Here is a 115,343-nt window from a genome sequence, read left to right as displayed (position 1 = left end):
AGAAGGATCACCACCTCACCGCGCGGGGGACGTTCGCGAACCGACTGCACCAGCTCGGCGATCGTCCCCCTCCGGAACTCCTCGAACTTCTTGGTCAGCTCGCGAGCGATGACCGCCCGGCGACGCTCCGCGAGCGCCCCCATCACTCGCGCCAGCTCTGCCAGCGTACCCTCCACCCGGTTGGGCGACTCGTACAGTACGCCCGTGTGCGGTAGGGTGCTGAGCAGTTCGAGCTGAGCGGTGCGCTCCTTTCCCTTCCGCGACAGGAAGCCGATGAAGGTGAAGGCCTCGGTGGGGAGGGCGCAGGCGCTGAGCGCCGCGATGACCGCCGATGCCCCGGGGACGGGGACGACCGGAAGTCCCGCCTCGGCTGCCGCGCGCACCAGCCGCGCACCGGGATCGGAGACGAGCGGCGTTCCCGCGTCGGAGATGAGCGCCAGCGCCTCGCCGTCGGCGAGACGCGCCACCAGCCGTGGGACCTCGCGCGCCTCGTTATGCTCGTGCAGCGAGGCAACCGGCGTCTCGATACCGAAATGGTCGAGCAACGGCCGCGAGTGACGCGTGTCCTCGCACAGGATCAGCGACACCTGCCGCAGCGTCTCCACGGCGCGGAACGTCATGTCGCCGAGGTTGCCGATCGGCGTTGCCACGACATACAGCGTTCCCAGGGCGACGGCACCGCGCCCCGCTCCGTCACCCTCCCCCGACGCTTCGGGAAGACGATCGGACGGCGCGCGTGCGGCGCTTTCGCCTGGAGCCTCGGGGAGGATGTTCACGAGGAAAGAATATGGCGCCGCGCCACCACCCCGCGACCCTTTGCGCGACCCTTCGCGCGAGGCTTTGCGACGGTGTGTGACGACACGCGAACGGCCGGCGGGGAGCTTCCCCACCGGCCGCTGATACCGTCGGCGCGCCTCGTGGTTCGGCTCAGCTTGCGCGTGCGTCCGCGCCGCTCGATGCGCCCGGCGCGCCCGCGGAGTGCTGCTTGAACTTCTGGTCGAGCGCCGGCTTCGGCGCGTAACCGATCACCTGGTCCACGATCTTTCCGTCCTTGAAGAACAAGATGGTCGGGATCGAGCGCACGCCGTACTTCATCGCGGTTTTCGGGCTCGCGTCAACGTCCAGCTTGGTCACCTTGACCTTGCCGGCGTACTCGTCGGCCAACTGGTGGATGATGGGGCCGACCATGCGGCACGGCCCGCACCACGCCGCCCAGAAGTCCACGACCGACAGGCCGCTGGCCTGCTCGATCTCCGTGCTGAAGTTCTCGTCCGTCACCACCCTCGTGTTCGACATCGTGCATTCCTCCGCGGGGATCCAACCCCATCTTGTGTCCGATTAACTTGCGCGCGCACCGACCCCAGCCGACGCGCCGATTCCCAATGTCGCATCACCAGTCATCCGACCCGTCGAGCGGCCCTGCATCCGACGGCGTGAAGCGCGGCACGCGCATCGCGCACATCGGTGTCGCCGTTCGTTCGCTCGCCGAGATCGTCCCGTTCTATCGTGACGTGCTCGGCATGCCCGAGACGCCGCTGGATGACGCCGACGGCGCCCGCATTGCGGGGCTCGTCGCCGGGGAGTCACTCGTCGAACTGCTCGAGGCCGAGTCGCCGGAGTCGCCGATTGGCAAGTACGTCGCCAAGCGAGGCCCGGGGATTCACCACGTCTGCTTCAACGTGGACGACCTCGAGGGTACGCTCCAACGTTGCCGCGCCGCGGGTATTCGCCTCATCGACGAAACGCCGCGCCTGGGAGCGGAGGGCAAGCGCATCGCCTTCCTCCACCCATCGGCAACTGCCGGTGTCCTGGTCGAGCTGTCCGAGTACTAATCTATCGTCCACCGGAAGGGTTCCGCGCGCCGCCGACTCCGACACGCCCTCGAGCCGTGTTCGAGCTGTCCTCGATAGTGAAGCGGCGCGCCCCCGAAGAGACGCGCCACCCTGCGGTCGCTCAGCGCTTGCAGAACTCCTTCATCGCCGTGATCCCCGCGTCGCGCACATACCATCGTTCCGAGGGACCCTTGACCACGGAGAAGCTCGGCGTTGCCGTCTTCTTGCCGCGCGTGATCTCCACGCGGACCAGGCGCTCATCGTTGGGGGCCGGCCCTTCCTCCACGATCCGGTACCGGTCGTGGTCATAGCACCCTTGCATGATGATCTCGCGCTTCTCCAACTCGGTGCGTTCGAGTTGGTCGCGCGCCGGCCCCTTGTCGGTTCCCCACACCACCGACATCGCCTGCAGGTCCTGCGCTTTCACCGCCGCGAGGAACGACTCGACCGCGAGTCGCGGGGCGGCGGCGCCAGTCAGCGCAACACCGGGTGCCGGCTTGCGACCGCATGCCGCCAGCACGAGCGGAACCAGCACGATCCACTTCTTCACGCGATTCTCCCTGCCAGATTGCGAGCGAACGTAACCCGGCACCTCGCGCCGAGCAACGGTGGTGTACCGGGCGTACCCGCCCCGACAGGAGGCGTTCCGACATGAGTACCACCCCCCCGCCAGCCGAGGCGCGCTTTGCCCCGTACCAGCGCCTGTACATAAACATCGATCACGTCGCGACCATTCGTCAGGCGCGACGCACCGACGAACCCGATCCCGTGGCCGCCGCGGTGCTGTGCGAGGATGCCGGGGCCGAAGGGATCACCGCACACCTGCGCGAAGATCGCCGTCACATCCAGGACGACGACGTCGAGCGCCTCGCCAGCACCGTGCGCACCGTCTTCAACCTCGAGATGGCATGCACGGACGAGATGCTCGACATCGCCGTGCGGCTGCATCCGTACCAGGTCACGCTCGTCCCCGAGAAGCGTGAAGAGGTCACCACCGAAGGTGGGCTCGATGTGACGCACCACCCGCGAGCGCTGGAGCGCGCCATGGCTCGCATGCGCGCCGCCGGCATTCGATCGTCGCTCTTCATTGACCCTGACGAGACGATGGTGCGGCGCTCGCGAGAGCTGGGGGCCGACGCGATCGAGTTGCACACCGGGAGCTATGCACATCACCCGCACGATCCCGCGCTCGTCGCCGCCCTGGCCAACGCCGCGGCGCTCGGTCACACACTCGGCTTGCACGTGCACGCCGGACACGGCCTCACCGTGCGCAACGTGACCGCGGTGGCCGCCATCCCGGAAATCGAGGAACTCAACATCGGCCACACCATCGTGAGTCGATCGGTCTTCATCGGGATCGCCGACGCCGTGCGCGAGATGCGTGTGGCGATGGATGCGGCACGCGCGTCCTTGCACCGGGCGCCCATCTAGCCCATCGCGGGGCCACAAGCCTAACTTGACTCCGCGCCAACCACCACACTCGCGAATGACCGGATCGCCGGAACTCCTGGAGTTCTATCTCGTTGAAGCGACCGAGTACCTCGACGCGCTGGATCAGCTCGTCGCCGGTACCGGCGGCCCGCCAGACGGCAACGCCTTCATCGCCACTGCGCGCGCCCTGCGCGGATCGTCATCGATGGCGAAGGTCGAGCCGATCGAGAAGATCGCCAGCGCGATCGAGCAGATCGCGCACGGTGTGCGCGACGGCGAGATCCGGTGGACCGTGGACCTGCATCGCGTCCTGCGCGTCACCGTCGACGACCTGCGCTTCCTGGTGCGCGGCGTGCGCACGTGGGGGGAGCGCGAGTTGGCGCGCGCCGAGGCGCGCCTCGCCGACCTCCAGCGCGCCCTGCCTAACGAAGAGCGGCGCCCCCCCTCGCCCGACGCCGCGGCGACGGCCCCGGTCTTCATCGCGTTGCAGTCGTCGGCCATCGCCGCCGAACTCGACGCCTTTGTCGCCAACCCGCGCCACAGGCGCGCCCTCGATGACGCCCTCACCCGCGCCCGGACCATGCGCGGGATCGCCGGCATCGCCGACTTCCCGCCCCTGGCCGACGTCGCCGACGCCATCGACCGCACGGCGCGGGCGCTGATGCCCGACGCACCGCTCGCCGATGCCGAGGCCGAACTCTTCCGCGCCGCGGCCGATGTCCTGCGGCAGACCTCGTCGCGCCTGCGCGACGGTGCCTCGGTCGACCCCGGGGCGCCGGAAGTCGCGCGCTTCGCGCACGCGGTCACGCGCCTCGACGCACCGCGGGAGACGCCATCGCCCGAGCGCGTGATCGCGATCGACGAGCTGTTCTACGGCGACTCCGGCCCGCACATCGTCCAGCGCTCCGCCGCCCCTCCCAGCACACGATCGCAGCGCTTCCGCGGCGAAGTCACCTCGCGCGCCGAGCACCTGCGCCGCCTGGTGAACGACGCCCGCCAGGTGCACGACGTGGCCGGGCGCGAGCGCGCCGAGCGCGCGTTGCGCACCGCGCTGCACGACCTGGAGACCATCGCCGCCTCGTTCGACGTGCACCAGGTGGCCGCCTTCTTTGGCGAGACGGCGCGCGAGGTCGAGCTTTTTTCACCGGCAACGCTCGAGGCGCTGGACGCCGGAGCGCTCTTCCTCCTCGCCCCCGGCGACACCATCGAGGAGATCGAGCGTCGCCTCGCCGTGCTCGAGCGGTCGCGGCGCGACACTCCAGTCATCGCGCCCCCGCAGGTGGAGCACCACCCGCCGGTGGAGCATCACGCCCAGGGCACGCTCGACGTCACGCCGGCGTCACCGCCAGCTGCACAACCAGCCGTACCGCCAGCCGCAGCACCCGTACCGCCAGCTGCACCACCGGCGCCTCCGCCAGCTGCACCACCAGCCGCCCTACCGCCAGCTGCACCGCTGGCGTCACCGCCAGCTGCACCATCAGCGTTGCCGCCCGCTGCCCCCCTGGTTCCGCCGCCTGCGCCACCCCGGGCCGCTCCGCAGCCGCCCGCGCCGCCGCACGCCCCCCCCGCCGTTCGGCGCCCCCCGCCGACGCCGACGGGACGCGACCTGCAGCAGTTCCTCCAAGCCGGCATTGCCGGCTTCAGTTCGCTCGAAGATGAACCGCTGAGCGAGCCCGCTCGTCTTGAGGAGGACGAGATCGTCCCCATCGAGTCGTTGCTGTATCGCGGACAGGTGGCGGTGCGTCGTGCCATCGAGATTCGCGACGCCATGCGCCAGCGCGGACTCACCGACGACGCGTCGCTCCAGGAGATCTACGATCTCCTCGACCTAGCGCAAACCGAGTAGGCGGAGAGTCCCACGATGAAGATCGGCTGGCGCGGTGCGCTCGGCCTCGTGCTGAGCGCGGCATTCCTGGTGTGGACCATGCGCGAGGTCTCCTTCGGCGAGGTCTGGACCGTCCTGCGCCACTCGAGCGTCCCGGTCTTCATCCTCTCCGCCGTCGTGGCCACGCTGATCTTCCCGCTGCGCGCCCTGCGCTGGCGTGTGATCCTCGAGCCGGTCGCGCACGACATCTCCCTCGGCGCGCTCTGGCGCTCCACCGCCATCGGGATGATGGTCAACAACGTCGTCCCCGCGCGCGCCGGCGAACTCGCGCGCGCCTACGCCCTCACCCGCGAGGATTCGCGCGTGAGCTTCGCCGCGGCCTTCGCCTCGCTCGCCGTCGACCGGATCTTCGACGCCGTCACCGTCGTCATCCTCCTCGTCGCCGCCATGTTCCTCTCCGACTTCCCGGCGGGGACGACGATCAGCGGGCAGCCCGTGATTCGCATCGCCATCCTCGCCGGCGTCATCGCCGTCGGGGCACTCGGCGCCGTAGTGGCCATGGCGCTCTATCCGCGGCTCGTGCTCGCCGTCTTCGACGGAGTGGTGGGGCGCATCGCCCCGCGCTTCGTGGAGCGGGGACGCCGACTCATCGAGTCGTTCATGTCGGGGCTGGGGGCGCTTAGGTCGCCGTCGCGCTTCTTCCGCGTCCTGGGCTGGGCCATGGCGCTCTGGCTCGTGAACGGCTTCGCCTTCTGGCTCGGTTTTGTCGCCGTCGGGATCGAGGCCCCGTACTTCGCCGCGCTCTTCCTCATGGGCGTCATCGCGATCGGCGTCGCGCTCCCCTCCTCGCCCGGTTTCTTCGGCCTGTTCGAGGCGGCGGCGCTGGCGGGGCTCACGCTCTACGGCGTCCCGGGCGATCTCGCGGTGAGCTGGGCGCTGGGCTTCCATCTCCTGTCGTTCCTCCCCATCACGCTCATCGGCCTGTACTACTTCGGGCGACTGGGGATGACGTTCGGGGAGCTGGGACAGGCGACATCGCCGAGTTCGGCGTCCGAGGCCACCGCCTGAGGCGATGCGCTCTGCCACGCTCGTCGCCCAGGCCAAGGTCAACCTCTTCCTGCGCGTGCTGGCGCGAGAGGCCGGCGGGTACCACCAGATCGAGACGCTCTTTTGCCGCCTGACGCTGGGCGACGAGGTGCGCGTGCGGCTCACCAACGGCCAGCGCTCGCTCGACTGCGCGGGAATCGCGATGCCCCGTGGCGGACTTGGGGCGACGGAGCACAACCTGGCGTGGCGCGCGGCGCTGGCCTTCCTGGACGCGACGCGGTGGACGACCGGTTTTGCCATCGAGATCGACAAGCGAATCCCGGTGGGCGGGGGGTTGGGTGGCGGAAGTGCGGATGCAGGGGGGGTGCTGCGGGCGTTGAACGCATTGGCGCCGTCGCCGCTGTCGGCGCATGAGCTGTTGCGGCTCGGCACCGCGCTGGGTGCCGACGTCCCGTTCCTCACGCAGGAGGCGTCGCCGCTGGCGTTGGCGTGGGGGCGCGGCGACCGGCTGTTGCCGCTGCCGCCGCTCCCCGCTCGTGCGTGCCTCCTGTTCGCCTTTTCGAGCGGCGTCGCGACGGCCGATGCCTATCGGTGGCTGGCAGAGGAGCCCGCGCCTCCTGCAGGGTCGGTCGCCTATCGCGTGGACCAGCTTTCGCGCTGGGAAGACGTCGAGCTGATGGCCTACAACGAGTTCGAGCGCGTCGTGCTCCCACGCCACGCGATCATTCGTCGGGTAGTCGAGGGGCTGCGCCATCCACAGATGCGCGGCGTCGTTCCGGTGGCGTTGATGAGCGGCTCGGGGGCGACGGTCTTCGCCCTCCTGGCGCGTCCCTCGGACGCAGAGCTCGCAGAGGACGCGCAGGGTCAGCTGGTGGTCGCCATTGGCGACGAGCCGACCGATGAGGGTGTTGACGAGGTGATGGTTCTCGAAACGGAGACCGCGGCCCACGTTGAGCCCGTGCGGTTGGCCGACTAGCTTGAGGGGCTCGTGTGTGCCGTCCGCCCGTCGCTTGGGGCGGAGCGTGGTGGCCCTTCGTCCAATGGCAGGACATCAGACTTTGGATCTGAGAATGGTGGTTCGAATCCACCAGGGCCAATGAGCTTCGTTGACATAACTTCCAGTCCCCACTAGGCTTAAAGGCTCTACGGCAATGGACCATCTGCCCGGCGTGCTCCGCGGATTCAAGCTGATCTCGGGAAACGCCAACAGGGGGCTCGCGGAAGAGATTGCACGCAACCTCGGGGTCGACCTTGCACGGGTCACGGCCACGAAGTTCGCGGACGGCGAGATCTTCGTGCGAATCGATGAGAACATTCGCGGTGCGGATGTCTTCATCGTCCAACCGACCAACCCGCCAGCGGACAACATCATGGAGCTTCTGCTCCTGATGGACGCCGCGCGGCGTGCGTCGGCGGCGCGCATCACCTGCGTGATGCCGTACTACGGGTATTCGCGGCAGGACCGAAAGGACCAGCCTCGCGTCGCGATCGGCGCCAAGCTCATGGCGAACATGATCGAGAAGGCGGGGGCCGACCGGGTACTTGGCCTGGATTTCCACCAGCACCAGCTGCAAGGGTTCTTCGACAAGCCGGTCGATCACCTGTATGCCGCCCCGGTTCTGGTGAATCATTTCAAGAAGAAGCAGTTGGGGAACCTGGTCATCGTGGCGCCGGACGTCGGTTCGGCCAAGATGGCGCGAGGGTTCGCGAAACGGCTCAACGCGACCCTGGCGATCATCGACAAGCGGCGCCCGACCGCCAATGTCTCCGAGGTGGTGAACGTCGTCGGTGAGGTCGAGGGGAAGGACTGCATCATCCCCGATGACATGATCGACACGGCAGGCACGGTGTCCGAGGCGGCGCGCGCCCTCAAGGCGTTAGGCGCCAACGACATCTACGTCTGCGCGACCCATGCGCTCCTCTCCGGCCCCGCCGTGGAACGCCTCAAGGGTGCGCCCATCACCGAGATCGTGGTGACAGACTCCATCGCCCTCGATCCCGGCAAGTTGTTCGATCGCCTGACGGTCCTCTCCGTCGGCGAACTGTTGGCCAAGGCCATTCGCTTCACCCATAGCGAGCAGTCCGTGAGTTCGTTGTTCGATTGATTCTCGCAGTTCCTCTTCTTCTCGTCCCCAGCCTTCGCTGGGGCATGCTTCTCGTCTTCTCGTCCTCTGGTCCCGAGTCATGGCTACTGCATCCCTCTCCGCTTCTGCGCGCGCCGGCACCGGCAAGGGCGTCGCCCGTACGCTGCGCCGCGACGGCCGCGTCCCGGCCGTCATCTACGGTCACGCGCGCGCGCCGCAGTCCCTCTCGGTGGACGCCCGTGAACTCTCCCGCCTCCTCGAGAAGAACTCGGCCGAGACCACCGTCATCGAGCTCGCCGTCGACGGGACCATGTCGCGCACGCTGATTCGCGACATCCAGCGCCATCCGGTCAAGCGCGCCATCATCCACGTCGACTTCCAGGAGCTGGTGGCCGGCGAGAAGGTGCACGTCAACATCCCGCTCGTCATCACCGGGACGTCGATCGGCGTGCGCCTCAACGCGGGGATCCTGACGCAGGTCATGTCGGAACTCTCCTGCCGCGTCGACCCGGCCAACATTCCCAACCGCATCGACGTCGACGTCACCAACGTCAACATCGGCGGCTCGGTGCACGTGAGCGATCTGACCATCCCCCAAGGGGTCGAGGTGCTCTCGAGCGTGGGCGACACCGTGCTGACGGTGAGCGCGCCGAAGACCAGCGAGGAGACGCCGGCCAGCGGCGAGCCCTCGGCGGCGGAGCCGGAACTCATCCGCAAGCCGAAGCCGGAGGAAGAGGGCGAGGCGAAGAAGTAGGCCGCCTCGCGGACCGCCGCATTGCGCCTCAGCGTTAGGCGATGAAGCTCATCGTCGGGCTCGGGAATCCGGGTCGCACATACGAAGGGACGCGTCACAACGTCGGCTGGTGGGCACTCGACCACCTGGCCGACGTTTGGCGTTTCTCGCCGTGGCGAGCCGAAGGGGATGCGCTGGTCGCGGATGGCGTGCTGGGAGAGCAGAAGCTGCGCCTGGTCAAGCCGCAGACGTACATGAACCTGAGCGGCGCCGCGCTGCGACCCTATCTGCGGCGGCTCGAGTGGGAGGGGCTGCAACACCTCCTCGTCGTCGTCGACGATGTCGCCCTTCCGGTCGGCACGTTGCGGCTGCGGGCCGCCGGGAGCCCCGGCGGCCACAACGGCCTCAAGTCCATCGAGGCAACGTTAGGCACGCGCGACTACGCCCGCCTCCGCATCGGCGTCGGCCCCGCGAACGGTGAACGCCCCCCGGGCGACCTTGCCGACTTCGTACTGGGGGAGTGCACGCCCGACGAGCGCGCCGCGGTGATGGGGCTGATGACGAAGATTGAGGAGTCGGTGGAGGGGTGGGCGGGGATTCTACGAGAAGACGAGAAGACGAGAAGACGAGAAGACGAGGGGCTACCTGGCGGGGGGGGAGAGGGGTGAGGGGCGAGGGCGCGGCTTTGTTGCTTTTGAGGGTGGGGGGCGGTTCGCGACGGTGCGGCGCAGGGCGACGAGCATCTTGGTCACCTCGTCCACGCGCGCCTCGAGCATGGCGTGATCGCCAGGCGCGATGAGCTCGAGATCGCGGGCGAGGAGGAGGTGGTAGTCCAACTCTCGCGCCGAGCCGAGTGCCTGTTGCAGAAACTGTGCGAATTGCGCGCTCGTCGATCGTCCAGTCCCCTCGGCGATATTCGCGGGAATCGACGAGGCGGCTCGTCGCATCTGCCCGGCGAGGTACGACTGCCGGATCGCATACAACGGCGCCGTCGCGCGGAAGACCCGGAGCGCCAGTTCATGCGCCTTTCGCCACACGCTGAGTTTCTTGTAGAGCTGCATGCCCAAGCATAGCCGCTCCCCTCTCCCAACCCCGTACCATTTCCTTTCGCTCACTACATTTCCACCGCACCCCCATTCGCCCCCCAATCTCGTCTTCTCGTCTTCTCGTCCTCTCGTCCTCTCATGCTAAGGCTTGGAATCGTAGGCCTCCCCAACGTCGGCAAGTCCACGTTGTTCAATGCGCTCACGTCGGCGGCGGCGCAGGCCTCCAACTACCCGTTCTGCACCGTCGAGCCTAACGTCGGAATGGTCGAAGTGCCGGACCCGCGACTCGACGCACTGGCGGAGATCGTGAAGCCGAAGCGGACGCTCCCGGCGGTCGTGCAGTTCGTCGACATCGCCGGACTCGTGAAGGGGGCGTCGCAGGGTGAGGGGCTGGGGAACAAGTTCCTCACCAACATCCGCGAGACGGACGCCATCGTGCACGTGGTGCGCTGCTTCGAGGACGCCGACATCACGCACGTGATGGGCGGGGTCGATCCGGTACGCGACCGCGAGGTGATCGAGTTCGAACTCGCCCTCTCCGACCTCGGCGTCGTGGAGAAGCGGCTCGACAAGGTGCAACGCGCGGCGCGCACGGGGGACAAGGACGCGCAGCACGAACTCCCGGTGCTCGAGGCGGCGCTCGAACTCCTCAAGGAGGGGAAGGCGCTCTGGGAAGGCAAGCTCTCGAAGGAAGACAAGGCGGTCCTCGCCCCGCTCGCCCTCCTCACGGCCAAGCCGGTGCTCTACGCCGCCAACGTCACGGAAACGGAGCTGCACGGCGACGAGGGAAAGCACCTCGCCGCGCTGCGCCAGGCGATCGCCTCCAGCGCAGAGGAAGCCGAGGTGGTCCCCTTCTCCGCCAGGATCGAGGCGGAACTGGGCGAACTCCCGCCCGAGGAACGCAGCGAGTTCCTCGCCTCGTTAGGGCTGGAGTCGGCGGGGCTCGACCGCCTGATTCGCGCCGGCTATCACCTGTTAGGGTTGCAGACGTACTTTACCGCCGGCGAGCAGGAAGTGCGCGCCTGGACCATTCACCAGGGCGACACCGCCCCCAAGGCGGCGGCGGTGATCCACACCGACTTCGAGCGCGGCTTCATTCGCGCCGAGACGGTGTCGTACGAGGATTTCGTGCGGCTGGGCGGGTGGAAGGAAGCGCGCGAGAAGGGCGCGGTGCGCAGCGAAGGGAAGGAATACGTCGTGAAGGACGGCGACGTGATGCTGTTCCGGTTCAACGTCTAGAAGCCATCTCATAAATGGTCGCCGGCGCGCCGGCGCCCTGCGCCGGCCTGGGGCCGTCGACCATCTGTGAGATGGCCGGTAGCGACGAGGCGCCGGCGCCCGCTCGTCGGGTGACGGGAAGAGGATGTCGTCGGCGCTAGCTTCGCGGGGGACGCGCGTCGTACGGGAGGAAGTCGTAGCGCGCGTCCATTACCTGATCGGAAGCGGGACCATGCGAGTCTCACCCAATCCCACCATCGCGACGGTCGTGACGCGCTTGGCGCTGACCTCGTTGCTCGCCAGCGGCGCATGCGCCAACTCGCACGACGGAGGGCTCGGCGTCCCTGCCCCGGGCGAGCCCGCGGCCATTGTCCTGAGCGGGGTCTCGTGGGCGGGCGGGCATGTGTACAGGGAGGAGACGCGCCTCGACTCGGCGACCATGCGGTACCGCCATCGCTGGTGCCAGGGGCAGGAGATGGGCGCCGACTGCAACCTCGACCAGCACGTCCAAACGGGAGCCGCCTACACTGTGTCGGCGCTAGAGATGTTTCGCATGGCCACTTCGAGCGAGTTCCGCTCGCTGCGTTCGCAGTATGTCCTCCCCTCGGGTGTCCAGTCGCCCGACCCAGGCACGGGGTGGTTCGACGTGACCGTCAACGGATACTATCGCCGAGTGACCTGGTCGGTCGGGGCAGCGCTCCCACCGGTCATCTCAAGCATGAGCTGCGCGATGCTTTCGGTGCGCGGAAGCCTCGTGCTGTGCGACTGAGGTCGACTGAGGTCGACTGAGGTCGCTGAGGTCGACTGAGGTTGACTGGAGTGGCAACTCAGTTCGCCGGCTCCAGCGGCTCCAGGATCCGCTCGTCGTCCGACTTGGGGTTGTTGACGCGGAGCGAGATCGGGTGCGCCTCCAGCCATTCGCTGGGGCACGGCTGCATGAGGTCGCGCAGCGCGGGGGCGGGGGTTCGCGGGTCGAGCCAGGCCTCGTAGTGCTCCGGCGAGATGATGACGGGCATGCGGTCGTGGATGCGCGACATCAGGAGGTTGGCGTCGGTGGTGAGGATCGCCGTGCTGACCATCCCCTCGGCCGAGCCGTCCTTGGGCTTCCAGTACTCCCAGAGGGCACCCATAGCGAAGGGCTCGCCACTGGCCAGGCGAATCGCGTGCGGTTGCTTCCTCGTCTGGCCGGGGACGACCTGCCACTCGTAGAAAACGTCGGCCGGGATGAGGGCGCGCCGAGCCTTCATGGCCCCGCGAAAGGCGGGCTTCTCGAAGGCGGTGTCGCTGCGGGCGTTGGCCATGCGGTTCCCGATCTCGGGGTCTTTCGCCCAGCTTGGGACGAGTCCCCACCGCACCAGTGAAGCTTCCCTCGCGCCGTCGCGTTCGCGGATGACGAGGATGTCGCTCCCCGGCGCGATGTTGAAGCGCGGGACGAGCGGGGGGAGCTCCGTGATGCCGAAGCGCTCGAGGTCGAGGCGCTCGGGTCGGGTGAGTCCAAAGCGTCCGCACATGGCCTGCGAATGTAACCCCTTGGTATTCAAGGAGAAACCCACTAGGTTGCGCGGACAACTCACCGGCGCCTTACTGGCGCCCTGTCCCTCCCCCTGTTTCCGGCAACCAACGGGGGGCGGTCCACGACCAAAGGGAGGATTGCCGACCGTGTCTCGACAGTACGAGGCGGTGTACATCTTCGACTCTGCGCTCGAAGATGCCGTCATCCAGGAAAAACTCGCCAAGCATCACGCCTTGCTGGGGACGACCGAGGAGATCAAGGTCGACCATTGGGGACGTCGTCAGCTCGCCTACAAGATCGGGCGTCGCGAGACGGGCTACTACGTGCTGGCGCGCATCAATGCAGACCCCACGACGCTTCCCGAGTTCGAGCGCGCGCTCAAGCTCGATGATGGCGTCATCCGCTACCTGATCACCCTCTACGAGCACGAGCTCGGCGCGCCGCCGGTCTCCGAAGAGGAAGCCGCGCTGGCCCGCCGCCGCGCCGAAGAAGACGACGAGGACGAGGACTAAGCCATGATGCGACGCCAAACCAAGACCTGCCCCTTCTGCGAAGGGCGCGTGCACTACGTCGATTTCAAGGACGATCGCACGCTCGGCCGTTTCATCACCGATCACGGCAAGATCCTGCCCAGCCGCCTCTCCGGCGTCTGTGCGCGTCACCAGCGCCAGCTGGCCACGGCAATCAAGCGCGCACGTTTCCTGGCGCTGATCCCGTACCAGCGCGGGCACGTCAGCGCCTGACGCTGACGTCTCGCACGCGCACTCGCTGACACCAACTGGGCAACGCCGGTGACCACTCCGCCACCAGTACCGGCCTCGATGCCGGTGCCGTTGACGGCGCCGCAGGAACGGGGATGGCTTCGCGTCATCCTCGCGCTCCTGCTGGCGTTGGCCATTCCGCTCGTCGCCGTCCTTCGCCTGCTCGTTCCCATCGAGCAGACCATGCTTCTCATCGCACCGGCCATGGCGGTCTGTGCGCTGGTGGGATGGATGAATGGCGGACGCCTCTGGCTCGCCATCATCTGGACCGGGTTGGCGCTCTGGATCGTATCGCTGGCGCGTCCCGGCGCCTTGCCGTTCGACGCGCTGGCGCGGGGGTGGGGGACGGTGCTCGCCGCCTCGTTCGGGGTGGTGAGCGCGGTGGCTCCCAGGCGCCCCTTCTTCACGCGGGCGCTGTCGGCAACCGCGATGGCGATGGCGGTGGGACTGCTGGTGATCGTCACGATGCGCATTTCGCCGGCGAGCGTGGCGCGTCACTTCGGCGACGAGCTGTCGCGACGCCTCGAGTCGGCGGAGGCGGAATGGACGATGCGGTCGGCGTCTCCCGAGTGGAAGGAGCTGACGCAGCGCTATCCGGCGGCGTCGGCGATGGTGGAACAGGCGCAGGCGCAACTGCGCCAGATCCCGCCGCTCACCGCGCAGTTCTTCCCGGCGCTGCTGGCGTTGGAGTCGCTGGCGATGCTGGGGTTGGCCTGGTCGCTGTACCACCGGGCCAGCCGGACGCGCATCGGGGCGCCGCTCAAGTCACTGGGCGAGTTCCGCTTCAACGACCAGTTGGTGTGGGGGTTCGTGCTGGGGGTGACGGTGCTCGTCGTCCCGACGCTGCAGGACGCGCGGGGGGTTGGGCTCAACCTCCTGCTCTTCTTCGGCGTGCTGTACGCGCTGCGGGGGATGGGGGTTCTGGACTGGTTCCTCGCACCGCGCGGCGCCGTGCGCGTGCTCTTTTTCATTGCGATTTTTCTCGCCTGGCCGGTGGTCAGCGTCTTCTCGCTGGGGCTTGGACTGGGTGATACGTGGATCGACTGGCGCGGGCGTGCACGCCCCGCCGCATAACGAGTGGAGCTGACCATGGAAGTCATCCTGCGACAGGCAGTCGAGAACCTCGGGCAGCCCGGCGACCTGGTGAAGGTGTCGTCCGGCTTTGCCCGCAACTACCTCCTCCCGCGCGGCGTTGCCGTGACGGCGACGGAGGGGAACAAGAAGCGCATCGCCCAGGAAAAGGCGCGCCTCGAGGCGGCCGAAGCGTCACGCCGCCAGACGGCGGCCGACTACGCGTCGAAGCTCGAGCAGGTGTCCCTCACCTTCTCGGCGCGCGTGGGCGAGGAAGGCAAGCTGTTCGGCTCCGTGACCGCTGCCGACATCGCCGCGCAACTCGAGGCCCAGGGGCATCACATCGAGAAGCGCCAGATCGACCTGCACGAGCCCATCAAGGCGCTCGGCGTGTACCGCGTGCCGGTCAAGCTGCACGCCGACGTGAAGCCTGAGATCAAGGTGTGGGTGATCAAGCAGTAGAAGACGAGAGGACGGGAAGACGAGAAGACGAGAGGGGTGGCGCCGGGGACGGTGGCCACCCCTTCTCGTCTTCTCGTCCTCTCGTCTTCTCGTCCTCTCCCCCGTAGGGGCCCCCCCTCCCCCGCGTGTCGCTCTCCCGTGTTGCGCGCGTTAAGCTACGCACTGCCCGGACCGACGGGCGTGGCGCTGCCGGAACCTTTCACCGTCGGCGTCGCTAGAACACGGACTACACCCGCCTCCGCATGGCCCGCATGGCGCCCGCAGCCAAGACCGCACAGAGACCTGCCCCGCACGCCGCATCCCGGAAGTCCACCCCAATCGCCGATCCCTCCGCCGCTCCCGCGAGTGCGGCGCTCGCCCAACGGATCGGCGCGCTCTGCGAGGAGTTCAAGGCGCAGGACATCACGATCCTCTCCCTCAAGGGGGTGAGCGACATGGCCGATTTCTTCGTGATCGCGAGCGGGACGTCGGACATGCACGTGCGCAGCACGGCGCAGCGGCTGGAAGACGAGCTGAAGCGCGAGGGGCAGCGTCCGGCGCACACGGAGGGAATCGAGCAGGGTCGCTGGGCGATTCTCGACTACGTGGACGTGGTGGTGCACGTGTTCCATCCCGCGATGCGGAGCTACTACCAGCTCGAACGGCTCTGGGGCGACGCGACGGTCGTCCCGCTCACGGTTCAAGGAGCGAAGGCATGATGTGGCGCGCGACCATGCGTAGGACCGTCCCCGCATTCGTGGGCAGCGCCGCGTGCGCGGCCGTCCTGGGCTCGGTGGTGCCGGTGCGGACGGCCGAGGCGCAGCAGATGTATTTCGGCCAGAACCAGGTGCAGTTCGACAAGTTCCGCTGGAAGGTCCTAGAGACGGAGCACTTCCTCGTCCACTACTACCCGCAAGAGGAAGCGATCATCAAGGACGCGGCGCGCATGGCGGAGCGCTCGTACGGGCGCTTGTCGCGGATGCTGAACCACCAATTCCGCGAGAAAAAGCCGCTGATCCTCTTCCGCTCGCGCACGGACTTCGGGCAGAACAACGTCACGGGTGACCTGGGCGAGGGGACGGGGGGCGTGACGGAGGCGCTGCGGCATCGCATCCTCCTCCCGTTCACCGGCGACTTCCGCTCGTTTGAGCATGTGCTGGCGCACGAGCTCACGCACGCCTTCCAGTACGACATCTTTGCCCGCGGCCGTGCCGGCGGCGGGCTGCAGACGCTGCAGCAGGTGCAACCGCCGCTCTGGTTCATGGAGGGGATGGCGGAGTATCTCTCGTTAGGCCCCGGTCACGTCCTCACGCAGTCGTGGGTGCGCGACGCCTCGCTCAACGGGAACCTCCCGACCATCGAGCAGATGACGGAGCGCCCCGACATGTTCTTCCCCTACCGCTACGGCGAGGCGCTGTGGGAGTACATTGGCGGGCGGTGGGGCGATGACGTGATCGGCGAGATCATGAACGCCGTGCCGAACGTGGGGATCGATCGCGCCTTCAAGCGCGAACTGGGCCTCTCGCTCGAGGAGCTGAGCGACGAGTGGCGCGAGGCGATGCAGGTCAAGCACCTCCCGCAGGTGGCCAACCTGGACCGCGCGCGCAAGTTCTCCGAACCGCTCCTCAACGCGCGCAAGACGGGCGGCTTCTCGCAGCTCTTCATCGCGCCGGCCTTCTCCAACGACGGAAAGTATATCGCCTTCATCTCGCAGGGCTCCTTCCTGCGCGGCGAGGTCTTCCCCGACCTGTGGCTCGGCGACGGCGAGACCGGCAAGCGCATCAAGCGCCTCGTGAAGTCGGTGCTCAACCCGGACTTCGAGGAGTTGCGCCTGCTCTACTCGCAGAGCGCCTTCTCCCCCGACGGGCGGCAGTTGGCCTTCACCGCGCAGAAGGATGGCAAGGACGTCCTCTACCTGCTCGACGTCCGGCGCCGGAAGGTGGTCAAGACATACGACAACTTCCCGCTCGACGTCGTCATGTCGCCGGCATGGAGCCCGGACGGGAAGCAGATCGTCTTCCAGGGCTACGATGACGGCATCAACGACCTCTTCATCGTGGACCTCGCCACCGGCAAGCTGCGCCAGCTCACGAACGACAAGTTCGCCGAGATGCAGCCGCAGTGGTCGCCCGACGGCAAGACGATTGCCTTCGCGACCGACCGCACGCCCAAGGCCGAGCTCGAGTTCCTCAAGTTCGAGCAGTGGCAGATCGCCACGCTCGACCTCGCATCGGGGCGCATCGAGACGCTGCCGAACCAGGATGGACTCAACCTCAACCCGATGTGGGCCCCCGACGGCAAGTCGCTTGCCTTCATCAGCGACCGCACGGGGATCCAGAACGTCTTCCTGTACGACTTCGACGCCAGGGAGCACTTCCAGCTCACCAACGTGATCGGCGCCATCAGCGCCATCACCGAGTACTCGCCGGCCATCACGTGGGCGCGGCAGGCCGATCGCCTCGCCTTCACGTACTACGAGAAGGGGGACTACACCGTCTGGACGGTGGCCAACCCGCGGCGCTTCAAGACGAAGCCGTATCGCCCCGCGCCGTCAATCGTTGCGGCTGCCGGCGCCGCCGGTGACTCGGTGCGGCGCGCCGACCCCACGGTCGCCGCCAACCAGGCCAACGCCGCCGACATGCTGCGGGCCATCGATGCCGCGGCCAAGGCCAGCGACAGCACGCGCGCCAACGATCGGCAGATTTCCGTCTACCGCTCGACCACCGGCATTCGCAACTCGGCGGAGACACCCGGGGCCAACGAGCGCTCGGGGAACGCCCCGGTCTCGGTGGCACAGATCCTCGACAGCGCATCGCTCGCCCTTCCCGACACGACCAGGTTCCGCACCTACGACTACAAGCCTGGACTGCAGCCCGAGTACATCTCGCGCCCCAGCATCGGCTACGCGCAGGACAACTTCGGGCGCGGCATCTTTGGCGGGACGGCGATCGTCCTCGGCGACATGCTCGGCAACAACCGACTGATTGCCGCCGGGCAGGTGAACGGGCGACTGAGCGAGGCGTACTTCTACGGCGCCTACATGAACATGGCATCGCGGCTGCAATACATGACCGGGGCCGCGCAGACGCCGTACTTCTTCCTCAACAACTACTCCGAGAACTACGTCGGCGATGGCACGAACCGGACGATCCAGGAGCTGGAGATCGCCCGCTTCATCTTCCGGCAGGGCTTCGCCGTGGCCATGCGGCCGAGCAACCGCTTCACGCGCTGGGAGTACGGCCTCAACGCCAACAACGTCTCGCGCTCGATTGCCTACGTGCGCCGCGGAATCGACTACACCAGCGGCTACGCCACGCAGTTCATCACCGACTCGGTGACGAACCTCGGGAGCCTGAGCTACGTGGGGCCGTACGCCGCCTACGTCTCGGACAACACGCTGTTTGGCTACACCGGGGCCATCTCGGGGCGGCGCTACCGCTTCCAGGTCGAGCCGATGGTCGGCGGCCTGCAATGGACCGAGTACACGGGCGACTACCGTCGCTACGTCCCCATCCTCTTCAACTTCCTGACCTTCGCCTTCCGCGCGCAGACCAGCCTGGCGATCGGGAAGGACGAGGCCGTGGTCTCGCGCAAGTACATCGGGCGCCCCGACTTCGTGCGCGGCTACGACCGCGAGCAGTACTACTCGCAGTTCTGCGGCGGCGTGGTGGGGAGCGATGCCAACTGCTCGGCGACCGAACTGCTGGGAACGCGCGTGGCCTTTGCCAACGTCGAGATGCGCTTCCCGCTCGTCCGTCGCTTCGACCTCGGACTCCTCCCGATTTCGCTCCCGCCGGTGGACGGGCTCGTCTTCTACGATGCCGGCGCGGCCTGGTCCAAGGGGCAGTCGGTCTCGTTCTCCAAGCCTGACAACTACGACCAGGGGAACCAGCGCTACTTCCTGCGCTCCTACGGCGCGGGGATCCGCCTCAACCTCTTCGGCTTCGCGCTCCTGCGCTGGGACTACGCCGTCCCGCTCGACCGCCCGGGGAAGAAGGGGTATTGGATGTGGACGTTGGGGCAGTCGTTCTAGGGGCGGACGGGGGACGGGGGACGGGAGTGCAACGCGGCGCCGAGAGGCGCCGCGTTGCGTTTCGCGGGGGGCGCACATCACGGCGCGCCTGTGATGACGCGAGCGCGAAGCGCGCGCACTCCCGTCCCCCGTCTCCCGTCTCCCGTCCCAAAGAATCAAGTCTCCCATCCGCCCCCCTCCCGCCCTACTTTTCGCGCGTGCGAGTGCGCGCTTTCGTGGCGCTGGCGCTTACGGTATGCGCGTGTGGTCGCGGTGAACGCGACGCGGCGCCCGGAGCGTCCGGTGCCCTCCCCTCCTCCGGGCCGGACCCGATCGTCGTGCGCCTGCCGCGCGACGGCGGGATCGTGCGCGCGTATCGCTATCCGTCGCTGGACTCGCTCATCTGGAAGTCGCAGCAACCGGTCCCCGCGCTCGATCGCGTGATGGCGTTCGACGGCGAGAATGGCGTGCTCGCCTTTCTCGCCAGCGACGGTGCGCCGGGCTGGCTCGACTTGCGGCTGGGGACGTCACGCCAGGCGTCGAACGCATCGCTTTCCTCCATCGCCTCGGGTGATGGCTGGTCGATTTTCGGCGTCGACGACCAGAACACGCTCGTCCGCCTAACGCCGAGCGGCGACTGGCAGGCGCCCGCCGGCGGCAAGGTGCGGCGCCTCTTCCCGCTCGTCGATGGAACGCTCGTCGTGCTGCTCGACCGCGGGAGCAAGACGTACCTGTTGCGCCTGCACCCGCCTGACGAGACAATTGGCGACTCGATCGAGGTCCCGCGCCCCGATCGCGCGGTGGTGACGCCGATGGGTGACCGCCTGTACCTCGGCGTCAAGCGGGAGCTGCTGAGCGTGCAGCCGCGCGAGTTCGACGGCGTGGACCGGGTAAAGGCCGACGACGAGATCCTCGCCATTGCCCCGACGCCCAGCGGCGACCGGATCTTCCTCGCCAACAAGGGGGGGCCGCGACTCGAGGTCATGGATCGCTACGCCGAGGACATCGGCGGGGCGGTGCAACTCCCCGGGCTCGTCACCGAGATGCGCATGGACCCGATGGGACGCTTCCTCCTGGCGCGCCCGGTGTCCGGCGACTCGGCGTGGGTCGTCGCCATCGCCTCTGACGCGCTGGTGGGGACGGTCAAGACCGCGTGGCGCGCCGACCTTCCCGCGGTGGCGGTGGACGGGCTGGTGGCCACGGTGCGCGGTGGCGACGTTGCCTTCGTCGAACCGGCGCAGGGGACGGTGAAGCAGACGGTGGCAGGGGGAGCCAGCGACGTCTGGTTCTTCGCGCTCTGGAACGGGCTGCGCCCGCGGGCACGCGGTGTGGACGTCCCGGTCTCGTTCTCCTTGGGCGAGGCGGTGGCGGGCGACACCGGGGCCGACTCGATCCGGCACATTCCGGCCACGAGTGCGACCGCCGCCGCCACGGTCCCCGTCGACAGCGCCCCCGCCACCGAGCGGCGCGAGGAAGCGCCGCCAGCTGCAGCCGCGCGCGACGCATGGACGGTCTCGTTCGCCGCCGTCCTTTCCGAGGAGCGCGCCCGCGAAATCGCCGAGGGGATCAACGTGGACGGCCAGCGCCCGCGCGTGGTGAAGGGCGAGACGGCGGGCACGACGGTGTTCCGCGTCATCTTCGGCCCCTACAACTCGAAAGCAGACGCCGAACGCATGGGACGCGCGTCGAAGCACAACTACTGGGTGTACGAGGGGGTCCCCTGACCGCGCTCGACCTTCGCAACTACGAGGCGATGTGGGAAGCGGCCGGCGTGCGCGTCAACGCCGCCGTCGGGCCGCATGCCGCCGTCGCCGTGCTCGGCGACGATCCCGCCGCCACCGGCGCCGTCACGCTCGGCATTGCCAAGCTCCAGGCGCGGCAGCGGCGCGTCTACATCCTCGACCTCCTGGGCGACGGACAAGGGCTCGTCGACGCCGACGAGACCGACGCGCACCCCGGCGTGAGCGACATGGTGCACTTCGGCGTCTCGCTCAAGAAGGCCGCGCGCCCGCACGGCTCGCGCCCCAACGTCTGGCTCGTGGCCGGCGGCGCGGAGTCACCACTGGCCGTCGACGTCCTCACCAACCGCTGGTGGGAGGTCATTGCCGATCAGGTGCGGCGCGCCGACGCGCTCCTGCTGGTGGCAGCGCCGGCCATGGTCCCGACGATGGGACAGATGGTCATGCACCTCGACGGCATCGTTCTCGTGGGAGAGGCAATCTCCCCGAACCCAGCGGCGGCGCAGCTGGGCGAGGTGCGCAGCGAGACGGCCTTGCACACGCCGAGCGGTTCGCCGTCGGTGCCGTCGTTCGCCAACCGGCTGGCGAAGCCGGCAATCCCGCGGTGGCAGTTGCCCGTGGCAGCGCTGCTCGTGCTCGCCGTCGGGGCCGCGGTGACCTACTCGCGCTGGCGCCCGCTCCTTGGGCTGGGCGGGGGCGACCTGAACAGCCTCCCCGCCATCCCGGCGCCGATCGCCCCGGCGGCGCTCGCCTCCACCCCGGCCACACCGCCCGGCAACGAGGCGTCGTACAGCATCGAGCTCCTGTTCACCAACTCGGACCACGACGCCATCGACTACGTGGCGCGCCGCGGCGATTCGCTCCCCGGGACCACGTTCAACGTGGTCTCGGTGGCATCGGACAGCGCACCGTGGTACCGATTGGTCACCGGGGCGTTCCGCGACAGCGCCAGCGCCGCCGCCCATCTCGCGGCGTTGCGGCAGAACGGCGTCGTCACCACTGGCGCCGGGAGCGTGGCGCGCACACCGTTCGCCCTCCTCCTGGATTCCGCGACGACCGATGCCACGGCGCAGCTGCGGGTGTCGGCGTTCCGGGGTCGCGGCATTCCTGCCTATGCCCTGCGCGACTCGGCGCAGGTCTATCGTGTCTACGCCGGCGCCTTTTCGACCGAGTTCGACGCGCAGCCCCTCAAGTTGCAGCTCGACAGCCTGAACATTCAGTCGGCCCTCGTCACGCGGGTCGGGAGTACATCGTAGGTGCGTCTCTCCAAGCTTCAAATGCAGGGCTTCAAGTCGTTCGCGGACGCGACGACGATGACGTTCGACATGGGCGTCACCGCCATCGTCGGCCCCAACGGCTGCGGCAAGTCGAACGTCTCCGACGCGGTGCGTTGGGTGCTGGGCGAACAGCGCGCGCGCATCCTGCGCGGCTCGAAGATGGAGGAGGTGATCTTCCAGGGCTCGTCGGCACGGCGCGCGGTGAACCTGGCGGAAGTGTCGCTGGTCTTCGAGAACGAGGACGGCGGGCTCCCGGTCCCCTTCCGCGAGGTGGTCATCACGCGCCGCCTGTCGCGTTCGGGGGAGAGCGACTACCTGCTGAATGGAGCACCGTGCCGCCTGCGCGACATTCACGACCTGCTGCGCGGCACCGGGCTTGGCGCCGACTCGGGGATCGTGATCGAGTCGAAGATGATCGATGCCCTGCTCTCCGATCGCCCGGACGATCGGCGTGAGCTGTTCGAGGAGGCGGCGGGGGTCGGGCTCTATCGCGATCGCCGTCGCAGCACGGAGCGTCGCCTCGAGGAAACGACGGTCGACCTGTCGCGCCTGGACGACCTCATTGGCGAGGTGCAAAGCCAGGTGCGGTCGCTCGCCCGGCAGCGCAAGCGCGCCGAACGCCATGTGGAGCTGACCGAGCGTCGCTTCTCGGTGGACCTCACCCTGGCCTCGCGCGAGATGGCGGCGTGGCACCAGGAGCTGCAGGAGCTCGAGGAGAAGCTGGTCACGCTGCGCGAGTTTGCACCTGGCGACGACACGCGCGTGCGTGACGCCGAGCAGGCGCGCAATGCCGCCCAGGAAGGGCGCGCCGCCGCCGAGGCGAGCCGCGGCGAGCTGTCGCGCCTCGCGCTGGCGCAGCAGAACAGCGTGCAGTCGCTGCGCTCGGAGATCGCGGTTGCCGAGGAGCGGCAGCGCAACGCGCTGGAACGCCGCCAGCGCGCCGAGGAGGAGCGCCGCGAGGGCGAGGCGTTCGGCGAGCGGCTGAACGCCGATCGCGTGCGCGCCGCAGAAGAACTGGCCACACTGGACGCCGGGCTCGCCACGGCGCGCGAGGAGTTGTCGGTGCATGCGCGCGACGAGGACGCCGCTCGTCAGGCAGTGACCGGCGCCCGCGCCGCGGTGGAGGCCGCCGATCGCACGGCGCGTGAACTCCGTGAGCAGCAACGCCGCGTGGACCTCGACCGCGAGAGTGCGCAGCGCGAGACCGCCGACCTGGAACAGCGCTCCGCCGCGCTGGAGGTGGAACGGCTGCAACTCGCCGACGCCGCCGCCACGCTGGCCCGCGAGATCGAGGGCGCCGACGAGGCCATCGAGCTCGCGCGCGTGAGCGTGGCCGCCGCCGTCGCCGCGCTCGAGGAGGCGCGCACGTCGGCACGCGCCGCGCGCGAACGCGATGCCGCGGCACGCGCCGAGTTGGGGCGCGCCGAGGACGCCAACACCGCGCTCGAAGGAAAGGTCAACGCGCTCGAGGGGCTGGAGCGCGAACGGGTAGGGCTTGCCCCAGCCGCCGCGCGGCTGCTGCGCGACAAGGAACGCTTTGGCGACGGAGCCGTCCTGGGCCCCATCTCCGACTTCCTCTCGACGACGGCCAGCTCGGCGCTCCTCGTGGAGCGATTCCTCGGGATGACGGTGCATGCGATCGTCGTGCGCGATCGCGCCGCGGCCGAGGCAGTGCGCGCCTGGCACACCAGCACCAATCCCGGCCCGCTCCTCCTTCTCCCGCTCGACGCGATGCCGGAGACGAGCGTGAGCGATGCCGGCGACCTGCTGCCGCAAGTTGAAGTGTCGCCCCCCGCCGCGGGGTGGGTGCGCAACCTCCTGGAGCGCGTGCACTCGCTGGACGAGGGGACCGGCTTCGTGGATGCGCGTGGCGCCGTCTGGCTTCCGGGAACGACCGCGGGCCCCGGCCCGCTGCGTCGGAGAGCGGAGCTGTCGGGGTTGCGCGCCGAACTGGAGGCCGCCGCCGAGGGACGCAAACTCGCCGCAGCAGCAGCGGAAGAGGCGCGTCGCGCGCTGGCCGAGGGCGATGCCACCGTGGCAATGGCCACCGAGGCGGCCAACCTGGCCACCGCCGAAGACCGCCGCGCCAACGACCTGCGCGCGGAGCTGGAGCGCCGCCGCCTGCGTGGCGTGCGCGAACTGGAGAACGCCGAGGGGCTCGCCCGCCGCCTGGCCGAGCGCCAGGAGGAGCTGTCGGCGCGCCTGTCGTCGCTGGAGGTGCGCGCCGCCGAGCTGCACGAGACGCTGAGCGTGCACGGCAACGACGCGGAGGCGCTGCGTGTGCAGCTGGCGGAAGCGGACCACGGCCTCGAGTCGGCACGCGAGCGCCGCGCCAACGGGCAGGTGGCGCTGGCGCAGTCGCAGGCGCGGTTGCAGGTGGCCACCGATCGCCTCACGCGGCTGGACCAGGAGCAGGAGAACGCCTCCCAACGCCTGGCCTCGCTGCACAGCGAGCTGTCGACACTGGCCGACTCCGACCGCTCGCTCGCCGAGCAGATGGCGGCGTGGCAGATGGACCTCGACGCGCGCGTGGCAACGCTCAACGACGCCGAGTCGCGCCTGGCCGACGCCGAGCAGCAGGTGCGCGACGCCGACGCCGAGTTGCAGGCGACGGACCATGCCCTCGACCTCGCGCGCCGCGAGGCGCACGAGCATGAATCGTCGCTGCACCAGGCGCAGTTGCGCTTCACCGAGCTGTCGGGGCGCCGCGCGACCATCAAGGAGCGCCTGGAAACCGAGTGGCGCCGCCCGCTCGAGGACCTGATGACCTCGTTCGAGGCGGTCGATGTCGACGACGACGCGCTGCGCGCCGAAGCCGATGAACTCCGCACCGAACTGGAGAAGCTCGGCCCCGTGAACCCGCTCGCCGTAGAGGAGCACGAGGAGGAAGTGAAGCGCCTCGACTTCCTCACCACGCAGCGCAACGACCTGGCCGAGGCGAAGAACAAGTTGCAGCTGGCCATCCGCGAGATCGACACCACCGCGCGCGAGCTCTTCCTCGCCACGTTTGCACAGGTCCGCGAGAACTTCCGCCAGATCTTCATGACGCTGTTCGGCGGCGGCGAATGCGACCTGCGTCTGGAGAACCCGGAGCTGCCGCTCGACTGCGACATCGAGGTGCATGCCAGCCCGCGCGGCAAGCGCACGCAGCGCATCCACCTCCTCTCGAGCGGCGAGCGCGCCCTCGTCGCGCTCTCGCTCCTCTTCGGCATCTTCCTCACCAAGCCGTCGCCCTTCTGCCTCCTGGACGAAGTCGACGCCCCGCTCGACGACGCCAACATCGGGCGCTACGTGCGGATGCTGACCCAGTTCAAGTCGAAGACGCAGTTCATCGTCATCACGCACAACCCGCGCACCACGACCGAGGCGGCCGATGCCGTCTACGGCGTGACGATGCAGGAGCCCGGAGTGTCGAGCCTCGTGAGCGTCCGAATGCGCGGCAACACCGTCGACGACAGCACCCCGGACGACGGCGCCGCCGTGGCGTCCGTCGACCGCGAGGGCGAGGTCGCCGCTGCCCCGGCCTAACGAGATGCCGGGCAGGACAGTCGTCAGGATCGTCGTGGAAGGCCCCGGGCGCTCGACGCGCGCCCGGGGCCTCTCCCGTCTCCAGCCTTCGCGGGCGCAGCCGCTCTCGCCCGCGTGCCCCGCATGAAGCTCACCACCATCGGCACCGGGACCGCCGCGCCGGCACCGGCGCGCGTCCAATCCGCCACGCTCCTCGCCGACCACGAGGTGCGACTCCTCGTCGATTGCGGCGCGGGGGCGGTCTTTCGCATGGCACAACTGGGCGTCGACTGGCGCACCATCACGCACGTCGCCCTCACGCACTTTCACGCCGACCACACCAACGACCTCCCCAACCTGCTCTACTCGTGGCGCTACGGGATGCTCCCGCCGCGCGCCGAACCGATCGAGATCGTGGGGCCGGTGGGGACAGCGGGGCTGCTGGAACGCATGGCCGCCGTCTTCGGCGCCAATCTCCTAGCCACGCTGCCGATCGTGGTGCGCGAAGTCGAACCTGGGACTCGCCTGCCCCTCGCGCCGCACTGGGAAATCGAGCCCTTCAAGGTTCCACACACCAGCGAGAGTGTGGCATATTCCCTCTCGGCGCGGGGGCGCCGGGTGGTGATGTCGGGCGACACCGGGTTCGATCCCGCGTTCGCCGAATGGGCGGCCGGGTGCGATGCACTCGTGCTGGAGTGCTCCCTTCCCGATGCACTCGCCATCCCGTCGCACCTGACGCCGCGGCAATGTGGCGTCATTGCCGGCGTGGCCAGACCCGGGCGCCTTGCCCTCACACATTTCTACCCTCCCGTGGAGGAGGTCGATATCCTCGGCCAGGTGGCCGAAGGATTCGACGGGCGCGTCACCTGCGCTCACGACGGGTGGGTGCTCGACCTTCAGGAGATGTAATGCTCGTCGTCATGCACACCACCGCGACCGAGGCCGATATCGAGGCCGTCTGTCGCGTGATCGCCGATATGGGCTATTCCCCCGTCCCCATGCCCGGCGAGCAACGCACCGCCATCGGCGTCGTGGGGAACGACGGGCGCGTCGACGACACGAATGTCGTCGGCCTCGCTGGCGTGGCGCAGGTCATCCATGTCTCGCGCCCCTACAAGCAGGTCTCGCGCGAGTGGAAGCCGGCCAACACCGTCGTCCCCATCGCCCCGGGCGTGGCCTTTGGCGGGAGCGCGATCGTCATCGTCGCCGGCCCCTGCTCCGTCGAGTCGGAAGAGCAGATCCTCGCCGCCGCGCGCGCCGTGCGTGCAGCTGGCGGGAGCGCGCTGCGCGGCGGCGCCTTCAAGCCGCGCTCTTCACCCTACTCGTTCCAGGGGATGGGAAAGCGCGGGCTCGAACTCCTTGCCCTCGCCCGCGCCGAGACCGGGCTCCCCGTCGTGACCGAGGCAATGGACGAAGCTGGCGCCGAGCTGGTGGCGGAATACGCCGACTGCATCCAGATCGGCGCGCGCAACATGCAGAACTACTCGCTGCTCAAGGCCGCGGGACGCATCGGCAAGCCGATACTGCTCAAGCGCGGAATGGCGGCGACCATCACCGATCTCCTGCTCAGCGCCGAGTACATCCTGGCCGAAGGCAACGCGCAGGTGATCCTGTGCGAGCGTGGGCTGCGCTCGTTCGATACGGCGGCGCGCAACATGTTCGACCTCAACGCCATCCCCATTGTCCAGAAGCAGTCGCACCTCCCCATCGTGGCCGACCCGAGCCACGGCACGGGGCTTCGCGACATGGTGATTCCAATGACGCGCGCCGCCGTGGCCGCTGGCGCCGATGGGATTCTCGTCGAGATGCACCCCAACCCGGATCGCGCCAAGTCCGACGGGGCGCAGTCGATCTTCCCGGAGCAGTTCGCGCGACTGATGCAGGAGGTGCGTCACATCGCGCAGGCCATCGGGCGCGACGTCACGCCGTCGCCGGGAACGTAAGGGCCGCGGTCCGGTAGCATAACGGAGGGCTTGCTCGTACGACGCGCTCGGGGAGTTCCCCCGCCCGATTCTCTCGCACCATCACGATGACTGGTTCGCATTCCATCTCTCGCTGGCTCGCCACTGCCGCACTGGGTGCCGCCTCGCTTGGCGCGTGGGCGCGCGTACTGCCGGCGCAGGACGCCGCGGGCGCGGCGATCGATCGCGCCGTCGAGGCCTACGCGAAGGTGAAGACGGCCCGCGCCTCGTTCGAACAGGTGGTGACGAACCCACTGACCGGATCCAGGCTGCAGTCGCGCGGCGAATTCGAGCAGGCGCGTCCCGATCGGTTCGCCTTCCGTTTCGCCGACCCCAAGGGCGACATGATCGTCTCCGACGGCAAGTATGTCTGGGTCTATCTCCCGAGTTCCACTCCCGGGCAGGTGATTCGCGCCCCGCTCACCTCCGACGTGGAGGGATCGATCGACCTCATCGGCGCCTTCTTCAGCAACCCGCGCGCGCGCTACACCGTGAGCGATGGTGGTGCCGCCACGTTAGGCGGCCGGGCGTCGCGCATCGTGACGCTCACGCCCAAGGGCAAGGCCAGCAGCAGCTTCACCCGGGCCAAGGTGTGGATCGACGCGGCCGACGGAACGCTGCGTCAGTTCGAGGCCGAGGAGCTGAACGGCGTCGTGCGCCTCGTGAAGATCACGGCCTTCGACGCCAACGCCGCCGTTGCGGAGGGCGCCTTCCGCTTCAAGCCACCGCGCGGCGTGCGCGTGGTGGACCAGTCGGAGATCCAGTAGGGACTAACGCGCCGCAGCGTGCGACGTGGCGGCCGAGAGGACGTCCTGCGGGGTGCGGGCCCCCGCCACGAGGCGTCGCGCCTCCTGGATCACCTCGTCGTCATTGATCGAGCGACGCGCCTCGGCGGCCGGGCCAAAGACGTAGCGCGAGACCTCGCGGGCGATGAGGTGCGAGACAATCGGCGCCGCGTCGTCGTAGATCTTGCGATCGAACGAGAGCCCGCGCGCCTGCATCACGCGCCAGAGCCCGTCGCGCATCTCCTGCGTCACCGTGAAGTCGGGCGACGACGGCGGCGACTGCTTCACGCTGAGCGCGTGGGCGGTGAGGGCGTCGCGAAACTGGGGGATCCGCTTGCCTAACGCGCCGGCGAGTGCCAGCTCCTGCGGACTCTGCGCCGTGTCGCCAGCCACAACGTCGGGAATGATGCCGCCCCCGCCGAGAATGGTGCGCCCGGCGTCGGACTTGAAACGCGGGCGGTCGGCATCCTCGGTAGTGTCGCCGCCTTCGCCCGTGCGCCGGTCGATCGACCGCCCCGACGGCGTATACCACCGCGCCGTGGTGAGCTTGAGCGCGCCACCTGTCGTGGTGGGAAAGAGCGACTGCGCGCTCCCCTTGCCGTACGTCGTGCGTCCCACCAGCAGCGCGCGGTCGTGGTCCTGCAACGCGCCGGCGACGATCTCCGAGGCGCTGGCGCTGCCATCGTCCACCAGGATCACCACCGGGAGCCGGGGCCAGCGCTGCTGCTGCGAATCGGTGAAGATCCCGTTGGCCTCGGGGGTGCGACCACGAATCGAGACGATAGCCTTTCCCTTGTCGAGAAAGAGATCGGAGACGCCGACGCCCTGGGCCAGCAGCCCTCCCAGGTTGCCGCGCAGGTCGAGCACCAGCGACGTCATCCCCGCGGTGGAGAGCGAATCGATCGCCCGCGACACCTCCAACTGCGTGGAGTCGGAAAAGACGTCCACATCGACATAACCCACGCCGCCGTCCAGCAGCGCGGTGCGCCGCACGGCGCGGCGGTGGATTTCACCGCGCGTGACGCGCACGGGAATCGGCGTGGGCGACCCGGCACGCTCGATCATCAGGTCGATGGCCGATCCCACGGGCCCGCGCAACAGGGCACGCACCTCGTCACCGGTGAGGTCGCGCGTCCCCTTTCCCCCCACCTCCACCAGGCGGTCGCCGCTCATCAGCCCGGCACGCTCGGCCGGACCGCCCGGGAGCGGGGCAAGGACCGTCGGCCAGCCATCGCGAATGTCGACCTGGATCCCGAGCCCGGTGTAGTTCCCGGTCGTGATCTCGTTGAGCCGCTTGAGGCGCTCCGGCTTGAGATAGAGCGAGTGCGGATCGCCCAGCTCGTCCATCATCCCGACCAGCGCCTTGTCGAAGAGGTCGGCGGTCGAGACCGAGTCGACGTAGTAGCGCCGCACGTGCTGCACCACCTGGTCGAAGAGCCGTTCGCCGTCCACCGACCCATGCGCGCCGCTGCGCAGGCCGCGGCCCAGGAGCCACCCGCCAAAGACGAGAGAGCTCCCCATAGCAGTCATCACCACGAACAGGCGTGAACGGATCGGCATGGGCTAGAGGTGAGACCCTCGAACGGGGAGAAACGTTTCAGGGAGCCGCGCCGAGAGCGTTTCCCATACTCGGCGCGCCACGTCGTCCTCGCTCCCCAGGGCATCGATCATTACGATGGGACCGCACTCCGGGTGTCGGGCTTGCCACGCCGGAGAGGCAAAATCGCGAAAGGCGCGAGTCACGCGGGTGTGGAAGTCGTCGCCCGAGCGTTCGATGCGGTCGTGCTCGCCCCGGGCGCTGATGCGCCCGAACCCCTCGCCGTCCGGGAGGTCGAGGAGGAGCGTGACGTCGGGCGAGAGGCCGCCGGTCGCGAAGCCGTTGGCCGATTGCACCCCGGTCTCGTCGAGCCCGCGCCCGGCCACTTGGTAGGCGTAGGTCGAGAGGAAGAAGCGATCGAGGAGGACCACCGCGCCACGAGCGATGGCGGGGCGCACGACGTCGTCGACGAGTTGGGCGCGCGAGGCCATGAAGAGCAGCGCTTCCGCGCGCGGGGCGATGTGCATGGCGGGGTCGAGGAGGAGACGGCGGATCTCGTCGCCCGCCGGCGTACCGCCGGGTTCGCGCACGGTGCAGTGCGGCGTATCCGTCAGCCGCAACCGGTCCGCGAGGCGCCGAAGCTGCGTCGTCTTGCCGACGCCCTCCGCCCCCTCGAGCACCACCAGCGCGCCGCGCCGTGCGCCTTCAGCCGCGAGTGCACCTGTGCTCACGCGCGTGCTCACGCCCACGCTCAGGCGAGCGTGATGATCGGGGATGCGGCGCCGGACTTGATCCCCTCGGCAATCCAGCTGTTCACCTGCATCATGAGCTTGTCGAAGTTCTCCTGGGCAGCGACGGCGGCCTGGTACGACGCATTCCCCTGGACGCGCCCGAGGAGCGTGTCCATCTCGCGCTCCATCTCGGCGGTCGGCTCCTCGCCGCCCTCGATGATGCGCTGGGCGTCGGTGCGCAGCTCTTCCATGCGGCGCAGAATCATCACCGTGTCCTTGTCGGCGCCAAGGCCGTCGTTGGCCCGCTTGAGCGCCTTGTACTGGTCGCTCTGCCCAAGGAGGCGTCCGAGTTCCTTCGCCTTCGAGTCAATCATGGTCGGTTCCATTCTGCGTGGCGCGAGGGACCCCGGGGTCGGGGAGCCATTCCCGTCCCGGGGGACGGCACGCTGCGGCGCCACGTGGGCCGCATCGTTAGGCATGCTGGATTGGATACGGTCGGGTGGAACGGGTGCTTCGGATGCTTCAGGTGCTGGAGTTGGTGCAGGTGCAACGCCTGGCGGTGCTGCCGTCAGGTGCCACGCGTCAGGATCGACGTGTTGCCAGGACAAAGCGGTCCCGGCCGGCAAGGTCGGGGATCACGCGAACGTCCTCGTAGGCGCCGTGGCGTCGCACCAGGTCGGCCAGTCGCCCGGCCCGGCGCGCATCCGTCTCGAAGGCGAGCAGTCCGCCGGGGCGCAACAGCTTCCACCCGCCGGCCACGATCACCCCCGAAACGGCCATGCCGTCCTCGGGACAGATGAGCGCCTGGGGAGGCTCCCAGTCCCGGACCGAAGGCGGCAGTTCCCGCGCCTCGGCAAAGGCAATATACGGGGGATTGGAGACGATGGCGTCGACCTCATGCGCCATGTCGTGCAACGGCGCCAGCGCGTCGCCGGCGCGAAACTCGACGGAACAGCGAAGCGACGACGCGCAGCGCGCCGCGTTGGCGCGGGCCACGGCCAGCGCGTCGTTGGAGATGTCCGTGGCAACCACGCGCGAAAAGGGCCCCTCGCCCGCCAGCGCCAGTGCAATGGCTCCGGAACCGGTCCCAATATCGACGGCCAGGCCGCCGCCCTTCCCCTGCGGCGTGCCGAGGACGACGTCGATCAGGTACTCCGTTTCGGGGCGCGGAATCAGGACGCGCTCGTCGACGCCAAGGAGGAGGTGACGAAAGGCCGCGGTCCCCACCGCGTAGGCCAGCGGGGCTCCGGCGCGCCGTCGGGCGGCGGCCGCCAGCACGCGCCCCTGCTCCACCTCGCCGAGTCGCGTGGCCGCCGACGTCGAAGGCCAGTGGCGAGGCTGCTCCAGCACCGCGGCCACGAGGTCGCGGGCTTCTCGCTCGGCGGCGTGGCCGAACGCCGGGCGCAGCACGGCGGTCACCTGCGCTACGCATTCGGCGACGGTGAGCGGGGCTGGCTCGTCCGCGCGCGCGGCTTCGCTCCCCACCTTACGCGGCCGAGTCGCCGGAGAGCTTCTCTTCCGTGTCGGCGAGTCGCAGTGCTTCGATCAGCTTGCCGATGTCACCGTCAATCACTCGGGAGATGTCGTAGAGGGTGACATTGATGCGGTGATCGGTGACGCGGCTCTGCGGGAAGTTGTAGGTGCGGATCTTCGCCGAACGGTCGCCGGTGCCGACCTGCGTCTTGCGCATGCGGGCGCGCTCAGACTGGATCTCCGAGAGGCGCTGGTCGAGGATGCGAGCGCGGAGCACCTCCATCGCCTTCGCCTTGTTCTGGATCTGCGAGCGCTGGTCCTGCTGGGAGACGACGATGCCGGTGGGGAGGTGCGTGATGCGCACCGCGGAGTCGGTGGTGTTCACCCCCTGCCCCCCTGGCCCCGACGCGCGATAGACGTCGATGCGGAGGTCCCTGTCGTCGATGCTCACGTCCACTTCTTCCGCCTCCGGAAGGACGGCGACCGTCGCGGCGGAGGTGTGAATACGTCCGGCGGCTTCGGTGGCGGGGACGCGTTGCACCCGATGCACCCCGGACTCCCAGCGCATGGCACCAAAGGCGCCGTCGCCAATGACCTTGAAGACGACTTCCTTGATGCCGCCCAGCGTGGCGTCGGAGTGCGACATGATCTCGATGCGCCACCCGCCGTGGCGCTCGATGTAGCGGGTGTACATGCGATACAGGTCGGCGGCGAAGAGCGCCGCCTCGTCGCCGCCGGTGCCGGCGCGTATCTCGACGATGGCCGGGCGGTCGTCGAGCGGGTCGTGCGGGACGAGGAGCGGCTTGAGGTCCACGTCCATCTGTTCGAGGGCGTGCGCGAGTCGCTCGACCTCGGCGGTGGCCTCGGCGGCCATTTCGGGGTCGTCAATGGAAACGAGCTCGCGCGCCTGCGCGAGCTCGTCCTCGGTCCTGCGAATGCGGTTCGCCAGCTCGACCACCGCGCCGAGGCGCTGATGCTCGCGACCTAGCGCTGCCAGCTTCCTGGAGTCCTTGGCGGTCGCTGGATCGGAGAGTTCACGCTCGACTTCGGCGGCGCGCGCGACGGCGTCCGCTAAGCGGTCGCGGAGGCTCAGGCCGACTTCCCGGCGTACTTCTGGCGGAAGCGCTCAACGCGTCCCGCGGTGTCCACGAGCTTCTGCTTCCCGGTGAAGAAGGGGTGGCAGTTGGAGCAGATATCGAGGTGGAGTTCGCCGATCGTGGAACGCGTCTGCCAGCTGTTGCCGCAGGCGCACTTCACGGTCGCGGTGGCGTACTCCGGATGGATGTCAGCTTTCACGGAGGCCTCTCGAGGTACTGGTAAAGAGCATGAGAATGTAGCGGATGTGGAGGGTGGGAAACAAGTTCGGGGCGGGGGGAGGGGGGCAGAGTCGGGGCACGTTCGAGGTCAGCCAATTCGGGGTCAGAGTCACCGAGAATTTGGTTCGGTGACTCTGACCCCCTTCAAGTGATTTCTCGGTGACTCTGACCCCCTTCAAGTGATTTCTCGCTGACTCTGACCCCTTTCCGATCCAATCGGCCCCGGCCGCCCGGCCGCCCGGCCGCCCCCCAGCCCCCCGCCTTGTGACTCCCGCCACAGACGCGGCGTGCGATTCCGGCAACCGTAAGGCCGCGGTTGGCTCACGGCGGGGCGCGCGGCGCACTGTCAGGCGCAGCGTGACAGGCCATCGACGCTTGCGCCGAAGCACGGGGAACGGCGCACAGCGCCACTGTGACGGGACGTCCCGCGCGGCGTCCTACCTGTGGCGGGGTGTTTGTCTACTCGCGCTTCCGTGCCGTCTCCTCGGAATGCCACTGTCATGGCTCCCCTGCTCGCGATCGACCCGACTCCGGCTACATCTTCGTTCCCGACTTCAGCACTACAGGCACCGCGGATGGATATCAGCAACTTCCTTCGCTCCATTCCGATCTTCTCCAAACTCGACGACGCCGAACTCCAGCGCTTCGCCGAACTTACGCGCGAGAAGAACTATCCGAAGGGGAGCGTGATCGTCTTCGAGGACGATCCCGGCGACTCGCTCTTCATCGTCCGCGACGGCCGCGTGAAGGTCGTCCTGATCGGCGAAGACGGACGTGAAGTCATCCTCGGCGTCCTCGGCGTCGGCGAGCACTTCGGAGAGCTGTCACTCATCGACGACCAGCCGCGATCGGCGCACGTGATCGCGATGGAGGATACGAACCTTCTCGTGTTGCGTCGCGACGATTTCCGCCGACGAGTCGAAGCCAATCCGGCGGTCGCCTGGTCGCTCCTGGTCGAGTTGGCGCGCCGCCTGCGCCGCGCCGACGCCAAGATCCACGGCCTCGCGCTCCTCGACGTCCCGGGACGCATTGCCCGGCTCCTCCTCGACTTTGCCGAGGAAGGGGGAAAGGACACGATCGAGAAGCCGCTCACGCACCAGACGATCGCCCACATGATCGGGGCGAGCCGCGAGACGGTGTCACGCACCATCCGCGACTTCCAGATCCAGGGGCTGATTCGCGTCGAGCGCCGGCGCATCTCGGTTGCCAACCGCCCGTCGCTCAAGCAACTCGCGCAGGCGCGCGTGTAACACGCGGGGGCGCCCCGCCACTGCGCGCGGCGCCCGTCGGACGGGAGGTCGACGGGACACAATCCCTACCCCACCACCTCCACCAGTCGCCTTCACGCGACTCGCCTCCCGTCCCTCGTCACCCCCGCTCCCGTCCACCCCTCCTCGTTCTTTTCTCCCGCTGTCGTGATGCGAGTTCGCTTCTGGGGAACACGCGGTTCATGTCCCTCCCCCGGTCCCGCGACCGTGCGTTACGGCGGGAACACGACCTGCGTGGAGGTGCGCACCGACGACAACCATCTCGTCGTCCTCGACGCCGGGACCGGCATTCGCGAGTTGGGGCGCTCGCTGGTGGCCGACGGGAGCGGGCGCCCGATTCGCGGCGAGATCTTCTTCTCCCACGCGCACTGGGACCACATCCAGGGGCTCCCCTTCTTCACCCCCACCTTCCAGGCGGGGAACCACTTCACGTTGTGGGGCTCGCCGTCGCTGGAACGATCGCTCGAGGTGGTCCTGCGCCAGCAGATGAGCCCCGTCGTCTTCCCCGTCAACTTCGACCAGTTGAGCGCACGCATGGAAGTGCGCACGCTTGCCGGCCCGCGGTACGACGGCCCTGGCTACGAGCTGCAGACGATCAACGTCCGCCACCCGGGGAGCGCGCTGGGATTCCGCGTCTCGGCAAACCACGACGCCAACCGTTCGGTGATCTTCATTCCGGACAACGAACTCGACCCGTTCGGCGACCATGCGGATTCGGCTTCGTCGCGCGACGCATTGGTCGACTTCGCCCGCGGCGCCAAGGTCCTGATCCACGACGCGATGTACACGGGGACGGAGTACATGGAACATCGCGGCTGGGGACACTCGTCCTACCGCGACGCGGTCGACTTCGCGATCGCCGCCGAGGTGGAGACATTGGTCCTCTTCCACCACGAGCCTGACCGCAGCGACGAGGCAATGGACGAGATGCTCGCGCTGTGCCACAAGATGGTGCTCGAACGGAATGGCAGCGTGAACGTGATTGCAGCTGCCGAGGGGATGGAGCTGACGCTCTGACGCCGCGGGCGATGTGCCCGGCTCACTGCCGGAAGAGGTACATCACCTTGAGGAAGATCCCATCGTTCTGCCGCCGCATCCCGGTGTCGGCCAGGCGTCCCGGCGAACGCCACCCGTCGCCGTAGCCGATGAAGGCGGTGGTTCCCGGCGATGGTTCGTACTGGATGAGCCAGTCGGTGCGCAGCGAGCGCGTGTCGCTGGCCGCGATCGCCACGCCGTCGGCATCGAAGAGCGGGAACGTGGTGCCCCGCAGCCGCAACGCCTCCACGCGGTCGGCGCGATACTGCGACACGACACGGAAGAAGAGCGCGCGCGTGGGCTGGTACTCGACCTTGAGCCGCGGAATGGTGCTGTGTGCATAGCCGGAGCCGTCGGCCGAGCGCGTGATGCGCGAATCGGTGAGCGTCGCCTCGATGCGCGTCCCCGCGGTGGGACGTACCAGGATCGACGCCGAGGCGCGGCGTTGATTGCCCTCGACCCCCTCGATGAAGATCGGCACCGCGCCGTTGGAGAACGACAGCGAGCCGTTGACCTTGCCGAAGACGGGCGACGTGACCGACAGCGACGTTGACCAGAGGTCGTTGAGGCGCACGCTGGGGTCCCACGGCGTGAGATGCCCCTCGATGTCGTAGGCATAGACGCCAGCCGCAACGCTGCGATCCACCTGGAAGAAGTCGCGGCTCACCGACGGACTGATGCTCCAGCCGCCACGCATGGTGATGAAGCCACTCACCTCGTCCTGCCCCTCCAGTTGCGACGCGCTGGAGAGCGATCCGTGCCGCCAATAGCGCGTCGGCCCGCCGAACACCGTCACGTTCTGGAAGAGCGAGCCGGCCTTCCCCAGCCAGGCGAGTCGATTGAAGCCGTGCGCATACTGATAGCCGACGCGCGGGACGAAACCGGCATCGCTCTCAAAACGATCTCCAAAGCCGCGCAGCTGGTAGTTGAATCCCCACGATCGTCCGGTGCGATCGAACTCGGCGCGCCAGACTGGTGCCGATCGCGTCTCGTTGTCGCGCGTGGTGATCGACTGCCCGAACTGCGTCTCGAAGTAGTACAGCTTGCGGAAGACGAGACGGTTGTCGGCGGCGACCACGGTGTTGCCCTCGCCGGTCCGGCGCCGATCGGTGACGGTGAGCCCCACGATCGAGTTGCCACCGTAGTCGGCGCGCAGGCGCGCGATGTTGAAGAGCGCATCCTTCCCCGGAACCTCGTCGAGCGCGGAGAGGAGGGCGAATCCGGCGCGCCCGAGCTTCCCCGTGAGCTTGGCGCCGGCGACCGGGTTCGCGATCTGCCGCGAGTAGACGAGCTGGCCCGGCGTGGCAAAGAGCTCGATCCCCTCGAGGAAGAATGGGCGGCGCTCCGGGAGGAAGAGGGTGAAGCGCTCGTTGACCGTCACCAGCCCCGCGTCGGACTCCACCTGCGAGAAATCGGGGTTGATGGTCCCCTCGGCGGCAAACGACGGAAAGCCGAAGCGAAGGTTCACGCCGCCGTCAAGGGTCCCGTTGTCGCGCGCGAAACGTCCGTCGGCGGTGCGCGAGCCCGACACCGCCTCGGTGATGAACGGCTGGATGTCGGTGACGATGCCGCGCTCGACGTTGTCGATCCCCAGCAGGAGCCCCGACTGCGCCAGCAACGACGAGGCGCCGCGCTGTGCATCGGTCCAGGTGTCCTCGGCGCCACGTCCCGGGATATTGCGCACCACCTGGATGCCCCACCGCTGCGCGCCGTTGGGGAAGCGCAGGCTCTTGAACGGGATCCGCATCTCGACAGTGTAGCCCGTGGCCGTGAGGCGCCCGCGCGTCTCGAATCGGAAGTCAGGATTGAGGTCGACGCTCCCGCCGAACATGTTGCCCGCGCTGGCCGCCCCCTCGGTGCGCACGCCGTCCAGCTGCACGCCTAACGCGTTGGCGCCGAAGAAGAAGGCGCGGCGCCGGTCGTCGAAGGTGTCGAGGTAGATCGTGACGCGATCGTCGTTGGCGATCTGGTCGCGTTTGGAGAGCGTGGCGCGAACGCTCCCCGAGTCGGACGTGGCGATGATGGCGAAGTAGATCGCCTGCGCCGAATACAGGACGCGAACCTCGGTGGGCTCAGCGGCCTCACGCTGGTCCACCGGCTGGTACTGCCAGAAGCCCGTGAGGCGCGCCGCGCGGTTCCACGCCGGCTCGTCGAGCGCCGCGTCAAGCGTGATGGGCTCGTCCAGACGAGGGACGGTGACCTGCGGAGCCCCTCGCCCCGCATACTCGCGCCCCTGCTGTGCCGTTGCGGCTGACGGAACGGACGCGCCGAAGCAGAGGGCAAGGCACATGGTGAGGCGCGTGGCGACGCGCACCGCGGCCACGTTCAGGAAAGCATTCGATGGCATGCCGGGAAGGTAGCGACGCGAGGGGCGACCCGCTGTCTGGGCAGGGTCATCGCGAGTGTGGCATCGTCACGCCTCGCCCCACCCGCCGCCCCCCGGGGTGAGGACGCTGACGACGTCGCCCGGCCGCAGCTCGAGGCGACACTTGGCCGGAATCGGCTCGCCGTTGAGCAGGTTGAGCCCGGGGTGCCCGTTGCCGCCACCCACCGCGCCTAACGGGGCGCGCCGCCGACGCTCGGTGACGAGCGTGACGGTGCACGGTTCGAGGACGCGATAGCGACGCACGACGCCGTCGCCCCCGCGCTGTGCCCCGGTTCCCCCCGACCCGCGGCGTACGGCGTACTCGTCGATGCGGATGGGATAGGCGTGCTCCAGCGCCTCGATGGGCGTATTGCGCGTGTTGCTCATCCCCACGTGCACCGCATCCGGCCCCGCCCCGCGCGACGAGCCCCCCTGTCCGCCGCCTAACGTCTCATAGAACGTCCAGCCGCGCCCGCCGAACGTGATGTTGTTCATCGTCCCCTGCCCTTGCGCCGGGACGTCCACGCCGGCGTCGGCGAGGGCGGCGAAGATCGTGTCGGTCACGCGCTGCGACATTTCGACGTTGCCGGCCGCCACTGCCGCCGGCCAGCGCGCATTGATCGCGGTTCCCTCTGGGACGACGAGTTCGAGCGCGCGCGCAATGCCGTCGTTGGTCGGAACGTCGTCGTCGAGCAAGGTGCGCAGGACGAAGACAGCCGCCGCTCTCGTGACGGCAAAGGGGGCGTTGACGTTACCCGCCACCATCGGCGACGTCCCGGTGAAGTCGAGGCGCAGGCGGTCGCCGAGTGCCTCGAGCGCCACGACGATCGGGATGTCGGCGTCGGTCACGCCGTCGCCCTCGAGGGCGTCGCGCGCCGAGCCGCGCGCACTCCCCAACTGCGCAATGCGAGCACGCGTCCGCCGTTCGGTGTAGTCGAGGAGCGCGTCGCACGCCGCCTCCACCATCGCGCCGCCTTCGCGCGCACGCAACGCCAGCCAGCCGTCGCGACCGGCGGCGCAGGCGGCACGCTGCGCGCGCAGGTCGCCGCGCCGCTCGTCAGGCGTGCGCACGTTGGCCAGCACCAGGCGCAACACGTCGTCCTGCCACTCCCCGTGCCGCGCAATGCGCACCGGCGGGACGATGATCCCCTCCTGCACCAGCTCCGTTGCCCCGCGCGGCATCGATCCCGGCGAGATGCCGCCCACGTCGGCGTGGTGCGCACGCACCGCCGCAAAGCCGACGATGCGATCGCCATCCGCGATGACCTCGATCATGGTGAGGTCGGGAAGGTGCGAGCCACCGTGGTTGGGATCGTTGAGCAGGAAGACGTCGCCAGCGCGCGGATCGTGCGCCAGCACCGCCCGCACCGACTCCGGCATCGCTCCCAGGTGCACCGGGATGTGCGCCGCCTGCGCGATCATCCGCCCTGCCGCATCGAACAGCGCCGACGAGGCGTCGCGACGTTCGCGAATGTTAGGCGACAGCGCCCCGCGTTCGAGCACGGTCCCCATCTCCTCGGCGATCATGGCGACCGCATTGGAAAAGACGGTGAGGGCGAGAGGGTCGAAGGACATTCAGAAGCGGACGGGGGACGGGGGACGGGGGACGGGAGTTCGGAGGTGCGCGGGGCTAGGGGGAGGCGTCCTGCTCGAGCAACCACCCGCCCATGTCCAACGAGCGGGCGCGCCAGCCTTCGGCGACGAGGAGCGTGGCGTCGGGGAGGGCGATGACGGCGCGGCCGGTGACCGTGGTGGCGAGTGCGCCGCCGTCGTCGACGAACGTTCCCTCACGCCAGCGATTGGGCCCCCGTCGCCGGAGCGAGACGGCAGGAGCGTCCGTCGACGTGGTGCACCGCAGCGAGACCATCTCGATCGGCGTCTCGAGGACAAAGCCGTAGCGCGCCAGGTGGGCACGGGCAAAACGCGCCGACACCACCTCGCCCTCTTCGCCAGGCGCAACGGGCACCTCCAGCTCGTGCCCCTGCCCGCGATAGCGGATGCGCGCCACAAACTGCGGGGTGCCGCTCCCGCCGGCGCGTCGCTCCGCGTCCAGCGCCAGCCGCGCCAGTTCCCCCGCCGGGAGCGCGTCGAGCGTCGCCATCACGCTCACCATCCCCAGCCGCCGTTCGGGGGCGACGGCCAGACCGAGCGCGGAGAGCACGCCGGCGTGCGGCGGGACGAGGATGCGCGTCATGCCGAGTCGCCCGGCGAGGGCGCAGGCGTGCAGCGGCCCGCCGCCACCGAAGGCGACGAGGACGCAGCCACGCGGGTCGACGCCGCGCTCCACGCTCACGCGTCGCAGGGCGCGCGCCATCTCGGCGTCGGCGGTGGCGATCATCGCCTGCGCGGTGCGCGCGGCATCGGCGCCTAACGCGGTGGCGAGCCGGGCCACGGCGGCGCGGGCGCCGTCGGCGTCGAGCCGCACGTCGCGCGCCAGGCGATCGGCACGGATGTTCTCCAGCGCCACGTGGGCGTCGGTGAGGGTCGCCTGCGTCCCGCCGCGCGCAAAGGCGACCGGCCCGGGGAGGGCGCCGGCGCTGCGCGGCCCCACACGCAGCGCCCCGCCATCGTCGACCCACCCTAACGATCCGCCGCCGGCCGAGACGGTCTCGACCAGCACCCGCGGAAGCGCGATGGGGACGCCGGCAACGCTCCCCCCCGCCTCCACCAGCGGCTCGCCATCGAGGATGAGCCCCACATCGGCACTGGTCCCGCCAATGTCGATCGACAGCGCGCGCTCGAAGCCCGCCAATCGCGCCACGAGCGCCGCACCCGCCACCCCTCCCGCGGGCCCGGAGAGGGCGAGCGAGGCCGCGTGGCGCGCGGCGTCGAGCGCCTCGCGCATCCCGCCGCTGGACGACACCACGCCGGGGGCCGGCATCCCCAGCGACGCCACGCGCCCGGTGAGGTTGTCGAGATAGCGGCGCACCCCGGGACGCGCGTACGCCTCGCACGCCGTGGTCGCCGTCCGTTCGTATTCGCGAATCTCGGGAAGGACGTGCGACGAGCACACCACGTCGACGCCGGGGAGGCGCGTCGAGATCGCTTCCGCCAGTTGCAATTCGTGGCGGGCGTCGGCGTACGCATGCAGCAGCGAGACGGCCACGATGTCGGGCGAAAGCGCCGCGACCTGCTCGGCCACGCGTCGCGCCTCGGCGTCCGTCAGGGGGCGCGGCTCGGCGCCCGGCTCGAGGCGCTCGTGCACCGCCACCACCTGCGAGGCATCGACCAGCGGTGCCGGATGCTGCGCCGAGAGGTCGTACAGCGATGCACGCTCCTGGCGCCGGAGTTCGAGCAGGTCGGTCGCACCGTTCGTCGCGCAGAGCGCCACCCGGGCGCCGCGCCGCTCCAGGAGCATGTTGGTCACGACGGTGGTTCCGTGCACGATGCGCGTCACGGCAGCCGCCGGCGGCGCCTGCGTGCGCAGCGCCTCCTCCACTCCCAGGCTCTGGTCCTGCGGCGTGGACAGGACCTTGCCGGCGCGCACCGCGCCGTCGTCGAGCGAGACGGCCACCAGGTCGGTGAAGGTGCCGCCGACGTCGATGCCGATGGAGTGGCTCATGCAGGTCGCCTCATCGGCGCGGCGCCGAGTGCGAGAGGCGCGCCAGGTGTGCGGCGTCGCGATTGACGCGCTGCTGGGCGAGGTAGACGACGCGCAGGACGAGGAAGTACATGGCGACGTTCACCGGCGCGGCATAGGCGGCGATGGCGCCCGACGGCTGTCCCCATGGCGTGAGAGCAACGATGGCCCCAACGACAGAAAGCAGCGCGAGCACGCGCACGACGTGGAGGAGCGCGTCACGCCAGCGGCGCGAGCTCCCCACGAACGGGAGGAGCGTCGCCACCGCGAGCCAGAGCGGGTTGATGAAGAACAGGTTCTGGTTGGCATGCGCCGCGACGTGCTGCGTCGCCACCCACAGCAGCAGGAGCAGGAGGCCGAGTATGCCGGCGACTGCGCCCCACACGAAGGCGAGAGTCGCGGCCCACCTGGCGCCGGCGACGCGAAAACCCGCCAGGTAGCAGAGGATCGCCACGATCACGCCAAGCGCGAACCCACCCAGCGCGAGCGAGGGCACGGTGGTCAGTTCCGGGGGGCGCGTGGCGGTGAACAGCTCCTGCTCCGAGACGACGAGGGGGACGAGCTGCCCGTTGACGTCGGGGACGCGGATGTCGCGCAACCGGCGCTGGAACTCCATCGGGATGAACATCGCCTCCCACGACGAGATGCGGCGATCGGTCGGGTGGCCGAGGGCGAGGTCGATCCCGGTGCGTGTCCAGAACATGCCGTCCATCAGCCGCAACGAATGGTCGCGATACGTCATCGACGTCACGACCGTGTCGCTGGCGCGCCTGATGGCGCCGCCGATGACGCGGTCGATCGCGTCGCGCACGCGCGTGGAGCAGTTGTCGCGGTAATAGTCGTAGCGGTAGAACTTGTGCTCGTCCTGCGAGTTCCAGAAGACGAAGCGCCGCAGCGAGTCCTTCTGCGCCGCGGTGAGGTTGAGGCGCTGGACCGAGACGGAACGATTGTCCCGCTGGTAGGCGAGGAGCATCTGCGTGGCGTCGAACCCCGCCATCCAGTAGCGCATCTCGCCGCGCAGGAAGCGCGGGAGGAAGCCGGGCTGCTCGAACGAGAACATCCCCCAGTTGAACACCACGTCGGTCCCGGTGCGCGTGTCGCGGATGCCTAACGCGTTGTGCCCGAACCGTTCCCACAGCAGGTCGCCCTGCCCCATCGTCATGACATAGACTTCGAGCTCGCTCCCGGGCGGCGCGTCGGATGGCTGGCCGACCGCCGGCGCCGTGGCCGGTGCGGTCGGCTCCTGCGCCTGCGCGATCGCCGGCGCCAACGTCGGTGCCAGTATCGATGCCAGGGCGAGGACCGGCGGCAGCAGGAGCGCGGACAGCGATCGCGCGAACGCCCTTCTCACAGGCGCACTTCCTTTCCTTCTTCCGCGGACTTGTAGGCCGCCTCGATGAGGCGGTGCACCAGGAGTTGGTCGGTCGGCGCCTCGTAGTCCACCTCGCCGCGCACGGCGGAGACGAAGTGTGCCAGCTCGGCGCGGTAGGACTGGATGAAGGCGCTTTCGCGCGCCGCGGCCCCCGTTGGCGAAACGTCGACCGGCTTCCCATTGAGTTCCTTCACCACGCGCAGCGGTGCCAGGCGCGCGCTCCCTCGCGAACAGAGCGTCTCGAACCACCAGCGATCCTCCTCGCCCACATAGGCCCAGGAGAGGTCGAAGGAGAACGACGCCCCATTGGCGCACTCCACGGCGAGCATCGCCGATTCCTCGACGGCGTTGGCGCCGCGCGCGCGCTCGATGTGCGCCCACACGCGCGTGGGCGCGGGGAAATCGGCCAGCCACATCGCGAGGTCGATGAGCGCGAACCCCTGCTCGAACAGCGCCCCGCCCCCCGCTTCCTGCCGCCGCAGCCGCCATCCCTCGATCTTGCCGCGCGGGTGATACGAACCGGCGCGCACGCCGGTGAGCTTGCCCAGCTCACCGCCCGTGAGGAAACGGGCCAGCGCCTGCACGTCGGTGCGGAAGCGATGGTTGTTGGCGACGAAGACCTTGCGGTTGGCGCGCGACGCAAGTGCCAGGATACGGTCGATGCCCTTGGCGGTGAGCGACAGCGGCCGCTCGCACAGGACGTCGAGGCCGGATGCCAGCAGCTGCAAGACCTGCGGCTCGTGCAGGTGCGACGGCGTGGCCACGACGGCCGCATCGAGCTGGTCGTAGTCGAGCAGGTCGTCGATGTCGGAGAAGGCGTCGGGAATCCCGAAGCGATCGGCGAGGGCGCGCGCCTTGGCGCGGTCGTTGTCGCACAAGGCCACCACCTGCACACCGCGCAGCTTGGCGAGCACGGGGAGGTGGGCCATCTGGGAGATGGCACCGGCGCCAACGACGGCAATGCGAACGGGTGAGACCATGAGACCGGAGAACGTCGTTAGGCGTGCGGTTCGGCGGCGCAGCACACGGTCGGGGGGCCACGCAGTCCTCGACACACGCCCCTGGGGACGCGCCGTCAGCGCAGCCGTTCGACCTCGGTGCCGGGAAAGTACGCCGTGAGGATGGCACGCGCGTCGTGCCCCGAGCGCGCGCGGCCGATCGCTCCCCATTGGCACATCCCGACGCCGTGGCCGTTACCGGTTCCCCGAAGCGTCAGCTGCATGAGCCGGCCGTCACGCCCAATTACCGGCTCGAGCGAAAAATAGGTCGAGTTCAGGATCTCGCCACGTGCATTGCGCAGCGTGGTGCGCAGCGTCGTCCCCGCGAGCCTCACGTTCCCGCCATCGGTCTCGAGAACCAGCGCCGCCACGCGCCCCGAGCGCGTGCGCGCCTCGATGCGTGCGCCGCGCACCGCGCCGCCAGCGACGAGCATTCCCGCCCCCTGGGCGCGCACGTAGCGCTCCACCGCATCGTCCAGCGCGCGCCGGTCAAAGCTCCGCTCCCAGTGAAAGCGCGGCGAGCGATCACACCACGCGCCGCCCCCCTCCGCGGGACTGCGCGCATCCGACACCCCGCGCAGCCAGGGCTCGTCGCGCACCCCGCTCCAGGCCTCGGTCGCGGCGATGGTCGCGCCGCCGCACGTGGAGTGGTACGGCGCGCGGACCACCTCGCCGCGCCAGGTGAGGACGAGTCCCTGCGTGGCCTCGACCGACGCATCGGCAATGGGGTGCTCCGCCTCCATCCCGCCGTAGACCTGGTCCCATGCATCGTCGGTGAGGTCGAAGGGGCGACGCTCGCCCTCGCGCATCCGGACCGCGGTATAGCTGCGTGCCGCGATGGCCTGCGCCTCGAGCGCCGATGCATCGTTAGGCGACCTGACCCCGAGCTCGAGGGGGACCACGCCGCGCAGGTACGCCTCGAGCGGGAGGCGATTCACGACGAGGAGCGCAGTATCGACCGGGGTGAAGGCGAGCACGCCGCGATAGCGCCTCCCCTCCCAGGTGACCGCCGATCCGGCGGCGTCGCTCTCCAGGACGAGCGGCTCCTCGCTCCACGCGGTGGCGCGCGTCCCGCCGCCAATGACGGCGCGCACGCGACGGTTGCGCCGCTCCAGGACGAGATCCGGCGGCGTGCTCCCCCGGGCATGCGTTCTCCCCCAAGCGTCGCGCAAGACCCACGCACCGGTGGCGCCGGGCACCGCGTCGCCAGTCACCGAGCCAACCACCACGCGAACGTCGCGCCCCGGCGCTGGTGGCGCGGCTGGCTCCGCTGGCGCGGCGGGCACTGCTGGCACGGCTGGCGCGAGTTGCCGCGAGCGCGGGGGCGACATCGCCCCGCCGGCGGACCACGCCACCAACGTGACGCAGCACACAACGATGCGGGGAATCCGGAGACGAGCAGCTGGCGACTGGACTGGGCGCACCGTGGCGGGGAGCGGGCGATTGCCTAACGAACTCCTTCAGGGACGCCCCCGGCGCCGAGTGCGTCACGCCCGGCGCGCCTTCCCTACCGCCCGAAGCTCCCCACGCTCCCCGAGGCAACCGGGAGAATGCGCCCGGCCCGGGGCGGCGCCGGCGCCGCGGGTGAGTCGAGGACACGGAGCGCGGTCGCCGCGAAGTCGTAGTCGTCCACCACCTCGTCGAGCCGCACCTGCAGGATGGTTCCCGGGGAGGCTTCGACGCCATCGAGCGTGACCCACGTCACGCCGTCGATATCGTCGCCCTGCGCCTCCAGTCGCCCTTGCACCACGCCGGCGCGGTTGCTCGCGCGGTCGCTCGCGCGGTCGCTCGGGCGATCGACGAGGACGCGCGCTTCGCGCCCCAGCCACGACTCGTAGCGATCCGCCGTGATGAGGCGCTGCACCTCCTGCACGCGCTCGAGGCGCTCGCGCTTCACCTCGTCGGGGACGTCATCGGCCATGTCGAAGGCCGTGGTCCCTTCCTGCGGCGAATAGGTGAATGCTCCCACGCGCTCCAGTTGCACCTCCTCGAGGAAATCGAGCAGCTCCTGGAACTCATTCTCGGTCTCCCCGGGAAAACCGACGATGACGGTGGTGCGGATGGCGACGCCGGGGATGCATTCACGCAGCCGGCGCAGCGTCTCGCGCTGCCTGGCCTTGCGCTCGGGGCGGCGCATGCGGGCGAGCACGGAGTCGGCGGCGTGCTGCATGGGGATGTCGAGATAGCGCACGAGGCGCGGCTCACGGGCGATGAGGTCGAGCATCGCCGGCGTGAGCCCGGCACTGTAGATGTAGAGGAGGCGGTACCAGGGGATCGACGTCTCGTCGAGCAGCGCGCGCAACAGCGCGGGGAGCCCCTGGCCGTCGCGCACGTCACGGCCATAGTGCGCCAGGTCCTGCGCCACGAGGTTCACCTCGCGCGCCCCCTGCGCCTCGAGCAGCTGCGCCTCGCGCACCACGTCGCCTAACGCGAATGAACGGTGCCGGCCGCGCATCAGCGGAATCGCACAGAAGGCGCACCCGTGGTCGCACCCCTCGCTGATCTTGAGGTAACGCACGTGCGGGAGGTCGCCGGCGTAGAGTCGAACGCCGGGGTGGTGCAGCATCGGCGCATCGGACAGGAGCCCGCGCGACTCCAGCTCCGGCACGAGGCGATCCGACTCCGCCGTCGAGAGGAAGAGGTCGACCTCGGGAAGCGACTCGGCCAGCTCCTCCTTGTGGCGCGTCACCATGCAGCCGACGGCCGCCACAAGCTGGCAGCGTCCCGCTTCCTTGTGCCGCGCCGCCTCGAGGATCGCCTCCAGCGACTCGCGCTTGGCGGCATCGATGAAACCGCACGTGTTCACGACGATCACGTCGGCCTCCGCCGTCGACGTGGTGCGCTCCGCGCCGTGCGCCACCAGCTCGGCGATGGTGCGCTCGGAATCGACGGTGTTCTTGTCGCAGCCTAACGTGATGACGGAGAACTTCATCTCTACAGCAGACGGGGGACGTGGGACGGGAGTGCGCGCGGAACAGGACCTGCCCCGTCCGGTGCCTAGTACTCGCGCGAGCGATCGACTTCCCACCTGGTGCGCTCGCCCTTCTCGAAGGCGGCGAGGCATTCGAGGAAGCCGGCGGCGGCGCCGTCCACCGTGGTGAGGCCGGAGATGTGCGGGGAGACCATCACGCGCGTGTCCTGCCAGAGCGGCGAGTCGACGGGGAGCGGCTCGACCTCGAAGACGTCGAGCGCGGCCCCCTTGAGCCATCCCTGGTCGAGCGCCTCGGTGAGCGCCGACTCCTCGATGACGGCGCCGCGGCCGGCGTTGATCAGCACGGCGCCGCGACAGGCGGCCAGCACGTCGCGGTTGATGAGCCGGCGCGTGGACGACGTGAGCGGGAGCGTGACGACAAGCCAGTCGGCGATGGCCACCATGTCCTTGAGCGCCGAGACTTGTGCCATGGCGGCAAAGATCGATGCGTCACCTTCGCCAGAACGCGAGACGCCATACACGCGGCATCCGAGGGCGTGGAAGACGCGCGCACATGCCGTCCCCACGTCTCCCGTCCCGACGATCACCGCCTTGCTCCCCCGCAGCAGCGTGAGGTCGCGCGGCGCCCAGCGGTGCAGGCGCTGGCACTGCGCCAGGTCGACCAGTTGTTGCGAGAAGGCGAGCGCACGCGCCACGGCCCACTCGGCGATCATTGGCCCAAACGACTCGCTGCTGCGCGTGAGCAGGATGTCGCGCGGGAGTTCCTCGGGATAGAGCCACGAGTCGACGCCGGCGCCGGTGCAGTGCACCCAGCGGATGTTTCCCATGGTTGGGAGCGGCGGGCGCTTGAAGCCGACATAGGCTTGGCCCCACGCCAGGTCGGCGGGGGTGAGGTCGGTGAAGCGGTTGCCGCGGATCTCGAGGTCGGGGCGCTTGGCGAGGAGCGCGGCGGCGAGCTCCGCGTGCGCGTTGGCGCCGATGACGATGCGACGCGGGGCAAAGGCGCTCGAGACGGGCGACGACATGGGGCGTGCGGGGCGAGGCCGGGGGGCGGTGAGCCAGCGTGCAGGCGAGCGAGCGAGCGGGCGATTGGGCGAGCGAACAGGCGCGATGGCACGCGACGGCGCGTGCCTGCGCGCCTAACGGTAGTTGCCGAACTTGAGCTCGACGCCGAAGTCGGTGGAGCGCAGGAGGGCGATGGCCAGCTGCAAGTCGTCGCGCGACGGCGAACTGACCCGCACCTGGTCACCCTGGATGGCCGCCTGCACCTTCTTGAGCTTGGCGTCCTTGATGGCGGCGGAGACCTTCTTCGCCGTCTCGGAGTCGAGCGACATCTTGAGCCCGATGTCCTTGCGCACCGTGTCGCCGCCGGCCTCCTTGGTGTCGCCAACGTCGAGGTTCTTCACCGGGACGCCGCGCTTGATCAGCTTGCTCTGCAGGATGTCGAAGAGTGCGCGCATCCTGAAGTCGTCCTCGGCGGTGAGGACGAGCTTCCCGTCGGTGCGGTTGAAGTCGATCGCCGCCTTCGACCCCTTGAAGTCGTAGCGCGTGGCGATCTCCTTTCCCGCCTGGTTCACGGCGTTGTCGACTTCCTGCAGGTCGACGCCGGTCGTGACGTCGAACGAATTGAGCTGGGCCATGGGAACGCGTCGTTCGGTGCAACCGGTTCAGGGAGCGTGCCGGCGGGCCCCGGTCGGGGTGCCGTTCACGACTCGCGCTCGGGCCGGAACGCCAGGTCGAAGGCGAGCCAGACGAGCTTCGAGATGGGATAGAGGAGGATCGGGGCGATGGCGATCCCGAGCGGCGCACCGATCGAGATCCCGTCCCACGGGACGGTTGGCCACATGACCACCAGGACGGCGACGAAGATCCCGGCAAAGAGCAGCTCGGCGAGGATCAGGTTGAACATCATCCCGCCGATGAAGTAGTCCGGCTCGCCGCGCTCCAACTGCCGAGTGCAGGCGCCGCACGCCGGGCGCAAGCGGAACCAGTTCACGAGGACGGGCCCCTTGCCGCAATGCGGGCAGCGCAGCGTGACCGCGCGCCCCGCGAGGACAAACAAGCGGGAGAAACCAGCAAACGAGAGCTCGAGGTGTTCGTTGCCATCGCGCAACCCCTCCATCCCGGTCGCCGGGACATCGCCCGTCCCCCGCCCCGCCTCCCCCGTGCGTCCTTCAGCCAAGGTACGACTCGAGGGCCCGCGCCCGCGACACGTGCCGCAGCCGCGACAGTGCCTTCTCCTTGATCTGCCGCACGCGCTCGCGGGTGATGCCTAACAACGAGCCGATCTGCTCCAGCGTCATCGGCTCCTCGCCGTCCAGGCCGAAGTAGAGGCGGAGGATCTTCGCCTCGCGCTCCTTGAGCGACGAGAGCGCCTCCTCGATGGACTCGGTGAGCGCCTTCTCGAACGTCTGCTCGTCGGGCGTCGGGTTGAGGTTGTCGGGGAGGTAGTCGAGGAGCTTGTTGTCCTCGCCCGGCGTCAGCGGCGCATCCAGCGAGAGGTGCGCCTGCGAGATCGACATCGTCTTGGCGACTTCCTCTTCGGTGATGTCCATCCCCTCGGCGATCTCGGCGTGTGTCGCCTCGCGCCCCAGTTCCTGCAACAGCGAGTTGGCGCGCTTGCCGATGCGGTGCAGCGTGCCGGCGCGGTTGAGCGGGACGCGCACGATGCGCGACTGTTCGGCCAGCGCCTGGAGGATCGCCTGGCGGATCCACCACACCGCGTACGAGATGAACTTGATCCCCTTGGTCTCGTCGAATTTGTGGGCCGCGCGAATGAGGCCGAGATTCCCCTCGTTGATGAGGTCCGAGAGCGAGACCCCCTGGTTCTGGTACTTCTTCGCGACCGAGACGACGAAGCGCAGGTTGGAGCGCACCAGCTTGTCCAGCGCGTCCTGGTCACCGGTGCGAATCCGCTGCGCGAGGAACACCTCCTCCTCGCGCGCAATGAGCGGATACGCGCTGATGTCGCGCAGGTACTGGTCGAGCGAACCTTCGTCGAACGACGACTTCTTGGATGCGATACGTCCGGCAGCCACGTGGGCTCCTGGTGAACGGCGGTCCGGGGACGCCAGGGCGTCAGCCGGAGTGTCTGGGGGAAGAACCGGGAAGTGCTGGAGGAGACGTGGGAAAAGCTAGCGCACGCGGTCGCCGAGTCGATGCCACCGAATGCGGGTCAGGAAATCCAGGCGGGCCGACGAATCGGGAACGTAGCTGTAATAGACCACCATGGGCTGCCCCCGAACCAGCGAGTCGGGCACGAATCCCCAGTAGCGGGAATCGAGGGAGTTGTCGCGGTTGTCGCCGAGGACGAAGAGGTGCTCCAGCGGGACCACGAGCGGGCCCCAGTTGTTGCGCGACGGATGATAACCGATCGATGCCTCGGCGGTCTTCACGAGGTAGTCGCGCTGCCAGCGGAACTCTTCACCGGCAGGATCGGCCCCGGGGTCGGAGTGGTGCACGTACGACTCCTGCAGCCGCACACCGTTGCGGAAGAGGACTCCTTCTTCCATGCGCAGCGTGTCGCCAGGAACACCGACGAGCCGCTTGACGAAGTTCTTCGTCGGGTCGACGGGCCATTGGAAGACGATCACGTCGCCGCGCTCGGGGAGGTGCACCGCCGGGAGGCGCTTTCCGGTGAACGGGACCTCGGCGCCGTACACCATCTTGTTCACGAGCAGGAAGTCACCAACGAGCAGTGTTCCCTCCATGCTCCCGCTTGGGATCTTGAACGCCTCGACCACGAAGGCGCGGATCACCAGGAAGAGGAGGACGGCGAGTTGGAACGACTTGGCCCATTCCCAGAAGGTGCGCAGGACGCGCGGCCGCGACGTGTTGACGCGATCCAGCGCGGCGTCACGTTCCCACTGGGAGATGGTGCCGCGCCCCTCGCTGGCGGCGGTCGAGCGCGCCGCCGGGGAGAGCGCGCCGTTCCCGGCACCCATCGATGTGGACGGTTGTGCAGCCGCTGCCGTGGTTGGCGTCGTTGCCCCGACGCTCGCGCGCTGGATCATCGCACGTCTCCTCGCCAGCTGAAACGCGCGCCGAGCGTTTCGGCGACGGCTCGCAGCTGCGCGGCGTCGGTCGAGGGCCACGGCAGCGCGACAACGGTGTGACGCCCTTCGGTCGCCGCTGCCATCGCCCCCACCGAGTGCCCCGCGCCCTCGAGCGCTGCGCGCAGGCGTGAGGCCAGGTCGGGGACGCCGACGGCGGCAACCATCGCGACGCCCGAGGCTCCGTCGGGCGGCGCCTCGCCCCAACTCGATGTTGCCGGCGAGGGGTGCGACGCGTGTCCCATGCGCGCGGCTAGCGCGCCTAACGTTCGATCCACCGCCTCGGCGATGACCTCCGGGCGCACCGATCCCCGCGTGAGCTTGCGCGCCACGCGCTGGACCACGTCGTCTCGTTCAGAGGAGGACAACACCATCGGAGTTCGGGGCAATTAACCCGCGGCGCATGGAGGCCGCAACCGCACGGACCGCGGGGGGAAGCCGGAGCCATCGCTCAGCGACTTCCGCACCCGCACCGCGTTCCTGCTCAGCCCGAATACGTGTCGATTTGCGCCCGTTGCAGCGCACCAGAGTAATCCACGTAACAGACCTTCGTTTCCGAATAGAACTCGTACACTTCCCACCCCCCTTCGCGGTGTCCGTTCCCCGTCTGCTTCACGCCGCCGAACGGGAGGTGCGCCTCGGCGCCGATCGTGGGAGCGTTCACGTAGGTGATGCCGTTGTCCAGCTCCGACATGGCGCGGAAGGCCAGCTCCACGTTCCGCGTGTAGAGCGACGACGAGAGGCCGTACTTCACGTCGTTGTTGACGGCGAACGCCTCCTCCGGAGTCTCGACCTTGATCACGGAGAGCACAGGGCCGAAGATCTCTTCCTGCTCCAGGCGCGACCCCGAGCGCACATTGGTAAAGATCGTGGGCTGGAAGAAGAACCCCTTGGCGAGCGCCCCCTCGGTGGCGCGCCGCCCGCCGGTGACGAGCTGCGCCCCTTCATCGAGCCCGATCTGCACGTAGCGCTCGACCTTTCGCAGCGACTCCTCGTGGATCAGCGGACCCACGTCGGTGCCGGGTTGCCGCCCGTCGCCCAGCCGGAGCCCCTTTACCCGTTCGACGAGCATGTCCACCAGTCGGTCATGCACCCCGCCCTGGACAATGAGGCGCGAGGTGGCGGTGCAGCGCTGACCGGTCGTCCCGAAGGCGCCCCAGAGCACACCGTCGAGGGCCAGCTCGAGGTCCGCGTCGTCGAGGACGATCTGGGCGTTCTTCCCCCCCATCTCGAGGGAGAGGCGCTTGTGCATCCGTCCGCAGGTCTCGCCGACCTTGGAGCCCGTCTCGGTGGAGCCCGTGAACGAGATCAGCGGGACCTCGGGGTGCCGCACGATGGCGGCGCCGACCGTTTCGCCGAAGCCGTGCACCAGCTGGATCACCTCTGGCGGGAGCCCCGCCTCGAGCATGATCTCCAGGAGGACCGCTCCCGTATGGGGAACGTCCTCCGCCGGCTTGAAGACGCAGGCGTTTCCGCAGACCAGGGCCGGGAACATCTTCCAGGTGGGGATGGCCATCGGGAAGTTGAACGGCGTCACGATCCCGGCCACGCCGATTGGGCGGCGGAACGACATCGCCCACTTGTTGCGCAGCTCGCTGGGGACGGTGTGCCCGAAGAGGCGGCGCCCCTCGACGGCGGCGTAGTAGGCGGTATCGATCCCTTCCTGCACGTCGCCGCGCGTCTCTGCCAGCGGCTTCCCCATCTCGCGGGTCATCAGGTTCGCGAGTTCCTCCTTGCGGGCGGCGAGCAGGTCGCCCACGCGCCGCAGGACGTCGCCGCGCAGGGGGGCCGGCGTTCGGCGCCACAGCTCGAAGCCGCGCTGCGCCGACGCGACGGCGCGCTCCACGTCGTCGTTTCCGGAGCGCGGGAAGCGGCCAATCACGTCGCCGTGATCGGCGGGATTGATATTCTCGAAGTAGTCACCGGTGGAGGGGGCAACCCACTGACCGGCGATGAAGTTCTTGAAGACGGTGGTCATTGCGGAGGCAAGCGAGGGCAAATTGCGGGAAGGCCGGAAAGCTAGCCGCCGCGCCCTGCTAGTTGCACATCCAGACCGTGGGGTGGTCGGGGGTCGGCTTGGCGTAGCCGATTCGGGGGAGGACTTCCACCCCGGCCAGGACCATCCCCCAGAACACGAGGAGGAGCGAGAGGATGTGTCCCTTGGCGCTGCGGTGTCGCCACGTCCAGATCGAGGTCCAGACCCCCGAGAGGGCGACGATCCCCGTGGCGCCGAGGTAGCCGAACAGCCCAACGCCGCAGCGCGCCTCGTATGGCCAGAAGACCATGCCCACCCCCAGCGCGACCGCCAGCAGCAGGCGCAGCGCCACGCCCAGCGTGGAGGTGGCCGACTGCTTGGCGACCGCTTCCACGCGTGCCTGCGGCGTAGCGGCGGACTTGGAGGGGAGGAGCGCTTCGTCGGAGATCGACTCGAGCTGCTTGTCGATCTTCTTGAGTTGGTCGTCCCAGTTGCTCATGAGAAGTCGAGAGGACGAGAAGACGAGAGGACGAGAGCGCTCATCGTTCACGCTCCAGGGCGTAGCGTTCGATCTTCTTGTACAAGTTCGACCGCGGCATGTCCAGCGCGCGGGCGGTCTCGGAGACGTTCCACTCGAAGGCGCGCAGCTTGTGGAGGAGATAGGCGCGTTCCGCGGCGTCCTTGAAGGCCTCGAACGTCTCGATGTCGAGGAGCGAGCCAAGGGAGGCGCCGTCGGCGTGGCGGGCACCGCTGAGGCGCGCGACATCGGCGGCGGTGACGCGCGGCCCCGACGAGAGAATGAGCAGGCGCTCGATCGTGTTGCGCAGCTCGCGCACGTTGCCCGGCCACTCCATCTGCGCCAGCCCCTCGACGGCGAGTGCGTCGAGCGTGCGCGGCGGGGCGCCATCGCGGCGCGAGAGCAGGTCGGTGAAGTGCTGCGCCAGGAGCGGGATGTCCTCGCGCCGCTCGCGCAGCGGCGGGACGTGCAGCGGGACTACGTTGAGGCGATAGAAGAGGTCCTCGCGGAACCGCCCAGCTGCAATCTCCTCCTGCAAGTCCTTGTTGGTCGCGGCCAGGACGCGCACGTCCACCTGCACGCGCTTGGCGCCACCGATGCGCGTGACTTCCCCGTCCTGCAACACACGCAGCACCTTGGCCTGCGCGGAGGGAGACATGTCGCCGATTTCGTCGAGGAAGAGCGTCCCCTTGTCGGCCTGCTCGAACTTCCCGGCGCGGTCCTGCACCGCACCCGTGAACGACCCCTTCATGTGGCCGAACAGTTCGCTCTCGATGAGCTCCGAGGGAATGGCGGCGCAGTTCACCTCGATGAACGGCTTCTGCAGGCGCGGGCTCAGGCGGTGGATGGCGCGCGCGACGAGTTCCTTCCCCGTCCCGTTCTCACCGGTGATCAGGACGCGCGCGGGAGTGGGCGCGACCTTCTCGATCTGTCCCATGAGCGAGCGAATGGCGAACGACTTGCCGACGATCTCGTAGCGCGACTCGATCGAGGCGCGCAGTTGCGCGTTCTCCTCCTGCAGCGAGAGGTGCTGCAGCGTGTTGCGCAGGAGGACGAGGATGCGATCGGTGTCGAGCGGCTTCTCCAGGATGTCGTAGGCACCGAGCTGCGTCGCCTCGACCGCGGTCTGGATGGTCGCGTGCCCGCTAATCATCACCACGACGGCGGCCGGGTCCAACTGCCGAATGCGCCGCAGCGCCTCGAGCCCGTCCATCCCCGCCATCTTCACGTCGAGGAAGGTGAGTTGCGGGCGCCACTTCTCGTACTCGGCGATCCCGTCGGCGGCGTTGGAGACCGCCCGCACGTCGTAACCCTCGTATTCGAGGAGCTGGCCTAACGCGGCGCGAACGCCCTGCTCGTCGTCGACGATGAGGATGCGGCGGCTCATGGGACGTTCTTGTAGAGGGTGACACGCCCCTTTCCCACGCGCACGTCGCCCACCGAGCGCGGAAGCGGGAAAGCGATGGCACGTGGCGGGGTGCCGTCGGCGCGATCGCGCCGGTCGATCTGGCGCACGAGGGCGCTCAACACCGGCGAAGGGACGATGATCTCGTTGATGCGCACGTCCCGCACCGTGAACAGGGCGCGCCCCGGCTCGGCGACCTCGATGGTCCCGGCAAGGGAGACGCGTTGGCGCGACTCGAGGTAACTGGCGATGGGTCCCAGTGCGTCGATCCCGCGAAACTCCGCCGGGTCGAGCGTGGTGCGCAGCACGAGACGGTCGCCCTGGACGCTCGCCTCCACGTCGCGCGACATGGCGGGAAGGCGACGCCTTGCATCGACCAGCACCAGCGAGGCCGCCTCGGCGGCGGTGAGGTTGGCGAAGACCGGGCCCGACTTTCGGCCGAGCGACTCGACGACGTTGCGGGCGCGCTCGCGACGATCGTCCGAGATGCGATCGAAGTCCCCGACTGCCGCCGGGCGCTCGCCGGTGACGATGGGGAGCCAGCGGTCGCGGGTGATCCAGCCACCAACGCCGACCACGGCGACGAGCGTCAGGCAACCGACGGTGCGAAGGCATCCGAACATTCAGGAAGCTCCGTGGGACGCGAGTGGGAAGCGGTCGAGGACGCGATATGAAGGACCGCCGCGGGCGAGCGTGCTCTGGACGAGGGCGACGTCACGCACCGGGAAGGACCATTCGTTCTGCAACTCGGCGAGTGTGGCGAGTGTGGCGAGGTTGGCGAGGGGGGCGTGCGTGGTGTGCGTGGTGTGCGTGGTGTGCGGGGCGTGCGGGGCGTGCTGGGCGTGCGGGGTGTGCGTGGTGTGCGGGGCGTGCGGGGCGTGCGGGGCGTGCGGGGTGTGCGTGGCGTGCTGGGCGTGCGGGGCGGCGCGTGTTTCGATATCGCCCGTGGCGAGATGCGGGGCCACACGCCCGAGTGTGACGTGCGCGCGAAACGGGCGGGATTCGCGCGCGATTCCTAGCGCGAGCAGCGAGTCATCGACGTGTCGGGCAATGGCGGCGAGCGGCGCGAGCGGGTGCATGCCCAACCATACGACGCGCGGGCGCCGGAAGTTTGGAAATGCCCCCGCGCCGCGGATGGTGGCGTCGCAGCCACTCGCCTGGGCGAGCGATGGACGGAGCGCGTCGCCGATCCGGCGCTCGTCGCCGTGGGGGCGCTCGCCGAGAAACTTCACCGTCAGATGCAACACCTCGGGGCGGACCCAGCGCACCCGTGGCGCCGCGGAGCGCAGCTCAGCCGTGGCGCGGGCGATCGACTCACGCACGTCGTCAGGCAGGGTGACCGCCACGAAGAGGCGCATTGGCCGACCGGGGCGAGGAGGGGAGCGGAACCTCGACGGCGACGTGTGAGAAGCCGGCGGCCAGCACCGCCTGCACCACGGCTCGGCGCGCAGCGGGGTCGAGGGTGAGGGCGGTGGGGGGAGCGGGGGGGGGGGAGGGGGGTGATGGCGGCGGCGCGGGGGATGCGGAGGTTGCGGCGGTGGACTCGGCGGGAGTCGCGACGCGAGATACGGCGCGAGATACGGCGCGAGCATCGACGCTGGTGCGCGCGTGGCCGAGGGTCGCGCACGGGACGAGGATGGCGAGGGCGCCGCGCTCCTCGGCGCGAGCCGCCAGCTGCATATCGTCGAGCGAGGCCTGGAGTCGTCGCAGCGCGGCCGACTCCTGCGGCGCTGGTCGCGATTCGGCCGGCGCGTTCGCGTGCGTGTCCGCCCGCGCGCTGGCCTGCGCTTTCGCCTGCGCGCTGGCCTGCGCTTTCGCCTGCGCGTTCGCCTGCGCAATCGCCTGCACGCTCGCGTGCCCGCTCGACTGCACGTTCGACCGCGTCGCGGCGTGCTCTGCGGAGTGCGCCTGCGCTCCTCCATCCGCCGATTCCCAACCGCTCCCGGCCGACGTCATCGAACGCCCACCCTTCCCCCTCGCACCGGACTCTGGCGCGCTCACCTCGCCCACGCTCGGCGCGACGCCGCCGAGGATGTTGAGCGAACCGGACCGGAACCCGCGCAGGTCGATCGCCACGCGCGCGAAACCGGCGGCACGCACGACCTCCGCCAGCTGCACGGCGGGCGACGCTTCGAGCCACGACTGCAGGACGCTGGCCGACAGCTCGACGCGCGCCAGGTCGTCGTGGTAGCGCACGCGCAGGTCGCCGGAAACGCCGAGCGATCGCAACGCCGCTTCAGCGCGCTCGATGCTCGCCAGGCGCTCCGGGGTGACCGACGTGCCGTACGGAAGCCGAGAGGAAAGGCACGGCGACGACGGCTGCGACCACGTGGGGATGCCTCGCCGCTGCGAGAGCAGGCGAATATCTGTCTTCGTAAGGCCGAGCTGCGCCATGGGCGATGCCACGCCGTGCTCGCGCGCGGCCGTGGCCCCCGGGCGATAGTCGCCGAGGTCGTCGGCGTTGGTGCCATCGACCACGACGGCGAGCCCGCGTTCGCGCGCGAGAGGAACGAGCACGTCCCACAACTCGGTTTTGCAGAAGTAGCACCGGTTGACCGGATTGGCCGCATAACGCGGGTCGTTCATCTCTTCGGTGTCGACCTCCAGCACGGGGATGCCGAACTGGTCGGCGACGCGGCGCGCCGTGGCCCACTGCTCGGCGGGGTACGACGCGCTGCGTCCGATGACCGCCAGCACCTTCTCTCGCCCGAGCACCTCGACGGCGAGTGAGGCGAGATACGCCGAATCGACGCCACCCGAGAAGCCGACCAGCACGGAGCCATGCGCTCGCAGCCAGTGGGCCAGCGACGCTTCGCGCGCCAGCGCGACGCGCTCGTCGGGGGGCGCGGCCTTCGCCGATTCTTCGTTGGCGTGCTCGCGGAGGGGGGTGGACATGGGGCAAAGTTACGCGACCTCCACACGCGCTGGCAGGTTGTCGTGCGTGCGGACAAAGAGCGCCTCTGCGACATGCGCGCGCTCGACGCGATCGCTCTCGTCGAGATCGGCGATGGTGCGGGCGACCTTGAGTACGCGGTGATACCCGCGCGCGGAGAGGGAGAGCCGTTCGGCCGACGTTGCGAGGAGGGCGCGCGCGTCGCTGGCGATGGCGGTGTTGGCATCGAGCCAGCGGCCGGCTACGTGGGCGTTGCACGTCACGCGACGGAGACGTCGGTAGCGATCCACCTGTCGAGCACGCGCGGCCACCACGCGTGAGCGCACCGCCGCTGACGCCTCGCCTTCACTCGTCGCGCCGAGTGTGGCGATGGAGACCGCGGGGACATGCACGGTCATGTCGAGGCGATCGGCGAGCGGTCCGGAGACGCGTGATCGATGTCGCGCCACGTCGGCGGTGGTGCAGGTGCAGCGCAGCGACGAAGCGGTGGTGTGGTCGTTGGAGGAGCGTGCGGGGTGCATCGCGTGCCCGCAGGGGCAGGGATTCATCGCGCCGACCAGGGCGAACTTGGCTGGGAACACCAGCGACTGCTGGGCGCGCGAGATGAGCACGCGGCCGTCTTCCATGGGTTGTCGCAGCGCGTCGAGGACCGAGCGCGGCATCTCCTGGAGTTCATCGAGGAAGAGGACGCCGTGGTGGGCGAGGCTCACTTCCCCTGGGCGAGGGAGCGAGCCGCCGCCGATGAGCGCGGCGACGGAGAGGGTGTGGTGGGGGGCGCGGAACGGACGTTCGGCGACCACTCGGCCGCGCGTGTGGAGGAGTCCGGCGACCGACTGCACGGCCATGACTTCCAGCGCCTCTGATTCACTGAGCGGCGGGAGGATCCCGGCCAGGCGGCGCGCGAGCATCGTCTTGCCTCCGCCGGGAGGGCCGACGAAGAGGAGGGCATGGCCGCCCGCCGCCGCGATTTCGAGGGCACGCTTGGCCGACTCCTGTCCCACGACGTCGCGCAAGTCGAGCCGTTCGTCGGTGCCCAGCTGGGTGTCGGCGCCCACGGCGCCCGCCTCGCCGGCAGGTGCCGCACCCCTCGCGGCAAGGGCGCGCCACGCTTCCCCGCCCTCCCGCAGCGCGGCGACCAGCTCCGAGAGCGACGCCGGCGCAAGGCTGGCAAGTGAGGAAACGACGCGCGCTTCGCCCAGGTTGGCGGGAGGGACGATGAGTGTGGGGGAGCCGCCGGCAGGCGCGCGGCGTGCCGGTGCGAGGTGGAGCGCGATGGGCACGACGCCGCGCACGCCGCGCACCGCGCCATCGAGCCCCAGCTCACCTAAAGCGACAATGCTGGCCACGGCCGCCGGCTCGAGCTGACCGGTCGCCACGAGCACGCCTAGCGCGATGGGAAGGTCGAAGGCGGTGCCGTCCTTGCGCTGGTCGCCAGGGGCAAGGTTGATGGTGTAGCGACGCGGCGGCACGAGGAAGCCGGCGTTGGTGAGCGCCGCGGCAACGCGCTCCTTCGCCTCCTTCGCCGCGCCGGCCGCGAGGCCGACGATGGTCCACTGCGGGAGCCCCTGCGCCGCGTCCACTTCGACGGTGACATCGTATGCCTCGACACCGAGGACGGCGGCGGAACGAATCGCTGCGAGCATGGCGCTACGATGGCGCATGACCGCGCCGGGAGGCGTACCATTTTCCTGCACATCGTCTCAATTCACTGCAGCGCCGGCGTCGGTTGCCCTCCCGCGAGGCGCCGGTACCTTACGCCGCGCGCCCATCGCGGCCGGTGCACGCGGTCCCGGCGCGGTCGCGCAGCCGATCGTCCGATCCTTCCACGTCCCAAGGCGTCATGTCGATCCAGTACGTCGATCCATCGCTTCCGCGCGTCATCGATGGCTGGCGCTCCCCGCGCCTCGGGCTGTCGATGCCGATCGTCTCCTACGGACACGCGGGGACGCCGATCCTCCTCTTCCCCACCGCCGCCGCCGACTTCCTCGAGAACGAGCGGTTCTTCCTCGTGAAGGCGGTCGAGCGATCGCTGCTGGCGGGGCGCATCCGGCTCTTCTCGATCGACAGCATCAACTCCTTCGCCTGGATGGACAAGGAGACGCCCATTCCCGAGAAGGCGAGGCGCCAGGCGCTCTACTCGGCGTACATCGAGGACGAAGTCGTTCCCTACATCCGGAATGCCTGCCGCGACGGCGGGGCGCGCGCGCTCACCACGGGGGCGTCGTTCGGCGCCTTTCACGCCGCCAACGCCTTCTTCCGCCGAAGCGACCTGTTTGGCGGGACGATTGCGATGTCGGGCTTCTACGACCTCGCCCCGAACTACCTGCACGGCTATCGCGACGACAACGTCTACTTCAACAACCCGCTGTGGTACCTGCCGGGAATGGAGGGCGCGACGCTGGACCGGATGCGGCATGACGCGCGAATCGTGATCGTCTCCGGGCAGGGGGCGTACGAGGCGCCGGACGCCTCGCGTCGCCTCTCCGAGCTGCTGCACGCCAAGGGGATCCCGCACTGGCTCGACCTGTGGGGCCACGACGTGCGGCACGACTGGCCGGCCTGGCGCCAGATGCTCCCCTATCACCTGGCGCAGATGGGGTTGTAGGGCATGCCGCCGCGGCGCCGCGCCCCACCGGCGTCAGTCGATGGCGGCGGCGACGTCCTCGTCGATCGAATGCGCGGTCGCCAGCCGCAACTCGGAGCCGCGGATCATCCCCAGGAAGGCATCGGCGATGGTAGGATCGAACTCGGAGCCGACGCGCCGCTCGATGTAGGCGAGGATCGACGCGGTATCCCAGGCCACGCGATACGGACGGTGGGTGCGCAGGGCGTCGAAGACATCGCAGACGTGTACCAGGCGGCTCGCGTGGTGGCAGTCCCGTCGGGTGCAACGCGTGGGATAGCCGCCGCCGTCGATCATGATGTGGTGCTCGAAGGCGACGACCGCACTCAGGTCGAGATGCCGGTCGGCCTCGAGGATCAGCCGCGCCCCCTCGACGGTGTGGGCGCGCATGAGGGCGAACTCCTCATCGGTGAGCGCGCCGGGCTTGCGCAGCACCTCGGGCGGAATCTTGACCTTCCCCAGGTCGTGCAGAAGTCCGGCGACGCCGTAGCTCCGCACCTCGCGCGACGAAAGCCCAACGCGCTCGGCCAGCGCCATTGCCAGCACCGAGACGTTGAGCGAGTGCGTGGTGGTGTACTGGTCGAACTCCTTGAGGCTGAGCAGCGGGATGAGCGCGCGCGCCGAGCCGTGCATGGCGCTGGCCAGCGACTGCACCACCGCCTCGGCCTCCGCCAGCGGCAACGTGCGCCGGGCCACGACCTCGTCGTGCATCCAGCTCACGACGTCCGCTTCCTCGGAGAGATCGAGGCGCAGCGCCTCGTCCATCGCCTCGTCCAGCTCCTCGTCGCCCCCGTCGCCCAGCACACCGACCGCGCCAAAGCGGATGGGCGTCGTACGTTGCGCCGTCAGGGCAGCCAGCGGTTTGTCGCGCATCCCGGGCGCGAGAGCCACGCGTCCCAGAAGCTCCTCGAGGAAGACGCGATACATCTCGAGGTCGACCGCCGTCTCGAACTCGATGCGCTGCACGCCGACGCTGGAGAAGCGCTGTGCCCAGTCCCAGTCGGCGAGGTCGCGGAGCGGGCGCTGGGCGTAGATCACCTCGCGCCCCAGGAAGGAGAAGACCGGGGCGGGATCGATGTCCTGGAGCGTGCGCAGCCGGGCAAACGACGCGTCGGCGGCGCGGGCGCGCGCCGGGTGCCCCTCGGCGTAGAGCGACATCTTCGCCAGCGCCTGCGCCAGCGACGTGAGGTAGAGCGTGGCCTCGGTCATCCGGTGGCCCCCATTCCCGTGGAATCGGCGCGGGTGAGCGCGGCGCGGCGCACCGCATCGTCGCGACTCCGTTTCGCCAGCTGCAATGCCTGCTTGGCGCGCGCATCGTCGCCATGGTACTGTGCCAGCGCCCCAATGATCGCCAGTACCTCGCTGCTCGACTTGCGCAGTCGCACCCCGCCCGAGAGCCAGCGCGTGGTCATCACCTGCGACAGGAGCCACTCCAGCGTCTCGCTGCTCCGCACGCTGGCAATGGCGCGCACCATGCGCGCCCGCATCTCGCCCGCCAGCTCGGGCTCGTCGAAACGGCGCATCAGAATGCGCGCGGCCTCCGGGGAGCATTGCCGCATCACCGCGCTCACCGCCATTCGAAGCGTGCGTTCGTCGGCATCGATGAGCCCCAGTCGCGCCCCCTGCGCACGCGTCCGGTCGTGCTTGAGCAGGAAGCGGATCGTCTCGCGGCGCACGTTCACGTCGGCGTGGCGCGCAAGCGCGACCGGATCGACCCCGTCCGGCCAGCGGTCCATGCGATCGAACAGCGTCACGAGGTGGCGCAGCGCGCGCGGCGGAAGGGTGGGAAAGGCCGTCGCCAGCGACGTCAGCAGCTCCGGCCCAAGCCGCGACAGCAGGTCGAGGATCCACTCCGCATCGCTCTCGCTGCGCCGCGCCAGCGCCTGCAGCAGCGGGTCGATGGCGCGCAGCCCCAGACGATCGATGGCGTGGGAGAGTACCGGGACCTCGGGGCGATCCGCGGCGAGCTGCTCGCGCAGCATCGCCTCGTTCAGGAGGCGCCCTTCGAGCGCGTCGCGTGCGGCGGAGGGCGGGTAGCGCAACAGGCGTTCGAGCGTGGCGGCGACTCCCTCGCGCATCACCAGTCGGCCCAGGGCGGCCTCGGTACTGGGCGAGATCACTCCCGCGTCGAGGCTGATCTCGAGCATGCGCTCCGGCTCGCAGCTATCGCGATGCTTGTCGCGCGCCACCTGGGAGCCGGACTGCGACAGATCCGTGAGCACGAAGGTGTAGGTCTCGGGATTGGGATCGTCCAGCGTCCAGTCGCGCAGGAGCCGCCCCACCACGCGCCGCAGCGCATGGTCCATCTGCCGAGAACCGCCTTTCCCCGCGGAAGCGCCCCGCGCCAGCTTCTGCAGGAGGCGCAGCATGGAGCCCGAGATCGGCGCCCCGTCCTGGCTGGCGGCAACGCGCACCAGGTCGACCACCGCCTGCGCGCCAAGCACGCGCGAGGCGCGATGCAGGAGCGACTGCCGCTTGGTCGCGTCGCCCCCCATGTCGAGCAGCATGGCCACCGTCTGCTCGCTGAGCAGCTCGATGAGCTGCGACACGCGCTGCTTGAGAACCGTCGCCGCCGAGCCACCTTGCTCGATCGCGTCCAGCGCGTGGCGCAGCGCCTCGAGGAGCGCGTCTCGCCCCCCCGGCGCCGCGGCGCGGGCCTCGAAGGCCTGTGCGAGTTCGAGGGGCGATCGCAGCTCGCTCCCCCGGCCCCCGCCGTCACCCGACAGCGCAGCCTGGGCAAGCGCCGTCCACACCAGGTCCGTGCGCGACCCGGGGGGCAACGACTCCCCCCCTTCCCCATCGGTCGCGCCGTCCAGCAGCGCCAGCTGGTTGAATGCGACGGGGATGACGTGAATGTGACTCCACGGCTCCACGCTCTCGATTCCCGGCGCCCCCAGCGCCTCGCCACCGCGACTGGTGGGCGACGCCAGGCGCTCGACGAAGTCGTCCAGTTCCCCGCGCGACACCCCAGCGATGATCCGCACTCCTCCCAGGAGGTGGTCGTGCAATCGCTCGGCGAGTTCGCACATCAGCGGGTTGTGCGGATCGGTCGAGATGCCGTCGAGGAGGAGGTGCGAGCGCCCGACGCCGATCGACAGCTCCGGCCGGGTCGTCAGGAGGGCCGTGAGGCGATCGAGAACGCCTTCCACCGCCCCGGACTGCATGGGGTGCCCGGCGGGGTAGATGCCGCGCTTGTGCACAGCCACCGCCAGCTCCTGCGCGAACTCACGTAGTTCGGGCGGGAGCGAGTCGGCCAGGGTGGGCGAGGCGCCGGAATGGGGATGCGTCATGGCGGGAGATCGGCCGCATGCCAGCCGATGACCAAAAGACGATTGCCACGGCGCGACGTTACCGTCCGCTACGGCGTCGCAAAGAGCCTGGGCAGCTCGCGCACCAGCGTGTAGGCGCCCATCGCCGCCATCGCCAGCGCCACCACCCATCCCGCCAGCGTCAGCATCGCCGGGTGCTGGTACTCGCCAACGATGTCGCGCCGGCGCGCCGCCAGGAGCATCGCCCCCACCGAGAGGGGGAGGATGAGGCCATTGAGCGACCCCACCAGCACCAGTGTCCTCACCGGTTGCCCGATGAGGAGGAATGCCACGGTGGAGACGGCAATGAAGGCGATGATGACGACCTCGGGACGGCGATCGACCACGCGATTCACCGAGCGCAGGAAGGAGACGGACGTATACGCCGCCCCCACGACCGAGGTGATCGCCGCCGACCACATCACGATCCCGAACAGGCGGTAGCCCAGCGTCCCGGTGGCCAGCTTGAACACCGACGCCGGCGGGTTGGCGGGATCGAGCACGCCGCCCGCGCTCACCACGCCTAACGCGGCAAGGAAGAGGAGCGTGCGCATGAGCGAGGCGATCCCGATGGCCTGCGCCGCCGATCGCGTGACCTCGCCAATGGCCGCTGGACCGCCGATCCCCGCGTCGAGCAGGCGATGCGCCCCGGCAAAGGTGATGTAGCCGCCCACCGTCCCGCCCACGAGCGTGACGATGGCGAAGACGTCGAGCTGCGTGGGCGCAACGGTGCGCGCGATCGCCTCGCCCACGGGCGGTGCCGAGGCGATGGCGACGTAGATCGTGAGCGCGACCATCACGAAGCCCAGCCACTGGGCAAAGCGGTCCATCGCCCGCCCCGCCTCCTTGGCGAGGAAAAGGGCGACGGCAATCGCGCCACTCACCAGCGCGCCGGTGGCGGTCGGGATGCCGAGCAGCACGTTGAGCCCCAAACCAGCTCCTGCAACGTTGCCGATGTTGAAGGCGAGCCCTCCCGTGGCGACGAGAATGACGAGGAGCGTTCCCAGCCCCGGCATCACGGCGTTGGCGACATCCTGCGCTCGGCGGTTGGCGGCGGCGATCACGCGCCAGGTCGTGAGTTGCGCGCCGAGGTCGAGCAAGACGCTCATCAGGATCACGAAGCCGAACGACGCCCCCAGCTTCGCGGTGAAGACCGCCGTCTGCGTGAGGAAGCCCGGCCCGATCGCCGAGGTCGCCATGAGGAACGCCGCGCCTACCAGCGCGCTGCGGCGCGCGGCGGAGTACCCGGCCGCCCGACCGGAGGTGAGTGACGACTGCGTGTCGGCGGAGGACGGGCGGGGCGGCGGGGGATGGGGCGTTTCGGGCACGTGGGGTGGCGGGGGGGTGGGGGGGTGGGGAGCGGGTGGCGTTTGGGCGGGGAGAAGATACGGTTGGGATCGTGAGCGGCTACCGCGCCGTGCGGTGGGTCATCCGGCGTTGCGGGGTGGGTGGCGGGGCGGGTGGCGGGGCGCCCCCCACAGCCGATCGGCCGCGGTTTGGACCGTTAGGACCGAACTCGCGGTCCCATGGCGGAGGGTAATCAACCCTGCTATATAGGCGCGCCCTTACGACCAAGAGCGTGCGGCGCGACAGACCCCCTGGCGTCGCATCCGCTGCAGGTCGGCACGCCCATCTCGCCGCCTCCGATGACGTCGACTCCCCCCCAAGTCCGCACGCTCCCCCGCGCCGCGTCGTCGCAGTGGACCTTTCTCACGAACCACGCACATGTGCTGCTGGCGATCGCCCGCGACCATGATGTGCGGCTCCGCGAGATCGCCGTGCAGGTCGGGATCACCGAGCGGGCGGTGCAGAAGATCATATCGGAGCTGGAAAACGCCGGCGCCCTCTCCAAGTCGCGCGACGGCCGTCGCAACCACTACGAGGTCAACACCGACGTTGCGCTGCGCCACCCCATGGAGTCGCACCGCACCGTCGACGCCCTGGTGCGCATGGTCCACGACCGCGACCCACTCGCCCAAATTGGGGTCAGCCAAATTGGGGTCAGAGTCACCGAGAATTTGGTTCGGTGACTCTGACCCCATCGACGCCAAGCGAGCCGGCCACAACAACTTACCTGTAGAGCTCGCCTTTCGCGAGCCTAGCGCCCGCCGCGCGACGCGGACGACGGCGCGTCGCCCGCCGCGTCGGGTTCCGGCGTGAAGTCCTCGCCGGGATTGATGAAGCGATCGACCTCGATCCCGTACTGCCGGTCGTGCAGCTCCTTGTAGCGCCCCGCCATCGCCATCAGTTCGGCATGCGTCCCGCGCTCGATGATGCGCCCGTCCTCGATCACGAGGATCTGGTCGGCGCTCTCGATCGTTGACAGGCGGTGCGCGATGACGAACGTCGTGCGGCCACTCCGCAGACGCTGCAGCCCGTCACGAATCATCGCCTCGCTCTCGCTATCGAGCGACGACGTGGCCTCGTCGAGGATGAGAATGCGCGGATCGGCGAGGATTGCGCGCGCTATCGCCACGCGCTGCCGCTGGCCGCCGGAGAGCTTCACCCCACGCTCCCCCACGATCGTCTCGTACTTCTGCTCCCACGATTCCACGAACTCGTCCACGTGCGCGATGCGCGCCACGCGACGCACCTCCTCGTCGGTGGCATCAGGACGCGCATAGGCGATGTTGTCGCGAATCGTCCCGTCGAACAGGAAGTTGTCCTGCATCACCACGCCCAGGTGCCGCCGGTACTCGTGCAGCTTGAGCGTGTCCAGGTCGTTCCCGTCGACGATGATCCGCCCCGCCTTGGCGCGGTTGAACGCCATCACGAGGCCGATGAGCGTGCTCTTCCCCGCCCCGCTCGATCCCACCAGTGCCGTCGTGGAGCCGGCCGGCGCGGTAAAGGAGATGTCGCGCAGCACCGGCACCCCGTCCACGTACTCGAAGTCGACGTGCTCGAACTCGATCGCGCCGTTGACGTCGGGGACCGGCGTCTTGGTGGCATCGAGCGCGTCCTCGGTCGCCATGTCGCGGATCTCGCGTATGCGGTCGAGCCCCGCGAACGCCTCCGAGATCTGCGTCCCGATCGATGCGATCGACACGAGCGGCGCCGCCACCAGCCCGATGAAGAAGATGTAGCGGACAAAATCGCCTAACGTCATCTCGCCGCCGATGATCGCGCGCCCGCCCATGATCGTCAGCAGCACGCCGATGACGCCGACGATCGCCGTCGTCGCCGCCCCCACCGCGCTCGTCCCGGTGATCGTCGAGCGCACGTTCTCGAACAGGCGCTCGGCCCCCGTCGCGAAGACCTTCTCCTCGCGATCTTCGGCCGTGTACACCTTCACGATGCGTACCCCGCCCACGGTCTCCGTCAGGCGACCGGTGACCTCGGCGTTGATCACGCTGCGTTCGCGAAAGATGGGACGCAGTCGCTTGAAGGCGATCGCCATCATCACGCCAAAGGCCGCCAGCACCACCAGCGTGATCGAGGTGAGCTTCCAGCTCGTGTAGAACAGGACCCCCAGCGCCAACACCGCCGTCAGCAGCCCCCCCACCAGCTGCACGATGCCCGTCCCCACGAGGTTCCGGATCCCTTCGGCATCGGTCATGATGCGCGAGATCAGGACGCCCGTCTTGGTCGAATCGAAGTACGAGACCGGGAGGCGGAGGATGTGGCGCTGCACGTCGACCCGCATGTCGGTGATGGCGCGCTGCGCGGCGATGCTCACCACCTGCGAGAGGGCGAACGACGTGATGGCCTGCACGATCGTCGCCCCGCCGCTCGCCAGCGCCAACGGGAGGAGGAGGTCGATCCGATTCTGCGACAGGACGTTGTCGATCAGGTACTTCGAACTCGCCGGCAGCACCAACCCTGACAGCCGGTTGACGATCATCAGCATGAAGCCGATGGCCAGCGAACGCCGGTGCGTCCACATGAGCGCGCGCGTTTCGGCCCACGCGCGGGCGGTGTTCACTTTCGGCTTGCTTGGCGAGGGAGGCGCACGCCGGGCGGGCGCCGTGGAGCGAGCGGCAGAAGTCGTGTCGGCCATGGGGTGAGGCGAAAGTCGGCTTTCAAGGTAGCCTTCGGGACGGCACGATGCGCTCGGTCGATCGAGGGACCCCTGAGGGCGGGGCCATCTGATCGGATTCTTAGCGTCGCCCCCGCCGCCGGCGCCGGCCGAAACTCCCCCGACAGCGCGCCGTAGGGGCGTCAGTCCTTCGCGCCGGGGAAATGTCCCATGTGGGTCCTGCTCAAGTCGTTGCTCGCCAAGTGGGCCATCCTGAAGCTCGTCCTCAAGGCCTTCGGGAGCCTGGGATGGCTCCTCCCCCTGGCGGTCCTGCTCAAGGCGCTGGGACTCCCCTTCCTGTTGATGCTCGCGCTGCTGGCGATTCCGCTGCTGTTCGTCCTCGCGTTGATCGGGCTCCCGTTCCTGCTCGTGACGCTCGTGGGTGGCGTGCTCGTGACGCTCACGCTGTGGATCGTCTCGATCGGCGTGGCGGCGCTCAAGATTTCCATCCCGCTCATCCTCGTCTATTGGGTGCTGCGCTGGATGTGGTCACGCGGTGGTGATGCGACCGGCCCCGTCCCACCCACCTCCGCATCCACTCCCCCCGACGCTGCCTGACGAGTCGCGCACGCGGGAATGCGCGACTCGGTAGGCGCGCCTCGAACGTCGTGACGCGCAAGTCGGCAGACGCAAGGCACGTCGGCGCTCGCGCAGCCTGACGGTGCGCGCCGACGCGCGTCAGTATCGATGGGAGCGCTAGGAGTTCCCCGAGTTGTTGGCGCCGCCTGGATGCGCCACCTTGGGTGTGGACCTCCTGTCGACCTCACGCTCACTGCCGTGTTCGAGTCGAATCTGCCGTCTGACGATCGCCCGTTTGCCACCCTCGAGAATCGCCCGCACAGCGTGGCGGAGCTCGCGCGCGCGGCGCGTTTCGCCATCACGTTACAACGCGTGGCCTCGGCGCTGGCGTCGACCCTCGAGCGCGACCAGGTGCTCGCGGCCATCATGCGCACCACGCTCGATGCGCTGGGCGCATCGGCCGGCGGGATCGCCGAGATCTCTGCCGATGGCGACTCGCTCAGCGTCGTTGCAGCCGTCGGTTACGACGAGAAGCTGCTGGAGCGTTTCGCGCGCGTTCCCGTGGCCAGCATCGACGCCGTGATTCGCCTGGTCCACGATCGCGCGCCGTACTACATCACCTCCCAGGGCGATCTCGAGCAACTGGCACCGACGGTCGCCGCGATGTCGCGCCCCGCTGGGGCGCGCGCGGTGCTGCCGCTCGCCACCTCCGATCGCTTCGTCGGCGTCCTCCTGCTGACATTCGCCGACGTGCGCGACTTTGCGCCTGACGAGCGCGAGTTCCTGGAAGCACTCGCCCACCAGTGCGCGCTGGCGCTGGAGCGCTCGCAGCTCTTCGACCGCGAGCGCGAGGCGCGGCGTGCGTCCGATGCCGCCATCGAACGGCACCTCGCCTCGCTCGACCGGATGAGCGACCAGTACTTCGTCTGCGATGGCGAGTGGCGTTATGTGCAGATGAATCGCGCCATGCGGAGCTTCGTCAGGGACAACGGCTTCGTCCCGGAGGAGCTGCTGGGGCAGGTGATCTGGGACGTATTCCCGCGCCTGCGGGGCGGGCCGATGCACGCGGCGATGGTGCGCGCCCGCGAGTCGCGCGCCACGGTTGCCTTCATTGCGCGCGGGACCTACGCCGATTCGCACTACCAGGGCAACGCCTTCCCCCTGGGCGACGGCGTCGGCGTGCACGTGGTCGACATCACCGAGCAACGCCGCGCCGAGGAGGAGGTCACGCGCCTCACCGCCGCCCTCAAGCGGCGCGTCGACGAGATGGAGGCGATGCTCAAGGTCATCCCGGTCGGCATCGGGATCGCCAACGACCCGCGCGGGGTGGACATCACGACCAACCCCGCCATGGCCGCGCTGCTGCGCATCCCGCAGGGGGTCAACGCCTCCAAGTCCGGCCCCGACGCCGACACCCTCCCCTTCCGCGTCTTCCGCGATGGCGTCGAGCTGCGCGATGACGAGTTGCCGATGCAGCTGGCGGCGCGCACCGGGCAGGCCATCCCCTACAACGAACACGACATCGTGTTCGAGGACCAGACGCGCGTCACACTCCTCGCCAGCGCCGCCCCCATCCTGGGCGACGAAGGACACGTGCGGGGGAGTGTCGGGGCCTTCGTCGACATCACCGCTCGCAAACGGGCCGAGATCGCCACCCGCGTCCTGGCCGAGGCGTCGGCCGCCTTCGCCTCGTCGCTCGACATCGGCCGCACCTTCACGCTGCTCGCTCAGCGCGTGGTCCCGGAGATGGCCGACGTCTGCGTGATCTTCGTGGTGCGCGAGTCGGGGAGCATCGGCGTGGTGGCCATGGAGTCGACCGACGCCACGATGTTCGAGATGCTGCAGGCCTTCGACCGCGCGCACCCGGTGGACGGCACGCCCACGCACCCCGTCTGGCATGCGCTGCGCGATGCGCGCTCGATCCTCGTCCCCAGCGTCAACGAGGCGAGCGTGGCGTCGATGCTGTCGGGCGAACAATCCGTAATGCAGCTGGCGCGCGACACCGCAACCACGTCGCTCCTCATGGTCCCCATCGCCACCCGCGGACGCGTGCTGGGCGCCATGGGGATGGGGACGCGCGGGATGCGCCGGCGCTTCGACCAGGGTGACCTTGCCCTCGCCGAGGAACTGGGGCGGCGTGCGGCGATGACACTCGACAACGCCATCCTCCTCGCCGCCGAGCATCGTGCGCGCGACGAGGCCGTCTCGGCGCGCAATGAATCCGAACGCGCCAGCCGCGCCAAGAGCGACTTCCTCGCCATGATGTCGCACGAGCTGCGCACGCCGCTCAACGCGATTGCCGGCTATGCGGAGCTGATCGAACTGGGGCTGCGCGGGCCGGTGACCGAGGCGCAGGTGGTCGACCTCCAGAAGATTCGCCAGAACCAGCGCCACCTGCTGGGACTCATCAATTCGGTGCTCAACTTCGCGCGGCTCGACGCGGGGCGCGTCATCTACGACATGGCGAACATCCCGGTCGCCGCCACGGTGCGCGCCGTGGAATCGCTCATCGAACCGCAACTGCGCGAACGGCAGCTCGTCTACCAGCTCACTCCATGCGAGTCCACGGTCACGGTGCGCGCCGACAGCGAGAAGCTGCAACAGATCCTGCTCAACCTCTTGGGGAATGCCGCCAAGTTCACGGCAGCTGGCGGCAACATCGACGTCTGGTGCGTCACCGAGCCGCGCGCCGTGCAGCTCAAGGTGCGCGACACGGGGATCGGCATCCCCGCCGAGCAATTCGAGCGCATCTTCGAACCGTTCGTGCAAGCCAACCGGTCGCTGCGCACGTCGAAGGAAGGGGTCGGACTTGGTCTGGCGATCTCGCGCGAACTGGCGCGCGGCATGGGGGGAGAGCTCACCGTCGAGAGCGAGGTGGGGGTGGGGTCGACGTTCACCCTGACGCTGCCGCGCGGTCCGGATCGCACCCCGCTGGCGTGACGCCGCCAGCCGCAACTACGCGCCCTGCCGCCGTGCGCGCCGTGCACACCGTGCACGCCGGTGCGCACGTAGCCCAGATCGTGCTCACGCACCGCCCGCGCGCAGCCGTTCGATCTGGAGCATGTGTCGCCGCTCGTGCCCGGAGATCATCTCGACCCACTCATACAGGTTGAGCACTCCAAGGCGGGGATGCGGAAAGGTCACCGTCGCGAGCGCGTAGCCGTCGCCCTCGCGGGCCCACGCATGCAACCCTTCCCGCGACTCGCGCAGCCGGGCCAGCGCCGTCTCGATACCGGGGGTGTCGGTGGGAGTGACGAAGTCCGGGGCCTCCAGCCGCCGCGTGCCGCTGGCGAGCCCCGTCGCGTCGAGGATGCCGCGCAACGAGGAGGTCTCCGTCTCGGCGCCCAGGCCAGCCTTCCTGGCGTCCTTGAGGGCGCGGAACATCGCACGCACCGACGACTGCTCCACCAGGTGCAGGTGCGCCAGTTGCTGCGACAGGCTCCACCCTCCGTTGGCCCCCGCCTCGTGAGCACGCTCGGCGGGAAAGGCGGCCACTTGTGCCAACAGGGCGTCGCGCGTGCTGTCGGCGTATTCGATCAGTTCGGCGAGTCTCGGATGCATGCCGCGATGGGGATGAAGGGAGGGACAGGGTGCGCTGAATCTACGGGAGCGCCGTGGCGCCGCGAGCGCCGGAGGGCGAAGCGCGTGTCAGACGCATGTGCGGCGTTCGCGGACGACCGAAGATGGGGTGACAACTGGCGGTGCGCCGATGCATCATCCACACGGCCCGTCGTGAGAGACGCTCCTCGCTCGCTCCAACATGTCAGTGTTCGTCCCCAAGCTCGTCACCACGCTCAAGGATTACGATCGCCGCCAGTTCGCCGCCGACCTCACGGCCGGGACGATTGTCGGAATCGTCGCCCTTCCGCTGGCCATCGCCTTCGCCATCGCCAGCGGCGTCACCCCGGAACGCGGGCTCTACACCGCGATCGTCGCCGGCTTCATCATCTCGGCGCTTGGCGGATCTCGCGTCCAGATCGGCGGCCCCACCGGGGCATTCGTCGTCATTGTCTATGGCATAGTCCAGAAATACGGACTGGAAGGGCTCACCGTCGCCACGGTGATGGCCGGCGTGATGCTGTTGGCCATGGGATTCGCGCGGCTCGGGACGATCATCAAGTTCATTCCCCAACCGCTCATCACCGGTTTCACCAGCGGGATTGCCGTCATCATCTTCACCGGTCAGGTGAAGGACTTCCTCGGCCTCAGGATGGGGAACGTCCCGGCCGACTTCGTGGCGAAGCTCCAGGCGTACGCGGAGAACTTCGCGACCATCACACCCGCGGCGGTGGCGGTGGCATCGATCGCGCTGCTGATCGTCGTGGTCTGGCCCAGGTTCTTTCCCAGGATCCCGTCGCCGTTCGTGGCGCTGATCGTGACGACGGCCGCCGTGCACTTCTTGCACCTGCCGGTGGAGACGGTGGGGTCGCGCTTTGGCGAGCTGCAGGCGTCGCTCCCCCGCCCCGTGGTGCCGCACCTCTCGTTTGCCGACGTGCAACGCCTGGTGTCGCCGGCCTTCACCATCGCCCTCCTCGGCGCCATCGAGTCGCTGCTGTCGGCCGTTGTCGCTGACGGGATGATCGGGTCGCGGCATCGCTCCAACATGGAGCTGGTGGCGCAGGGCGTGGCCAACATCGCCTCACCCATCTTTGGCGGGATACCGGCCACGGGAGCCATCGCGCGCACGGCGACCAACGTCAAGAGCGGCGCTCGCACACCGGTCGCCGGCATCACGCACGCCGTCGTCCTCCTCCTCATCACGCTCTTCTTCGGGAAGCTGGCGGCGCTCATCCCGATGGCGACGCTGGCGGCAATCCTCGTGGTGGTGGCGTACCACATGAGCGAGTGGCGCACCTTCCTCGACGAGCTGCGCGGCCCCAAGGCCGACGTGGCGGTGCTCGTGACGTCGTTCGTCCTCACCGTCGTCGTCGACCTGACGGTCGCCATCGAGGTGGGGATGGTGCTGGCGTCGTTCCTCTTCATGCACCGCATGGCAGAGGTGACGAACGTGAACGCGGTCACGCGCGAGTTGCGGCGCGAGGCCGCGCTCGACGAGGAGCTCGATCCCAATTCCGTCAGCACCTACGACATCCCGCCGGGCGTCGATATCTACGAGATCAACGGCGCCTTCTTCTTCGGCGCGGCGGAGACGTTCAAGGACACGATCAACCAGGTGGGGCGGAAGCCGAAGGTGTTGATCATCCGCATGCGCAACGTCTCGCTCCTCGATGCCACCGGGCTGCGCGCGTTGCGCGACGTGGTGCATCGCAGCCGTCAGGATCGCACGCTGGTCCTGATTGCCGAGATCCACACGCAGCCGCTGGCCACGCTGGAGCGTTCGGTGCTGCGCGAGGAGCTGGGCGACGAGTCGATCTACATGACGCTGGACGATGCGCTCGATCGCGCGCGGCACTACCTCAGTGCGCGCACCCCCACGCCGCCCGCCGGAACGCCAGCGGCCGGCCACCGTTAGGCAGCCGGCCGCTGGAACGGCGCGAGGGCGAGTCGCCTGCGCCGCGTGGGGACGCGAGTCAGATGCCCGGCGGCAGCGCGCGCCGGATGTCCCGCTGGCCGTTCGCCACGCCCAGCCCGACGCTGATGCCGAAGCCGAGCGCCGTTCCCGCCCCAACGATGGGAAGCAGCGCGACGATGGGACTGGCGATCATGCAGGCGCCCAACCCGGCGAGGATCGGCGCGAAACCGGATTGTGCGGCATCGACGTAGCGCAGGCGGTCGCGCACGAAGGCGCGCGCCTGGGTGTACCCGATCAGGGCGGCCGCGATGCTGGCGGCAAGTCCGAGCAGTCCGAACATGGGCGATTCCTCGTGTGACGATGGAGCCGGTGTGCTCATTCGTACGGCGGCACGCCCCGCCGGGTTTCGCCTCGGGCGTTCCGCGAAACCCAAGGCACGACGCCGCGCCCCTCTCCCGCAACCAACGGTCGACCGATTGCCACGCGTGGCCTAGGTTGATGCAGCCGTTCCGCGGCGCGACGACTCGGCGAGTGCCGCCCGGTCGCCGCGCATAGTGCACGCGCACCTCCGCCCCGCCCCCATGCTGGCAGCCGTCATCACGCGCCCCGGCCCTTCCGACGTGCTCGAGCTTCGCGAGGTCCCCACGCCGACGCCCGCGGCGCACGACGTCCTCGTGCGCGTGCATGCATCCGCGCTCAACCGTGCCGACCTCGCGCAGCGCGTCGGTCGATATGCCGCTCCCTCCGGAGTTCCGGCGGACATTCCCGGGCTCGAGTTCGCCGGGGAGATCGCCGCCACGGGGAGCGACGTCTCGCGCTGGCGCAGCGGCGACCGCGTCTTCGGACTCGTCGGTGGCGGCGCACACGCCGAGTACGTCGTGGTGCACGAACGCACCATCGCGCGAATCCCCGATGCACTTCCGTGGCACGAGGCGGCGGCCATCCCCGAGGCGTTCCTCACCGCATACGATGCCATGGTCACGCAGGGCGCCATGCGCGCCGGCGACTTCGTCCTCGTGCACGCCGTGGCCAGCGGCGTGGGACTGGCCGCCGTGCAGGTAGCGAAGGCGTGGGGCGCGCGCGCGTTCGGCACCACGCGAAGCGCGGACAAGCTCGCCATCGCCAGCTCGTTAGGCATGGAGGACGGCATCGCCCTTCCCGACTCCCCCGCACCACTGGTCGATGCGGTGCGGGCGTGGAGTGGCGGGAACGGCGCCGACGTGGTGCTGGACCTCGTGGGGGGCGGCTACGTCGCACCCAGCGTCGACGCCGCGGCCTTCAAGGGGAGGGTGATCCTGGTGGGGGCGATGGGCGGGGCGGACGCGCGCTTCGACGGTCGCCAGGTGCTCTTCAAGCGCCTTCGGCTGCAAGGAACGACGATGCGCTCGCGGTCGCTCGCCGAACGCATCGCGGTAGCCGACGTCTTCACCAGCGAGATCATCCCGCGCGTCGAGCGCGGCGAGCTGCGCCCGGTCATCGACACGGTCTATTCGTTCGCGCTGGTGGCCGATGCGCACCGGCGGCTGGAGTCCAACGACACGACGGGGAAGCTGATACTCGAAGTCCCGGCCCGATGACGGCTCATTGGCGGAACTTGCGCGGCGGGGCATGGGTATTTATGCATTCACCATGCATAAGATCGCGTCTCGCCGCCGCTTACCGTCCGCGGCTCCCACCACCCGACCGTCGCGCCCGCATCTCAGCGCGACGCACGTGGTGCGCGGAGCCGTGCTCTCGGACGCCGCCGAGATCCACGAGCTCGTGGCGCATCACGCCGAATCGGGGCTCCTCCTTCCGCGCAGCGCCGAGGAGATCGCCGCCGCGGTCGACGACTATGTAGTCGTTACCGACCGCCACGGTCGCGTGCGCGCCTGCGCGGCGTTGCTCGAATACTCCCCGTCGTTAGGGGAGGTGAGCTCGGTGGTCGTCGCTCCCGATGCGCAGGGACAAGGGCTGGGGAGCATGGCGGTGCGCGGCGTCGAGGCAATGGCGCGCCGGCGCGCGATCGACGAGTTCTTCGCGGTCACGCTGGCCGACGGCTTCTTCCAATCGCTCGGCTACGAGCGCTGCGCCATTGCGCGCTATCCGGAGAAGCTCGCCCGCTACGACGCGCTCCAGGCGCGCGGCGTGCAGGTCATTCCCAAGTCCTGCTTTCGCAAGTTGGCGAACTGGGAGTAGCCGCTACTTCGCGACGGGAATCGCCACGATCGCGATCCGGTCGCCGGCCGGCGACACGGCGAGGCGGCTGATCGACGAGAGTCCTGCCCCGGCGAGATCGGCCACCTCCTCCCACGCCACCGTCCCCCGGGGATCGGCGACGAAGAGCTTGCTCCCGCTCCCGGCGACGAGCCGCCCGTCCGGAAGCCATGCGTAGTCTTCCGTCCCCTTGGGGAGCCGGGCGATGGGGCGCGACGCGCGCGTCGCAACGTCCAGATCCATGACGTACCAGTTTTCCTCGTACGCCTTGCTCACGTACGAGACGTGGTTGGTCCCGGGAATGCGATGGAGCGATCGCCCCACGTTCACCATGACGGTGTCGGCGCGACCGGTCTGGAGATCGCCCACCACCAGGTTGGACGGGGTGCCGAGAACGAACATCACGAGGTGCGTGTCGTCGGCCCACGCGTGGTAGCCGACGGGCTTGAGCGCGGGGAGGTAGGGGCTCTCCCGGCCACCGTCGCGGCTGAGTGGCACGCGCCAGAGCCGCTGCGCCGAGTCGCGCTCGACGCGGATCACGGAGATGGCGCCGCCGCCAGGCACTTCGGCGGCGGAGTACTCGCTCTCCGGCGCGGTGTGCGTCACGCGCGTGATGGCGCCGGTGGCGAGGGTGATGCGGTAGATGTCCGCTTGGGCGTCGTCGCGGGTGGACGTGTAGAAGAGCGCGCTGCCATCGCGCGAGAAGCTGGGCTGATTGTCGTAGCCGGGACGCGCCGTGACGTTGCGGGGTGTGCCGACGGTGACGCGAGCGCGTCCACCCCCTAACGACGCGAGGAAGATGTCGGGATCGCCTTGCGCGCCGGCGGGCGTCGCGAGCCACGCAAGCGACGTGGCTATCACGACGTGCACGGTTCGCAGCAGCGAAGGCGTGCGCCCACCGCCAGGCGGGAGCGAGCGATGCAGAAGCGCAGCGTGCGACATGCGGGGGGTGGTGAGGGAAGGCATCAGCGTACAGGTTAGCGCCGCGCGTGGCCACGAGCCAGCGCGCGGAGTGATGGGCGGTCGCGCGGTGGCGCCCTGTCGTGCGCGGTGGCGCCCTGTCGTGCGCAGAGGAACACGCGCCCGCAGTGGTGGGTTGTGCAAGGTGGTGGGGGGTGGCACTTTCTGGCGCCCCGTGAGTCCCATGGCTCGCCGGCGCATCCCCCCTCGCCCGTCTCCATCGCCTGCCCGGAGTGCTACGCATGCTCGGCATGATGCAGGAAGTGCCGCTGTCGATCCCGATGATGATTCGACGCGCCCGCGATCTCTTCCCCGACAAGACGGTCATCTCGCGTCGCCCCGACAAGCGCATCACGCGTGCGACCTATGGCGAGGTGATCGCGCGCGCCGGTCGTCTCGCGCGCGCGCTGCAGGGGCTCGGCCTTGCCCCCGGTGACCGGGTGGCAACGCTGGCGTGGAATCACCAACGGCACCTCGAGGCGTACTTCGCGATTCCATCCGCGGGGTTCGTGATGCACACGCTCAACCTGCGGCTGCATCCCAGCGACCTCGCCTACATCGTGAACCACGCCGAGGATCAGGTCGTCCTCGTCGACCAGGTGTTGTGGCCGCTATGGGAGAAGGTGGCGCCGCAGGTGAAGGTGAAGCACGTGATCGTGATGTCCGATGGAGGCGACGTCGCGGCCGGCGCGCACGACTACGAGGCGTTCATTGCCGCGGCCTCCAGCGAACCGTTCCCGTTCGACGACATGGATGAGCGACTTGCCTGCGCCATGTGCTACACGTCGGGAACGACGGGGCGCCCCAAGGGGGTGCTGTACTCGCACCGCTCGATCGTGCTGCACTCCTTCATGTCGATGGCCTCCGACGGTGCGGCGATCACGGAGCGCGACATCATGATGCCGGTGGTCCCGATGTTCCACGTGAACGCGTGGGGCTTCCCGTACACCTGCGCCTTCATGGGTGCTGCGCAGGTGCATCCGGGGCCGCATCTCGATCCGCAGTCGCTGGTTGAGCTGATGGCGTCGGAGCGCGTGACGATGAGCGCCGGCGTCCCCACGATCTGGCTGGGGATCTTGCAGCTGCTGGATGCGCACGCGGGAAAGTACGACCTGTCATCGCTGCGCATGACGCTGGTGGGGGGCGCGGCGCCCCCCGAGGCGATGATCCGCGGCTTCCGGCAGCGGCACGGCATCTTTGTACAGCAGGGGTGGGGAATGACCGAGACCGCCCCCATCGGCTCGATCTCCAAGGTATACAGCAGGCAAGAGGGCATCCCCGAGCACGAGCGCTTTCGCCAACTGGCGAAAGCCGGCTTTCCCGTTCCGGGCTTCGAGATTCGCGCGCGGAGCGAGGACGGGCTCATTCCCTGGGACGGGAGGACCATGGGCGAGCTCGAGGTGCGCGGCCCCTGGGTGGCCCGCGCCTACTACAAGCCCGAAGATCCCATCACGCAGTTCACCGACGACGGCTGGTTCCGCACCGGCGACATCGTCACGCTCTCGCCCGACGGCTGCATAACGATCACCGATCGTTCGAAGGACGTGATCAAGTCGGGAGGCGAGTGGGTGAGTTCGGTGGCGCTCGAGGGGGCGTTGATGGGGCACGCCGAGGTGTTCGAGGCCGCGGTGGTCGGGCTCCCGCATCCGCGCTGGTCGGAGCGCCCCTTTGCGCTCGTGGTCCGCAAGCCCGGAATGGCGGTGGAGCAGCAGGCGCTCAAGGCGTGGCTCGCCGAGCGCTTCGCGTCGTGGTGGGTGCCGGACGAGATCGCCTTTGTCGACTCGCTGCCCAAGACGGGGACGGGGAAGGTGCAGAAGGTGGTGCTGCGCGAGCAGTACCGCGACCGCTACGCCGGGGCCGATGCCTCGCCGGCCGCCAGCTCGGCGGCGGACGCCTAACGCGGTCGGGCGAGCCTCGCGCCGGCGCGCGGGACACGCCGATACTCGCCGGGAGCGCCGCCCTTCCTCCGGTGGAGGGCGGCGCTTGGTATCTTGCACGACGTCACCATGCGTTCCGCCTCCGGACTGTCCACGCACGCCGCGCCGACCGACGCGCGACCGCGCCGCATCCTCCTCGTGGATGCCGACGCCTTCTTTGTCGCGGTCGCGCGCATGGTGGATCCCGACGGCGCCGGCAAGGCGAAGCTGCTGATCGTCGGGGGGGCCCCGGGTTCGCGCGGCGTGGTGTGCTCGGCGTCGTACGAGGCGCGTCGGTTCGGCGTGCGGTCGGCGATGCCCATGGCGCGCGCGGTGCGGTTGTGCCCGCAGGCGATGTGCGTCCCCGTGCCGCGCGGCGCGTGCGGGCGCAAGAGCCGCGAGATCTCCGCGGTGCTGCATCGCTTCGCTCCCGTGGTGCAGGCGGCCAGCATCGACGAGTGGTACCTGGACCTCTCCGGCACCGAGGCGCTGTACCGCGAGGCGCCGCTTGGCGAGGTGGCCCACCGGATCCGCGACGCCGTGCGCGCCGCCACCGGACTCACCGTCTCGTTAGGTGGCGGGACCAACAAGCTCATCGCCAAGCTCGCCGTCGAGTTCGGGAAGCCCAAACCGGGAAGTGCGGGGACGGGCGTCTTCGTCGTCGCGCCGGGGGCGGAGGGGGACTTCATGCAGCAGGTGCCGCTCGGCGACATTCCCGGGGTGGGGCCGCGGCTGCGCGACCGCCTCGAGGCGCTGGGGCTGCGTTCGGTACCGGATGTCCTCGCCGCCGGGATTCCCGCCCTGGAGCGCATGCTGGGTGAGCGCGCCGGCCGGTGGCTGCACGAGCGCGCCAGGGGGATCGGGAGCGTCGAGGTGGTGGCGCGCGAACGACCAAAGAGCGTCAGCCACGAGGACACGTTTCACGATGACGTGAACGACGACTCGGTGCTGGGCGTGGAGTTGGTGCGCCTGGTGACGAAGGTGGCGTCGGACCTGCGGGCGAGGGAGCTGTCGACACGCACGATCAGCGTGAAGGTCAAGGACGCCGACTTCCGCATCCGCCGTGCGAGCCGGACGCTCGAGTCGCCGGTGGTCGCCGACCGCGTGATCCTCGAGGTGGCGCGAGAGCTGTTGCACAAGCTGCGGGGTGCACGACGAACGCCGGCGCGCCTGCTGGGGGTGGGACTCTCCGGGCTTGGCGACGACGCGGACGGCGCGGAGGGCGAGGGCCAGCTTTCGCTCTTTGGGGACGCCCCCGCCGTGGCGACGCTGGAGACCGCGAGGGACCGCGCCCTGGCCAGCGCGGTGGACACGTTGCGCTCGCGTTACGGCGCCGACGCCATCGTCCCCGGTCGCCTGGCGACGCTCGGAGCGCGCAGTGCCCGCGGCGCGCCGCGCGAGGTCTCCCGTGACGTGCCGCGCGATGCGCCGCGTGACGCGCCGCGTGACGCGCCCCGACCGCCGGCGCCTAACGCTTCGCCGGCTGCGGAAGTCCCGCCCCCAGGGCGAGGGCCAGGCGCTCGACCGTCCGGTCGTTGAGGCTGAGGATCACCGCCGCCATGTTGTTCGAGGTGACGAGCGTGGGCGGCGTGCGCCACGCGTGACGCGTCCCCTTGGGCGAGGCGCTGGCGCTATCGAGCGCCGCCGTGTCGCGCTCGCGCGCCTGCGCCGACGGATAGAGGAAGATCAGCGCCTCGTGCTCGGGGTTGCCGATCTCATAGCTGGTGCCGGGCACCGAGAAGAACGGGAGCGTCACGCTCTCCGGCTTCTTCGTGAAGACGACCCCCGAGTGCGTGAGGCGATCCTCGACGGCGCATGGCGTCCAGTCGCCCTCCATGGGGCACGCCGGCTTTCCGTTGGCGGCGGCGGAAGTCGCCGCCGGTGCGCCGGCGCTCGCCTGAGGCGATGCCCCCTCCCCCGTCTTCGTATCGTCTGACGAGCACCCGGCGCCGAACAGCGTGACGAGGCACAACGCGACTGCGGCGGCGCGCGCGGCACCAGCAGTGACCAAGGGGCGGGGCGAGGTAGGCATGACCACCAAGCTAGTGCGGCCGACGGGGTGCCGCACGCACTCGCTCGCGCGCGTCCCCACGCGCCGGCGCCCCTACCGTTCGCGCGAGGCGGTCGTTCTCTTCCCGAAACAGCGACCGCGGCGGCCACCGCCGCACGCGTTCGTGCATCGCCGCGGCTCGGGGCCCGGCGACCGCGTCCGCCACACACACGTCACGGCCAACATGCGAGCAGACGAGATCGACTACCGATTGATTGGCGACGACCTGCAGGGCGTGGTGATCACGCTCGACCCGGGCGAGGCCGTGGTGGCCGAGGCGGGGGCGATGATGTACATGCAGGACGGCATCACGATGGCCACGTCGCTCGACCAGACGGGACGCGGCGGCGGGCTCTTCGACAAACTGATGCAAGCCGGCAAGCGCGTCCTCTCCGGCGACTCGTTCTTCGTCACCTGGTTCACCAACGCGGCAACGGTCCGGCGCGACGTGGCATTCGCGGCGCCGTATCCCGGCAAGATCCAACCCGTCGACCTCAGGTCGTGGGGCGGGACGCTGATTGCGCAGAAGGACTCGTTCCTGTGCGGGGCGCGCGGCGTCGACGTCTCCATCGCCTTCACGCGTCGCATCGGCGCCGGCTTCTTTGGCGGCGAGGGGTTCATCCTGCAGAAGCTCGTTGGCGACGGGCTCGTCTTCCTGCACGCTTCGGGGACGCTGCTCGAGCTCGACCTGGCGGCGGGCGAGCGGCTTCGCGTCGACACGGGCTGCCTGGTGGCGATGCAGCCCACGGTGCAGTACGACATCCAGATGGTCCCCGGGATCAAGACGGCGCTGTTTGGCGGCGAGGGACTCTTCTTCATGCAGCTGACGGGGCCCGGTCGCGTCGTGCTGCAGACGCTCCCCTTCTCGCGACTGGCCGACCGCATCATTGCGGCGGCACCTCGCGCCGGCGGCGGGAGGCGGGAGGAAGGTTCGGTCCTGGGCGTGCTGGGCTCGGTGCTCGACGGGGATCGCTGACGCGCGCGACGGCGTGCCTGCGCCCCGTGCGGGGGGGCAGGCATGCGGCGTCGCGTCAGGCGGTGGTGCCCCGGTACATCATCCCAGGACGCGCCCCCACCACGTATCGCCGCGGCGCGCTTCGCGCTCCATCTCCTCCACCACACCCTGCCACGAGCGCTTCATGGCCCCCGCATCGGCAAAGCGCTTGGCCGGCTCGGGGGCGAGCCCCTGCTTGATGAAGGCGACGAGCGGCGGCGGCAGGAGCGACTCGTCGTATCGCGCGCCGAGTTGCTGGGCGAGCAGTGCCTGCGCGTCGTGCCCGTCAAACGGCGGCTTGCCGCAAATGACGTAGTACACGATGGCCGCCACGCCGAAGCAGTCGACCGAGGCGCCCTGTGCCTCCCCCAGGATCTGCTCGGGGGCGGCGAAGGCCGGGGTGCCCGTGGTGCCGGTGGGCTCGTCCTCACCCTTGGCGATGCCGAAGTCGGTGATGCGCCAGCGACGGTAGCGATCGATGAGGATGTTCTCGGGCTTGAGGTCGCGGTGGATGATGCCGTTGGTGTGCGCGGCGTTGAGCGCATCGAGGATGGCGTCGACCTGCGGGGCGATCTCCTCGAACGGGCGCGGGCCGGCGCGCGCCACGAGTTCGGCCACCGACCCCCCTTCGGCCAGCTCCATCGTGTACCACGTCACCTCGCCGCGCGCGTCCCAGTCGTAGATGGGGATGATGGCCGGATGCGCAAGCATGGCCGCCAGCCGCGCCTCGCGCCGAAAGCGCCCCACGGCGCGCTCGTCCTCGGCCACCGCCGGGTGCAACATCTTGAGCGCCACCTCGCGCTCGAGCGAGAGGTCGCGCGCGCGCCACACCGACCCGAAGGTCCCCTTCCCCAGGAAGCCGAGGATCTCGTAGTCGTCGCCCACCGCCCAGCGCAGGCGCCCCTCGTCGCTGAGCGCCGAGGGAATGGCGGGCGCACTGACGAACATCGAGCGTGTCCCGCTCACGCGTTCCAGCGCGCGCAACATCGACGTGACCGATCGGTGGCGCAGCGCGGGGTCGGGGATGAGCGACTGGTCGACGATGTTGGCCAGCGCCTGCGGACATTCCGGGCGCAGCAGGCGAATGGGGGGCGCCTCGCGCGAGGGCGGCATTTCCCCGGTGATGGCCAGGAAGCACGTGGCCGCCAGCTGCCACTGGTCCGACGCGTGCGTGGGGAGCCACTCGTCGTCCCACTCCGGGGGCATCGGCGTCCAGCGGCGGTCGGGGCGCAGCCCCGCCGGGACCTCGCCCTTCGCCATCGCCCATTGCCACCCTAACACCCAATAGCGCCCAGACGGCGACGCCCACACCACCTCCGGCGACATCCCGCCGTGCACCTGCCCCGAGTCGTGCAGGTACGCCAGCGTGGACCCAACGGCGCGCAGCATGCGCATGATGGCCGGAATGTCCTCCGGCCCGGTGCGGCGCACGCGGGCGCCGATCGTCTCCGACGAGATCCAGCGGCGCAGGTACCCGGGCCCGCGCCTGGTGGAGGTGTGCGGGGCCCAGTAGTGGTACGTGGTGGGAATGGCCGGATGGTTGCGGTGCGCGAGGTAGCGTGCCTCGCGCGCCAGCCAGCCCACGTGCGCGGGATCGGGGACGCTCACCAGGGAGAGCGAACGCCCCAGCGCGTCGCGCACCTCCTGGTAGTGCCGGTACTCCATGTAGACCCCTTCGCTCCCCCAGGCCCACTCGGGCGGGAGTTCCCACTCGCGCAGGTGCACCGGCAGGTCGTACGACACGCGGTTGGGAGTGTCGAGCGAATCGTGCGACGGGCGAACCGCCCGGACGCCGTTGTACGGGGTGGCTGGCATGGGAGAAAGCTGTTACGGCGAGGGCGCCGGAGCCAGCGTCACGCGAACGATTGTCCCGCGCGTTTCACCGGGCCCGATGTGCAACGAGCCCCCCCAGGCGTCGACCAACCGCTTGGAGATGGCCAACCCGAGCCCACTCCCGCTGGTGCGCGTGGAGAAGTGCGGCTCGAAGACGCGCGGGAGTGCGTCGGGTGCAATGCCGTCGCCGTCGTCCGCCACCTCGAGGACCACGGCGCTCGCCCCGCGCACGATACGCGAGACGACTCGCGTCGCGTTGGCATGTCGCGCGTTCTCGAGAAGGTTGAGGATCACTTCGCGCAGTTCGTCGCCGTGCGAGAGGCCCCACGCCACGTCGTCTGCGTCATCGAGGACCCAGTCGACGCCGGAGTCGCCCATCCGTTCGAGCGCCACCACGTCGCGCAGCACGGCGGCGACATCGGTGGGGACGCCGCGATCGCGCTCGAGCGGGGCGGTGCCGAACTTCGAGAAGGCCCGGGCAATCTCATCCAGCCGGTCGATCTCGGCCAGGATGCGCGAGACATTCCGTTCGAGAATGGCATCGAAGTCGGCGCGCTGGTCGGCGCGTGCCCGGCGCAGGTGCTGCACGCCGAGCCGGATGGGGGTGAGCGGGTTCTTGATCTCGTGCGCCACCTGGCGCGCCATCTCGCCCCAGGCAAAGACACGCTGGGCGCGGGCCAGGTCGGTCACGTCGTCGAGGGTGATGACCACACCGCCGCCGCCAGCCGCAAGCCTCGTGAGGCGCACCCGAAGGTCGCGCCCGCGGTGCCCGAGCGAGAAGCCGGCGTCGTCGCTCCGCGAGGGGTCGCGCGCGAACGCCGTCAGCTGCACGTCGAGCGTGGCGATGCCGAGCGAGGCCAGCGACTCGCCCTGCGCTACCGCACGCCCGAGGATACGGTCGGCCTGCGCGTTGGCGAGCGTCACCCGCCCCTCCACGTCGCAGGCAATGACGCCCGACGCCACGTTGCGCAGCACCGCCTCGGTGCGCCGCTGCGCGGCCTCCAGCGCCGCGCGCGACGCCCCGAGGTCAGTCACCATCTGCCGGAACGCGTCGTACACGGGGCGGAACTCGTACGGCGGGCGCGAGCCGAGCGAGGGGAGCGCGACGCGCCCCTCCGCCACGTCGATCGCGGCGTCACGCAACGCCCCGATGGGCGCGGCGAAGCCGCGGGCCACCACCCCGCTGAGCCAGAGCGCGGCCAGCGCCCCCAAGGCCGTGGCAAAGGCGACGAGGACGCCAAGATCGCTGTGCTGTCGCTCGAGCGTCTGCTCGCTCCGCCGCGCCGGCGCGGCGAGGATGATCCGCTCGGCGCGCGTATCCATCAGCACGCGATACCCCACGAGCGTGGTGATCCCGCCCACGGTGATGCGGCGGCTGGCCGCCACCTCGTCGCCTAACGCCACGCCCTGCGCCGCCACCGGGTCCAGGTAGCGCCCCAGCGGCACCAGCGCGTCGTACAGCTCGTCGCTCGACCTCGTGAGGCGGCCGCCGTTGTACAGGAAGAGCGGCGTGTCGAGCCGGTCACCCTCCTGCGACAACCGCCCCAGGTCGCTGGTGGCGGCCACGGCGCGCAGCGTCTCGCGCACCAGGAGCTCGCGCGAGAGCTGATCCTCGTCTTGCAGCCGACGGTATGTCCAGATGGCAAAGGCCGCGGCCGGGAGGATGAAGGCCACGAAGACCGCGGCCGTCAGGCGCGTGCGATACGACGCATGCCACCGACGCAGCCGAATGCGCGCCCACCGCCACAGGGCGCCGTCAGCCGCAGCGGCCAGCGTCCACAGGGCAATCACGACCAGCAGGTCGACCAGCACGAGGAGTGCGCCGCGCTGCACCAGCGCATCGAGCGATCGCAGTTCCACCTCCACGTGGGCGCGCACGAAGCCGCGCGCCCCGCCCACGCGCCAGTCCCCGTGCAACTCATCGCCCAGCCGCACCCACTGCGGCGACTCGTCCAGTTGCGCATCGATGGCGAGCGAGGCCACCGCCAGGCGATACGGCGGTTCGACGATGTTGGGGGCATCGAGGCCGAGCAGCGAGGCGAAGGGATCGTCGGCAATGAGGCGCGTGCGCGGCGAGACGACGACCGTGACCACATGCTCGGAGTCCACCGGGGCCGCCAGCACCAGCTGCACGCCCTGCCCCGACGACATGCCGCGAACGACGGCGCGGCCGCTGGAAGCCGCCTCGGCGACGGCGTCGCGCTCCCCCTCCGCACGCCGCTCGAAGTCCGCCACCACAAGCTCGGCATCGGGGAGCTCCAATCCGGCGCGCCACGTGGCCAGCTCCATCGGATTGCCGGAGGCCGCGAGGTCCGAGGCGATGTAGAGGCGCAGGAGGTCGACGCGCGTGCGCGGCGGTGGCGTCTGCTGCAGCGACTGGGCGAGCCGCATGAGCAGTCGCTCCGTTTCCGAGTCGGCCACGGTCAACCCGCGCATGTCGCGCTCCGCCAGCCGCACGCGTTCGCGTGACACCGAGCCCCACACGAGGGTGGCGGCGCCGCAGGCGGCGACAAACGAGGCGTAGAGGAAGTAGCCGCGCGTGCGCCGTGCCAGTGCCAGCGCGGCCAGCGACACGATCCACACCGCGGGATACCATCCGGGCCACCGCCCGGGGGCGCTCCACAAGACGGGGGCCGCGACCGCCGCCGCCGCGGCCAGCGCCGGGGCAACGACGGGCGAGACGCCACGCGTGGCGCCGAGGACGAGTCGCCCGGCGCGGACCATCGCCAGCAGCAATGCCGTGGCGACGAGGAAGAGCGCCACCTCCCATGCCACCCAGAGCGTCACGGGAATCCCGCGCGACGGCGGGGTGATCCCGCGCGCCAGGTCCCGCAGGAGGAAGGGACCTAACGAGGCGATTGCCATCACCACCAGCGGCGCGAGCCAGCGCGACAATCTCCCGCCCCGCAGCCGCCGTACGGCGAAGACCGCGAGGACGGCGATGGCCCCCGCCAGCGCCAATGCCCCCACGCTGGCGGTAAATGCCCCGCCGCTGGCCGAGTAGAAGAACGATGGATCGAAGGCGGGAATGCTGTTCGAGAGCGACGACAGCGGGAGCCGCCACACCAGGGCGAGTGCCACGCCTAACGTGGCGAAGCGGCGCCACGCCGGCGCGGGACGCCGCCACGCCACCGCCAGGAGGGCCAGCAGCGCCACGGCGATCGCCATTGCCCCCTGCAACCGCGTGCGCTCCTCCACGCGCAGGCGGGCCGGTCCCACCCCCAGCAGCTCGGCCTTGACCCAGAGCGAGGAGAGCGCGCCGGCCGCCACCTGGTGAAAGCCCTCCCCCGACGCGCGCAACAACGTCAGCGCGCCCACTTCCTCGCGCACCGACAGGATCCCGGCCATGCTCGGCGCCAGGCGGTCAGCCGGCGGCGCCGCGGCCAGGACGCGCATCATCACGGCGCGTCGCGCGCCGCGCGATGCCGTGGCATAGGCGACCGTGTAGAACTCGCTCCACGCCACGCCGGTGGGGGCGGTGAGCGAATCGACCGCGATGCGCACGGGCCCCATCCAGGCGAGTTCGAGCTCACCCTCGAACACCACCGCCGACGTCTCCCCCAACGCGCGCGACGGCAGCTCGTCCTCGAGACGGCCAAAGCGCGCCGACACATCGGACGGAATGTCCAGCGCGCGCGCCGCCGCCGCCGCCAACGTCTCGAGGTCGGTCGCGACCGCCGAGCCAAAAGCGGCCTCCGCGCGCTCGGCCCGCTCGCCCTCGTATCCCGCCCAATCGGTGTCGAGCCGGTGGAAGTCGCGGCGAGCGAGCCACCCCTGGGCCGCGAACCAGGCCAGCGCCGCAACCGCCGTCACCATGGGGAGTCGGCGCCCGCCGCGCGCCACCACGACCAGGAACAGGGAGACGGCGATGGCTCCCGACGTGGCGATGAGATAAGGTTCGCCCCACGAGCGCAGCCACCACCCGCCGAGCGCGATGGCGCCCGCCGTGCTCGCCAGCCACGCCAGGTTCGTCACGCGATCCCGGAGTGCCGCGGACGCGCTCGAGGCGCGTTCACCCGATGCCGACGACATGCTCCCCGATCCAACAGGGTATTCCCATCCGCTTCGCCTCAAGGAACTCCGCCCGGACGAAGTGGCGGAGGTGCTCGGGCGTGATCCCCGTCTCCTGATCCCGGTCGGGACATGCGAGCAGCACGGTCCTCACCTGCCGATGGGGGTCGATACGATCATCGTCGACCGGCTCGCCGACGATCTCTCGGCGGAGTTGCGACTGCTGCGCGCGCCAACGGTCGAGTACGGGGTCAACTCCGATCATGAGCGCGTCGTACCCGGCAACGCCACGCTCCGGCGCAAGACACTCCTGCGCGCGCTCAACGACCTCACCGACGCCTGGGAGGCCGGGGGCGTTCGCGAGTTCGTCTTCCTGACCGCCCACGGGCACGAGGGACATCAGGAAGCGCTGTCGACGGTCATCACCAAGGGGGCGCGGGTGCGGGTGGTCGACATCCTCGCGATCAATCTCTCCGACCTGACGGTGAGCGGGGTGGGGCCGTTGCACGGCGACGAGGTCGATACCTCGCTCCTGCTGTACCTGGCCCCCGCGCTGGTGAAGATGGAATTGGCGCAGGACTATATGATCACCCCTGAGGCGCTTGGGCGATACCGGCGCCAGTCACTCAGGGTCCCGCGGGGGAGCGCCGGCTCCATCGGGCGCCCATCGCTGGCAAGCGCCGAGACCGGAAAGGCGATCTACGCCCGCATCTACTCCCGCATCCGCGACCGGATCCTCCTCGCCCCGCCGAGCGCCGACGACTGAAGCGGGTGACGACCGAATGGGATGAACGGGTCTGCAGGGACGGGGTACTATCTTACTGCCATGATCATTCGACACTTCGGGCTTCGCGCCCTGCGTCTCGTGCCGGCCGGCGCCGTTCCGTTCACCCCGGCGGCGCTCCTCGTTGCGTCGGCGGCGCTCCTTGCTCCGTCGAACTCGTCCGCGCAGAGCGCCCAGATCATCGACCAGGGGAGCTTCACGATCACCGTGGGGAACATGCGCACGGGGCGTGAGGACTTCCGGATCGAGGGGACACCCGGGGCAAGCGGAGCGCTCGAGTACGTGGCGCGCGCCACGGTCGTCTTCGGCGACCGGCGGTTGACCCCCGCCCTGCACTCCGACTCGCTGGGTGCCCCATCCGACTATCAGGTGGAGAGCCGGGGGAGCACCGCCGGCTCGGAACGCTGGAGCGGGAAAATCACGCGCGGGCGGGTGAGTGCGCGCATCAACAACGCGCGCGGCGAGTCGGCCAAGGAGTACATCGTCACCGACGGCGCCCTGATTCTCGACGACGACGTCTTCCACCAGTACTTCTTCGTGGCGCGCCGGAGCAACGCGACCAGCGTGGCCATCGTCGTCCCGCGCCGCAACGTGCAACTCGTGCTCAAGATCTCGAACGCGGGCTCCGACCGGGTGACGATCGGGACCAAGGACGTCGACGCGCGCCACATCACGCTGACCGAGCCAAGCGGCGACGCGCGCGAACTCTGGGTCGACGCCAAGGGGCGCGTGCTCAAGGTCGCGATCCCGTCGCGCAACCTCGTCGCCCTGCGCGACGACCCGCCCGCGCCGTAGCCGATCGCGACCGGGCGCGGCACGACGCCGGCGGCACCACGTCAACGATCGGGCGCCTGGCCGATGTCCAACCCAACGCTCCGCGTCGCGCGGAGCGTTGTCGTTGAAACCCTGCATTTTCCTGCGCCGTACAGGCAGCAGACTTCACCACCCCTTCGCTCCGGCATTCCATGCGACGATTGATCTGCACCCTGCTCTTCCTTGGCGCGGCGCCCCTGTCCCAGGCGGTGGCCCAGGCGCCTCAGGCGAGCGGTCCTGTGCTTACGCTCGACGAAGCGATCCGTCTGGCAGTCCGCAACAACCCCACCTACCTGCAGACGGGTTCCAACCGGCAGCGCGCAGCCGCGGCGCTGCGAGCGGCCAGGGGGCAGCTCCTTCCGTCGGTGCGTACGTCGTTCGGCTCGAGCTACCGCGAAGGGCGCCAGCAGTTCTTCGCCGGTCAGGCCTTCGGTTCCACCTCGGACGTCCTCTCCTCGAGCGCCGACATCGGGGTCGACCTGGCGATCAGCGCGGCCACGTGGTTGGCGCGCAAGCAGCAAGCCGCCAACCTGTCGGCGGCGGAGTCGGAGATGTCGAGCGCCGAGGCGACGCTGCGCAGCAACGTGATGACGCAGTACCTGAGCGTGCTGCAGGCGCAGGCGCGCGCGGCGTTCCAGGACACGCTGCTTCGGTCCACGCAGGCGCAGCTGGAGCTGGCCCGCGCGCGGCAGCAGGTGGGGGCGGCCACTTCGCTCGACGTGCGGCGCGCCGAGGTGCAGGTGGGGCAGCAGCAGGTGGCGGTGCTGCGCGAGCGCAATGCGGTGGAGGTGGAGAAGCTCCGGTTGTTCCAGCAGATCGGCGTGGAGCAGCCGGCGGGGGTGACGCTCACCTCGCAGTTCACGGTCGAGGAGCCCAAGCTCGAGCTGCAGGCGCTGCTGGGGCAGGCGCGCAGCGGGAACCCGGCGCTGCAGGCGCTGCGCTCGCGCGAGCGGGCGAGTGACATCCAGGTGTCGAGCGCGCGCTCGGCGTACTTCCCGTCGCTCGCGCTCAGCTCGGGCGTGAGCGGTTTCTCGCAGCAACTGCGCAACATCGACGGGAGCATCAACGACTCGCGGGCCAGCGCCCTCGCCCAGCAGAAGTCCTGCCTTTCGCAGGATTCGCTGCGCCGCGGCGCCGGGCTGCCGAGCATTCTCCAGCAATGCGGCGCGATCGTCTTTACCGACGCGATGGCCGCGGCCATGCGCGACGCGAACGCGCAGTTCCCGTTCAAGATGACGCGCTCGCCGTTGCAGCTCTCGGCGCAGCTCTCGCTGCCAATCTTCGACGGCTTCACGCGCGAGCAGCGGATCCAGGAAGCGGCCGCCAGCCGCAACGACGCGCGTTACCGCGTGCGCGACCAGGAGCTCAAGCTCACCGCCGACGTGACTTCGGCGCATCGCAACCTGGTCACCGCGTACCAGACCGTCCGCCTGCAGGAACAGAACACCGTGGCCGCGCGCGAGGCGCTGGCGCTGGCGCAGGAGCGCTTTCGCGTGGGAGCCAACACCTTCGTGGACGTGACCCAGGCGCGCAGTGACTACGAGCGCGCCGAGACCGATCGCATCAATGCGATCTACGACTATCACAAGGCTTTCGCCGCGCTCGAGTCCGCGGTGGGCCGGGCGCTTCGCTAACCGAGGACGAGTGCAATGAGCAAAGGCATGAAGTGGGGACTGGGGATCGTGGTCGTCGCGGCCGTGGGCGGTGCGCTTGCCGCCAAGGCCAGGAGCGGCGACAAGGCGACCGAAGTCCGCATGGAAACCGTGCAGAAGCGCGACCTCGTGGCCTCGGTGACCGCTAGCGGCCAGGTGCAACCGGTGACCAAGGTCGACGTCGCCGCCGACATCTCCGGACGCATCGTGCGCCTGGCGGTCAAGGAAGGCGAGGTCGTGAAGAAGGGGCAGTTCCTCCTCGAGATCGACCCGGCGCAATACCAGGCCGCGGTGCAGCGCGCCGAGGCCGCGGTGGCGTCGGCCAAGGCTTCGGCCGCACAGGCCAAGGCCAACCTCCTCCAGGCCGAGCGCAATTACGACCGCTCGATGGAGATCAAGAAGACCAACGCGGCGCTCATCTCCGACGAGTCGCTGGAGCAGCTCAAGACGGCGGTGGAAGTGAACACCGCGCTCCTGGAGTCGGCCAACCAGAACGCCGACCAGTCGGCCGCGTCGCTCCGCGAGGCGCGCAGCAACCTGGCGCGCACCACGATCCTCGCCCCGATGACGGGGAAGATCACCCGGCTCGCCGTCGAGCAGGGCGAGACCGCCGTCCCGGGAACGTTCAACAAGGATGCGGCCACGCTCCTCACCATCGCCGACCTCTCGGTCTTCGAGACGAAGGTGAAGGTCGACGAGACCGACGTCGCGCGCATCTCGCTCGGCGACTCCGCCGTCATCCAGATCGACGCCTTCCCCGACACGACCTTCGTCGGCAAGGTGGTCGAGATCTCCAACAGCTCGGTCAAGGCGACCGCCGCCGCCTCCAGCAGCACGGAGCAGGCAATCGACTACGAGGTGAAGATCCGCCTGGTGAACCCGCCCGCCGAGACGCGCCCGGACTTCTCGGCCACCGCCAAGATCGTGACTGATACGCGGACACAGGTCCTCACCATCCCGATCATCGCCCTCACGGTGCGCGAGAACGAGGAGCTGAGCGCCGACACCGCGGGCGCCCCCGGACAGGCGAAGAAGAAGGAAGTGGGGAAGAAGGACGCCGAGGGCGTGTTCATCGTCGGGACCGACAACAAAGTCACCTTCCGCCCCGTTAAGGTCGGGATTGCCGGCGACAAGTACTTCGAGGTCGTCACCGGCGTGAAGGACGGCGAGAAGATCGTGGGTGGCACCTACCAGGCCATTCGCGAGTTGAAGGATGGGGCCTTGGTCAAGGAGCCCAAGCCCGACAAGGACAAGAAGACCGAGACGGGAGCGAAGACGTGAGCGACATCCACGGCGGCGACGGGCGACTGAGCACCACGGGCGAGCACCCTCTCAGCTCGACGGCGGAACGGCAGGCGGTCGTCATGTCGCCCGGCGAGACGCCGGGCAAGGACTGGGTCATCGTGACGCGCGGGCTCAAGCGCGAGTACGACATGGGGGGCGAGGTGGTCCGCGCCCTCCGCGGCGTCGACCTCGCGATCCGGCGCAACGAGTACGTGGCCATCATGGGCCCGTCGGGTTCGGGCAAGTCGACGCTGATGAACCTCATCGGTTGCCTCGACACTCCCACCGCCGGCGAGTACTGGCTCAACGGGATGATGGTCTCGAAGATGAGCGACGACGAGCTGGCCCGCGTGCGCAACAAGGAGATCGGCTTCGTCTTCCAGACGTTCAACCTCCTCCCGCGCGCCACGGCGCTGCACAACGTCGAGTTGCCGCTCGTCTACGCCGGCATCTCGTCCGACGAGCGCAAGCGGCGGGCGAAGAAGGCGCTGGAGCAGGTGCAACTCGAGACGCGCATGCACCACCGCCCCAACGAACTCTCCGGCGGCCAGCGCCAGCGCGTCGCCATTGCGCGCGCCCTGGTCAACAACCCGTCCATCCTCCTGGCCGACGAACCGACCGGTAACCTCGACTCGGCCACGTCGGAGGAGATCATGCGCGTCTTCGAAAGCCTCGCCGACTCGGGGCAGACCGTCATCATGGTCACGCACGAGCCGGACATCGCGGCGCATGCGCGTCGCGTGGTGGTGCTGCGCGACGGCGTGATTGCCAGCGACGATCGTCGCTCGGCGTTCAAGCAGTCGATGGGCATCCAGTAGACCCGGCCGTCCCCGCCCTCTCGTGCCGTTTCTCGAGGCAGTCCGGCTCGCCTTTGCCCAGATTCGCGTCCAGAAGCTGAAGAGCTTCTTCACCCTGCTCGGGGTGATGATCGGCGTCATGTTCCTCATCGCCGTCGTCAGCATCGTGGAGGGGATGAGCCGCTATGTGCAGGAGGACTTTGCCGGCGCGCTGCTTGGAGTGAACACGTTCACGCTGCGGCGCGCCGGCGGCGAGTTTGGCGATCACTCCGAGGCGGAGTGGCGCGAGATGCAGCGCCGGCCGCGCCTCTACAAGTCCGAAGTGGACGAGGTGCGCGCCGTCCTTCCCGCCAGCATGCTCTCGTCGATCGAGAACATGACGTTTGCCTACGCGTCGTCGCCGTTCGCGCGCCCCAAGCAGGTGCAAACGGTCACCGCCGAGGAGACGTACTTCACGCTGAAGAAGTACAAGCTCTCCTCCGGCCGCGCCTTCACGGCGCAGGAAGTGACGCTGGGGAGCAAGGTGGTCGTGATCGGCTCGGAGGCGGCGACGCACTTCTTCCCCGGCCTCGACCCGCTCGGGCGCGAACTGCGCATGGGCGGGACGAGCTTTCAGGTGATCGGCGTCATCGAGCCGCAGGGATCGGTGTTCGGCTTCTCGCTCGATCGCCTCGCGATTGCCCCGTACACCTCGTCGCTGGCGCGCGTCACCAATCCGCGCGGCGACGTGCGCGCCTTCGTGGTGCAGTCGCCCAACCCGGTCATCCTCAACGAGGCCATGGAGGAAGTGCGCGCCCTGATGCGCGGCATTCGCCACCTGGGGCCGGGGCAGAAGGACAACTTCACCGTCGAGTCGTCGGCCACGGCGATGCAGTTCTTCAATGAGCTCAAGGGGAAGCTGATTGCCTTCGGTACCGCGCTGCCCGCCATTGGGCTCATCGTCGGCGCGCTGGTGATCATGAACATCATGCTGGTGGCGGTGGCCGAGCGCACGCGCGAGATCGGGATCCGCAAGGCGTTAGGCGCCCGGCGGCGCGACATCATGCGGCAGTTCCTGGTGGAAGCGGCGTCGTTGAGCGTGCTGGGCGCAGCCATCGGGATCGCGTTAGGCATCGCCATCGCCAAGCTCATCGCCGCCGTGTCGCCGCTCCCCGCCGGCGTCGCCTACTGGTCCATCCCCGCCGCCGTCGTCCTCGGCGCCGGCGTCGGGATCGTCGCGGGGATCTACCCCGCCAGCCGCGCCGCGCGGCTCGACCCCATCGCTGCCCTGCGCCAGGAATGAAGTCGTCGTTTGCCGCCTCGCTGCAGGCCACGCTGGAAGGCGTCGCCATCGCGCTGGACGCCATTCGCGCCAACAAGGTGCGCGCCGCGCTCACCATCCTTGGCGTCGCCGTCGGCGTCTTCGTCGTCGTCGCCATGGCGGCGACCATCCACGGCGTCACGCTCTCGTTCCAGTCGGACCTCGACGCCTTTGGCGGCGACGCCTTCATGGTGCGCCGCAACGACGTCGGGATCAACGCCTGCGACGGAACGGAGGAGAACTGTCCCGAGTGGCGCTATCCGTCCATCACCATGGAGGAATGGCGCGCCATCAACGCGCTCCCCTCGGTTGGTGCCGCGTCGCCATGGCTCTTCGGCAACGCCTCCATTCGCTACATGGACACGTCGTTCGAGTCGGTGAACCTCGAGGCGTACGGCGCCGAGTGGCTCACGACAGACGGCGGCGACATCTATCCGGGGCGCAACTACACCGAGAAGGAAGCATCCAACGCGGCCCCCGTCGCGATCCTCAACGACACGCTCGCCAAGAAGCTGTTCGGCCAGTCGGACCCCATCGGCAAGCAGGTCATGGTCGACGGACAGCAGTTCTCCGTCATTGGCATCTACCAGACGCGCGCCGGCTTCCTCAAGTCGCTGGACGGGCGCGGTCCCGAGACGCCCAAGATCATCACCCCCGCCGAAACGGCGCGCCGCCGCCTCAACGTGTGGATGCGCGGGATGATGGTGAACGTGAAGCCGCGCGCCGGTTTCACGCGCGGCGAAGCGATGGACGAGGTCACGGCGACGATGCGCGCCATGCGCGGGCTGCGTCCGTCGCAACAGAACAACTTCTTCCTCGTGGGTCAGGACAAGATCGCCGATACCTTCAACAAGATCTTCGGCGCGCTCTTCCTGGTCATGCTCGTCCTCTCGGCCGTGGGGCTGCTGGTGGGCGGCGTTGGCGTGGTGGCGATCATGATGATCTCCGTCACCGAGCGCACGCGAGAAATCGGGGTGCGCAAGGCGCTCGGCGCCACACGGCGCACGATCCTGTGGCAGTTCCTCGTGGAGGGTGCGACGCTCACCAGCATCGGCGCCGGCGTGGGTCTCATCGCCGGCGGGCTGCTGGCCATCGGGATCCGGTCATGGACCTCGATTCCCGCCACCGTCCCCCTCCCTGCCATCGTCGCCTCGCTGGTGGCCAGCGCCTTCACCGGTATCCTGTTCGGGATGGCACCGGCGGCGCGCGCCGCGAACCTCGATCCGGTCGAAGCGCTGCGCTACGAGTAGGCAGCCCCCGGGTGAGCCCCGCTTGCGGCGAAGCATCTCCCCCCAATTGATTCACCAGAGACCCCCCCTGTCCCCAGCCTTCGCCGGGGCAGCTCCTCGTCCCCAGCCTTCGCTGGGGCATGCTTCTCGTCTTCTCGTCCTCTCGTCCTCTCGTCTTCTCGCAAGATCCGGGATGCTGTTCGCCGACGTGCTCGCGATGGCGCTCGCACAGATCCGCGCCAACAAGCTGCGATCGTTCTTCACGCTGCTCGGCATCATCGTCTCCGTTGCCTTCCTCGTGGCAGTCACGGCGATCATCCAGGGGATGAATGCCTTCGTGAAGGAGAACATCGCCGACGCGATGATCGGGGCGAACACTTTCCAGGTGCGCCGCACACCCATCAACGTCGGTCGCATCAGCGACGACGAGATCTCGCGCATCAACCGGCGCCCCAAGATCACACCGCGCGACGCCGATGCGGTCAAGGCGGCGATTCCCGAGGCGCAGGCCGTCTCGTTCCAGTCGGGGTGGCCAACGCCGCGCGCCGACCTCGTCTGGCGCAACCAGCGCATTGCCGACGTCATCCTGTTTGGCGTGACCGAGCAGTTCCAACTGGTGCAGGACTACCGCGTCGAGGCGGGGCGCTCGCTCTCCGACCTCGACGTGGCGCAGCGCCGCGCGGTGATCGTCGTGGGGCACGACGTGGCGGAGGCGCTCTTTCCGGGGGTGAGCGCGGTGGGGCGCACGGTCCGCGTGATGGGTGAGCAGTTCGAGATTGTCGGCGTCAACGCCGGCAAGGGGCGCGTGCTGGGACAGTCGTTCGACACCTACGTCCTCATGCCGACCACGCGCTTCGAGATGCTGTACGGGCGTCGCACCACGACGGTGGTCAGCGTCAAGATGGAGAAGGCGGACGAGGTCGCACCGGCCATGGCGCGCGCCGAAGAGGCGATGCGCGTGGCGCGCGGCCTGCGCCCAAGCGACGAGAACGACTTCTCGATCGAGACGTCAGACGCGCTCGTTGCCTTCTGGAAGACGCTGACGCGTCTCCTCTTCGCGATTATCCCAGCGATGGTGTCGATCGGGATCGTGGTGGGGGGGATCGTCATCATGAACATCATGCTGATGGCGGTGAGCGAACGGACACATGAGATCGGGATACGCAAGGCGGTTGGGGCGCGCGCACGCGACATCGAGCGGCAGTTCCTGTGGGAGGCGATCGTCCTTGCGACATTTGGCGGGGTGATCGGCGTGGGGTCGGGAGCGGCGTTCGCGGCGCTCATTGCGGCGGCGTCTCCGCTGCCGGCGCGCGTGACGGCGTGGTCGGTGGTGCTGTCGCTGGCGCTGGGGACGGGGGTGGGAATCCTGTTCGGCGTCTATCCGGCGCGCCGCGCGGCGCGCCTGGACCCGATTGCCGCGCTGCGCGCCGAGTAGCCGAATGCGCATCCTCGACCAGCTGCAAGAGAATGTGGTCATCGCCCTCGAGGCGATGCGAGCCGCCAAGCTTCGCGCCGGGCTCACGATCCTCGGCGTGGTGATCGGCGTGAGCTCGGTGATGTCGATGGCGACGATCGTCAACGGCATCCAGGGGCAGATCGTCTCGACGATCGAGAAGGCCGGGCCACGCATCTTCTACGTGTTCAAGGCATACAACGAGATGCCGGTGAACCCGGACGCGATCCCCGCCTGGATCCGGATTCGTCCCGACCTCCAACTACGGGAAGCGGATCGCATTGCCCAGCTTCCCGAGGTGCAGTACGCCGGCATGTGGGGCATCGTGCAGGGGCGCCTCGAGTTCGGCGACGTGCGCACGCAACCCAACCGCATCTACGGCGCCGACGACCACTTCACCGACGTCATTGGCGGGGAGCTGGTGCTGGGGCGCTGGTTCTCGCGGCAGGAGATGGCGTCGGGAGCGAACGTGGCGGTGATTCCGGAGGACCTGGCGCGCGACATGTTCGGGCGGCGCAATCCGCTGGGGAACGTGATCCGCGTGGGCGGGCGTCCCGCCGAGGTGATCGGGCTCTACGTCCCGGCGGACAACATCTTCCAGCCGCCGGGCGTCTCGGTCTCGGCCATCATCCCGTTCCGCATGGCCGACCAGCAGTACGCGCTGGACAAGTCGAACGCCGTCTTCATCGCGGTGAAGGGGCGCGAGACGGTCTCGGTGCCGGCGGTGCAGGAGGCGGTGATGGTCGCCCTGCGCGAGATGCGGCGACTGCGACCGGCCGACAAGAACAACTTCGACTTCGTCACGCAGGACCAGATCCTCCAGATCTTCAATCGACTCACCGGCGCCTTCTTCCTCGTGATGGTATCGCTGTCCTCGGTTGGGCTCCTGGTGGGGGGGATCGGGGTGATGGCGATCATGATGGTCTCCGTCACGTCGCGCACGCGCGAGATCGGCGTGCGCAAGGCGTTAGGCGCCACGCGCCGCGACATCATGCTCCAGTTCCTCTTCGAGGCGGCGACGCTCACCGGAATCGGGGGGCTGATCGGAATCGTCTTTGGCCTGGTGGTCGGGCGGGTGGCGGCGATGATGGTGGGCGCGGCCGCCCCCACGCCGATCGGGATCACCGTGATCGCCGTCCTCGTCTCGATCGGCATTGGCCTCGTCTTTGGCCTCATCCCCGCCCGGCGCGCGGCGAGGCTCGACCCGGTCGAAGCGCTGCGCTACGAGTGAACGCGACGGCGAGCCGCTTTCCCCAGCGAGCGCCAGGACATGAGTCGCCCGCCGGGGAGGCTCCCCTCGTGCACGACTCACGAGTGGCTTCACCGGCGGGTAAATTGTCCCGCATGCCACTCGACCTCCTGGCGATCGTCGCTCATCCCGACGACGCGGAACTCACCTGCGGCGGGACGCTGATCAAGGCGGCGCGCGCGGGGCGGCGCACGGGTATCCTCGACCTCACGGCCGGTGAGATGGGGTCGCGGGGGACGCCCGCGCTGCGCGCCGCGGAAGCGGCCGAGGCCAACGCGATCCTCGGCGTCGCCACGCGCGAGCAGCTCGCGCTCCCCGATTCGGGGATCACGAACACGCCGGAGACACGGCGCCTCGTGGCGCGTGCCCTCCGCCAGTTGCAACCACGCATCGTCATCGCGCCGGCCCCCGCCCCCTTTGGCCGCCACCCCGACCATCGCGTTGCGGCTGAACTGATCCGCGACGCGACCTTCGTTGCCGGGCTGCGCAAGCTCGAGGACGACCTCGCCCCGTTCCGCCCGCACAAGGTCGTGCACTGCATCACCTACCGCGAGGACTACCTCAAGCCGACGTTCGTGGTCGACATCACCGAGACGTTCGACGACAAGCTGGCCGCCATCCGCTGCTATGGCTCGCAGTTCGACGACGCGGTGCAGGCAGGTGAGGTGTACCCCAACGGCGAGCCGCTGTACGAGATCGTGCGGCACCAGGCGGCGCATTACGGCTCGCTCATTCGCACGCGATACGGCGAACCGTTCTACACGACCGAGACCATGCGCGTCGACGACCTCACGACGCTCGACGTCTCGACGTTCTGAGCGCGGCGCCGTCGCCGACAGGGCGCGGCGCGTCCCGGCCGTCACCGCGCCACCAGACTCCTCGCCGACTTCCCCACCCCATGAAGATCCCCGCCGTCCCGGACGCCCCACCTAACGACCGGGCGCTCCACGACATCAGCATCCTCCTGCGCCCGGGGACGCCCGAGTGGCCGGGCGACACGCCGTACGACTGCCGCTGGACGGCTCGCCGTGCCGGCGGGTCGAGCGTGAACCTGTCGTGCATCTCGGGGAGCCCGCACGTGGGGACGCACGCCGACGCGCCGTTGCACGTGCAGGATGGCTGGCCAGCCTCGCACCAGCTCCCGCTCGAAGCCTTTGTGGGGCGCTGCCGTGTGGTGGATGTCACATTGTCCGACGGCCCGCTCGACGTTGCGCAGTTGGGGCTGGCGGACGGCGAGCGCGTGCAACGCCTCCTCCTGCAAACCGGGCGTTGCATCGCGGCTGGCGCCTTCCCGGAGCGCTGGCCCGCGCTGGCCACGCGGTGCGTCGACCTGCTCCTGCAGCGCGGGCTCCGCCTCCTTGGCGTCGACTGTCCGTCGGTCGATGAGCGCGAGAGCAGCTCGCTCGACGTGCACCACCGCCTCTTTGCCGGCGGGGCCTGGGTGCTCGAGAATCTCGACCTGTCGGGTGTGGCGCCGGGGGAGTACGAGCTGGTCGCCCTCCCGCTCCGCATCGACGGGTTGGACGCCGCGCCGGTGCGCGCGGCGCTGCGTGCGCTTCCGGCGACCCGGACGGCATGACGCCTCCCGCCATTCGCGTCTCGGCGCTCGTGCGCGACTTTCCCAAGGTTCGCGCGCTCGACCGCCTCACCTTCGAGGTCCCGCGTGGTGTGGTCTTCGGCTTCCTGGGGCCTAACGGCGCGGGGAAGACCACCGTCATTCGCGTCCTCCTGGGGCTTCTCGATCCCACCGAGGGGAGCACCGAGGTGTTCGGGCTGGATCCGCGCACGCACGGCGGCGAGGTGCGTGCGCAGGCGGGGGCGCTGCTCGAGCACAACGGCGTGTACGAACGCCTGTCGGCGTTGCAGAACGTCGACTTCTACGCCAGGGCGTGGCGCATGCCGAGGCGCGAGCGCCAGGGGCGCATCCGCGAGCTGCTGTCGCAGTTTGGGCTCTGGGACCGTCGTGACGAGCCCGTTGGGGGGTGGAGTCGCGGGATGAAGCAGAAGCTGGCCATCGCGCGCGCCGTCCTGCATCGTCCGCCGCTGGTCTTCCTCGACGAGCCAACCGCCGGGCTCGACCCCGTGGCGTCGGCGTCGCTCCGTGACGACCTCGTGAAGCTCGCGCAGCAGGAAGGGGTCACGATCTTCCTCACCACGCACAACCTGGCGGAAGCGGAACGGTTGTGTGCGCTGGTCGGCGTGATCCGGAAGGGGCGACTGCTCGATTTCGGGGCGCCGCACGCGCTGCGGGCTGCACACGGGGCGGCGGTCGTGCACGTCGCGGGGAGCGGGCTCGACGACGCGATGGTCGACGCGCTGGCGGCGAGCGCCGCGGTGGCTGGCGTGGAGCGCCGCGGCGACGGGCTCGCCGTGCGTATTGCGCCTGGCGGCGACGTCCCAACGATCGTGGCCTGGCTCGTCACGCGCGGCGTGCGCATCGAGGAAGTGCGCCCCGACCGCGCGTCGTTCGAGGACGTCTTCCTCGAGCTGGTCACCAGCGACGCCCCGGCCGGCGAGGGGAACGGCACCGTGCGCCCGGAGGGGCGGCGATGATCCACGACGTGCTTACGGTGGCCCGCAAGGAATGGTTGGAGATCCTCGACCAGCTCCTGCGCTTCAAGCGCGGCGGGTGGTCGGTCCTGGTCGTCATCCTCTTCCTGGGCGTCATCTCGCCGTTGCAGCTGGGAGCGTCGTGGCTCACCTCGCCCCTCATGTTCTTCTACTGGCCGCTCCTCACCACCAGCATGACCTCGACGCTCATCGCCGACTCGATCGCCGGCGAGCGCGAACGCCACACGCTGGAAACGCTCCTCGCCTCGCGGCTCCCCGATGCCGCCATCGTGATGGGGAAGATCCTGGCGGCCGTCCTGTACGGCTTCACCTTCGCGACGATCAACCTCGCCATCGGCTGGATCGTGGTGAATGTGCGCCACTTCGAGGGGCACCTCCTCACCATGCCGCTGTCGCGCATTGCCGCCGTCTTCTCGCTCATAGCCGCCGGCTCGTTCTTCATCGCCGGTATCGGCGTCTTTGTCTCGCTCCGCGCGGCAACGGTGCGTCAGGCACAGCAAACGTTCGGCATCATCATCCTCCTCCTCATGATGGCGCCCGTCCTCTTTGCCCAACTCACCACCGCCGACTTCCAGGTGAAGGTCCTGGCCACCGTGGGCACGCTGGGGGTGGAAGCGCTCGCCTTCCGCATTGCCGCGGTCATCGGCGCACTCGCGGTGGTGCTGGACGTGGCGGCGGTGCAGCGATTCAGGCGGGGGAAGCTGGCGCTCGACTGAACGGCGGACGGGGGACGGGGGACGGGGGACGGGAGTGGCCGCGCGGCTCTCGGCACGTCGCTTGGGGCTGCAGAAGTGCGCATTCTCACGAGAGCCATTGGGGTTCTGCCGCCGATTCCATAGCGGTATTTTGCTTCCACCATGCGCATTCCTGTCTATCTCGATCACGCCGCCACCACTCCTGTTCGCCAGGAAGTGCTCGAGGCGATGCTTCCCTTCTTCGGGCCGCGCTTCGGCAATCCTTCCAGCATGCACAAGTGGGGACGGGAGGCCCGGACGGCGCTCGACGAGGCGCGGGAGCGCGTGGCGCGCACGCTTGGCGCCAACGCTGACGAGATCTGCTTCACCTCCGGCGGGACGGAGGGGGACAACCTGGCGGTGCTCGGCAGTTGGCGCGCGCTGCGGGCCACGCGCCCGGCGGTCGTCTCCACCACCATCGAGCACAAGGCCGTCCTTGCCGCGGTGCATGAGGTCGCGCACCAGGGGGGCGAGGAGCGGATGGTCGAGGTCGACGGCGCAGGGCTGGTGCGGCGCGAGGCGTACGACGCGGCGATGGACGACTCCGTGGCCCTAACGAGTGTGATGTGGGTGAACAACGAGATCGGTGTGGTGCAGGACATGGCGCCGCTGGTCGAGCGCGCCAAGGCGGTGGGGGCGCTCTTCCACACCGACGCGGTGCAGGCGTTCGGGAAGGTGGCGATCGACGCGCGCACGCTGCCGTTCGACTCGCTCACCATTTCCGGGCACAAGATCGGCGCGCCGAAGGGGATCGGGGCGATGTTCATCCGGCGCGGCACGCCGCTGGTTCCCCTGATGTTCGGCGGTACGCAGGATCGCGGTCGCCGGCCGGGGACGGAGAACGTGGCGATGGCGGTCGGACTGGCGCGCGCGGCCGAGTTGGCGGTCGAGGAGCGCGAGGCATCGTGGGCGAAGCTGGAGGCGCTGCGCGATCGACTCGAGGCGGCGCTCCTCGCGCGCATCCCGGACGCGCTGGTGCATGGGCAGGGGGCACCGCGCGCGCCGCACATCCTCAACCTGTCCGTGCCAGGGACCGACAGCGAGTCGCTGCTCATGGCGCTCGACCTGCAAGGCGTGGCGTGTTCGGCGGGGTCGGCGTGCCAGAGCGGGAGCGTGACGCCGTCGCACGTCCTGTCGGCGTTAGGCGTCGAGCCGCGCGTTGGCGCGGCGGCGGTGCGCATGTCGCTTGGCGCCCTCACCACCGACGAGGGCATCGCGCGCGTGGCCGAGCTCTTCCCGGCCCTGGTCGACAAGGCCCGACGGTTGAGCGGGCAGGTCGCCTGACGATGACGGCGCGCGGGCGGGTACTCGTCGCGATGTCGGGCGGCGTCGATTCCTCGGTCGCCGCGGCGCTGCTGCGCGCGCAGGGCTACGACGTGGTGGGGGCGACGATGAAGCTCTTCTGCCACGGCGACGACCTCCCGGACCGCCCGTGCTGTTCGCTGGACTCGGTGAACGATGCCCGTCGCGTCTGCGAATCGTTGGGGGTGCCGCACTACGTCCTCAACCTCGAGAGCGCCTTCGGGCACGACGTGGTCGACAACTTCGTGCAGGAGTACGCGGCCGGCCGCACGCCGATTCCCTGCGTGCGGTGCAACACCTTCACCAAGTTCCGCGACCTGTTGCGCAAGGCCGACGCCATCGACGCCGAGTGGATCGCCACCGGGCACTATGCGCGCGTGGTCGATGGCGCGTTGCACCGTGGCGTGGACCTGTCGAAGGACCAGACCTACTTCCTGTGGGGGATCGATCGCGCCGTCGTGCGGCGCATGCTGCTCCCGGTGGGGCACCAGACCAAGTCGGAGACGCGTGAGGTCGCCCGCTCGTTAGGCCTCCTGGTCGCCGACAAGGTCGAGTCGCAGGACATCTGCTTCGTGCCCGACGGCGATCACACGCGCATCATCCGCCAGCGGCTGGGCGACGACGCGCCGGCGCTGGCGCGCGGCCCCATCCGCCTGGCCGACGGGCGCGTGGTGGGGGAGCATGACGGCTACGCGCGCTACACCATCGGGCAGCGGCGCGGTGTGCCGGGCGGCTTCGCCGAGCCGATGTTCGTGATTGCCATCCACCCGGGGGAGCGGGCGGTGGTGATTGGTCCGCGTGAGGCCTTGCTGGGGCGCGGCGTGGTGGCGCGCGAGGTGAACTGGCTCGTCGACCGTCCGGCGGTGGGGGCACGCCTGCAGGTGCAAGTGCGTCATCGTGCGCCGGCGGCCGCCGGCGAGATCATCCGCCTCGATGGCGACGAGGTGGAGCTGGCACTGGACGAGCCGGTGTCGGCGATCACGCCGGGGCAGTCGCTGGTGCTGTACGACGGCTGCCGAGTGTTAGGGGGTGGGTTCATCGAGCGCGCGGCGGGGGCGCGGGGGGGGCTGCCTGTGCGGGCGGCGTAGTCGCGCGGTTGGGGGGGGCGGGAGGGCGAGGGGCTCGGCGTCGGTGGATGCCGGGCCTTTTTGTTGTGGGGTGGTGGTTGGGGTGCTGTGCGTGTGCGGGGGAGGGTGGGCTGGGGGGCATCGCTGGTGACGAGGGCGGGGCCGACGTCCTTCTGCGGGTTCATCCGACTCGAGTCAGCCGCATCGATTCGCCGTTCACGACCCCGCGCCATCCGACCTAACGCTGAGAATCTCGCGGTCGCTTATCGCGCTCGCTGCCGCCCGCACAAGGACCTTGCATCCTGTGCCTGACAGTCGTCACCGCGCCACCCCGATTTGGGGTGGACCCATCCCCGTGCACTTCCCCCCCACGCCCACCTTCCCAGCGAAAGCTGGGATCCATTTGTCCTCGACGTACCCGCGATCGGCTGCCTCGGGCGCCAGTGACGGCGACACGAAAAGCTCGACACGGAGGAGACACGGAGGCAAACGAAGGAGTGCTGCGACGCGCCTCCAACCTCCGTGAGACCTCCGTGACACCTCCGTGGACCTCCGTGTCGCGCTTCTGCTCTTTTGCCCGCACCCCGCCTAACCACAAGCGCCGCGCGTCGTGCCGAACCCAGCCCGGCACGCCTAACCACAAGCGCCGCGCGTCGTGCCGAACCCAACCCCCCACGCCCCCCTTCCCAGCGAAAGCTGGGGTCCATTTGTCCTCGACACACCCGCGATCGGCTGCCTCGGGCGTCAGTGACTGCGACACGAAAAGCACGACACGGAGGCGCACGGAGGAGACACGGAGGCAAACGAAGGAGTGCTGCGACGCGCCTCCAACCTCCGTGAGACCTCCGTGAGACCTCCGTGAGACCTCCGTGAGACCTCCGTGGACCTCCGTGGACCTCCGTGTCGAGCTTCTGCTCTTTTCCCCGCACCCCGCCTAACCACAAGCGCCGCGCGCCGTGCCGAACCCAACCCCCCACGCCTCCCTTCCCAGAGAAAGCTGGGATCCATTTGTCCTCGAAACACCCGCAAGCGGCCGCCTCGGGCGCCAGTGACTGCGACACGAAAAGCGCGACACGGAGGAGACACGGAGGAGACACGGAGGCAAACGAAGGAGTGCCGCGACGCGCCTCGATCCTCAACGCGATGCTCAAGACGCAGCAGCGGCGGCGGCCCAGCGTGGCCACCACCGCTTGACTTTCGACACAGCTACGCCGTGGTAAACGCTCGTTGCGCCGGTCCATCCACCGTAGAAAACGCCTATTCAGCCGCAACCATCACACACCTCGCTTCACCGCCGCAACGCCCCCACCCCTACATCCGGAAAGTCCCCAAAAATCGCATCCACCCCAACCGCCGCAAACGCCCGCCACTCGGCGGCGGCGTCACCACGAAAGCCCGGCGCCAGGTCACGCGTGTCCGACCGCATGGTCCACACGTGCACCTGCAATCCCGCCGCATGCGCGTCACGCACGAGCGGCGTCGCGCGCGACGTGTCGCCCGCGGCTTCGCGCGGGAGGACCAGCCACTTGTGCGCCCCGATCGCATCGGCGTACCGCGCGACGTCGCGCAACCCGGCGGCGGCGAGCATGCCGGCGTAGCCGAGCGTGCCGCCGGCAGCTGCAACATCGGGCGGGATGCCGTCGAGGTTGATGAGCTGCACCAGCCGGATCGCGGTGCGCCCCCGCAGCGCCTTGAGGTTGCCAACCTCGAACGACTGGATGAAGACCGCGTCTCCCTTCCCGCGATAGCCATGCCGGCCGAGCACCGCGAGGAGCGAGTCCTCCAGCGGCAGCCCGATCGAGCGGAAGTACGTGGGGTGCTTCGTCTCAGGGTAAACGCCGATGGTCCGCCGAACGTCGCGCTCGCGCTGTCGCACGAGGGAGAGGAGCTCGTCGAGCGTGGGAACCTCGAAGCGGCCGTCCCACGCGTGTGAGCGCTGCGGCAAGCGCTCGCGCGCGCGCAGCGTCTTCAGTTCGGCCAGGGTGAAGTCCTCGGTGAACCACCCCGTCACCGTCGCCCCATCGATCGTCTTCGTGCGCTTGCGCCCGGGGAACTTCGCGGCCACGTCGGTCGTCCCGCCGATCTCGTTCTCGTGTCGGGCGACAAGGACGTGGTCCCGCGTCATCACGACATCCGGCTCGACATAATCGGCCCCCATGTCGATGGCGAGCGCATACGCCGCGAGCGTGTGCTCCGGCCGATACCCGCTCGCTCCGCGATGCGCGATGACGAGCGGCCGCCCTCCTCGCTGCGAGTTCTCCCCAGCACCGGCCTCCCCCGCCCCCACCACCCCCCATTCCCACGCCGCCAGCAGCAACACGCCACCCGCCAGCAGCAATGCCCCGCCCGCCCCCCTCCCCGCCAAGCGTCGGAATCGACTCATCATCTCTCCGCAGCTAGTCGTATCACTCCGCCCCCAATGAAAACGCCGACGCGCCCCGCGCGTCGGCACTCCCGTCTCCCGTCTCCCGTTTCCCGTCCCTAGAACTTCAACCCCCCCGCCTCCGCAAACTCGCGCAACAACCGCTCCTGCTCCTCCGACAGCTTGTCCGGGACAATGATGCTCGTCTCCACGATCAGGTCCCCCACCTGAGCGTCCTTCTCGATCCCCTGTGACCGGATACGGAAGCGCTTCCCGCTCGGCGTCCCCGCGGGAATGCGGATCGTGACCTTCTTTCCGTCCAGCGTGCGCACGGAGATCTTCGTGCCTAACGTGGCCTGGGCGATGTTGAGCGGCACGGTCGCCAGCAGGTCCAGCCCTTCGCGCTTGTAGAAACGGTCGGATTGCACCTGGAGCGTGATGACGAGGTCGCCCGCGGGACCGCCGTTCGCCCCGCGACCGCCCTGCCCCTTGAGCCGGATCTTGGTCCCGGTGTCGGCGCCCGGCGGCACGGTGATCAGAACCTTCTTGCGCGTTCGCACCTCGCCCGCGCCATTGCACTCGGCGCAGCGCTCGCTCGGCACCTGGCCACGCCCCATGCACATCGGGCACGGCCGGTTCACCGCGAAGCCGCCCTGTCCGAACGAGATCGTTCCGCGACCGCTGCACTCCGGGCACGTCCGGATCGTCGCGCCTGGCGCGGCACCGTTCCCGCCGCACGTGGGGCACTCCTCGTTCACTTCGAGCTCGATCGGGACCTTGCCGCCGCTCGCCGCCGTGCGGAACGGGACCTCCAGCGTCGTCTCGACCGATTGCCCCTGCTCCTGCGCGCGCGCTCTCCCGCGAGCGCCCCCCTGCTGTCCGCCGAAGATCGAGCCGAAGAGGTCGCCCAGTCCCCCCAGGCCGCCGACATCGAAGTCCTGAAAGCGGAAGTCGCCACCCCCCGGCGCCCCGCCCCCCCCCTGCCCCGTCTGCCCAGGGCTTCCGGCGCCCGGACGCGCGCCCGGACGCTGGCGGCTCCCCGGCGGCGGAAAGCCCCCAAACGCGCCAAGCCGGCGCATCTCGTCGTACTGCTTGCGCTTCTCGGCGTCGCCCACCACCTGGTACGCCTCGGAGATCTCCTTGAAGCGGTCCGACGCCTTCGGATCGTTAGGGTTCGCGTCCGGGTGGTACTTCTTGGCCAGGCGGCGGTACTGCTTCTTGATCTCCTCGGCTGCGGCGGTCGAGGAAACACCGAGCACGGCGTAGTAGTCCTTGGTGGGTGCCATGCGTGCCTAACGGCGGATCAACCGTTCCACTGCTTCACGACCACGCGCGCCGGACGCAGCAGCTGCCCCCGGAACACGAAGCCCAGCTGGAAGACCTGCGCCACCAGGTCGTCCTCCTCGGGCGTGGCGGCGGCCACCGTGCTGATCGCCTCGTGCACGGCCGGGTCGAACTTGTGGTCGACCGGGTTCACCACCTCCAGGCCATGTCCCGCCAGCGACTTGAACAGCTTCTTCTCCACCATCGCCACGCCGTCGACCACGGTGCGGGTGTCGGTCTTGTCCGGATCGACGTGCGCGAATCGCATCACGTCATCGATCACGTCGATGAGCCCCGACACCAAGTCGCCCTGCGCGCGCCACCCGCCTTCCTGCCGCTCGCGCACCGCGCGCTTGCGGAAGTTGTCGTACTCGGCCGCCAGGCGGAGGTACTTGTCGCGCTGCTCCTCGATGGCGCGATGCAGTTCCTCGTGCGACGCCAGCGTCGCGGTGTCGCCCGCGGCGTTCTGCACCGCGTGCTCGCTCGCCGGTGTCTCCGGCTCCTGCGGAGTGCCCTGTTCCTGGCTCTGGGAATCGCTCATATGGCTCACGCCTACTCGGTTCTGGCCCAAGGGGTTTCACGCCTGCCGACCGCACTCACCTCGCCACTTGCCCCCCCGCGAGGGGAACCGCAGCCTCGGAGCGACGACCCGCCAACGCCTGCGTTCGAAATCTCGACCGACACCCACGGCTGGGGCAACGCCCGTGCCCGTTCCCGCGCGCCAGATCGGCAGTTCGCGCCCCTCCCACGCGGCGCTAGCCGGACGAGAGCTGCCGGCGAATGAGGTCGAGCGCCACCTGCGTCGCGCGGTAGCGTACCTCGCTCCGGTCGCCGATGAGCTTTCCGCCGAAGGTGCGCACCTCACCGCGCACATCGACCGCAATCCACACGGTGCCGACCGGCTTGTCGGCGCTCCCACCGCCCGGCCCCGCCACCCCCGTGATGCCGACGCCGATATCAGCGCCAATCCGCTCGCGCACGCCAGACGCCATGGCCCGGGCCACCTCCTCGCTCACCGCCCCCACACGCGCCAGCACTTCGTCGGACACGCCGAGTGCCGTGCGCTTTACCGCGTTGTCGTAGGCGATCACTCCGCCCACGAAGACGTCGCTCGATCCGGCAATCGCCGTCAGCCGCTCCCCGAGGAGCCCGCCGGTACAGCTCTCGGCCACCGCCAGCCGCAAATCCCGGGCGCGACAGAGCGCCAGCACCACCTCTGCCAGGTCGACCGAGCCCTGGTCGGCGTAGACGTACTTCCCCACGCGCTCGGCCAGGAGGGCGCTCCCGGCGGCAAGGCGTGCATCGGCCTCGTCGGGGGCGGCCCCACGCACCGTCAGCCGCAAGTCCACCCCGTCCGCCCCCGGCAGGTACGCGAGCGACATTCCATTTACGCCGCGCACCGCGTCGCCCAGCATGGTGGGGAGCTGCGACTCGGCCACGCCGGTGGTGCGCACCGTGCGCGTGCGCACCACGGAGAGCGCCGCGCCGAGCCGCTCGCGGATGATGGGGCGCAGCTCCTCGGCGAAGATCCCCCGCATCTCGCGCGGGACGCCGGGGAGCATCGCCACCCAGCGCCCGCGCTCGTCCTCGAGAAAGATCGCTGGCGCCGTTCCGTGACGATTGGTGAGGACGCGCGCGCCTTCGGGAATCATCACCTGCTGCCGGTTGGAGTCGGGGAGTTCACCGGGGCGGCCGCGGTCGCGCCACAGCTGCCTGAGCGCCTCCCAACGCTCCTCATCAAAGACCATCGCTCTCCCGAACAGTTCGGCGATGGCCGGCTTGGTCATGTCGTCGGCGGTTGGGCCGAGCCCTCCCGTGGTGATCACCGCACCCGAGCGGTCGAGCGCATCGCGCACTGCGGCGGCAATCATGCGGGCATCGTCGCCCACCGAGGCGCGCTGCACGATGCTGACGCCGTCAGCCGCAAGTTCGCGCGCCAGCCACGCCGCGTTGGTGTCGATGGTGAGGCCGAGCAGGAGCTCGTCGCCGATCGTGACAATCTCGAGATGCACTGGGGCGGACGGGGGACGGGAGAATGCTTGCCCCAGCGAAGGATTGGGGGGCGAAAGGAGAGGGTACCGGCTGGGGGCTGAACCACCTCCCGTCCATCTCCGCGTTCGGGCGTGTAGGCGCGGGCGCGGGGATCAGCGCGCGGGCTGCTGGTGGTTGCCGGGGCGCACGAGGACGCCGCCGTAGCGCTGGAGGTACAGGTACAGGGAGTAGAGCGTGAGGAGCACCGCGCCAATCATCGAGACCACGCCGACAATCCCGTTGACCATCGCGAAGGTGTTCCACGCGCTCCCCGTCCACCCGCGCTCGACAGCGGCCGACGAGGTCCAGAACCAGAAGAAGGCCGCGCCGACCCAGACCGATTGGAAGCCGGTCTTCCACTTGGCGGGGCCGATGGCCGAGATGACGACACCGCGCTGCGCCGCCAACTGGCGAAAGATCGTCATGAACAGCTCGCGCCCCAGGACGACGGCGATGATCCAGAAGGGGAGCCCCACCAGCCCCAGCGGCGTCACGAAGGGATAGGTCACGCGCGCCCCCGCGAGCACCGGGCCCACCGTCTGGCCAGCGGCCCAGGCGTCGGGCTGGGGGAGCGACGCCCAGAGCGCCGTGTCGCGGCAGAGCCAGTACATCGGGACCAGCGTCGCCAGGAGGAGCAGCTTGTCGGCGAGCGGGTCGAGCAGCTTGCCGAGGTTGGTGACGAGGTTCCGGTCGCGCGCCAGCTTGCCGTCGACGTAGTCGGTGACCGCCGCCGCGACGAACAGGACCCACGCCGTCAGCCGCAACTGCCACCCGGCGTTGACGACCAGGGCGGCGATCAGCGGCGTGGAGGCGATGCGGGCAGCAGTGATCGCGTTCGGAAGATTCAGCACGGCGTGGGACGCGGGTGATTCCGCGGGGAAGCCGCGGACGATTCCGCTGGCGAGCGGGACGCGCTACGACAACGCTTTCAGGACGAGCTTCGAGATCGCCTTCAACGTATCGAACACACCGTCTCCCGTCACGGCCACCGCCTCGAAATAAGGGGCGCGCTCCACCCATTCGCCAGTCGGCAACTGCTCCACCAGGTTCTCCCCGGCGTGCCACGCATCCGGCGTGATGCGCTGGCGCGCAGGCTCCGTCACTTCCCACCCGGGATTGAGCGCCGCCTGAAGTTCCGACAGCGGCGCCGCATTGGGAAGATCACGCTTGTTGTACTGGATGACAAACGGCATCCGCGTGAGGTCATAGCCGTACTCGACCATGTTGTCGTACAGGTTCTGCATCGACTCCTGGTTCGCCTCCATGCGATCCAGCTGCGAATCGGCGACGAAGACGATGCCATCCACGCCCTTGAGGATGAGCTTCCGTGACGCGTTGTAGTACACCTGTCCGGGCACCGTGTACAGGTGGAAGCGCGTCTTGAAGCCTCGAATCGTCCCCAGGTCCACGGGGAGGAAGTCGAAGAAGAGCGTGCGCTCGCTCTCGGTGGCGAGCGAGATGAGCTTCCCGCGAGTGCTGGGCGCAACCTTCCTGTAGACGTGCTCGAGGTTCGTCGTCTTGCCGCCGAGCCCCGGCCCGTAGTACACGAGCTTGCAGTTGATCTCGCGTGAGGCGTAGTTGATCATCGACATCGCAGTCTCTCCGTGTCGTGCGATTTACTGGAAGAGACGGTCGATTTCGTCATCGACATCGCCGAGCAGCGGTTGCCGCTGCGGATTGGACGTGTGTGAACGCTGCAGCGAGCGCTCGATGAGGCGTCCGAGTTCATCGACGATTGCGCGCATCTTGAGACGTACCAGGCCGAGCGTGGTGCGGTTGTCGAAGAGCGCCACGAGGATCACGCGCCTCGCCACGTCCGCCAGCAGCATCGACTCCTTCTCCCCCTGGTGAAAGAGGGTGTTGAAGTCGCTCTCCCCAATCAGGCGCGCGAGCTGGTCGTTGGCCGAGAAATCCGCCGCCGTCAACGTCGCGAACGCGGTCACGTCAAACGTGGGACGGTCGCCAGCGAAGGTCACCAGCTGTCCGCTCCGATCGACCAGGAGGGCGCAGCGCGCGTTGCTGTCGAACAGGAAGCGCTGCAGCACCTGTGTGAGGGCGCTGAAGTCCTCTTCCGTGAACGACCAGCTCGAAGCTCCGATGGGCATGCGCATGTAGGACGACGGGAACGGGAAGTCAGGCGATCGAGCGTTGCGGCCTGGACGTGTCGGGGCGCGCGCCGCCGCGATCCGCCGCCAGTGAGGCAGCGCGCTCCGCCGCCAGCGTCGCGGCGCGCGCCGCGGCCCCCTCGGCCGAGCGCTCGATCGACTGGTCGAGCGACTGCTCCATCCGCCGCAGGATCCGGCGGGCACGCCGGCGCAGCTCGGGCTTGGTTTCCCAGGCCAGGTACTCCCGCAGCAGCGTGACCGTCTGGTCGTCCTCCTGCGTGCGCAGGTAGCCCAGCGCCGCCAGGCGGCGCACCGGGTTGGCGCTGAACAAGTGACGGCGATCGGCACGCTGCTGCCGGCTCCACAGCGCGAAGCCCGCCAGGAAGCCACCAATCACCCCGAGCGACATCAACGATCCTTTCCGCATTGCACCTGGTCTCGCTTCCCTCAAGTCATCTCCCGACGTGCCGACAGCGCCTGTGCGATGGTAATCCCATCGGCGTACTCCAGGTCGCCCCCCATTGGAAGGCCGCGCGCGATGCGCGTCACGCGCACCCCCAGCGGCGCCAGCACCTGCTGGAGGTAGAGCGCCGTCGCATCGCCTTCCACACTCGGGTTCGTTGCCACGATCACCTCCCGCACCCCCCCACCCGTCACCCGGCGCGCCAGCGCCGTCACCGTCAGGTCCTCGGGCCCCAGCCCGTCCAGCGGCGAGATGCGACCCCCCAGGACGTGGTATCGCCCCCGGAACTCGCCGGCGCGTTCGATTGCGCCGATATCCGCCGCTTCTTCGACGGCGCAGATCACCCCGGCGTCACGTCTTGGGTCGCGGCAGATGGCGCATTCCTCCTCCTCGGTCAAGTTGAAGCACCGCGGACAGGGGTGTACACGCTCGGCGAGCGTCTCCAGGGCGTGCGCCAGGCGGATGCTCCGCTCGCGCGGCTGCTTGAGGAGGTGATAGGTGAGCCGAAGCGCGGTCTTGCGCCCGATTCCGGGGAGCTTGGCCAGTTCGGCCGCCAGTTCGTCGATTGCCGACACCGTGCGACGCGGCCCTCAGATCGGGAGCTTGAACGGAAACGGAAGGTTGAGCCCTCCGGCCAGCTTCCCCATCTCCTCCTGCGCCAGCTCGTTCGCCTTCTTCTGCGCGTCGGCGACGGCGATCACGATCAGGTCCTCGAGCATCTCGATGTCGGCGGGGTTCACGACCGCCGCTTCGAGCCGGACCTTCTTGACCGTCCCCTTCCCGTCTGCCTCCACGGCAACCATGCCGCCACCGGCGGTGCCGGTCACGGTACGCTGCGCGAGTTCTTCCTGCATCTCCTGCATCTTGGACTGCATCTGCTGCGCCTGCTGCAGGATCTTGAAGATGTCGGCCATGGCTATGAAATCAGGTCGAGGTCCAGTTCGTCGATGGCGGCGGCCAGCACCGCGTCCTTCTTGCGCAGCGCGACCAGCGTTTCGGACTTGATCGACTCGGCCGTCATGCGTCGAGGGCCCGAGTCCCTGGCGTGCGCGGGCGGGAGGAGCTGCACGCGCACCAGCCCCGGGATGTGCGGCGTGAGCGCCGCCGTGAGTTCCTTGGCCTTGGCCGCCAGGTTCTCGAACGCCCCCGTCTCCTCCATCTGCAGCGAGACCACCCCCGACGCAGCCACCGCCGTCGGAATCGCCCGTTCGAGCAGCGTCCCGACGAGCGGGCGCTCGCGACGGATCGCGGCGAGGATGTCGTCCCAGCGCTCCACCAGGTGGTTGATGTCGAGCGACGTCAGCGACGCGAACGACGCGACTGCCGGCGAACCACCGTTCACCCCTGACGGTGGTGACGCCAGTTGAACGGCGACGCTTTCGGGGAGTTCCGCGACCACCGAAGGCGGCGCCATGGTGGCCGTCCCCCCGCGCTCGGCCTCGAGCCCGGGACCCGCTTCCATGCGTGGGGACGAGGGGCGCTCGCCGCGCGTCGGTGCACCGCCGCGCGCGGGCGTGCCGCCTCGCGAGGGGGGCCCTTCGCCCGGCGGCGCGGGAATGCGCTCCTGGACACGCGGCGTGTCGACCGCCATGTCGCGACGAAGCTCCGGGCGCGGGAGGCGTTCGGGCGCCGGCGCGGAATCGCCAGCCGTGGGTGGGCCGGCGCGATAGCCGCCGCGCGACTCGCCACCGGCGGGCGCCGAGCGCGGCGCGGGCTGCGGGCGCGGCGCGGGGGTTCCGCCACCGGCGCTACCACCGCCGCCGCTACCCACCTCGCGCAGCACCGCCTCGAGATCGAGCGTGCGGTCGAGGAGGGCAAAGCGCACGAGGAGCGTCTCCAGGAGGAGTTGCTGCTGGCCACTGCGCCGGAAGCGCGGCTCCAGCTCAGCCACCGCGTTCAGCATCCGCAGCAGGTCGCCGGCACCCAGGCGATCCTTGCGCGCGACCAGCGCCTCGCGGGCCGCGGCGCTCACGTCGACCTCCTTCGCGCCTAACGCCAACGCGAGTTGCGCGCGCAGGATGTCGCCAAGCCCGGCCAGGAACTGCCCCAGGTCCACGCCCAGCTCGACCAGGCGCCCCACCATCGTGAAGACGTCGCCCGCCCGCCGCTCGGCAATCACGTCGAGGAGCGCGATGTACTCGTCCTCGGCCACCAGCCCCAGCGCCTCGCGCACGCGCAGCGCCGTCACGCCGCCGTCGCCTAACGCCAGCACCTGGTCGGTGAGCGAGAGCGCATCGCGCATCGAGCCGTCGGCGGCGCGCGCAATCATCCCCAGCGCCTCGCTCTCCGCTTCCACCCCCTCCTCGGCGAGGACGGCTCCCACGCGCTCGCGAATGTCGCCCGGCCCCATGCGCCGGAAGTCGAAGCGTTGCAGCCGGGAGAGGACCGGGGCGGCGGCCTGCGCGATTTTCTGCGGTTCGGTCGTCGCGAACACGAAGACGACGCGCGGGGGCGGTTCCTCGAGGATCTTGAGGAGCGCGTTCCACGCCTCGCGTGTGAGCATGTGCGCCTCGTCGACGATGTAGACCTTGTAGCGCCCCTCGCCCGATGGCGCGTACATCGCGCGCTCGCGCAGCTCGCGTGCGTCGTCCACGCCGCGATTGGAGGCCGCATCGATCTCCACGACGTCGAGCGAGGCGCCGCCGCTCCAGATGCGCGTGCAGCTGGTACACTCGCCGCACGGCTCGCCATCGGGGCGCTTGTTCTCGCAGTTGAGCGCCATGGCCAGCACGCGCGCCAGCGTCGTCTTCCCCACCCCGCGTGGCCCGCACAGCAAGTAGCCATGCGCCACGCGCCCGCGCGCAATTGCCCCCTTGAGCGTGTTGGAGACATGCGACTGGACCGCGACGGTGGCGAAGTTGCGCGGGCGGTACTTGCGGGCGAGAGCGATCACTCTACGAGAAGACGAGAGGACGAGAGGACGAGAGGACGAGAAGCCTGCCCCAGCGAAGGCTGGGGACGAGAAGGGGCGCGCGCCTTCAGGCTTCTGCAAATTGGCCCCGGCGAGCGGGTGGCGGGAGTGCTGCGCAGCGCCCCGGCGCGAGACGGTCAGGAAAAACAAAACGCGCGGGGCTCTGGCGAGCACCCGCGCGAATACTCCAGGTCTGACGAAGCAACGCTCGACATCGCGTACCGCTGCTACCTTCGGGGTCCTCACGGGGTTGGCGCGCTCACGCCCTTCGGGACCTGGAGCG

At 69.4% G+C, this 115,343-nt stretch carries 101 protein-coding genes, 1 tRNA gene and 1 other RNA gene (1 of these 103 only partly in view); 50 read left to right on the top strand and 53 right to left on the bottom strand.

What is annotated here, in order from left to right:
• Together rsmI and trxA are read right to left on the bottom strand one after the other, a co-directional pair.
• Nucleotides 1-776 carry the 5' portion of a 16S rRNA (cytidine(1402)-2'-O)-methyltransferase gene (rsmI, locus tag IT359_09790; protein ID MCC6929268.1) on the bottom strand. Its footprint begins 178 nt before the window's first position, so the window shows 776 of its 954 coding nt (coding positions 1-776); it begins with the start codon at nt 774-776; the stop codon falls past the left edge of the window.
• A 151-nt stretch (nt 777-927) separates the two neighbouring features.
• Nucleotides 928-1,296, bottom strand: a complete 369-nt coding sequence (gene trxA, locus IT359_09785; GenBank protein ID MCC6929267.1) for a thioredoxin — start codon at nt 1,294-1,296, stop codon at nt 928-930.
• 86 nt (nt 1,297-1,382) lie between these two features.
• On the opposite strand from trxA, the gene mce reads away from it, so the two are divergent.
• Nucleotides 1,383-1,832, top strand: coding sequence for a methylmalonyl-CoA epimerase (mce, locus tag IT359_09780; protein ID MCC6929266.1), 450 nt, complete (start codon nt 1,383-1,385; stop codon nt 1,830-1,832).
• Between the two features lie 121 nt (nt 1,833-1,953).
• Here the strand turns inward: mce and IT359_09775 are convergent, their stop codons facing one another.
• Nucleotides 1,954-2,382 (bottom strand): hypothetical protein, encoded by a 429-nt coding sequence (locus tag IT359_09775; protein ID MCC6929265.1) that lies wholly within the window; start codon nt 2,380-2,382, stop codon nt 1,954-1,956.
• A 101-nt stretch (nt 2,383-2,483) separates the two neighbouring features.
• Between IT359_09775 and IT359_09770 the strand changes: the two genes are divergently transcribed.
• The 8 genes from IT359_09770 to IT359_09735 all read left to right on the top strand — a co-directional run bounded on the left by IT359_09770 (nt 2,484) and on the right by IT359_09735 (nt 9,620).
• Nucleotides 2,484-3,263 (top strand): pyridoxine 5'-phosphate synthase, encoded by a 780-nt coding sequence (locus tag IT359_09770; protein MCC6929264.1) that lies wholly within the window; start codon nt 2,484-2,486, stop codon nt 3,261-3,263.
• A gap of 55 nt (nt 3,264-3,318) precedes the next feature.
• Nucleotides 3,319-5,109, top strand: a complete 1,791-nt coding sequence (locus IT359_09765) for an Hpt domain-containing protein (protein MCC6929263.1) — start codon at nt 3,319-3,321, stop codon at nt 5,107-5,109.
• Nucleotides 5,110-5,124: 15 nt separating this feature from the next.
• A complete protein-coding gene (locus IT359_09760; GenBank protein ID MCC6929262.1) occupies nt 5,125-6,156 on the top strand; it encodes a flippase-like domain-containing protein in 1,032 nt (343 codons plus the stop codon).
• Between the two features lie 4 nt (nt 6,157-6,160).
• Nucleotides 6,161-7,111, top strand: coding sequence for a 4-(cytidine 5'-diphospho)-2-C-methyl-D-erythritol kinase (gene ispE, locus IT359_09755; GenBank protein MCC6929261.1), 951 nt, complete (start codon nt 6,161-6,163; stop codon nt 7,109-7,111).
• 50 nt (nt 7,112-7,161) lie between these two features.
• A tRNA-Gln gene (locus tag IT359_09750) sits at nt 7,162-7,232 on the top strand.
• Between the two features lie 54 nt (nt 7,233-7,286).
• Nucleotides 7,287-8,240, top strand: a complete 954-nt coding sequence (locus IT359_09745; protein ID MCC6929260.1) for a ribose-phosphate pyrophosphokinase — start codon at nt 7,287-7,289, stop codon at nt 8,238-8,240.
• Nucleotides 8,241-8,319: 79 nt separating this feature from the next.
• A complete protein-coding gene (locus IT359_09740; protein ID MCC6929259.1) occupies nt 8,320-8,973 on the top strand; it encodes a 50S ribosomal protein L25/general stress protein Ctc in 654 nt (217 codons plus the stop codon).
• Between the two features lie 41 nt (nt 8,974-9,014).
• Nucleotides 9,015-9,620 (top strand): aminoacyl-tRNA hydrolase, encoded by a 606-nt coding sequence (locus IT359_09735; GenBank protein MCC6929258.1) that lies wholly within the window; start codon nt 9,015-9,017, stop codon nt 9,618-9,620.
• Here IT359_09735 and IT359_09730 read toward each other — a convergent pair.
• Nucleotides 9,594-10,013, bottom strand: a complete 420-nt coding sequence (locus tag IT359_09730) for a four helix bundle protein (protein MCC6929257.1) — start codon at nt 10,011-10,013, stop codon at nt 9,594-9,596. The two genes, IT359_09735 and IT359_09730, sit on opposite strands and share 27 nt — an antisense overlap.
• 123 nt (nt 10,014-10,136) lie before the next feature.
• Here IT359_09730 and ychF point away from each other — a divergent pair, with 123 nt between their 5' ends.
• Both ychF and IT359_09720 read left to right on the top strand, forming a co-directional pair.
• Nucleotides 10,137-11,237 (top strand): redox-regulated ATPase YchF, encoded by a 1,101-nt coding sequence (ychF, locus tag IT359_09725; GenBank protein ID MCC6929256.1) that lies wholly within the window; start codon nt 10,137-10,139, stop codon nt 11,235-11,237.
• Between the two features lie 211 nt (nt 11,238-11,448).
• Nucleotides 11,449-11,985: a hypothetical protein gene (locus IT359_09720; GenBank protein MCC6929255.1), complete on the top strand. Its 537-nt coding sequence runs from the start codon at nt 11,449-11,451 to the stop codon at nt 11,983-11,985.
• A gap of 58 nt (nt 11,986-12,043) precedes the next feature.
• On the opposite strand, the gene IT359_09715 is transcribed toward IT359_09720, so the two are convergent.
• The gene (locus IT359_09715) at nt 12,044-12,727 is read right to left on the bottom strand and encodes an SOS response-associated peptidase (GenBank protein MCC6929254.1); all 684 of its coding nucleotides are present in this window, start codon (nt 12,725-12,727) and stop codon (nt 12,044-12,046) included.
• A gap of 148 nt (nt 12,728-12,875) precedes the next feature.
• Between IT359_09715 and rpsF the strand changes: the two genes are divergently transcribed.
• The 12 genes from rpsF (at nt 12,876) to lolA (ending at nt 28,265) form a co-directional block, all read left to right on the top strand.
• Entirely contained in the window at nt 12,876-13,241 is a 366-nt protein-coding gene (gene rpsF, locus IT359_09710; protein ID MCC6929253.1) for a 30S ribosomal protein S6, read from the top strand.
• Nucleotides 13,242-13,244: 3 nt separating this feature from the next.
• Nucleotides 13,245-13,472: a 30S ribosomal protein S18 gene (locus tag IT359_09705; protein MCC6929252.1), complete on the top strand. Its 228-nt coding sequence runs from the start codon at nt 13,245-13,247 to the stop codon at nt 13,470-13,472.
• 78 nt (nt 13,473-13,550) lie between these two features.
• Entirely contained in the window at nt 13,551-14,564 is a 1,014-nt protein-coding gene (locus IT359_09700; GenBank protein MCC6929251.1) for a DUF2232 domain-containing protein, read from the top strand.
• 15 nt (nt 14,565-14,579) lie between these two features.
• Nucleotides 14,580-15,023, top strand: coding sequence for a 50S ribosomal protein L9 (locus IT359_09695; protein ID MCC6929250.1), 444 nt, complete (start codon nt 14,580-14,582; stop codon nt 15,021-15,023).
• 317 nt (nt 15,024-15,340) lie between these two features.
• Entirely contained in the window at nt 15,341-15,721 is a 381-nt protein-coding gene (gene rsfS / locus IT359_09690) for a ribosome silencing factor (GenBank protein MCC6929249.1), read from the top strand.
• Between the two features lie 14 nt (nt 15,722-15,735).
• On the top strand, nt 15,736-19,035 hold the full coding sequence (locus IT359_09685) for a PD40 domain-containing protein (GenBank protein MCC6929248.1): 3,300 nt from the start codon (nt 15,736-15,738) through the stop codon (nt 19,033-19,035).
• Between the two features lie 317 nt (nt 19,036-19,352).
• Nucleotides 19,353-20,738, top strand: coding sequence for an SPOR domain-containing protein (locus IT359_09680; GenBank protein ID MCC6929247.1), 1,386 nt, complete (start codon nt 19,353-19,355; stop codon nt 20,736-20,738).
• Between the two features lie 29 nt (nt 20,739-20,767).
• Nucleotides 20,768-22,009, top strand: coding sequence for a hypothetical protein (locus tag IT359_09675; GenBank protein MCC6929246.1), 1,242 nt, complete (start codon nt 20,768-20,770; stop codon nt 22,007-22,009).
• The gene (smc, locus tag IT359_09670) at nt 22,010-25,558 is read left to right on the top strand and encodes a chromosome segregation protein SMC (protein MCC6929245.1); all 3,549 of its coding nucleotides are present in this window, start codon (nt 22,010-22,012) and stop codon (nt 25,556-25,558) included.
• Nucleotides 25,559-25,681: 123 nt separating this feature from the next.
• On the top strand, nt 25,682-26,446 hold the full coding sequence (locus IT359_09665) for an MBL fold metallo-hydrolase (protein MCC6929244.1): 765 nt from the start codon (nt 25,682-25,684) through the stop codon (nt 26,444-26,446).
• Nucleotides 26,446-27,480: a 3-deoxy-7-phosphoheptulonate synthase gene (gene aroF / locus IT359_09660; GenBank protein MCC6929243.1), complete on the top strand. Its 1,035-nt coding sequence runs from the start codon at nt 26,446-26,448 to the stop codon at nt 27,478-27,480. The genes IT359_09665 and aroF overlap by 1 nt, the downstream gene beginning before the upstream one ends.
• An 86-nt stretch (nt 27,481-27,566) precedes the next feature.
• Nucleotides 27,567-28,265 carry an outer membrane lipoprotein chaperone LolA gene (lolA, locus tag IT359_09655; GenBank protein ID MCC6929242.1) on the top strand — a complete coding sequence of 233 codons (699 nt, stop codon included), beginning with the start codon at nt 27,567-27,569 and terminating at the stop codon, nt 28,263-28,265.
• 3 nt (nt 28,266-28,268) lie between these two features.
• Here the strand turns inward: lolA and IT359_09650 are convergent, their stop codons facing one another.
• The 6 genes from IT359_09650 to rpmE all read right to left on the bottom strand — a co-directional run bounded on the left by IT359_09650 (nt 28,269) and on the right by rpmE (nt 33,320).
• Nucleotides 28,269-29,843 (bottom strand): S41 family peptidase, encoded by a 1,575-nt coding sequence (locus IT359_09650; protein MCC6929241.1) that lies wholly within the window; start codon nt 29,841-29,843, stop codon nt 28,269-28,271.
• A gap of 3 nt (nt 29,844-29,846) precedes the next feature.
• The gene (tmk, locus tag IT359_09645; protein MCC6929240.1) at nt 29,847-30,551 is read right to left on the bottom strand and encodes a dTMP kinase; all 705 of its coding nucleotides are present in this window, start codon (nt 30,549-30,551) and stop codon (nt 29,847-29,849) included.
• A gap of 20 nt (nt 30,552-30,571) precedes the next feature.
• The gene (locus IT359_09640; GenBank protein MCC6929239.1) at nt 30,572-30,925 is read right to left on the bottom strand and encodes a YlbF family regulator; all 354 of its coding nucleotides are present in this window, start codon (nt 30,923-30,925) and stop codon (nt 30,572-30,574) included.
• 208 nt (nt 30,926-31,133) lie between these two features.
• Nucleotides 31,134-31,961, bottom strand: a complete 828-nt coding sequence (prmC, locus tag IT359_09635; GenBank protein MCC6929238.1) for a peptide chain release factor N(5)-glutamine methyltransferase — start codon at nt 31,959-31,961, stop codon at nt 31,134-31,136.
• A 76-nt stretch (nt 31,962-32,037) separates the two neighbouring features.
• Complete coding sequence (prfA, locus tag IT359_09630) at nt 32,038-33,117, bottom strand: peptide chain release factor 1 (GenBank protein MCC6929237.1); 1,080 nt, start codon at nt 33,115-33,117, stop codon at nt 32,038-32,040.
• Nucleotides 33,114-33,320: a 50S ribosomal protein L31 gene (rpmE, locus tag IT359_09625; GenBank protein ID MCC6929236.1), complete on the bottom strand. Its 207-nt coding sequence runs from the start codon at nt 33,318-33,320 to the stop codon at nt 33,114-33,116. The genes prfA and rpmE overlap by 4 nt, the downstream gene beginning before the upstream one ends.
• Before the next feature lie 595 nt (nt 33,321-33,915).
• On the opposite strand from rpmE, the gene IT359_09620 reads away from it, so the two are divergent.
• Together IT359_09620 and IT359_09615 are read left to right on the top strand one after the other, a co-directional pair.
• Nucleotides 33,916-34,590 (top strand): Crp/Fnr family transcriptional regulator, encoded by a 675-nt coding sequence (locus IT359_09620; GenBank protein ID MCC6929235.1) that lies wholly within the window; start codon nt 33,916-33,918, stop codon nt 34,588-34,590.
• A 225-nt stretch (nt 34,591-34,815) separates the two neighbouring features.
• Entirely contained in the window at nt 34,816-35,625 is an 810-nt protein-coding gene (locus IT359_09615) for an MBL fold metallo-hydrolase (GenBank protein MCC6929234.1), read from the top strand.
• A gap of 22 nt (nt 35,626-35,647) precedes the next feature.
• Here the strand turns inward: IT359_09615 and IT359_09610 are convergent, their stop codons facing one another.
• The 20 genes from IT359_09610 to IT359_09515 form a co-directional block, all read right to left on the bottom strand.
• Nucleotides 35,648-37,990: a carbohydrate binding family 9 domain-containing protein gene (locus IT359_09610; protein MCC6929233.1), complete on the bottom strand. Its 2,343-nt coding sequence runs from the start codon at nt 37,988-37,990 to the stop codon at nt 35,648-35,650.
• 66 nt (nt 37,991-38,056) lie between these two features.
• A complete protein-coding gene (locus IT359_09605; GenBank protein MCC6929232.1) occupies nt 38,057-39,583 on the bottom strand; it encodes a hydantoinase B/oxoprolinase family protein in 1,527 nt (508 codons plus the stop codon).
• Nucleotides 39,584-39,638: 55 nt separating this feature from the next.
• Entirely contained in the window at nt 39,639-41,570 is a 1,932-nt protein-coding gene (locus IT359_09600) for a hydantoinase/oxoprolinase family protein (protein ID MCC6929231.1), read from the bottom strand.
• 10 nt (nt 41,571-41,580) lie between these two features.
• Nucleotides 41,581-42,939, bottom strand: a complete 1,359-nt coding sequence (locus IT359_09595; protein ID MCC6929230.1) for a DUF4105 domain-containing protein — start codon at nt 42,937-42,939, stop codon at nt 41,581-41,583.
• The gene (locus IT359_09590) at nt 42,936-43,940 is read right to left on the bottom strand and encodes a Gfo/Idh/MocA family oxidoreductase (GenBank protein ID MCC6929229.1); all 1,005 of its coding nucleotides are present in this window, start codon (nt 43,938-43,940) and stop codon (nt 42,936-42,938) included. The genes IT359_09595 and IT359_09590 overlap by 4 nt, the downstream gene beginning before the upstream one ends.
• A 95-nt stretch (nt 43,941-44,035) precedes the next feature.
• A complete protein-coding gene (locus IT359_09585; GenBank protein MCC6929228.1) occupies nt 44,036-45,253 on the bottom strand; it encodes a SpoIID/LytB domain-containing protein in 1,218 nt (405 codons plus the stop codon).
• 212 nt (nt 45,254-45,465) lie between these two features.
• Nucleotides 45,466-46,890, bottom strand: a complete 1,425-nt coding sequence (gene rimO / locus IT359_09580; protein MCC6929227.1) for a 30S ribosomal protein S12 methylthiotransferase RimO — start codon at nt 46,888-46,890, stop codon at nt 45,466-45,468.
• Between the two features lie 65 nt (nt 46,891-46,955).
• On the bottom strand, nt 46,956-47,915 hold the full coding sequence (locus IT359_09575) for a D-2-hydroxyacid dehydrogenase (GenBank protein MCC6929226.1): 960 nt from the start codon (nt 47,913-47,915) through the stop codon (nt 46,956-46,958).
• Between the two features lie 114 nt (nt 47,916-48,029).
• Nucleotides 48,030-48,530, bottom strand: a complete 501-nt coding sequence (locus IT359_09570; protein MCC6929225.1) for a YajQ family cyclic di-GMP-binding protein — start codon at nt 48,528-48,530, stop codon at nt 48,030-48,032.
• Nucleotides 48,531-48,595: 65 nt separating this feature from the next.
• The gene (locus IT359_09565) at nt 48,596-49,072 is read right to left on the bottom strand and encodes a DUF983 domain-containing protein (protein MCC6929224.1); all 477 of its coding nucleotides are present in this window, start codon (nt 49,070-49,072) and stop codon (nt 48,596-48,598) included.
• Nucleotides 49,065-49,928 carry an RNA polymerase sigma factor RpoD/SigA gene (locus IT359_09560; protein ID MCC6929223.1) on the bottom strand — a complete coding sequence of 288 codons (864 nt, stop codon included), beginning with the start codon at nt 49,926-49,928 and terminating at the stop codon, nt 49,065-49,067. The genes IT359_09565 and IT359_09560 overlap by 8 nt, the downstream gene beginning before the upstream one ends.
• 96 nt (nt 49,929-50,024) lie before the next feature.
• Entirely contained in the window at nt 50,025-50,903 is an 879-nt protein-coding gene (gene lepB, locus IT359_09555; protein ID MCC6929222.1) for a signal peptidase I, read from the bottom strand.
• On the bottom strand, nt 50,900-51,310 hold the full coding sequence (locus tag IT359_09550) for a hypothetical protein (protein ID MCC6929221.1): 411 nt from the start codon (nt 51,308-51,310) through the stop codon (nt 50,900-50,902). The genes lepB and IT359_09550 overlap by 4 nt, the downstream gene beginning before the upstream one ends.
• 116 nt (nt 51,311-51,426) lie before the next feature.
• Nucleotides 51,427-52,920, bottom strand: a complete 1,494-nt coding sequence (locus IT359_09545) for an aldehyde dehydrogenase family protein (protein MCC6929220.1) — start codon at nt 52,918-52,920, stop codon at nt 51,427-51,429.
• 58 nt (nt 52,921-52,978) lie between these two features.
• Nucleotides 52,979-53,416, bottom strand: coding sequence for a hypothetical protein (locus IT359_09540; GenBank protein MCC6929219.1), 438 nt, complete (start codon nt 53,414-53,416; stop codon nt 52,979-52,981).
• Nucleotides 53,417-53,456: 40 nt separating this feature from the next.
• On the bottom strand, nt 53,457-54,821 hold the full coding sequence (locus IT359_09535; GenBank protein ID MCC6929218.1) for a sigma-54-dependent Fis family transcriptional regulator: 1,365 nt from the start codon (nt 54,819-54,821) through the stop codon (nt 53,457-53,459).
• The gene (locus IT359_09530) at nt 54,818-55,462 is read right to left on the bottom strand and encodes a hypothetical protein (protein MCC6929217.1); all 645 of its coding nucleotides are present in this window, start codon (nt 55,460-55,462) and stop codon (nt 54,818-54,820) included. Before IT359_09530 ends, IT359_09535 begins: the two co-directional genes overlap by 4 nt.
• Nucleotides 55,463-56,197 carry an RNA 2',3'-cyclic phosphodiesterase gene (gene thpR, locus IT359_09525; protein ID MCC6929216.1) on the bottom strand — a complete coding sequence of 245 codons (735 nt, stop codon included), beginning with the start codon at nt 56,195-56,197 and terminating at the stop codon, nt 55,463-55,465.
• On the bottom strand, nt 56,166-57,734 hold the full coding sequence (gene larE / locus IT359_09520; GenBank protein MCC6929215.1) for an ATP-dependent sacrificial sulfur transferase LarE: 1,569 nt from the start codon (nt 57,732-57,734) through the stop codon (nt 56,166-56,168). Before larE ends, thpR begins: the two co-directional genes overlap by 32 nt.
• A gap of 9 nt (nt 57,735-57,743) precedes the next feature.
• Nucleotides 57,744-59,375 carry a YifB family Mg chelatase-like AAA ATPase gene (locus tag IT359_09515; GenBank protein MCC6929214.1) on the bottom strand — a complete coding sequence of 544 codons (1,632 nt, stop codon included), beginning with the start codon at nt 59,373-59,375 and terminating at the stop codon, nt 57,744-57,746.
• Between the two features lie 197 nt (nt 59,376-59,572).
• Here IT359_09515 and IT359_09510 point away from each other — a divergent pair, with 197 nt between their 5' ends.
• Nucleotides 59,573-60,337: a hypothetical protein gene (locus tag IT359_09510; protein ID MCC6929213.1), complete on the top strand. Its 765-nt coding sequence runs from the start codon at nt 59,573-59,575 to the stop codon at nt 60,335-60,337.
• Between the two features lie 33 nt (nt 60,338-60,370).
• Here IT359_09510 and IT359_09505 read toward each other — a convergent pair whose 3' ends face one another.
• The 3 genes from IT359_09505 to IT359_09495 all read right to left on the bottom strand — a co-directional run bounded on the left by IT359_09505 (nt 60,371) and on the right by IT359_09495 (nt 64,991).
• Nucleotides 60,371-61,564, bottom strand: coding sequence for an HD domain-containing protein (locus tag IT359_09505; protein MCC6929212.1), 1,194 nt, complete (start codon nt 61,562-61,564; stop codon nt 60,371-60,373).
• Nucleotides 61,561-63,645: a hypothetical protein gene (locus tag IT359_09500; protein ID MCC6929211.1), complete on the bottom strand. Its 2,085-nt coding sequence runs from the start codon at nt 63,643-63,645 to the stop codon at nt 61,561-61,563. Before IT359_09500 ends, IT359_09505 begins: the two co-directional genes overlap by 4 nt.
• 68 nt (nt 63,646-63,713) lie before the next feature.
• Nucleotides 63,714-64,991 carry a divalent metal cation transporter gene (locus IT359_09495; protein MCC6929210.1) on the bottom strand — a complete coding sequence of 426 codons (1,278 nt, stop codon included), beginning with the start codon at nt 64,989-64,991 and terminating at the stop codon, nt 63,714-63,716.
• 399 nt (nt 64,992-65,390) lie between these two features.
• Here IT359_09495 and IT359_09490 point away from each other — a divergent pair, with 399 nt between their 5' ends.
• Nucleotides 65,391-65,693, top strand: coding sequence for an Rrf2 family transcriptional regulator (locus IT359_09490; GenBank protein MCC6929209.1), 303 nt, complete (start codon nt 65,391-65,393; stop codon nt 65,691-65,693).
• Between the two features lie 68 nt (nt 65,694-65,761).
• On the opposite strand, the gene IT359_09485 is transcribed toward IT359_09490, so the two are convergent.
• Complete coding sequence (locus IT359_09485) at nt 65,762-67,660, bottom strand: ABC transporter ATP-binding protein (protein MCC6929208.1); 1,899 nt, start codon at nt 67,658-67,660, stop codon at nt 65,762-65,764.
• Between the two features lie 189 nt (nt 67,661-67,849).
• On the opposite strand from IT359_09485, the gene IT359_09480 reads away from it, so the two are divergent.
• Nucleotides 67,850-68,236: a hypothetical protein gene (locus IT359_09480; GenBank protein MCC6929207.1), complete on the top strand. Its 387-nt coding sequence runs from the start codon at nt 67,850-67,852 to the stop codon at nt 68,234-68,236.
• 219 nt (nt 68,237-68,455) lie between these two features.
• Complete coding sequence (locus tag IT359_09475) at nt 68,456-71,137, top strand: GAF domain-containing protein (protein MCC6929206.1); 2,682 nt, start codon at nt 68,456-68,458, stop codon at nt 71,135-71,137.
• 84 nt (nt 71,138-71,221) lie between these two features.
• Here the strand turns inward: IT359_09475 and IT359_09470 are convergent, their stop codons facing one another.
• The gene (locus IT359_09470; GenBank protein MCC6929205.1) at nt 71,222-71,758 is read right to left on the bottom strand and encodes a DinB family protein; all 537 of its coding nucleotides are present in this window, start codon (nt 71,756-71,758) and stop codon (nt 71,222-71,224) included.
• A gap of 199 nt (nt 71,759-71,957) precedes the next feature.
• Here IT359_09470 and sulP point away from each other — a divergent pair, with 199 nt between their 5' ends.
• Nucleotides 71,958-73,670: a sulfate permease gene (gene sulP / locus IT359_09465; protein MCC6929204.1), complete on the top strand. Its 1,713-nt coding sequence runs from the start codon at nt 71,958-71,960 to the stop codon at nt 73,668-73,670.
• 58 nt (nt 73,671-73,728) lie between these two features.
• On the opposite strand, the gene IT359_09460 is transcribed toward sulP, so the two are convergent.
• The gene (locus IT359_09460) at nt 73,729-74,010 is read right to left on the bottom strand and encodes a hypothetical protein (GenBank protein ID MCC6929203.1); all 282 of its coding nucleotides are present in this window, start codon (nt 74,008-74,010) and stop codon (nt 73,729-73,731) included.
• A 241-nt stretch (nt 74,011-74,251) separates the two neighbouring features.
• Between IT359_09460 and IT359_09455 the strand changes: the two genes are divergently transcribed.
• Both IT359_09455 and IT359_09450 read left to right on the top strand, forming a co-directional pair.
• Entirely contained in the window at nt 74,252-75,247 is a 996-nt protein-coding gene (locus IT359_09455) for an NAD(P)H-quinone oxidoreductase (GenBank protein MCC6929202.1), read from the top strand.
• Between the two features lie 151 nt (nt 75,248-75,398).
• Nucleotides 75,399-75,848, top strand: a complete 450-nt coding sequence (locus IT359_09450; GenBank protein ID MCC6929201.1) for a GNAT family N-acetyltransferase — start codon at nt 75,399-75,401, stop codon at nt 75,846-75,848.
• Nucleotides 75,849-75,851: 3 nt separating this feature from the next.
• On the opposite strand, the gene IT359_09445 is transcribed toward IT359_09450, so the two are convergent.
• Nucleotides 75,852-76,808 carry a PD40 domain-containing protein gene (locus IT359_09445; protein MCC6929200.1) on the bottom strand — a complete coding sequence of 319 codons (957 nt, stop codon included), beginning with the start codon at nt 76,806-76,808 and terminating at the stop codon, nt 75,852-75,854.
• A gap of 260 nt (nt 76,809-77,068) precedes the next feature.
• Between IT359_09445 and IT359_09440 the strand changes: the two genes are divergently transcribed.
• A complete protein-coding gene (locus IT359_09440; protein ID MCC6929199.1) occupies nt 77,069-78,724 on the top strand; it encodes a long-chain fatty acid--CoA ligase in 1,656 nt (551 codons plus the stop codon).
• Between the two features lie 108 nt (nt 78,725-78,832).
• Nucleotides 78,833-80,281 carry a DNA polymerase IV gene (locus tag IT359_09435; protein MCC6929198.1) on the top strand — a complete coding sequence of 483 codons (1,449 nt, stop codon included), beginning with the start codon at nt 78,833-78,835 and terminating at the stop codon, nt 80,279-80,281.
• Here IT359_09435 and IT359_09430 read toward each other — a convergent pair.
• Nucleotides 80,211-80,774, bottom strand: coding sequence for a hypothetical protein (locus IT359_09430; GenBank protein MCC6929197.1), 564 nt, complete (start codon nt 80,772-80,774; stop codon nt 80,211-80,213). The genes IT359_09435 and IT359_09430 overlap by 71 nt on opposite strands.
• A 202-nt stretch (nt 80,775-80,976) precedes the next feature.
• Here IT359_09430 and IT359_09425 point away from each other — a divergent pair, with 202 nt between their 5' ends.
• Complete coding sequence (locus IT359_09425; protein MCC6929196.1) at nt 80,977-81,768, top strand: TIGR00266 family protein; 792 nt, start codon at nt 80,977-80,979, stop codon at nt 81,766-81,768.
• Nucleotides 81,769-81,846: 78 nt separating this feature from the next.
• On the opposite strand, the gene IT359_09420 is transcribed toward IT359_09425, so the two are convergent.
• Together IT359_09420 and IT359_09415 are read right to left on the bottom strand one after the other, a co-directional pair.
• Nucleotides 81,847-83,601: a protein kinase gene (locus IT359_09420; GenBank protein MCC6929195.1), complete on the bottom strand. Its 1,755-nt coding sequence runs from the start codon at nt 83,599-83,601 to the stop codon at nt 81,847-81,849.
• Nucleotides 83,602-83,613: 12 nt separating this feature from the next.
• Nucleotides 83,614-87,651 carry a hypothetical protein gene (locus IT359_09415; protein ID MCC6929194.1) on the bottom strand — a complete coding sequence of 1,346 codons (4,038 nt, stop codon included), beginning with the start codon at nt 87,649-87,651 and terminating at the stop codon, nt 83,614-83,616.
• Here IT359_09415 and IT359_09410 point away from each other — a divergent pair.
• The 15 genes from IT359_09410 (at nt 87,650) to mnmA (ending at nt 103,886) form a co-directional block, all read left to right on the top strand.
• Nucleotides 87,650-88,396, top strand: a complete 747-nt coding sequence (locus IT359_09410) for a creatininase family protein (protein MCC6929193.1) — start codon at nt 87,650-87,652, stop codon at nt 88,394-88,396. The two genes, IT359_09415 and IT359_09410, sit on opposite strands and share 2 nt — an antisense overlap.
• Nucleotides 88,397-88,456: 60 nt before the next feature.
• A complete protein-coding gene (locus tag IT359_09405) occupies nt 88,457-89,209 on the top strand; it encodes a hypothetical protein (protein MCC6929192.1) in 753 nt (250 codons plus the stop codon).
• 170 nt (nt 89,210-89,379) lie between these two features.
• Complete coding sequence (locus IT359_09400; GenBank protein ID MCC6929191.1) at nt 89,380-90,861, top strand: TolC family protein; 1,482 nt, start codon at nt 89,380-89,382, stop codon at nt 90,859-90,861.
• A gap of 15 nt (nt 90,862-90,876) precedes the next feature.
• Nucleotides 90,877-92,160: an efflux RND transporter periplasmic adaptor subunit gene (locus tag IT359_09395; protein MCC6929190.1), complete on the top strand. Its 1,284-nt coding sequence runs from the start codon at nt 90,877-90,879 to the stop codon at nt 92,158-92,160.
• An 83-nt stretch (nt 92,161-92,243) separates the two neighbouring features.
• Nucleotides 92,244-92,981: an ABC transporter ATP-binding protein gene (locus tag IT359_09390; protein MCC6929189.1), complete on the top strand. Its 738-nt coding sequence runs from the start codon at nt 92,244-92,246 to the stop codon at nt 92,979-92,981.
• A 22-nt stretch (nt 92,982-93,003) separates the two neighbouring features.
• Nucleotides 93,004-94,242: an ABC transporter permease gene (locus IT359_09385; GenBank protein ID MCC6929188.1), complete on the top strand. Its 1,239-nt coding sequence runs from the start codon at nt 93,004-93,006 to the stop codon at nt 94,240-94,242.
• Nucleotides 94,239-95,510: an ABC transporter permease gene (locus IT359_09380; GenBank protein ID MCC6929187.1), complete on the top strand. Its 1,272-nt coding sequence runs from the start codon at nt 94,239-94,241 to the stop codon at nt 95,508-95,510. The genes IT359_09385 and IT359_09380 overlap by 4 nt, the downstream gene beginning before the upstream one ends.
• A gap of 172 nt (nt 95,511-95,682) precedes the next feature.
• On the top strand, nt 95,683-96,924 hold the full coding sequence (locus tag IT359_09375; protein MCC6929186.1) for an ABC transporter permease: 1,242 nt from the start codon (nt 95,683-95,685) through the stop codon (nt 96,922-96,924).
• A gap of 4 nt (nt 96,925-96,928) precedes the next feature.
• A complete protein-coding gene (locus IT359_09370; GenBank protein ID MCC6929185.1) occupies nt 96,929-98,173 on the top strand; it encodes an ABC transporter permease in 1,245 nt (414 codons plus the stop codon).
• A gap of 113 nt (nt 98,174-98,286) precedes the next feature.
• Nucleotides 98,287-99,009 carry a bacillithiol biosynthesis deacetylase BshB1 gene (gene bshB1, locus IT359_09365; GenBank protein ID MCC6929184.1) on the top strand — a complete coding sequence of 241 codons (723 nt, stop codon included), beginning with the start codon at nt 98,287-98,289 and terminating at the stop codon, nt 99,007-99,009.
• Between the two features lie 80 nt (nt 99,010-99,089).
• On the top strand, nt 99,090-99,770 hold the full coding sequence (locus tag IT359_09360; GenBank protein ID MCC6929183.1) for a cyclase family protein: 681 nt from the start codon (nt 99,090-99,092) through the stop codon (nt 99,768-99,770).
• Nucleotides 99,767-100,744, top strand: coding sequence for an ABC transporter ATP-binding protein (locus IT359_09355; GenBank protein MCC6929182.1), 978 nt, complete (start codon nt 99,767-99,769; stop codon nt 100,742-100,744). The genes IT359_09360 and IT359_09355 overlap by 4 nt, the downstream gene beginning before the upstream one ends.
• On the top strand, nt 100,741-101,478 hold the full coding sequence (locus IT359_09350) for an ABC transporter permease (GenBank protein MCC6929181.1): 738 nt from the start codon (nt 100,741-100,743) through the stop codon (nt 101,476-101,478). The genes IT359_09355 and IT359_09350 overlap by 4 nt, the downstream gene beginning before the upstream one ends.
• Before the next feature lie 141 nt (nt 101,479-101,619).
• Entirely contained in the window at nt 101,620-102,780 is a 1,161-nt protein-coding gene (locus IT359_09345) for a cysteine desulfurase (GenBank protein MCC6929180.1), read from the top strand.
• A 2-nt stretch (nt 102,781-102,782) separates the two neighbouring features.
• Nucleotides 102,783-103,886, top strand: coding sequence for a tRNA 2-thiouridine(34) synthase MnmA (gene mnmA / locus IT359_09340; protein ID MCC6929179.1), 1,104 nt, complete (start codon nt 102,783-102,785; stop codon nt 103,884-103,886).
• A 1,267-nt stretch (nt 103,887-105,153) separates the two neighbouring features.
• On the opposite strand, the gene IT359_09335 is transcribed toward mnmA, so the two are convergent.
• From IT359_09335 to ffs, 12 genes are all read right to left on the bottom strand, one after another.
• The gene (locus tag IT359_09335; protein ID MCC6929178.1) at nt 105,154-106,248 is read right to left on the bottom strand and encodes a glycerophosphodiester phosphodiesterase; all 1,095 of its coding nucleotides are present in this window, start codon (nt 106,246-106,248) and stop codon (nt 105,154-105,156) included.
• Between the two features lie 98 nt (nt 106,249-106,346).
• Entirely contained in the window at nt 106,347-107,513 is a 1,167-nt protein-coding gene (locus tag IT359_09330; protein ID MCC6929177.1) for a DnaJ domain-containing protein, read from the bottom strand.
• A gap of 17 nt (nt 107,514-107,530) precedes the next feature.
• The gene (locus IT359_09325; protein ID MCC6929176.1) at nt 107,531-108,091 is read right to left on the bottom strand and encodes a nucleotide exchange factor GrpE; all 561 of its coding nucleotides are present in this window, start codon (nt 108,089-108,091) and stop codon (nt 107,531-107,533) included.
• A 214-nt stretch (nt 108,092-108,305) separates the two neighbouring features.
• Entirely contained in the window at nt 108,306-109,562 is a 1,257-nt protein-coding gene (locus IT359_09320; GenBank protein ID MCC6929175.1) for a competence/damage-inducible protein A, read from the bottom strand.
• A 132-nt stretch (nt 109,563-109,694) separates the two neighbouring features.
• Nucleotides 109,695-110,432 (bottom strand): CDP-alcohol phosphatidyltransferase family protein, encoded by a 738-nt coding sequence (locus tag IT359_09315; GenBank protein MCC6929174.1) that lies wholly within the window; start codon nt 110,430-110,432, stop codon nt 109,695-109,697.
• A gap of 63 nt (nt 110,433-110,495) precedes the next feature.
• Nucleotides 110,496-111,173 carry a GTPase domain-containing protein gene (locus IT359_09310; GenBank protein MCC6929173.1) on the bottom strand — a complete coding sequence of 226 codons (678 nt, stop codon included), beginning with the start codon at nt 111,171-111,173 and terminating at the stop codon, nt 110,496-110,498.
• A gap of 24 nt (nt 111,174-111,197) precedes the next feature.
• Nucleotides 111,198-111,686: a roadblock/LC7 domain-containing protein gene (locus IT359_09305; protein ID MCC6929172.1), complete on the bottom strand. Its 489-nt coding sequence runs from the start codon at nt 111,684-111,686 to the stop codon at nt 111,198-111,200.
• A gap of 28 nt (nt 111,687-111,714) precedes the next feature.
• The gene (locus IT359_09300; protein MCC6929171.1) at nt 111,715-112,113 is read right to left on the bottom strand and encodes a hypothetical protein; all 399 of its coding nucleotides are present in this window, start codon (nt 112,111-112,113) and stop codon (nt 111,715-111,717) included.
• A 20-nt stretch (nt 112,114-112,133) separates the two neighbouring features.
• Nucleotides 112,134-112,724 carry a recombination protein RecR gene (gene recR, locus IT359_09295; protein MCC6929170.1) on the bottom strand — a complete coding sequence of 197 codons (591 nt, stop codon included), beginning with the start codon at nt 112,722-112,724 and terminating at the stop codon, nt 112,134-112,136.
• 15 nt (nt 112,725-112,739) lie between these two features.
• Entirely contained in the window at nt 112,740-113,063 is a 324-nt protein-coding gene (locus tag IT359_09290) for a YbaB/EbfC family nucleoid-associated protein (protein ID MCC6929169.1), read from the bottom strand.
• 2 nt (nt 113,064-113,065) lie between these two features.
• Nucleotides 113,066-115,042 (bottom strand): DNA polymerase III subunit gamma/tau, encoded by a 1,977-nt coding sequence (gene dnaX, locus IT359_09285; GenBank protein ID MCC6929168.1) that lies wholly within the window; start codon nt 115,040-115,042, stop codon nt 113,066-113,068.
• Between the two features lie 201 nt (nt 115,043-115,243).
• An RNA gene (gene ffs / locus IT359_09280) (signal recognition particle sRNA small type) lies at nt 115,244-115,340 on the bottom strand.
• Between the last annotated feature and the right edge of the window lie 3 nt (nt 115,341-115,343).

Source organism: Gemmatimonadaceae bacterium (genome assembly GCA_020852815.1).
Classification (GTDB): Bacteria; Gemmatimonadota; Gemmatimonadetes; order Gemmatimonadales; family Gemmatimonadaceae; genus SCN-70-22.
This window is presented reverse-complemented; position numbering and strand designations above follow the sequence as displayed.

What these genes read in the sequence shown, in the direction of transcription:
- IT359_09460 (MCC6929203.1), bottom strand. Translation starts at nt 74,010, where the DNA reads ATGTTCGGACTGCTCGGACTTGCCGCCAGCATCGCGGCCGCCCTGATC.
- IT359_09500 (MCC6929211.1), bottom strand. Translation starts at nt 63,645, where the DNA reads ATGACGCATCCCCATTCCGGCGCCTCGCCCACCCTGGCCGACTCGCTC.
- bshB1 (MCC6929184.1), top strand. Translation starts at nt 98,287, where the DNA reads ATGCCACTCGACCTCCTGGCGATCGTCGCTCATCCCGACGACGCGGAA.
- IT359_09445 (MCC6929200.1), bottom strand. Translation starts at nt 76,808, where the DNA reads ATGTCGCACGCTGCGCTTCTGCATCGCTCGCTCCCGCCTGGCGGTGGG.
- IT359_09575 (MCC6929226.1), bottom strand. Translation starts at nt 47,915, where the DNA reads ATGTCGTCGCCCGTCTCGAGCGCCTTTGCCCCGCGTCGCATCGTCATC.
- IT359_09375 (MCC6929186.1), top strand. Translation starts at nt 95,683, where the DNA reads ATGCTGTTCGCCGACGTGCTCGCGATGGCGCTCGCACAGATCCGCGCC.
- larE (MCC6929215.1), bottom strand. Translation starts at nt 57,734, where the DNA reads ATGTCCACCCCCCTCCGCGAGCACGCCAACGAAGAATCGGCGAAGGCC.
- IT359_09650 (MCC6929241.1), bottom strand. Translation starts at nt 29,843, where the DNA reads ATGCCGATCCGTTCACGCCTGTTCGTGGTGATGACTGCTATGGGGAGC.
- IT359_09675 (MCC6929246.1), top strand. Translation starts at nt 20,768, where the DNA reads ATGTGGGAAGCGGCCGGCGTGCGCGTCAACGCCGCCGTCGGGCCGCAT.
- thpR (MCC6929216.1), bottom strand. Translation starts at nt 56,197, where the DNA reads ATGCGCCTCTTCGTGGCGGTCACCCTGCCTGACGACGTGCGTGAGTCG.
- sulP (MCC6929204.1), top strand. Translation starts at nt 71,958, where the DNA reads ATGTCAGTGTTCGTCCCCAAGCTCGTCACCACGCTCAAGGATTACGAT.
- IT359_09745 (MCC6929260.1), top strand. Translation starts at nt 7,287, where the DNA reads ATGGACCATCTGCCCGGCGTGCTCCGCGGATTCAAGCTGATCTCGGGA.
- IT359_09760 (MCC6929262.1), top strand. Translation starts at nt 5,125, where the DNA reads ATGAAGATCGGCTGGCGCGGTGCGCTCGGCCTCGTGCTGAGCGCGGCA.
- IT359_09535 (MCC6929218.1), bottom strand. Translation starts at nt 54,821, where the DNA reads ATGAGCCGCCGCATCCTCATCGTCGACGACGAGCAGGGCGTTCGCGCC.
- IT359_09480 (MCC6929207.1), top strand. Translation starts at nt 67,850, where the DNA reads ATGTGGGTCCTGCTCAAGTCGTTGCTCGCCAAGTGGGCCATCCTGAAG.
- lepB (MCC6929222.1), bottom strand. Translation starts at nt 50,903, where the DNA reads ATGATCCAGCGCGCGAGCGTCGGGGCAACGACGCCAACCACGGCAGCG.
- IT359_09590 (MCC6929229.1), bottom strand. Translation starts at nt 43,940, where the DNA reads ATGGTCTCACCCGTTCGCATTGCCGTCGTTGGCGCCGGTGCCATCTCC.
- mce (MCC6929266.1), top strand. Translation starts at nt 1,383, where the DNA reads ATGTCGCATCACCAGTCATCCGACCCGTCGAGCGGCCCTGCATCCGAC.
- IT359_09370 (MCC6929185.1), top strand. Translation starts at nt 96,929, where the DNA reads ATGCGCATCCTCGACCAGCTGCAAGAGAATGTGGTCATCGCCCTCGAG.
- IT359_09695 (MCC6929250.1), top strand. Translation starts at nt 14,580, where the DNA reads ATGGAAGTCATCCTGCGACAGGCAGTCGAGAACCTCGGGCAGCCCGGC.
- IT359_09665 (MCC6929244.1), top strand. Translation starts at nt 25,682, where the DNA reads ATGAAGCTCACCACCATCGGCACCGGGACCGCCGCGCCGGCACCGGCG.
- IT359_09515 (MCC6929214.1), bottom strand. Translation starts at nt 59,375, where the DNA reads ATGCTCGCAGCGATTCGTTCCGCCGCCGTCCTCGGTGTCGAGGCATAC.
- IT359_09485 (MCC6929208.1), bottom strand. Translation starts at nt 67,660, where the DNA reads ATGGCCGACACGACTTCTGCCGCTCGCTCCACGGCGCCCGCCCGGCGT.
- rimO (MCC6929227.1), bottom strand. Translation starts at nt 46,890, where the DNA reads ATGAAGTTCTCCGTCATCACGTTAGGCTGCGACAAGAACACCGTCGAT.
- IT359_09530 (MCC6929217.1), bottom strand. Translation starts at nt 55,462, where the DNA reads ATGTTCGGATGCCTTCGCACCGTCGGTTGCCTGACGCTCGTCGCCGTG.
- IT359_09705 (MCC6929252.1), top strand. Translation starts at nt 13,245, where the DNA reads ATGATGCGACGCCAAACCAAGACCTGCCCCTTCTGCGAAGGGCGCGTG.
- IT359_09570 (MCC6929225.1), bottom strand. Translation starts at nt 48,530, where the DNA reads ATGGCCCAGCTCAATTCGTTCGACGTCACGACCGGCGTCGACCTGCAG.
- IT359_09425 (MCC6929196.1), top strand. Translation starts at nt 80,977, where the DNA reads ATGCGAGCAGACGAGATCGACTACCGATTGATTGGCGACGACCTGCAG.
- IT359_09540 (MCC6929219.1), bottom strand. Translation starts at nt 53,416, where the DNA reads ATGAGCAACTGGGACGACCAACTCAAGAAGATCGACAAGCAGCTCGAG.
- IT359_09765 (MCC6929263.1), top strand. Translation starts at nt 3,319, where the DNA reads ATGACCGGATCGCCGGAACTCCTGGAGTTCTATCTCGTTGAAGCGACC.
- IT359_09430 (MCC6929197.1), bottom strand. Translation starts at nt 80,774, where the DNA reads ATGCCTACCTCGCCCCGCCCCTTGGTCACTGCTGGTGCCGCGCGCGCC.
- IT359_09330 (MCC6929177.1), bottom strand. Translation starts at nt 107,513, where the DNA reads ATGGCACCCACCAAGGACTACTACGCCGTGCTCGGTGTTTCCTCGACC.
- IT359_09410 (MCC6929193.1), top strand. Translation starts at nt 87,650, where the DNA reads ATGCTCCCCGATCCAACAGGGTATTCCCATCCGCTTCGCCTCAAGGAA.
- IT359_09600 (MCC6929231.1), bottom strand. Translation starts at nt 41,570, where the DNA reads ATGAGCCACTCCATCGGCATCGACGTCGGCGGCACCTTCACCGACCTG.
- trxA (MCC6929267.1), bottom strand. Translation starts at nt 1,296, where the DNA reads ATGTCGAACACGAGGGTGGTGACGGACGAGAACTTCAGCACGGAGATC.
- IT359_09470 (MCC6929205.1), bottom strand. Translation starts at nt 71,758, where the DNA reads ATGCATCCGAGACTCGCCGAACTGATCGAATACGCCGACAGCACGCGC.
- IT359_09355 (MCC6929182.1), top strand. Translation starts at nt 99,767, where the DNA reads ATGACGCCTCCCGCCATTCGCGTCTCGGCGCTCGTGCGCGACTTTCCC.
- IT359_09545 (MCC6929220.1), bottom strand. Translation starts at nt 52,920, where the DNA reads ATGACCACCGTCTTCAAGAACTTCATCGCCGGTCAGTGGGTTGCCCCC.
- IT359_09435 (MCC6929198.1), top strand. Translation starts at nt 78,833, where the DNA reads ATGCGTTCCGCCTCCGGACTGTCCACGCACGCCGCGCCGACCGACGCG.
- IT359_09405 (MCC6929192.1), top strand. Translation starts at nt 88,457, where the DNA reads ATGATCATTCGACACTTCGGGCTTCGCGCCCTGCGTCTCGTGCCGGCC.
- IT359_09415 (MCC6929194.1), bottom strand. Translation starts at nt 87,651, where the DNA reads ATGTCGTCGGCATCGGGTGAACGCGCCTCGAGCGCGTCCGCGGCACTC.
- IT359_09345 (MCC6929180.1), top strand. Translation starts at nt 101,620, where the DNA reads ATGCGCATTCCTGTCTATCTCGATCACGCCGCCACCACTCCTGTTCGC.
- IT359_09380 (MCC6929187.1), top strand. Translation starts at nt 94,239, where the DNA reads ATGAAGTCGTCGTTTGCCGCCTCGCTGCAGGCCACGCTGGAAGGCGTC.
- IT359_09770 (MCC6929264.1), top strand. Translation starts at nt 2,484, where the DNA reads ATGAGTACCACCCCCCCGCCAGCCGAGGCGCGCTTTGCCCCGTACCAG.
- aroF (MCC6929243.1), top strand. Translation starts at nt 26,446, where the DNA reads ATGCTCGTCGTCATGCACACCACCGCGACCGAGGCCGATATCGAGGCC.
- IT359_09395 (MCC6929190.1), top strand. Translation starts at nt 90,877, where the DNA reads ATGAGCAAAGGCATGAAGTGGGGACTGGGGATCGTGGTCGTCGCGGCC.
- ispE (MCC6929261.1), top strand. Translation starts at nt 6,161, where the DNA reads ATGCGCTCTGCCACGCTCGTCGCCCAGGCCAAGGTCAACCTCTTCCTG.
- IT359_09440 (MCC6929199.1), top strand. Translation starts at nt 77,069, where the DNA reads ATGCTCGGCATGATGCAGGAAGTGCCGCTGTCGATCCCGATGATGATT.
- IT359_09390 (MCC6929189.1), top strand. Translation starts at nt 92,244, where the DNA reads ATGTCGCCCGGCGAGACGCCGGGCAAGGACTGGGTCATCGTGACGCGC.
- IT359_09335 (MCC6929178.1), bottom strand. Translation starts at nt 106,248, where the DNA reads ATGAGTCGATTCCGACGCTTGGCGGGGAGGGGGGCGGGCGGGGCATTG.
- IT359_09610 (MCC6929233.1), bottom strand. Translation starts at nt 37,990, where the DNA reads ATGCCATCGAATGCTTTCCTGAACGTGGCCGCGGTGCGCGTCGCCACG.
- IT359_09735 (MCC6929258.1), top strand. Translation starts at nt 9,015, where the DNA reads ATGAAGCTCATCGTCGGGCTCGGGAATCCGGGTCGCACATACGAAGGG.
- IT359_09700 (MCC6929251.1), top strand. Translation starts at nt 13,551, where the DNA reads ATGCCGGTGCCGTTGACGGCGCCGCAGGAACGGGGATGGCTTCGCGTC.
- IT359_09325 (MCC6929176.1), bottom strand. Translation starts at nt 108,091, where the DNA reads ATGAGCGATTCCCAGAGCCAGGAACAGGGCACTCCGCAGGAGCCGGAG.
- IT359_09310 (MCC6929173.1), bottom strand. Translation starts at nt 111,173, where the DNA reads ATGTCGATGATCAACTACGCCTCACGCGAGATCAACTGCAAGCTCGTG.
- IT359_09305 (MCC6929172.1), bottom strand. Translation starts at nt 111,686, where the DNA reads ATGCCCATCGGAGCTTCGAGCTGGTCGTTCACGGAAGAGGACTTCAGC.
- IT359_09505 (MCC6929212.1), bottom strand. Translation starts at nt 61,564, where the DNA reads ATGACCGAGGCCACGCTCTACCTCACGTCGCTGGCGCAGGCGCTGGCG.
- IT359_09290 (MCC6929169.1), bottom strand. Translation starts at nt 113,063, where the DNA reads ATGGCCGACATCTTCAAGATCCTGCAGCAGGCGCAGCAGATGCAGTCC.
- lolA (MCC6929242.1), top strand. Translation starts at nt 27,567, where the DNA reads ATGACTGGTTCGCATTCCATCTCTCGCTGGCTCGCCACTGCCGCACTG.
- IT359_09685 (MCC6929248.1), top strand. Translation starts at nt 15,736, where the DNA reads ATGCGTAGGACCGTCCCCGCATTCGTGGGCAGCGCCGCGTGCGCGGCC.
- ychF (MCC6929256.1), top strand. Translation starts at nt 10,137, where the DNA reads ATGCTAAGGCTTGGAATCGTAGGCCTCCCCAACGTCGGCAAGTCCACG.
- IT359_09455 (MCC6929202.1), top strand. Translation starts at nt 74,252, where the DNA reads ATGCTGGCAGCCGTCATCACGCGCCCCGGCCCTTCCGACGTGCTCGAG.
- IT359_09620 (MCC6929235.1), top strand. Translation starts at nt 33,916, where the DNA reads ATGGATATCAGCAACTTCCTTCGCTCCATTCCGATCTTCTCCAAACTC.
- IT359_09640 (MCC6929239.1), bottom strand. Translation starts at nt 30,925, where the DNA reads ATGATTGACTCGAAGGCGAAGGAACTCGGACGCCTCCTTGGGCAGAGC.
- mnmA (MCC6929179.1), top strand. Translation starts at nt 102,783, where the DNA reads ATGACGGCGCGCGGGCGGGTACTCGTCGCGATGTCGGGCGGCGTCGAT.
- IT359_09510 (MCC6929213.1), top strand. Translation starts at nt 59,573, where the DNA reads ATGTCGATCCAGTACGTCGATCCATCGCTTCCGCGCGTCATCGATGGC.
- IT359_09730 (MCC6929257.1), bottom strand. Translation starts at nt 10,013, where the DNA reads ATGCAGCTCTACAAGAAACTCAGCGTGTGGCGAAAGGCGCATGAACTG.
- IT359_09605 (MCC6929232.1), bottom strand. Translation starts at nt 39,583, where the DNA reads ATGTCCTTCGACCCTCTCGCCCTCACCGTCTTTTCCAATGCGGTCGCC.
- IT359_09350 (MCC6929181.1), top strand. Translation starts at nt 100,741, where the DNA reads ATGATCCACGACGTGCTTACGGTGGCCCGCAAGGAATGGTTGGAGATC.
- IT359_09300 (MCC6929171.1), bottom strand. Translation starts at nt 112,113, where the DNA reads ATGCGGAAAGGATCGTTGATGTCGCTCGGGGTGATTGGTGGCTTCCTG.
- IT359_09360 (MCC6929183.1), top strand. Translation starts at nt 99,090, where the DNA reads ATGAAGATCCCCGCCGTCCCGGACGCCCCACCTAACGACCGGGCGCTC.
- IT359_09720 (MCC6929255.1), top strand. Translation starts at nt 11,449, where the DNA reads ATGCGAGTCTCACCCAATCCCACCATCGCGACGGTCGTGACGCGCTTG.
- IT359_09740 (MCC6929259.1), top strand. Translation starts at nt 8,320, where the DNA reads ATGGCTACTGCATCCCTCTCCGCTTCTGCGCGCGCCGGCACCGGCAAG.
- IT359_09715 (MCC6929254.1), bottom strand. Translation starts at nt 12,727, where the DNA reads ATGTGCGGACGCTTTGGACTCACCCGACCCGAGCGCCTCGACCTCGAG.
- IT359_09400 (MCC6929191.1), top strand. Translation starts at nt 89,380, where the DNA reads ATGCGACGATTGATCTGCACCCTGCTCTTCCTTGGCGCGGCGCCCCTG.
- IT359_09420 (MCC6929195.1), bottom strand. Translation starts at nt 83,601, where the DNA reads ATGCCAGCCACCCCGTACAACGGCGTCCGGGCGGTTCGCCCGTCGCAC.